We start from the raw sequence: 115343 nt of genomic DNA, 5'->3' as shown, positions 1-115343 counted from the left end.
ATCCTGAACGGCGTGTTCGGCGTGATCTTCGTGATCGCCCTCACGATCTACTTCGTGGCCGGGCTCGAGACCATCAAGACCGGGCTCTACTCGCTCGTTCCGGCGTCGCGCCGGCCCGGAGTGATGGAGCTCGGCGAGACCATCATGGAGTCGGTGGGCAAGTACCTCGGCGGCATGGTGATCCTGGCGGGCATCAACGCGGTGTTCACCTTCATCCTGCTCTCCATCGCGGGGGTTCCGTTCGCCCCCGTGCTCGCGGCGCTGGCCTTTCCGATCACGCTGATCCCCCTGGTGGGAAGCGTGATCAACCTCATCATCGTCACGATGGTGTCGTTGTTCGCCGGGCCGGAGACGGCGCTCGTGGTGGGTCTCGTCATGCTCGTGTACGTGCAGTTCGAGGCCTACTTCCTGACGCCGCGCATCGTGGGCAAGGCCATCAGCATCCCGGGGTCGCTCGTGCTGATCGGAGCGATGGTGGGTGGCACCCTGCTCGGGCTGCTGGGCGCGCTGATCGCGTGCCCGGTGTCCGCATCCGTGCTGCTCATCATCAAGAAGGTGGTCGTGCCGCGACAGAACGCGGCATGAGCGGGGTGCGGGCGATGGCCTGGTGGGAGCGGGTGTCGTGACCTCGGTCGAGTTCGGCGAGACCCTCGCCCTGGTGCTCGTGGCCGCGCACGTGGTGTTCGGCTTCATCGCCACCGTTCTGGTGTCGGCGAACCGGCGCCCCTCGGCGGCCATCGCGTGGGTGCTCACGATCGTGTTCATCCCGTTCCTCGGCGCGCTTGCATTCCTCCTCGTGGGGCGCAGCCGGCTTCCCGCACGGCGGCGGGAGCAGCAGCGGGCCATGAACTCGCTGCTGCTCGACAACACGTCGCCCGACGCGCTGCCACCGGATGCCGCCCTGGAGCCGTCGTGGCTCGCATCCGTCACCCGGCTCAACACGGGTCTCGGCGCGCTCCCGATGGTCGGCGCGAACTCGGTGCGCATCATCGAGGGCTACACGGAGTCGTTCGACGCCATGATCGAGGCGATCGACCGCGCGACGGCGCGCGTGCACGTGGAGTTCTACATCGCGGTGCTCGACGACTCGACGCGGCCGTTCTTCGAGGCGCTGGCACGGGCCTCCGCGCGGGGCGTCGAGGTTCGGGTGCTGGCCGACCACCTGTCGGGCTTCCTCTATCCGCACCGGCGGTCGACGCAGGCGTTCCTGGCCGACGCCGGTGTGCAGTTCCTCGCGATGCTGCCGCTGCGGCCTCTGCGCGGACAGTGGCAGCGGCCCGATCTGCGCAACCACCGCAAACTCGTGGTGGTCGACGGCGCGGTGGCATTCACGGGATCGCAGAACCTCATCGACGAGACCTACCTCAAGGCGTCGAACATCAAGCGGGGCCTGCACTGGGTCGAGCTGATGATCGGCATCACCGGGCCGGCGGCGCGCGAGCTCGACGCGGTGTTCCTCACCGACTGGGCCGCGGAATCGGGCGAGGTGCTGCCGTTCCTGCCCCCGGGGGCGGATGCCGCATCCGGAGCAGTCGCGCTGCAGACCGTGCCGAGCGGGCCCAGCTTCGACAATGACAACAACCTCAAGCTCTTCGCCGCCCTCATCCACAAGGCCGAGCGGCGCATCAGCATCACGAGCCCCTACTTCGTGCCCGAGGAGTCGATCCAGCTCGCGCTCGTCACGGCAGCCGGCCGCGGGCTCGCGATCGAGCTGTTCGTCTCCGAGATCGGCGACCAGAAGCTCGTGTACCACGCTCAGCGCTCGTACTACGAGGCCCTGCTGCGGGCCGGGGTGCGCATCCACCTGTACCAGGCGCCGGCCGTGCTGCACTCGAAGCACTTCACGATCGATGACGATGTGGCGATCATCGGGTCGAGCAACATGGACATCCGGTCGTTCAGCCTCAATGCCGAAGTGTCGATGCTCGTGCACTCGCGCGAGTTCGTCGACCGGATGCGGGCCGTCGAAGACCGCTACCGGGCATCCAGCCGCGAACTGCACCTGGAGGACTGGCTGCGCCGGCCCCTCGGGGAGAAGACGTGGGACAACCTCGCCCGGCTCACGTCGTCGCTGCAATAGGGAACGGAGCCGCGAATGGGAATCGTCGAAGTCGTGGAGATCGTGGGGCTGGGGCTGGTCGCCGCCGCCAACCCGCTGCCGGTGATCGGGCAGCTGGCACTCGTGACGCGCCCCGGAGGCCGCGGCGCATCGGTGGCCTTCGCCGCCGGATGGGCGGGGACGCTGCTCGTCGCCACCGGGCTGCTCGCGGTCGGGGCGGCGGCGGTCGTCGCTGCGCTCTTCGGGGGTTCCGGCGATCCGGGCGGCGAGCCGTACGCGACCTCCGAGCCCGGCTCGGGAACGGATGGCCTCGCGCCATGGGTGCCCCTGCTGATCGGCATCGTGCTTCTCGTGCTCGGAGTGCTGGTCTGGTTCAAGAAGCCGCCCGCAGCGGATGCCCCGCCCTCCCGCCTCGCGACGGCGTTCGAGACCCTGGGCCCGGGCAAGGCCGTTCTGCTCGGCGCCGGACTCGCACTCGTGAAGCCGAAGACGATCGCCGCCGTGATCGGTGCGGCCGCGATCGTGGGCGCCGATGGCCTGGCATTCTGGCCCTCGGCGCTGCTGATCGTGCTGTTCACCGTCGCCGGCAGCGTGGCCGTCGGGCTGCCCGTGGTGCTCGCCGCGGTGGGGGGAGACCGTGTCTCGGGCGTACTGGCCTCCATGCAGGCAGCGCTCTCGCGCAACAAGGCGCGCATCACCGGCGGCCTGCTGTTCGTGGTGGGCGCGATCATCCTGGTGGTGGGGCTCACCTCGTGGCTCGGCACACTCTGAGCACCCCGGGATCGCGCGGGGTCGCAGAATCCGTCGCCTGATCGCGGTTTCGGCGACAATTCCTGCGACCCGGCAGTGGAGGTCGCCTGTCCGGCGCGGTGCGTGGCACCGCCTCTCTCGTGAGTAGAGTCGGAGCGATGGGCGAACGGATGCGCGGGCGATGACCGAGGGCGCCTCCGCCGCGAGCCGGAGCGACGGCGGCCACCGCCGAGGCGATCCGGCGTACCGGCGGATGCTGCTCGCCCTCTTCTTCGCCGGGGTCGCCACCTTCGCGCAGCTCTACTCCCCTCAGGCGCTGCTGCCCGACATCGCCGAGACGCTCGGCGTCACGCCCGCCACCTCGGCGCTCGTGCTGTCGTTCTCCACGATCGGGCTCGCGATCGGCGTGCTGCCGTGGACCGTCGTCTCCGACCGCATCGGGCGGGTACGCGCCATGGCCATCTCGATCGCGAGCGCGAGCCTGCTCGGAGCGCTGGTGTCGTTCGCCGATTCGCTCCCGCTGCTCATCGCCGGCCGGTTCGTGGAGGGTCTGCTGGTGGCGGGGGTTCCCGCGGTCGTGATCGCCTTCCTCAGCGAGGAGGTGCATGCCGGCGACGCGGCCCGGGCAGCGGGCACCTACGTGGCGGGCACGTCGATCGGCGGTCTCTCGGGCCGACTGATCGCCGGGCCCGTGGGCGAGGCGCTCGGCTGGCGGGTGGGTGTGCTGTCGGTGGCCCTCGTCTGCATGATCGCCGCGGCCGCGTTCATCGCGCTCGTGCCCGCATCCCGGCGCTTCGGCGGAGTGGGCGGGCTGGAGGAGCTGGAGGGGCTCGGGCGGGCGCCGACGGATGCCCCGCACAGCGTCACCCGGCGCATCCTGTCGAATCTCCGCTCGCCGCGCCTGCTGGCGCTCTACGCCCAGGGATTCCTCCTCATGGGCGGATTCGTCGCGCTCTACAACTACCTGAGCTTCCGGCTCACCGGGCCGGGCTTCGATCTCTCGCCGACGCTGGTGACACTCATCTTCCTGGCCTACCTGGCCGGCACCTGGTCATCCGGGGTATCGGGCGGTATCGCCGCCCGCCGCGGACGGCTCGCCGTTCTGCTGGCCGGCATCGCGGCCCTGATCCTCGGCACCCTCGTGACGCTCGGCGACTCCGTGCCCGTGATCATCGTGGGACTGGTGATCGCCACGGCCGGCTTCTTCGCCGCGCACTCCATCGCGTCCGGCTGGACGGGCCAGGTGACGGATGGGGTCGGCCGGGCTCAGACGGCCGGGCTCTACAACGTGGCCTACTACGCCGGCTCGAGCCTGTTCGGCTGGCTGGGCGGCATCCTCTTCGTGTCGGCGGGCTGGCCGGGCGTGGTGGTGCTGGTGGTGGGGCTGGCCGCCCTCGCGGCGGGGCTGGCGCTCGCGGTGCTGCGGCGGCCCATGCGGTGACCATGGTGAACGGCTGCCTCGGCTGCGCCGTCGGAACCGGCTGGTAGCGTCGGAGCGTGCCTGAATCCACGCCGCTCACCAAGCTCGGCTTCCTCACCATCGGGGTGTTCGACCCCGCCGACCCGGCGGCCGGCCACGAGCAGACGCTCGACACGATCGAACTCGGCGAACGGCTCGGCTTCGACAGCGCCTGGCTGCGGCACCGGCATCTGCAGTACGGCATCTCGTCGCCCGTCGCCGTGATGGCGGCGGCGTCGCAGCGCACGAGCACCATCGAGCTCGGCACCGCCGTCACCCCGATCGGCGCCGAGAACCCGTTCCGTCTGGCCGAAGACCTGGCCACCGTCGACCTCTTGAGCCACGGTCGCATCAACCCGGGGTTCTCGGCCGGCACCCCGATGAACATCGACAAGTACCGCGACGCGATCTACCCGACCACCTACGACCTCGAAGACTTCGACTACGAGCGCCTGCTCCGTTTCCGTTCATTCGTGCGCGGCGACGTCGTGTCGTCGTTCGAGGGCACCCAGGGCATCGAGGTGTTCGCCAACACGGTCCAGCCGCATTCCGCCGGCCTGGCCGAGCGCATCTGGTACGGCGGCGGCAGCACCCGGTCGGCAACCTGGGCCGGTGAGAACGGCTTCAACTTCCTGACCTCGAGCGTGGTTCAGGGCGAATCGGGCGACGACTTCGCGGCGAATCAGTTCGAGCAGGTGTCGGCGTATCGTGCCGCGCATCCGGATGGCGACCGCGCCCGCGTCTCACAGGGGCTCGTCGTCATCCCCACCGACTCGGCCACCCCCACGCAGCGCGCGAAGTACGAGGCCTACGTAGCGAGCCGCGCCGGGCGCGTGGGAGTGGCGCACGGCCCGAAGCGCATGCTCTTCGCCGCCGATCTCATCGGCACCTCCGACGAGATCGCCGCCGTGCTCGAGGCGGATGCCACGTTCCGCTCGGTCTCGGAGGTCGCGTTCGCGCTGCCCTTCTCGTTCGAGCACGACGACTACGTGCAGTTGCTGCACGACATCGCCGAGCGTCTCGCGCCGGCGCTAGGCTGGTCGCCCACGGCTCGGTAGCCGTCAGCGCGAGGGGGAACATGAGCGAGCAGAATCCGCCGACGAATCCGGGGGGATCGTCGCGACCACCGGTGCCCGGGGGCGAGCCCCCGTTCTGGGCGGCGCCTGGGGAGTCTGGCCAGACCCCCGCAACGCCGGGCCAGACGGCCGATGCCGCCGGCGGAGAGCCGGCGTCCGCCGGGCCAGCCGCCTCGGGGGCGGCACCCACCGACCCTGCTTCCACTCCCACGCCGCCACTGCCCGGGTCGGCTTACCCGCCGTACGGGCAACCCGGCACCCCGACGTCACGGCCCAGTGGGAACATCCCGCCCTACGGTCAGCCCGGCATCCCCACTCCACCGCCCGGGGTGGGCATGCCGCCCTACGGCCAGCCCGGGGGCGGGTTCCCGCCGGCGCCCGGAGCGGGCTACCCGCCCTACGGTCAGCCGGGATGGCCCGGCCAGCCGGGGCCGGGCGGCGGCCCGAGGCGACCCTCCCCCGTCGCCGCCCCGCCCGGCACCGACTTCCCGGGCAAGACCCTCGGCATCGTGGGCCTCATCCTGGCCATCGTGGCGAACCTCGTCGGCATCATCGTGTCGGCCGTCGCGCTCTCCAGGTCGCGCCGCGCTGGGTTCCGCAACACGCCGGCCCTGGCCGGAGTCATCACGGGCAGCGTCCTGCTCGCGGTCGGCATCATCGTGGCCCTCACCTTCGCGGTGATCGGTGTCGCCAGCGGGCTCGCCTCGGCGATCTCCGCTCCGTACTCCTCGGGCGACGACGATCCGGGTTCCGTACCGTGGGCCACCGCCACACCCGACCCGCTCGCCACTCCCACCGATCCGAGCTACGACATCTTCCAATACCAGGTGGGCGACTGCTTCGACGACCAGCCGGATGACGCCACCTCCGTCACGGTCATCGACTGCAGCACCCCGCACGACTGGGAGGTGTACTTCAACTTCACCGTGCCCGACACCGCCGACGGCTCCTACCCGGGCGACGACAAGATGCAGCAGGCCGCCGATCAGGCCTGCTACGACGCATTCGCCGACTTCGTGGGGGTCTCCTACGAGGATTCCGACTACGACTACGGCTACGTCACGCCCAGCAAGAGCACGTGGATCGCCAATGACGACCGGGTCGTGTCGTGCGCCGTCTACGACCCGGCGGGCAAGCTCACCGGGAGCCTGCGCGGAGCCGGTCAGTGAGCGAGCAACCCCCGCCGCCGTCCGGCGGAGCGCCCCCGCAGGCCGCGCCGCCGCCGCCGTATCCAGCGCAGCATCCGCCCTATCCCCCACAGCCTCCGTATCCCCCGAATCCGCAGCACACCCTGGGCGGCGGCCCGGTCGCGCCGCCGCCCGGCGCCGACTACCCCGGTAAGACCCTCGGCGTGGTGGGACTCATCGTCGCGATCTTCGCCAACGTCATCGGCATCGTCATCTCGGCGATCGCCCTCGACCAGTCGAAGCGCGCCGGGTTCCGCAACGGCCCCGCGAAAGCGGGCGTGATCGTCGGCTCGGTGCTGCTCGGCGCGGGCCTCCTCATCGGCCTCGTGTTCGCGGTGGTCGGCATCGCCATCGGTCTGACGGCGGCGTTGACGGTGCCGTTCACGGGAGGGCAGAGCGCGCCGTCCACGGCAGCACCCACTCCGATGCCATCGGCCCCTGCGCCGTACCTCGGCCCCGGCCCGTCGGAGCCGGCGCTCCCCGGGGAGACCTTCGGCGGCCAGTCGATCGAGTACGCGGTGGGCGACTGTTTCATGGAGCCGACCGCCGACTACGGGCACGTGCAGTTCGTCGACTGCGCGGCACCGCACGACTACGAGGTCTACGCCGACTTCACCGTGCCCGACACCACCGACGGCAGCTACCCGGGCGTCGACCGCATGTCCCTGGCCGCCGACTCCGGATGCCGCGACGCCTACGCCGACTTCACCGGCGTGCCGTGGGAGGCATCCGTCTACGACTACCAGTTCGTCGCCCCCGACGACTACACCTGGGCGAGCTTCGACGACCGCACCATCTCGTGCGTCATCTCCGATCCGTCGGGCCCGACCACGGGCACCCTCCGGTCCGTCGGTCGCTGACCGACGTTCCATCCGGTGTCCTGGTTGCAGGAACACGGCGGTGATGTGACGGTCACGTTGGTAGGCGCGGATCGCTCACGACAAGGAATCTCTGTCCTCGAGACCATCGTGTGGCCTCGTTCGTGGTCGGTCAACAGGCCATCGGACTCACCCGTGCCGTCCTAGCCACCTGCGGACCGGCAGAATTCACGCACATCTGGACCTATCACTGACAACTGGGAAGCAAAACCCGGACTGGAAGGATCGACGCCGACCAGCTTCTCGGTCACATCGCGAATACTCGGCCGCTCAATGAGCTCCGAGAATCCGGGAGCTGTGTACTCGAGTTGAGGCAAGCTCTCGTCGAATATGTCTCGGTCGGTAATAGACATGGCCACAGCGCTCGACACTAGTTGCATGCAGTCGGTGACTCGCGCGTTCTCGGTGGTTTCAGCGGCTGGAGGAGGCTTCTCAGAAGTAGGAGGGCTGCTGTCGACGACCACTTCGTGCACGGATTCAACCTGATCCCTCGGCCCAACGACGAACCACTCGGAGCCCGTCACAAGGTAGATGTCCCCGCCAATCACCCAGTTCTCAAGCACCACGGAAAGGTTGGTTCCTGGGGGGAATGCCCGCACGTTCACGAAGTCTCCGCTGGTCGTAACGCAAATTTCTCCTCGCATTTCCGTGGCTCCGTAAATATCGTCCATGAGCGGGTAATAACTCGCGCAGTCGAGTTCGGAGGCGACCGTCTCGACGTCTTGGGTCATCTGATCCGACGCACCATCCCGCGTCGTACACGACGCGAGGAAGGCAGAGGCGGCCAGAACCGCGCATGTCGAAACTGACCGCCTCAGCATCGCTTAGTACCAGGCCACCGACGTCGCACGAAGAACGTTCTGAGTGAACGCCTTCAGCTGCTGATACCCCGCTACGTTGCCCCACACCACGTTCTTTGCACCGCTCATTCCGCAGCCCAAGCCGTACCAGGAGGGCGAGCCGTTGGAGTATCCCAGGCCGGTGGTGCAGGCAGGCACGCCGGTAGCGGCGTTTGCGGTCCAGGTATAGCCGACGATCGCTCGTGGCGAGCCGATGAAAGCACACGTTGCGGAGGATACGGGTCCATAACCCCCACCGATAGGGGCGTACGCCACCCCGGCACATCCAGGCACACCCCTGGTAACCACTCCGTCGCCATTGCTCTCGATGATGGGCGTGCCCGGAGCGATCTCGTCCACCTGAACAGGCGGAGGGGTGGACTCGTCCGGTGGCGACGATGCGTACGCCGGCGCGGCCGTGATCACGGCACCAAAGAGCGCGACTGCGGCTGCAGCGATCGCCACTTTGTTCAAGGATGATTTCGACATTGGCTTCTCCTCTTTCAGATCGTCGAACCCGAGAAGTTCCGGGATAAAATGAAGTAAACTCGATATTGGTCGACAAAGTAAGTCTGTAGATGGTTGTCGATTGGTGCTTGGATCGACATCAGCTATGAGGGCGGGCAGATAGATGCGACTACTTCGACGAATCGGTTCGGCTATTCGAAACTCGGCCGAGCTAGACACATACGGGCGTGTACTGGAGACGATTTCCTTCGCTGAGGGAACGGCGATTCACGACGGCCCATCGCCACTTGATGACAACTCGACAGTCGACATCAACGCCTTGGCACCTGAGCGATCTATGCAGAGCAAGCGAGACTAGTCCATGCCTCCCGCACTAACCGCGAAGAAGATCTTCTGGGGCGGGGTAGTACTGCTCCTCGTTGGAATCACCGCAACGCTGTTGTCGTCACAACTTGCGCTTGTCATTGCTGGCCCTTCAGGAGTGGGATTTGCACTGGCGACTACTGCACTAGGGCTAGTGAGCCAGATCTGCACCGTGCTCGGATGCGTTCTTCTAGGCACGTCTCCGTTGGCGCGACTAGTTGAAAGCCCGCCGAAGAACCCGGACTCAGCAACAATTCTGATGAGAGACACCCTTGACCGTAGGAAACGTCGTAAGAGCCGTCCAGCACGAAGGACCAACGACTGAGGACACTCAACTCTTGCTTCAAGATCGACACGAGTTGAAGGTCCAAGCCAAACGTTGAACGCGGGTAGTCCCGGGCATCCACCCGAGGTTAGGGACAAGCCCTACGAGAGGACGTCCTTCGTGGCGAACCGGCCGTAGGCGAGCGCCCCGAACACCGCCACGTAGGCCAGCTGCAGCAGCGCGTTCGCTCCGAAGCTCGACCACTCGATGGGCTGTCGCAGCAGATCGCCGAAGTCGAGCCAGTAGTAGCTGAAGAGCCACGGATGCAGCCACTCCGTCTGCGAGAGCTGGCCGAGCACCTGCGCCACGATCGACACCACCACCGTCGCGGCCATGGCGCCCACCGGTGCATCCGTCAGTGTGGAGATGAAGAGGCCGATGGCGGCGAGTCCGAGCAGGCCGAGAGTGACATAGATCGCGATCAGCAGCGAGCGCAGCAGCGATTCGGCCACGCTCACGGTGTCGCCCGAGATGAGGGCGACCGGCCCCACCGGGAAGAGGGCGAGCCCGATCAGGATTCCCGCCACCGTCACCGTGAGGGTCGCCGCCAGGCAGAACACGGCGGCCGCCGCGAACTTCACGATGAGCAGGCGGATGCGCCCGACCGGCGACACGAGCAGATACCGCAGCGTGCCGGTGCTCGCCTCGCCCGCGACCGAATCCCCGGCCACGACACCGACGGTGAGCGGCAGGAACAGGGGGATGGCCACGGCGAGCGCCGACAGGCCCACGAACAGGCCGTTCTGGGTGATGCGGTCGAGGAAGGCCGGCCCGCGTCCGTCGCCGCCGTCGGTGAGACGGATGGCCACGGCGATCAGGATCGGCACGGCGGCGAGCGCCGCGAGCATCGCCCAGGTGCGGCGGCGGCGGAAGAGCACCGCGAGTTCGGAGAGGAAGAAGCCCCAGCCCAGGGCGCGCCGCGGGCCGCGTTCGGTCGCGTTCGAGCCGGTGCCGAGAACGGATTCACTGGACAACGTCGAAGCCCTCCCCCGTCAGCTGCACGAAGAGGTCTTCGAGCGAGGCGCGCTCCACGGCGAAGCCGCGCACCCGAACCCCGGCTCCCACGAGTGCCGCGACCACGTCTTCTGCGGCCACCGCCTCGGGCAGCTCGCCTTCTACCACCCGGTCGCCCGTTCCGTCGGTCGCTGTCGCCACGTCGGCCGCGGAAGGCGGCTCGACCATCACGGGTGCAGGTGCAGGTGTTGGCGCAGGTGCGGGCGCAGTCACAGGCGCAGGTGTTGGCGCAGGCGCAGTCACAGGCGCAGGTGTTGGCGCAGGCGCAGTCACAGGCGCAGGTGTTGGCGCAGTCACAGGCGCAGGTGCGGGCGCAGGCGCAGTCACAGGCGCAGGTGTTGGCGCAGTCACAGGCGCAGGTGCGGGCGCAGTCACAGTCACAGGCGCAGGTGCGGGCGCAGTCACAGGCGCAGGTGCGGGCGCAGGTGCGGGTGCGGGTGGACCGTCGATCAGCACAGCCGCCGCATCCGTCGTCGTCCGAGTGTCAGCCGGAGGGAGGGCCCCACCCGCGGGTGCCGGCGCCGCGGCGGCGGAAGCAGCAGCCGCAGCCGTAGGGCGAGCAAGGCCGAGGCGCGCCAGGGTCGAGGCCGCGAGGGCCGCATCCGGAGCCGCCACCGTGACGCGCACGTGCGTGCGGCCCGCGCCGCGCAGCTCGTCGAGGGCACCCTGCGCCACGAGACGGCCGCCCCGCATCACGGCGACGTGCGAGCACATCTGCTCGATCTCGGAGAGCAGGTGGCTCGACACGAACACGGTGGTGCCCTCGGCGGCGAGCGAGCGGATGAGTGCCCGCACCTCGCGCGTGCCCTGCGGATCGAGTCCGTTCGTGGGCTCGTCGAGCACAATCAGCTCGCGCGGGGTGAGCAGCGCATTCGCGATGCCGAGTCGCTGCTTCATGCCGAGCGAGTAGGCGCGCACCTTCTTGTGCGCCGCGGAGGAGAGCCCGACCCGTTCGAGGGCGCGGTCGACCCGGGCGGAACGGGTGGCCCGCGAGGCGTATCCATCGGCCGCGTCGAGGCGCCTGAGGTTGTCGCGGCCGGAGAGGAACGGGTAGAAACCGGGCCCTTCGATGAGCGCGCCCACCGCGGGGAGCACGCCCGCGAGCTTCGCGGGCATCGCTTGGCCGAGCACGCGGATGTCGCCCGCCGAAGCTCCCGCGAGGCCCAGCAGCATGCGGATCGTGGTGGTCTTGCCCGATCCGTTCGGCCCGAGGAAGCCGAACACCGCTCCCCGCGGCACGGCGAGATCGATGCCATCGACCACGGTGGAACGACCGAAGCGCTTGCTCAGGCCGCGCGTCTCGATGGCGAGCTCACCGCCCGACGCCCGCTCCCCCAGATCCGTCACTTTTTGCGCGAACACGTCGGATTCCGCGCAAAAAGTGACGGATCTGGCGGGAGGTGGGGGCTCACTGAGCGGCCGCGGCCTGGAGGGCGGAGACCGGAACGGCGCCGGCGAGCAGGCGCCCGTCGTCGGTGAGCAGCACCGAGACGAGAGTGGTCTGCAGAGCGCTGCCGCCCGCGACCGGGGTCGCCACCTGAGCGAAGAGCGGGTTCGAGGTGAGCGCGGAGAGGTCTCCGCTGATCGTGGTCTCGACGATCGCATCCCAGCCCTCGCCGGTCACCGTGGGCTCGGCGGCGTCTGCGGCTCCGGATGCCGGAGCACCAGGGCCCGCGTCGGTGGCGTCATGACCCTCAGCGCTCAGATCTTTCTCCGTGACATCCGTGCCCGCGGGTGGCGTGAAGTCGAAGAGCGAGGCCGAAGGGGCGTCGAGGGAGAGGTCGGTGAAGCCCACCTCGAAGGCCGGCGACGAGTCACCGCGGGCGAAGACCTCCACCTGCAGCGGCATGCCGGTCTCGGCGTCGACCGCGATCGACACCGAACCCACGAGGGTGGCATCGGTGCGGGGCGTCAGCACGAGGTCGTAGGCCGAGCGACCCGCCACCGAGGTGTCGGCGCCGAGCGAGACATCCGTGCTGGGGTCGACCGCCGCCAAGAACTGCGTGGCCAGCTCGTCGGGCGTGGGGATGGTTGTAGGCACGTCGCCCGAAGCGGCCTCGCCCGGGGCGGCGTCACCCGGGGCGGGAAGAGTGGAGTGCACCGCGCTCGAGTCGCTCGAGTCGTACACCCAGAGCTCGCTGCCGTTGAGCACCACATCGCGTTCGGCCAGCTGGTCGAGCACCTGCACGCGCAGCTTGTCGGTGCCGTCGGCGTAGACGCGGGCGGTGTGGCTGCCGGTGAGGAGTTCCAGCGCGGATGTCGCGTCGAACGTGCCGGCCGCATCCGAGTCCGATGAGCTGGACGAACCCGACGACCCGGACGACCCCGATGCGCCGCTGATGCTCGAGAGGTCGGGCAGCCCCAGATCCGACGACTGGAACAGCGTTCCCGAGAACGAGGTGACGTCGCTCGCACCGACCAGGGCCAGCACCTCCTGAGGAGTCTTGTCCGGCAGGTCGGCGGAGGCCGTCGTGGCCACCCCTCCGACCACGGCCACCACGGCGACGACGGCCGGAACGGCCACTGCGGGAATCCAACGCTGCCAGCTGCGGGTCACGATCGACTTCTTTCGGGGGGAGCTGTGGGCGCGGGCCGTCTGGCGAGCGCCGGTCTGCCTGCGACGATACGCCGCGAGCCCGTGAGTTGTCTCGATATCGGCACGGGCCGACGGATGCGCGCCAGCCGGTAGAATCGGACCCGCATCCCCACCCCGCAACTCAAGGAGTCCTGGCCGCGTGAGCATTGCCGATACCGTCGAGAACGCCATCGCCACCCCCGAGCGGGACCAGCCGTATGAGGCCCTCGGCCTGAAGGCCGACGAGTACGCGAAGATCCGCGAGATCCTGGGCCGGCGCCCCACTTCGGGCGAGTTGGCGATGTACTCGGTGATGTGGAGCGAGCACTGCTCCTACAAGTCGTCGAAGATCTACCTCCGCCAGTTCGGCCAGAAGGTCACCGACACCATGCGCAAGAACCTCATGGTGGGAATGGGCGAGAACGCCGGCGTGGTCGACGTGGGCGAGGGCTGGGCGGTGACCTTCAAGGTCGAGAGCCACAACCACCCCTCCTACATCGAGCCCTTCCAGGGCGCGGCCACCGGCGTCGGCGGCATCGTGCGCGACATCATCTCGATGGGGGCCCGCCCGGTCGCCGTGATGGACCAGCTGCGCTTCGGCGCCATCGACAACCCCGACACCGCGCGCGTGGTGCACGGCGTCACGAGTGGCATCTCGTTCTACGGCAACTGCCTCGGCCTGCCGAACATCGGCGGCGAGACCTACTTCGACAAGGTCTACCAGGGCAACCCGCTCGTCAACGCGCTCAGCGTCGGCGTCCTGCGGCACGAAGACCTGCACCTGGCCAATGCGCGTGGTGTGGGCAACAAGGTGGTGCTCTTCGGAGCCCGCACGGGCGGCGACGGCATCGGCGGCGCATCCATTCTGGCGTCCGACACGTTCTCGGCCGGCGGCCCCACGAAGCGCCCCGCGGTGCAGGTGGGCGACCCGTTCGCCGAGAAGGTGCTCATCGAGTGCTGCCTCGAGCTGTTCGCGGGCGACCTGGTCGAGGGCATCCAAGACCTGGGTGCGGCGGGCATCTCGTGCGCCACCTCCGAGCTCGCCTCGAACGGCGACGGCGGCATGTTCATCGAGCTCGAGAAGGTGCTGCTGCGCGACCCCACGCTCACCGCCGAAGAGATCCTGATGTCGGAGAGCCAGGAGCGCATGATGGCGGTCGTGCGCCCCGAGAAGCTCGAGGGCTTCCTCGCGGTGGTGGCGAAGTGGGATGTCGAGACCAGCGTGCTCGGCGAGGTCACCGACACCGGCCGCCTGATCATCAACTGGCACGGCGAGGAGATCGTCAACGTCGAGCCGCGCACCGTGGCCGTCGACGGCCCCGTCTACGAGCGGCCCGTCGCCTACCCCACCTGGATCGACGCGCTGCAGGCCGACACGGCCGCGCGCCTGCCACGAGCAACCGATGGCGCCGCGCTCCGCGACGAGTTCCTGCGCATCGTCGGCTCGCCCAACATGGCGTCGAAAGACTGGATCACCAACCAGTACGACCGCTACGTCATGGGCAACACCGCGCTCTCGTTCCCCGACGACGGCGGCATGGTGCGCGTCGACGAGGAGTCGGGCCTCGGCTTCGCCCTCGCCTCCGACGCGAACGGCCGCTACTGCCAGCTCGACCCCTACCGTGGCGCGCAGCTCGCTCTCGCCGAGGCCTTCCGCAACGTCGCCGTCACCGGCGCCACCCCGGTGGCCGTGAGCGACTGCCTCAACTTCGGCTCCCCCGAGAACCCCGAGGTGATGTGGCAGTTCTCGCAGGCCGTCGAGGGCCTGTCCGACGGATGCCTGGAACTCGAGATCCCCGTCACCGGCGGCAACGTCTCGTTCTACAACCAGACCGGCTCGCAGCCCATCCACCCCACCCCCGTGGTGGCCGTTCTCGGCGTGATCGACGATGTCGCCCGCCGCGTGCCCTCGGGCTGGCAGGACGAGGGCGACAACCTCTATCTCCTCGGCACCACACGCGCCGAGCTCGACGGATCGGCCTGGGCCGGCGTCATCCACGACCACCTGGGCGGCCTCCCGCCCGTGGTGTCGTTCGCCGACGAGCAGAACCTCGCGGGTCTGCTCCAGGCCGGAGCCCTCGAGGCGCTCATCGACTCCGCGCACGACCTCTCCGACGGCGGGCTCGCCCAGACCCTGGCCGAGTCGGTGCTGCGGTTCGGCATCGGAGCCCGGGTGTGGCTCGACGAGATCATCGAGCGCGACGGGGTGTCGGCATCCGATGCCCTGTTCAGCGAGTCGACCGCGCGCGTTCTCGTGGCCGTACCGCGTGAAGACGACGTGAAGTTCAAGGGTCTGTGCGCGGGGCGCGACATCCCCGTGCTGCGCATCGGCGTGACGGATGCGCAGTCGCACTCGCTCGAGGTGCAGGGCCTCTTCGAGGTGTCGATCGAGGAGCTCGGCGGTGTGCACCGCGCCACGCTGCCGGCGCACTTCGGGCCGGTCGTCGGGGGCTGACCCTGTCTGAGAACCGGTCGAGCACAGCTCGACCGGCGCCGGCGTCGCGGCGACCGTTCACAGGATCGCCGCTCAACACTCCCGCGCGGGTCGTCGTGGCCGGGCACGTGTGCATCGACGAGATCGTCACGGCCGACGGCACCAGCCGCACGGCCGGTTCTCCCGCGGTCTTCATCTCGCCGGTTCTGCGCGAGCGGGGATCGCCCGCTGTGGTGATCGCGCCGTACGGCAGCGACTTCACCGCGGTGGAGCACGACCTCGAGCTTCTGCCCTCCGCACAGGTCGACCGCACGCTCGTGTTCGTCAACGATGTCCGCAGCGCTCGGCGCACCCAGGCGGTTCGCAACGGGGAAGCCGCCACGCTGCCAAGCCCCGGCCAGGCCGCGCTCGACGCTCTGGGGGCCGCACGGGCGCTCATCCTCACGCCACTCCTCCCCGATCCGCCGATCGGGATCGTGCGGGAGTACGTCGCCGCGCTGCCCACGGGCGCTCTCCGCGTCATCCTGCTGCAGGGGTACCTCAGGCGGCTCTCCCCCCACCTCGACGCCCGGGGCAACACGCCTGTCGCCACGCGCCCGCTCGCCGAGCTCGACGCGCTGCTGCCGCTGTTCGACATCGCCGTGCTGAGCGACGAAGACCTCTCGGGCGATGTCGACGGCACGGTGGGCGCCTGGTCGGCCGCGCATCCGTCGTCGGCCATCGTGGTGACCCGGGGCGCTCGCGGCGCATCGCTCTTCACGGGGGGCGAGCGAACGGATGCCCCGGCTCACGATGTGGGCCCGCTGCCCCCTGAGGCGCTGGTCGGTGCCGGCGACATCTTCAGCGCCGAGCTCACAGCTGCCCTCCTCGCTGCGGACGCTCCCCGCGACCGCGACCGCGACGCGACCGGCGCGAGCAATGCGCCCGCGCCTGACCGCGGTGGATCACTCCTCGCCGCGGTCCGCCAGGCGAACCACGCCACCGCGCTTCGCCTGGCGGCCCGGCTCGAGCCGCGAGCCGACGTACCGGCTCCTCTCGAGCCCATCAGCGGCAGCCGCGTAACCGACGTCACGGTCGAGGCACCCGGATGAAGACGGTCGCGTCAGAGGCGTGCCCGCCGATCAGCTCGTCGGGTGCGCCGCACGGGACTCGCGGTGGAGGCGGCGCGCTCGTGTGATGAGTGTCACCCCGGACACACACCGGCTGGGAAGCGAGAGGACGTGATCGCGAGCAACCGCGCCGCGTCACGGCGCCGGTGCGGGGCCGACCGAGTTCGTGAGGGGCATGCCATCGCGCAGAGCACGGATGTTCCGGGCGATCAGGGGTGCCGCCCCGCGCGGGCGATTGCCGGCTGCATGCGGGGTGATCACCAGGTTCGGCGTGGTCCAGAGCGGCGACGACTCGGGCAGTGGCTCCTGCCTCATCACGTCCAGTGCCGCCGCCCGCAAGCGTCCGGAGGTCAGCGCCTCGATCAGGGCGTGTTCGTCGACCGTGGCGCCTCGGCCGACGTTCACGAAGACCGCGCCGGGCTTGAGCGCGTCGATGAGCGCGGCTCCGAACGCACCCTCCGTGGCCGGGGTGGCCGGCAGCAGCGAGATCAGGACGTCGACACCCGCAAGATGGGCCGGAAGGCCGGCGTCATCGATCACCTCGTAGCCGTCGCGGGTTCCCCCCGACGAGGCCACGCCCGTCACCGTCGCGCCCAGCAGTGCGAGCATCGGCGCGAGCGTGCGGGCGATCGAACCGAAGCCCCAGATGCAGACCGAGGCACCGGCGAGCGTGTAGAGCGACTCGGTGCCCGGATCGCGCTGAGCCTCCAGAAATCCCTCGTCCCAGTGCGACTCGCGCTGGGCGTCCCCCAGCCGGTCGAGCCGGCGGATCAGGGCCAGTGTCAGCGTCAGCGCGTGCTCGGCCACCGTGGCGTCATGCAGCGATCTGCCGGACGTGACCGCGACGTGCGGAGCGAACCCCGCGGCGAGCACCGCATCGGGACCCGCCGCGAGCGTCTGCACGAGCCGCAGCGATCCGAGAGTGCGGGCGGCATCCGCGAGGTTCTCCGCCGTGTTCCGCCAGACCACCAGCACCTCGGCGTCGCGCGCCCCGGCCGGGATCGGGGCGGTGACGTCGTACACCACGAACTCGTGGCCGGAGTCGACGATCAGGTCGCTCAGGTCGGTGGTGTCGGGGATGAGGATCTTCATGCGCGCGTCAGGAGACGATCTTCGAGTGCTCACCGAGGTGGTGCCACGTGCGGTTGTGATAGACCAAGGGCTCCGCCGACGCCGCGTCTGCCGAAGGATCTCCCGCAGCCGGTGCGTGGGTCTGCACGGCTTCGGCGGCGATGACCGTCGATCCGCCCGCCTGCATCTCGTTCACGATACGCGCGCGGATCCAGGCGTGCGCCGCCGGGAAGTACGGTTCACCGGTCGCGAGCCTGGTCCACAGCGTGGTGTCCGCGAAGCGGTCGATACCGCTCGTGGCCCCGAGCTTCGCGAGTCCGAGCTGGCTGGCGCCCAGAAGGTGCACGACGATCGTCTCTGCACGCTTGATGGCCGGGGCGCTGGAGGAGAGCTCGGAGACCGAGAACACCAGCAGCGGCGGCTCGGCACTGACCGAGAAGACCGAGGTCGCGGTGAGTGCGACCGGTCCGTCGCCCGGGTCGGCCGTGATCACGGCGACTCCGGCGGGGTGATTGCGGAAGGCGGCCTTGAACTCGTCTGGCGTCACCTGGGGAGAGCCGGGGAGGGTGATGAGGGGGCGAGAGCGCTCGACCCCGTGCGCCTCATCGCGAACGGGGAATGCGGGCTGAGAAGTGGACATGCTCCGATGCTACGGAGCCGGTGATGCCTCGGAGGTTCCCGTTGGCTCGCACGGGAGAGCCACTGGGAATCACCGGGCCGCCTTCAGGCCATCACGATGATCGCGCGGCCGAGGATGCGGCCCGCCGCCAGATCCTCGAAGTCCACGGCCACTTCCTCCAGGCGATAGCGGCGGGTGACCGCCTGCTCGAGGTCGAAGCCGTCCCGCCGAGCGAGCTCCACCACTGCCGGCAGGTCGACTCGGGTTCGCGCACCATAGGAGCCGATGATGCGCTGGCTGCGCCGCACCAACGGTGTGATCTCGACCGCGGCGGTCGCCGCCCCGGCGGCGATGCCGATCGCCACGAGCGCCCCGCCGTCGGCGAGCATCCGTGAGGCCTGCTCGAAGGTCTGCGGGTGGCCGAGCGCCTCGAAGGCGACATCGACACCCCGGCCGCCGGTGAGCGCCCTCACCGCAGCGACCGGATCGGCCTCTCGAGCGTTGACGATGTCGGTGGCGCCCAGCTGGGAAGCGAGCGCGAGTTTGTCGTCGGATACATCCACAGCGATCACCCGGGAGGCGCCGAGGGCTCGCGCGATCTGCACGACTCCCGTCCCGACCCCGCCTGTCGCCACCACAGCCACGGTCTGTCCGGGCAGCAGACCGGCCGCGCGCGCGACGGCGCCGTACGCGGTCATCGCCGCGCAGCCGAGGATGGCCGCGGTGTCCGAACGAAGACTCTCGGGCAGGGCGGTGAGTGCCGACACCGGGCTCACGCAGTACTCCGCCAGAGCCGCCATCGAGTACATCGCCAGAGGCGTCCCGTCGGAGCGGTGCAGGCGCGTCTCGCCGTCGTACAGGGTGCCGTTCAGACGATTCTGGGCGAAGAAGTTCTCGCACAGATCGTCACGCCCTGCCCGGCAGGCGTCGCAGCGGGTGCAGGGCATGATGAACCCTCCGACCACCCGTTCGCCGAGGGCGACGAGGGCGGCCGGGTCGCCCTCGGCCCCGGACGGTGCCTGCTCGCCCAACGCCACCACGGTCCCGCTCACCTCGTGCCCGAGTACACAGGGCTTCGGAAAGCCCACCTCGTTCTTCAGCACGTGCAGATCCGTATGGCAGACGCCGACGGCATCGACTCGGATGAGCGCCTCACCGGCTCGGGGCCGGGGCACGGGGATGCTCTCCACGGCCAGCACGCCATCGGCCGAGAGCACCGCAGCGCGCATCGAAGCGGGCAGTGCGGGCCCCGTCATCAGATCACCGCCGAGTAACCGCCGTCGACCACGATCGATGCGCCGTTGACGTAGCTCGACAGATCACTGGAGAGCCACACCGCGGCATCCGCGATCTCGTCAGCCTGCCCCTTGCGCCCGAGCGGGATACGGATGGGTGAACCGCCGCGCATCTCCACCCGCAGCATCTCGGTGTCGACCTGGCCCGGATGCACCACGTTGGCCCGGATGCCGTACCGCGCAACGGCGTCGGCCAGCGCGTAGGTGAACGTGCGCACCGCGCCCTTCGACGCCGAATAGCTCGCGGCATGGGCGAAGCCGCGCATCCCGCCCACCGAGGAGAGATTCACGATCGTGCCCTTCTTGCCGGTCGCGATCATCGAGCGGGTGGCCGCCTGCGCACCCAGGAAGGTGCCCTCGAAGTTCACGGCCATCACCCGCCGAAGGCGCTCGAGGTCGACCTCGAGAAAGTCGACGTTGTCGCTGACCCCGGCCACGTTGCACAGCGCATCGACACCGCCGAACTCCTCCGCGGCCGCGATCACCTCGAGCCACGAATCAGGATCGGTCACGTCGGCCGGCACGAAGCGCGCGGCGCCGCCGGCCTGCTCGACGAGTTCAGTGGTGGGCAGGCCACCCTCCCGGCCGATCTCGGCCAGGTCGGCGACGATCACGGTGGCGGCGCCCTCCTCGGCGGCACGAACGCTCAGCGCCCGTCCGATTCCGCTGGATCCGCCCGAGACCACGACCACGCGCCCGTCCAGCAGCGCGTGGCCGCTCATACGACGCCCGTCGTCATCGTGCCGATTCCGCTGATGGTGGTCACCAGGGTCTCGCCGGCGGCGATCGGCCCGACGCCGGGAGGGGCTCCGGTGAAGATGACGTCGCCGGGGTTGAGCGTCATCACGCGCGACGCGTACGAGACGATCTCGGGCACCGACATGATCAGATCCGAGGTGTCGACGTCTTGCCGCACCTCACCGTCGACGGTGAGGCGGATGCCCAGGCCAGACCCGTCGAAGCCGGGCTCGCGCACCCGCACCCACGGACCGATCGGGCTGAAGCTGTCGTACGACTTGCGGCGCGAGCGGTCGGCGGGGCTGCGCACGGTGATGTCGAGCCCGACGGCGAAACCGAACACGTGCTCTAGCGCCTGGCCGACCGGAATGTCCTTACCCCCGGTGCCGATGATCACGGCGAGCTCCGACTCGTGGTGGATCTCGTGCCCGGCCTCGAGCACCTCTGCCGGCAGGATCACCGGACCGTCCGGCCCTGTGATCGAGGAGGGCGCTTTGAGGAAGACATCGAACTCGAACATCCACTCGTGCGTCGTGCCGAGCGTGCGCTCCTGCACACCGTGCATCTCGGCCACGTGGGCGTGGTAGTTGCTCGCCGCGGCGATCACCTTCGAGGGGTTGAGTGCGGCGGCGCGCAGAACGACCTCCGACAGCGGCACGGCCGTGCCCGTTGCAGCGGCCTCGGCGATCGCACCGGCCAGCGACGACCAGTCCCGGCACATGGCACGCCACCATCCCGCGGTGAGCGGATCGGCGTCGTGCTGCGGCAGCACATCGGTCACGTCCACCACGGCATCGTCATCCGGGGTGAGGACCCCCAGTCGGTACTCATCGAAGAGGGCGAGTTTCATGGAGCTCCCGGGGCGGTGCGACGACGCGGATGCACCCCGTGACGCCGGTGTCGGATGGTTACGCCCTCACGCTAGTCATCCGGCGTGATGCTCTCCAAGGTCCCAGATGTGATCCAGTGATCGCCTGAGGTGATCAGGCCTGTGATCACTCCCGGTGATCACAGTGATGCTTTCAACTATTTGGGGATCGGACTCCGAGGTATCTAGAGTGATCACCGATCACGATCTCTGCAAAGGAGCACGAACGTGAAGCCCTCAACTGTCGAACGTCTGGCGCTGTCCGGCGGCACCCTCCGGCTGATCACCGCCGGAGACGGCCCCGCCCTCGTCTACCTGCACGGCACGGGCGATCAGGGATCGCTGCTTCCGGTATTCGCCACCCTCGCGGAGCAGTACCGGATCGTGCGCCCCGACCACCCGGGCTTCCTTCAGAGCGACGACTTCCGTCCCGCGATCACGAGCATCGCCGAGATCGCCGCGGTTCACGAGCAGCTGCTCGACGAGCTCGGCATCGACGAGTTCGTTCTGGTGGGCTGCTCGCTCGGCGGCTGGGTCGCGGCGGAGCTGGCACTGCGCATCCCGCACCGCGTGCGGCGGCTCGTGCTGATCGACCCCGTCGGCCTGGCCGGAGACGGTTCGGCTCCGAACCTGTTCGACCTCACGTCGGAGCAGGCTCTGGTGGCCACCGTGCACGACGAGGGCCGGCGGGCCGCCGCACGCTCGGCCGCACCCGATCCTCAGGTCGCGGCAGGCCTCGCCCGTAGCCGGGCCGCCGCCCAGCGCCTCGCCGGCGATCCCTACATGCATGACCCCTCCTTGGCAGGCCGCCTCGGCTCCCTGGCCCTGCCGGTCGAGCTGGTGTGGGGCGACGACGACGGCATCGTGCCCGTCTCCTACGCCCGATTCTGGCTCGACGCCCTGCCGCAGGCGCACCTCACCGTGGTTCCGGATGCCGGGCACCTGCCGCACGTCGAGCAGCCGCAGGCCGTGCGCGACGTGCTGACGCGGGAGGCGCCGGCGTGGAGCTGAGACACCTGCGCTACTTCGTGGCCGTGGCCGAAGAGCTGCATTTCCGCAAGGCCGCCGAGAGTCTGCACATCGTCCAACCGGCCTTGAGCAAGCAGATCAGCGCCCTCGAGAACGAGCTGGGCCTGATGCTCCTCGAACGCGACCGCCGGCACGTCACCCTCACCGAGGCCGGAAAGACCTTCCTCGAGGAGGCGGTCGCCGTGCTGGCCCGAGCCGACGGGGCGAAGTCCCGGGCGATCGCCGTGAGCCGCGGCCAGGTGGGCTCCCTCAATGTCGGCTTCATCCAGCCCGCCCTGGCCGAGCTCGTGCCGCGGTCGCTGCGCCGGTTCCGCAACGAATACCCGGAGGTGCGCATCCGGCTCACCGAGCTCACCACCCGGCAGGTGCTCGACCAGACCTCCAGCCGCGCGGTGCACTGCGCCTTCGCGCGCCTGCCGGTCGAGCTGCGCGACGACCTCGCCTGCCTCCCCATCTCGCAGCAGGACGTGATGCTGGCACTGCCCGACGGGCATCCCCTCGCCGATAAGGAGACCATCGACATCGCCGATATTGCGAACGAAGACCTCGTGATGATCGACCGGCGCGTCGAGCCCGCCCTGCACGACTACTACATCGCGATGTGCAACGAGGCCGGCTTCAGCCCGCACATCGCGCACGAAGTGAACTCCACCTGGGTGGCGCTCGGCCTCATCGCCGGCGGGCTCGGGGTGGGGTTCGCCCCCGCCTCGGCTCGCTCGGCGGCCCAGCAGGGCGTCACCTTCCGGCCGATCAGCGGAGCAACACCCAAGCTCAGCATCGGCATCGTCTGGAACGACAAGGCGAAGCCGGCCGTACTGAACAACTTTCTGCAGATGAAGCCGTGGGAGGCGCGATCGTGAACGCAGCATCCGACTCTGATCCACGCCGCCTGTTCGACGTGCGCGGCCGTGGGGCCGTGGTGACCGGAGCCGCGAGCGGTCTCGGTTTCGCGATCGCCCGCGTGCTCGCTCGCAACGGCGCCCGCGTCCTGCTGGTCGACAACACTCCGGAGAACCTCGAGGAGGCACTCGGCCGTCTGGCCGGCGAGGGCCTCGAGGTGCGGTCGCGGGTGGCGGATGTGCGCGACCGGGCGGCCCTCGACGCGGTGATGGGCGAGGCTGCCTCGTGGGGTGGCGGCCTGGACATCGTGTTCGCCAACGCCGGCATCTCGTCGGGGCTCGGCCGCCGGTTCGGCAATGGTGTCGGCGACATCGATCCCGAGCGATGGCAGGCGGTTCTCGATGTGAACCTGACCGGGCTGATGCACACGGTCCAGGCCGCCGCCGCCCGGATGAACGACGGAGCGGGGCGCATCATCGTGACCTCTTCGGTGGCGGGCCTCGCCGTCGATCCGCTCGTCGGCTACGCCTATTCGAGCTCGAAGGCCGCGGTGACGCTCTTCGCCCAGAACGTGGCCACCGAGCTCGCCCCGCGGGGCATCAACGTGAACGTGATCGCGCCCGGTTCCTTCCTCACCGCCATCGGGGCCACGAACCCCGGAAACACGGGCATGATCGGCGAGCTGACACGCGCTACGGCCACGAAACGCATCGCAGACCCGGCCGAGATCGAGGGCCTCGCCCTGCTCCTGGCCTCGCCCGCGGCCGGGCACATCACCGGATCCGTGTTCGTCATCGACGGCGGCGTGCTCGCCACCCGGAACTGAGCCCACGATGCAACCTCAACCGTTATCACGTAATAGCTTTCGGGCCATTCCGGGGCATCACACGGAGATTAGCCTGAACACCACAAGCGACCGACCGCACCGGAGAACCGGTCTCGCGCTCCGACCACGACGTGGTGTCGGCGGCGCAAGAACGTTCATCCGTCGCGATCACAGGATGCGCTTCCCGGCAGTCGACGTAGATGCCGGATGCGCAGCCACAGCACCCGCACGGCCGCTCACCCGAATCCACGGGGCCGGCCACCGCTCTCGCTTGTGCTTCCCGTGCACCGACATCACAACCGAAGGGACATCATGATGTCACGAAACAAGACCCTGCTCGCCGGGGCGGCATTGCTCGCCGCCACAGCTCTGCTCGCCGGCTGCGCCGGATCCGACGGAGGAGACTCCGCCGGCAGCACCGACGGCGCCTCCGGCGAGACCACGAAGATCGTCGTGGCCACCAACCCCTCGGCACAGACCGCACCGCTGTACCTCGGCATCAAGGACGGCATCTTCGCCAAGCACGGCCTCGAAGTGGAGCTCGTGCCGCAGACCGACGTCGCCGCCATCATCTCGGGCGTCGCCAGCGGACAGTACAACTTCGGCTTCGCCACGGTCGTGCACGTGATCAATGCCAATGTGAACGACATCCCGATCCGCGCCGTCGCCACCGTCGAAGGCCAGCAGAAGGCCGAGGAGGAGCCGGAAGAGGGCAACGCGCTCGTCGCCGGCCCCGACTCGGGCATCACATCGGCCGGCGACCTCGGCGGCAAGACCGTCGGCGTGATCGGCCTCTCCTCGCTGAACACCCTCGCGATGTGGGACATGGCGGCCAAGGAGGGCGTCGACACCACCTCGATCAACCTTGTGCAGCTGCCCTTCGGCCAGATGCCGGCCGCACTCGCCGCGGGCGACATCGATGCCGCCGTGGTGCAGGCTCCGTTCATCGCCGATGCCGAGGCCAACGGCGCCACGATCATCGGCAAGCCGAACGTGGAGACCTTCCCGAACATGGCGGTGGGCCTCTACACCACGAGCCAGAGCTACATCGACTCCAATCCCGACATCGTGAAGGCCTTCGCCGCCGCGATGATCGAGTCGCAGCAGCACGCCACGGAGAACATCGACGATGCCAAGGCCACGCTCGTGACCAACCTCGGCCTCACCGAGGAAGCGGCCAACGCCGCCAAGTGGAACACCGGCAGCAACCCTTACGTGAACACCGAGGGCTTCACCACTGCGCAGGAACTGCTGACCAAGTACGCCGGGCAGACGAAGCAGCTCGATGTCGACACCCTCGTCTGGCCGGGTGCGCTGGAAGGCGCCAACTAGGCCACGACCGACCACGGCGGTCAACGCCGAACCGATTCGAAGGATCGCACCATGAACGCACTGTCGCGTCGCTCGTTCCGATGGCTGGCCCCCGCGGCCGCCGTGCTGGCCACACTGCTGCTCTGGCAGCTGGTCACCGCGGGCGGACTCTTCCGGGCCGACCAGTTCCCGACGATGACCGACACCATGATCGCGCTCGGCAAAGCGGTGGCGACACCGCCGTACTGGGCCGCGATCGGCGCGACGGTGCAGGCGTGGTTCCTCGGCCTCGTGATCGCCAGCGTGCTGGCGATCACGATCGGTTCGGCGTTGGCCTTCAACGATTTCGCCTTCCGCAGTGCGGCAAGCGTGATCGAGATCTTCAAGGCCATCCCGGCCATCGCGATCCTGCCGCTGGTCATCCTGGTGCTCGGCTCGACGTTGCCGATGAAGGTGTTCCTGATCGCCTTCGGCGTGTTCTGGCCGCTCGTCATCCAGGTGATCTACGGCGTGCGCTCCATGGATCCGACCGTGCTCGACACCTCGAAAGCCCTGGGCGTTCGGGGTGTGCGGCGGTTCTTCATGGTCGTCATCCCCAGCGCCTCGCCCTACATCGCCACCGGGCTCCGGATCGCCTCGGCCTCGGCCCTGATCCTGGCCGTCGTCTCCGAGCTGGTGGGAGGAGCATCCGGAATCGGTCGCAACATCCTGCAGGCACAGAACGGCGGCACCGCGGCCTACCCCGTGATGTACGCGTACATCATCACCGCCGGCTTGATCGGCATCATCCTCACCGGAGCGTTCTTCTTGCTGGAACGCAACGTCATGCACTGGCACGAATCGCAGCGCAACATCCGCTCGAACAGCGAAGGGGCTCTCAAGTGACACAGACCATCACACCCGAGGTCGTGCCGGAGCGAGCCGCCGGGGCGAGTATCGGTGAGACCACCGACCTGCTGGTGAGCCCGCGCCGGGTACGCAGCCGTGGTGCCCGCGTGCGCAACGTGCTGCTGGCCATCTGGCTGCCGATCGCCCTGTTGGTGATCTGGTGGTTCGCGTCGGCATCGAGCACCTCGCCGTTCTTCCCGCCGCTCAGCCGCATCCTGGAGGAATTCTGGGCGCAGTGGATCGTCGGCCCCGCCTCGATGCAGCTGGGCTCGAGCCTTCGCAACCTGGCGCTCGGCTACCTCGGCGGGGCCCTGATCGGCATCGTCTTCGGCACCCTGCTGTGGCGTTTCCCCCCGGTGCGGCACGTCTCGAACCCGCTGATCTACTTCCTCTACGTGCTTCCCGCGCCGGCCCTGCTCCCCGCGATGATCGCGCTGTTCGGCATCGGCGAGCTGCGCCAGATCGCGCTGATCTCGTTCGGCGCCATCTGGCCCACCCTGCTCAACACCCTCGACGGGATGCGGGGCCTCGACCAGGTGAAGTTCGACACCGCGCGGGCGATGAAGCTGAGCCCGCTGCGGCAGCTGTTCTCACTGGTTCTGCCCGGTGCCTCGCCGCAGATCGCCGCCGGCCTGCGGGCCAGCCTGCAGACCTCGATCATCCTGATGGTGGTCACCGAGATGGTGGCCGCGAAGCAGGGCATCGGCTACTTCATCCTGCAGGCGCAGACCGTGTTCGCCATCACCTCGATGTGGACCGGCATCCTGATGCTCGCCATCATCGGCACCGCCGCGAACTATCTCTTCGTGGGCGTCGAACGGATCGTGCTGCGCTGGTACTACCGCTCGCGCGCGCTCACCAACTCATGACCATCCCCTCGCCGGAATCGGAGAACACCATGTCGAACCTCACCGTGCCCACCCCCGCAGCGTCGAGCCCCAGCACGCCGTCGCACCCCTCGGATGCCGGCGAGGTACTGCGCGTCGAGAACCTCCGCAAGATCTACAACGAGGGCAAGCCGCACGCCAAGACGGCGATCGACGACGTCAGCTTCACCGTGAACAAGGGCGAATTCGTCTGCATCGTGGGACCATCGGGCGCGGGGAAGACCACGCTGCTGCGGTGCATCTCGGGGCTGGCCAAACCCAGCTCCGGTTCGCTGTCGTTCGAGGGGCGGCCGCTCACCTCGGTGCCCGAGCAGCTCGGGCTGGTGTTCCAGGACTACGGGCGCTCGCTCTACCCCTGGTTCACGAACGCGAAGAATGTGGGCCTGCCGCTCGCGGCGCGCGGCATGAAGAAAGCCGAACGCGCCGAGCGGGTGAGCCAGGTGCTGAAGAACGTGGGGCTCGGGCACGTCGAGAAGCAGTACCCCTGGGAGCTCTCCGGCGGAATGCAGCAGCGTGTGGCGATCGCCAGGGCGCTCTCCTACCAGCCCGATCTGCTGCTGATGGACGAGCCCTTCGCCTCCGTCGACGCGCAGACCCGGTTCGACCTGGAAGACCTCATCCTCACGGTGCGCCGCGACCTCGGGATCACCGTGGTGCTGGTGACCCACGACATCGACGAGGCGATCTACCTCTCCGACCGCATCGTGGTGCTCTCCGGATCGCCTTCGCGGGTGCGCGAGGTGGTCGACGTGCCTCTGGGCGACCACCGTGAACAGGTGGCGACGCGGGCCAGCGATGAGTTCCTCGGGCTCCGCCGTCACCTGCTCGACCTCGTGATGCCGCACTCCGCATGAGTTCCTCGGTGGCGACCACGACCGTCATGGAACAGCTCGCGCAGGTGATGGTCGACGAAGGATGCGAGCACCTCTTCACATTGATGGGCGCCGGCAACCTCTGGCTCATCCACCACCTCGATGCGCAGCACGGAGTGCCGGTGCACCACCTTCGGCACGAGAACGGAGCGATCGGCGCGGCGGATGGGTACGCGCGGGCGACCGGCCGGCTCGGCTGGGCCACCGTCACGCAGGGGCCCGGTTTCACGAACACCATCACGGCTCTTCTGACCGCGAGCCGCGGGCGCACGCCGATGATCCTGATCGTGACCGACACGTCGAACCTCGATCCGCAGCGCTTCCCGTTCGCCGGAGGAGTACAGGCACTCGCGCCGGAGGTGCTGCTGGATCCGCTCGGCATCGAGAGCGTGCGGGCGTCCGGGGCCGACGCCGGAGCCGTGTTGCGCTCGGCGGCGCAGCGAGCACGGGCCGAGTCGCGCACCATCGTGTTCGTGATGCCGGCGGGCCTCGACCGGCTCGAGGCCGATCCGCTCCCGGATGCCGCGGACCCGGCCCCGATCGAAGCCGTCCCGATCGACCCCGCACAGATCTCGGCCGCCGTCGACGCGATCGACGCAGCGACCGCACCGGTCCTGCTCGCCGGACGCGGAGTCGTCGACGCCGGCGCCGCCTCTGAGGTGTTGCGTCTCGCCGAGCTGCTCGGGGCCCGGGTTGCGACGTCGGTACCGGCCTCGGGAGCGCTCGGCGATCATCCGGCCGTCATCGGGCCGTTCGGCGGGTTCTCGATCGGCGAGACCGAACGCCTCATCGCCGGCAGCGATGTCGTGGTCGTGATCGGTGCCTCACTCAACCTCTTCCAGACCCGCAAGGGCGAGTTCACGCGGGGGCGCACCATCGTGCGGCTCGACCTCGATCCGGCTGCCGTCGCGGGCGCCATGACGGTGCCCGTGCGGGGTGACGCCCTCTCTGCCACTGCGGCGCTCGCCGACGAGGTCGCCCGGCGTGCGGCCCGGAGGAGAAGCACACCGCACAGCGACCCGGCGGACGCCCCGCGCATCCGGCCGGCCGCCATCCCACTCCCGGCCATCGACGACGCCGACCGTTCCGAGCCCGCCCGGATCGACCCGCGCGCCCTCGCGATCGAGTTCGAGCGTGTGCTGCCCCGCGAGCGCCGGGTCTTCCTCGACAACGGTCACTTCGGCGCGTTCCCCGCTCTCTACCTCTCGTACCGCGCACCGCGCTCGTTGATCTGGATGCCCGACTTCGGTGCGGTCGGCAGCTCGCTCGCCGCGAGCTACGCCTCGGCGGTCGCCGACCCCGACACGCAATCGGTGCTGTTCATCGGCGACTGCGGCCTCTACCTCACTCTGGGCGACCTCGAGACGGCCGTTCGCGAGCGCGTTCCGCTCCTCGTGGTGTGCATGAATGACGGAGCTGCCGGCTCGGAGCTCGCCCACATGAAGGACTGGGGAGTCCCGCCCGAGCAGGCGATCTTCGGGTACGCCGACCTCGCCGCACTGGCCGCGGGCATGGGCGCCCAGGGCGCCCTCATCGCCGAGACAGGAGACCTCGCCCCCGCGCTGGCCGCCTGGGACCGCACCCGCGGCCCCCTCCTGCTCGACTGCCACATCTCCCGCGCGGTCCGCTCCCCCATCTACGACCACGTCTGACCCTCGGCGCACGTCGTCGCATTCGGCGCCACTCAGGGGGCGAAGAAGGTCTTGCCGGTGAAGGGGTCGGTGTGCTCGACCAGGGCGGCGAAGGTGTCGCCGCCGCCGCACAGAGGGAGAACCCGCGACGAGGGCGGGGCCGGCACACTGCCGTCGGAGAGCCAGGCGAGCGCCACGGCGAAGTCCTCCGGCGCGAAGGTGTTGGCGCCGCGCACGGTGATCTCGCGTCGCACCACGTCGAACCAGGGGATCGACACCTCATCGACCGCGAGGCCCACTGCGACGACCGTGCCGCCGTTCCGGGCGCAGGCGACGGCGGGCCCCCGTGTCGCCGCGATGCCCACGACGTCGAAGACCGTGTCGAACGACGCCGGGGTCACATCATCGATCGTCGCCAGGAAGTCGATCGCGCCCGCCTCGAGCGCCGCCTCGCGGCGCGAGGCATCCGGATCGACGACCGTGATCGAGACCGCACCCTCCAGTCGCAGAGCGTGCACGATCCAGAGGCCGATCGAGCCGCTGCCGATCACCAGGCACTCGCCCAGGGCACCGATCTCGGCGGCACGGGCGACATCGTGCCGTGCTTGCGCCAGAGGCTCGCACGAGGCGGCCGACTCCCACGGCATGCCGTCGGGAATCGGATGCACGTGATCGGCGGGCGCGATCGCGAACTCCGCGAAGGCGCCCGGCCGGTGCACGCCGATGATCTGGATGGACTCGCACGCGCTCGGCCGGCCACCGACGCACGAGCGGCACTGCCCGCACGAGAGCACCGGGTTGACGGTGACCCGCGTGCCCGGCGCGAGCGCGGCATCCGGGATCGACCCGGTTGCGGCATCCGGAGCGCCGACCGCCTCGATCGTGCCCGCGAACTCGTGCCCACGCACACTGCCGGGCTTCGCGATGCCCATCAGCCCCTTGTGCGCCGTGAGGTCGGACCCGCAGATCCCCACCAGCGCCACGCGCACGAGCACCTCGCCCGGGCCGGGTGCCGGAACGTCGATCGAGTCGGCTTCATGGAGGTACGGACCACGCCAGACGAGAGCTTGCATGTTCCCGGTCTACGCGATCTCGCACGTCTTCTCCAATACCCATCCGCTGCCGGTGATCACCCGGAGGTCATGCCGAATGGTTCTCAGTCGACCGAGAAGGCCTATCAGGAATCGCTGGTCGTGCTCGAAGCGCGGGGTTAGCGTCGGGACAACCACCTTCGCCACGAACATTGGAGTTCACATGACCGAGCTTGCCCACCGGCCCCTCGCGGCTGGCACCGGCACGACGAGCCCGGGCGAAGTCCTCGACGCCGTCGCCGCTCTGCACGAGCTCGTCGACTCCTACGGAGCCCAGAACGACATCGAGGGCCGGATCGCCGAACCCGTCGTCCAGGCTCTGTACGACAGCGGAGCGATCGGGGTCATCACCCCTCGCGAGCTCGGCGGCAGCGAGATGACTCCGCGCCAGGCCATGGACGTCTACCGCACGCTGTCGTATGCCGATCCGTCGACCGGATGGGTGACCATGGCGCTGGCCATGTCCACGGGGCTCGCCGGCGCGTTCTTCGAGCCCGACCCCGCACACGAGCTGTTCGCCACCCCCCGCCTCGGCATCGCGGGCCAGGGCACCCGCGCAGGCCGCGCAGAACCTGTCGAGGGCGGCTACCTGGTGAGCGGCCAGTGGTCGTTCGCCTCGGGCATCAAGCACGCCACGCATCTGCACACCGCCGCGGCCGACACGAAGACGGGCGAGACGCGTTTCTTCATCGTTCCCGTGGCCCAGGTCGACTTCGTCGACAACTGGGACGTGCTCGGTCTTCGCGCGACCGGAAGCATCGACTACACGCTCGACAACACCTTCGTGCGTACCGAGTTCAGCTATCCCTCACTCAGCACCTCGCCGAACACGGGCGGGTGGCTCTACCGCGTGGGAATCGGCAACTTCGCGAGCATCAACCACGGCGCGTGGGCACTCGGAGTGGGCCGACGATTGCTCGACGAACTCGCGACGAGCGTGCAGAAGAAGTCGGGACGGGCTGGATCCTGGGGCGACAACGCGAGCTTCCACGAGCAGTACGCGAACGCGGAACTGCGGCTGCGCTCGGCCCAGGCACTGCTCTACGACGTGTGGGAGGAGATCGAGAGCGTGCTCGCCGGTGGTGAGCGGATGTCGGTGCGGCTCGAGACCCTCAACCGCGCTGCGCTCTGCAACGCCACCGAGGCGCTCGATGAGATCGCCGGATTCGTCTATCGCAGCGCCGGCAGCGAGGCGCTGCGGCCCGGCGTGATCCAGCGGCTCTATCGCGATGTGCACGGCGGCACCCAACACATCTCCTCGTCGCCGATCATCCTGCAGTCCGCCGGGCGCCAGCTCGCGGGGCTCGCCGAGGGCCAGAAGTGGGTTCACTTCCAGCTGATCTGACCACCGACTATCTGAGACCGGGACTGTGCAATGACCGACCACAACACCATGGACGACGTGCAGAACGCGATGGAGCCCGAGGACAGCGCGGCCCTCGCCCAGCTCTACGCCGACTTCGAGGCGAAGAATCTCTCGCCGCTCTGGACCCAGACCAGCGAGGTGCTCACGGATGTCCCGCGCTCGAAATCGGTGCCGTTCGTCTGGCGATGGAACGACCTGCTGCCCCTCGCCGCCCGCTCGGGCGACCTGGTGCCGATCGGGCGTGGTGGCGAGCGCCGGGCGATCGCGCTGGCCAACCCGGGTCTCGGCGGCCGGCCGTACGCGACACCCACGATCTGGGCCGCCATCCAATACCTCGGTGCGCACGAGACCGCGCCCGAGCACCGGCACGCTCAGAACGCGTTCCGTTTCGTGGTGGAGGGCGAGGGCGTCTGGACCGTCGTGAACGGCGACCCGGTCGCGATGCGCCGGGGCGACTTCCTGCTCACCCCGGGCTGGAATTTCCACGGCCACCACAACGAGACCGACCAGCCGATGGCCTGGATCGACGGCCTCGACGTGCCGTTGGCAGAGAACCTCGACGTCGGCTTCTTCGAGTTCGGCACCGAGCGCGTCACCGACTACTCGACGCCATCGGTCTCCCGGGCCGAACGGCTCTGGGCCAACCCCGGTCTCCGGCCGCTGTCAGGGCTCGATTCGCACGTGAACTCCCCGATTGCGGCCTATCGCTGGGAGTTCACCGACCGGGCCCTCACGGCGCAGCTCGAACTCGAGGCAGAGGGCTTTCCGGCCACGGTCGAGCAGGGGCACGCGGGCATCCGCTACACCAATCCCACCACGGGTGGCGATGTGATGTCGACGTTGCGAGCGGAGTTCCACCGGCTGCGCGAGGGCACGGCCACGAACGCCCGGCGCGAGGTCGGATCCTCGGTCTGGCAGGTGTTCGAGGGGCGCGGCGAGATGGTGGTCGGCGACCAGACCTGGACGCTCGATACCGGCGACCTCGTGGTGGTGCCGTCGTGGGAGTCGTGGGAGATCAGGGCCGAGACACCACTCGACCTGTTCCGGTTCTCGGACGCGCCCGTGATCGAGCGGCTGAACTTCGACCGCACGTTCGTCGCCGGCCGCGAGCGATGACGGTTCTCACCGACCGGACGACGGATCCGGCGGTGCCTGCCGATCAGCGGGATGTGCGTCTGGGTCGGGTCTTCTCCAGTCGGGCTCCGAACGAGATCCGCAACGACGCGTTCGAGCGCGGCGCGACCTCTCGAGACAATCCGTGGGCGGCCGACGCCCCGCTGATCATCCGGTGACCGGCCTCGGGTTGCCTTCGCCCCGCATCGTCTTCGCACCCGACTCGTTCAAGGGCACCGCGAGCGCCGCGGAGATGGCCGCGGCGCTCGCCGACGGCTGGGCGCGGGTACGCGCGGGCGATCGGCTGGTGCTCCGCCCCATGGCCGACGGCGGGGAGGGAACGATCGATGCCTTTGCGGCCGCCCATCCCGACACGTGCCATCGTGTCTCGACGGTGCAGGGTCCGGATGGCGGGACCACCCATTGCGCGTGGTTACTGCTTCCGGGCTCGATCGCACTGGTGGAACTCGCCTCGGCCAGCGGCATCACCCTCCTCGACGAGTTGCTGCCCCTGACCTCGCACACGGTGGGCTTCGGCGAAGCGATCGTGGCTGCGCTCGATGCCGGCGCGGGTCGGCTCATACTCGCCATCGGGGGGAGCGCCTCGAGCGATGGCGGCGCGGGCGTACTCACCGCACTGGGCGCCCGCCTCCTCGATGACAACGGCAATCCCGTGCAGCCGGGCAACGCCGGGCTGGCCGAGATCGAGAGCATCGACCTCACCGCCCTGAGGCCGGTCCCGCACGGCGGGGCCGTCGTTCTCTCCGATGTGCGCAACCCCCTGCTCGGCCCTCACGGAGCCGTCGCCGTCTTCGGAGCGCAGAAGGGCATCACCGAGTCGCTGGTGGAGACGGCGGAGCTCAACCTCGTCCGCTTCGCCGTCAAGCTCGCCGAAGCCGGGGAGCGGCACGGTATCGACGCGTCCCGTTTCGACCCGACACACCCCGGTGCGGGTGCTGCAGGGGGAACGGGATTCGGATTGCGCGCCTGGGGCGCCGAGATCATCGACGGCGCCGCCGAGGTTGCCGCACGGATCCGACTCGCGGACGCCGTCGCCGGCGCGGATCTCGTGATCACCGGCGAAGGCCGGTACGACACCCAATCGGAACACGGCAAGGTGCCTGGCCTGGTGCGCGCCGTGGCGCGGGCCGCAGGTGCCCGATGCGCTCTCGTCGCCGGAGTTGTCCAGGCCGGCACCGAGCGCTTCGACGCGGCGTCCTCGCTCGCGGAGCTGGCCGGTTCACCCTCTGCGGCCCGGGCCGAGCCCGTGCGCTGGGCACGCGAGGCGGGGGCGGCGCTGGCACACCGCTTCGACGGACGACACTTCCATGACCGGCGAGAGAAGACGTGATGCCCTCGGGCGATCACGGGTGCGGCCACGTCTCTGCCGCCCGCACTCATCCCGAGGGGGTGCGGGCCGTCGCCGACTCGAGCAAGCCGCCGAGCAGCCTTCGTAGTTCCGCACGATCGCGCTCCGGGAGCCCGCCCACGAGCACGTCATCGACGAGCGCCACCCGCGGAACGAGCACGGCCAGTTCCCGCGTGCCGAGCTCGGTGAGATGCAGCACGTTGCGGCGCCGGTCATCACCGTCACGGACCCGCTCGATCAGCCCCCGCCGCTCGAGGCGGGCGACGATGTCGGCGATGGTCGACCGGTCGAGGTCGAGGCGTTCGACGAGGTGCTGCTGGCTTGCTCCGGGCGTGCGCGAGAGCACGGTGAGCACTCCGAACTGAACGCTCGTGATCTCGGCCGAGACGACACGCTGCCACGCGGCGACGTGAGCCTGCTGGGCGCGCCGGATGAGGTAGCCGGTGTAGTCGGAGACGTCGTGCGGTGCCGCTCCGCGAGTTGGTTCCATGGTGTCTCCGATTGTCGCAGGATGCGGCGCCCCTCGCTTCCTCAGAGCCAGCGGGGAGCGGGCGATGCCGGCTCGCCGCGCCCCGTGAGTACGCCATCCGCACCCCGGCCCGTGGCCCAGCGGGTCAGAGCGGCTGCCGTTCCCCGCACCACCAGCTCCTCCTCATCGCGCACCGAGCCGGCATCCGTCTCCGCGCCGAGAGGATCGCCATCGCGATCGACTACGTCGAGCAGGTAGCGCGGAAGACCTTCCGCGTCGCGCCGGCGGTCCCAGGCGCCGAGGATGTCGGCCAGCAGGGCATCGAGCAGCTCGGGCGGGAAGTCCTCGAAGCGGCCGCCGTTGCCGAGGTCGACCGCGTGGATCCAGACCTCGCGGGTGCGCATCCACACGGTCTCGGACACCGGGACGATGCGGCCCAGGCCGGTGCGCACCTCGTTCGTCCAGGCTTCGGCAGGCAGGTCGCGCCACTCGACGGTGAGGTGGATCGCGGCGTGGTCGGAGAGGTTGCGGAGCGCGTGGGCGGGCAACGTGGCCGAGAAGTCGATCTCGTCGGCGCGCTGCTCGGGGGAGGCGTACATCGGCGTCTCGACCCCCGTGCGCGCCCACTCCACGAGCCGCGTGATGGCGCGGGCGTTGAGGCCCACGTGCGCGATGAGGTGGCGCCGATCCCAGTCGCCCAACAGCGTCGGGCCGTCGAAGTCGGCGTCGCTCAGCTCGTTCAGCTTGCGCGAGTAGTAGGCCTGGCCGCGCCGCGCCAGCAGGAGCGCCGCCGCGATCGCCGGGTCGGTGACCTGGTCGGTACGCGCCGCCACGGTTCAGCCCTCCACGCGCACGGGATTGCGCAGGGTGCCGAGGCCTTCGATCACGGTGCTGAGCACATCGCCCTGACCCAGGTAACGTGGGGGTTTCCGAGCGTGTCCGACACCGCCGGGAGTGCCGCTGGCGATCACGTCGCCCGGGTTCAGGGTAACGATCTGGGAGATGTACGAGACGAGAGTCGCCGGGTCGAACACGAGATCGCTCGTGTTCGAGTGCTGCAGCACCTCGTCGCCGACCTCGGTGCGGATGTCGGTGTCGACACCGTACGCATCCGGGGTCACCAGGTACGGCCCGAACGGCGTGGTGGCCTCGAAGGTCTTGCCCTGGAACCACTCGGGGGTGCGGTACTGGTAGTCGCGCATGGTCACGTCGTTCAGCACCGAGTACCCGGCGATCGCATCCGCGGCCTGCTCGGGGCTCAGGCGACGCGCCGTCGTGCCGATCACCACGGCGAGCTCCGCCTCCCAGTCCACGGCGTGCGAGGCGTACTCGGGCAGCGCGATCTCGTCATAGGGGCCGATCAGGGCCTCGGGGTATTTGGCGAAGAGGGTGGGGAACTCCGGCAGCTCGCGGCCCATCTCGAGGATGTGGTTGCGGTAGTTCAGTCCCACGCAGACGATCTTCGAGGGTGCGGGCACGACAGGCGCCCAGTCCGTGTCGGGGATCCCGGTCAACGGATGAGCGGTGCCCGCCGCCGTCTCGGCGACGGCACGCCAGTCTCCGTTCGCCAGCAGGGCGCCCACGTCGGTGAAGCCATCGATCTCGATGGCGCTGTCGGTGTCGATGCGAACGGCGACGGTGGAGTCGCCGGTGCGGAGGGTTGCGAGTTTCATGCGCTGCTTTCTGGCTCTGGTCGATCTACTGGGCGGAGGGAACGAAGGTGCGCGAGAAGTTGAGCCGATCCATGATCGGCCCGTCGGTGAACCGGAACAGGTCGAACTGCGAGTCGGCGTGCAGCGACCAGGGCACCCAGCTGGGCACCACGAACAGGTCGCCGGTCTCCAGCCGGGTCTCGGTGTCGCCGAGCACCACGGTTCCCGACCCCTCGAAGACCTGCCACACCGCTGAGCCGACCTCGTGCGTCGGGGCCGTCGAGGCGCCGGCCCGGAGGCGGTGGAACTCGCACCGGATGGTCGACATCACATCACCGCCCGTCGTCGGGTTGGTGTAGCGGATGGCCGCGTGGCCCTGCGAGAGGGTGGCCGGGTAGCCCTCGTCTTCGAGCTTCAGCTGTTCGGTGAGGGCGGCATCGGTGTGCTCCCAGCGGTAGGCGCTGAGCGGCGACGAGACCGTGTCCGTCAGCGCGGACATCGGCCGGAGCCCCGGATGCGCCCAGAGCCGCTCGGCGCGCGAGAACTCCGGGGAGGCCTCATCCGTCACCCGCTCGGAACCGAACTCGAAGAACCCCACGTCCATCTGGCTCGAGAATGGGATGTCGAGACCGTCGATCCACGCCATCGGGTTCGCGGTGTCGTTGTGGTGGCCGTGGAAGTTCCAACCCGGCGTGAGCAGCAGATCGCCGCGGCTCATCCGTACCGGGTCGCCGTTCACCACCGTCCACACGCCCTCGCCCTCCACCACGAACCGGAAGGCGTTCTGCGCGTGGCGGTGCTCCGGTGCGGTCTCATGGCCACCGAGATACTGGATGGCGCACCACAGGGTGGGGGTGGCATAGCCGGTGCCCGGCAGGCCCGGGTTGGTCAGGCCGACCGCCCGGCGCTCCCCACCGCGCCCCACCGGCACGAGCTCGCCGGAGCGCTCGGCGATGTCGAACAGCGTCTTCCAGCGCCAGACGTGCGGAACCGCCTGCGGCGCGGGAGTCATCGGCATCAGATCGTCCCGCTGGGTCCACAGCGGCGCCATGTCGTTGGCCGCGAAATCACGGTAGAGCTGCTCGAGTTCTGGAGTGTCGGCCGTGCCGTCCATCTGCTGCATCGCAGGGTCCTCTCATGTCGCGACACCGTCGCCGCATATTCGTCAGTAGGCCAACTATATGAGCGGATGGTTCGTCGGCGCTAGTGGCAGATTCCTCACCCGACCACGCGCGGCGACAGGTCCGCGCCGACGGCACCCACCGAGGCGGTGGCAGCTAGGAGCTGCAGCGCTTCGTCACCGGAAGCCGATTTCACGCGCGAGGCGTTCGATCACCAGGTCGAAGTAGGCGTCGGGGTCGGACACCGAACCCACGAGATGGCCGAAGAGCTCGAACGAGATGGTTCCGAAGACCGTCGTCCAGGCCATGAGCGTGCGCACGATGAGTTCGGCAGGCAGGTCGTCACCCGCGAGCTCGCGAGAGCGCACGAAGCCGATCGCGCCCGCGATCGCACTCTCCGGCGCGGCGGCGAGGTGACCGGCGTCACCGGGCTCGATCGCGCCGACCCGCACACCCTCGGTGACGATCCGCAGGATGACCACGATCACCCGCACCGCGGGTTCGATCGTGGTCTGCGGCGCCGCATATCCCGGCACCGGAGACCCGTACAGCAGCGCGTAGTCGCTCGGGTGGGCGATCGCCCACCGCCGGATCGCCCGGAGAGTCGCCTTCCATCGCGCCGCCACATCGCCTCGCGCCCGCACCGAGGCGTCGGCCGCCTCCGCGGCCCCGCCGAGATCGTCGTAGGCGAGAACCAGCAGCGCCGTGAGCAGCTCGTCACGGCTCGCGAAATACCGGTAGACCGCCGACGACACCATGCCCACGTCGCGGGCGACCGCGCGCAGTGACAGCTCGGCCGGGCCCTGCTCCGCCAGGCGGAGACGCGCCGCGGCGACGATCTCGGCGGTGATCTGGTCGCGAGCGCGCTGCCGGGCGGTGCGCGCGGCGGGGACTTCCGGATGTGACATCCCTCTACTCTGGCCGCTTTCGAGAGCATCGGCAACAAAAGAGAGCACCGCTCTTGCTTTACCCGAACCGCCGTGGCATCCTTCAAACGAGAGCACTGCTCTCCCAACGAGAGGAACCCCATGACCGACCGCCATGTCATCGTCGGAGCAGGCCCCGTCGGCCGCGCCACCGCCACCCTGCTCGCCGAGCGTGGCTCGGAGGTCGTGGTGGCCACCCGCTCGGGAACCGGGCTCGGCCTCCCCGGGGTCACCAGCATCCGGGTCGACGCCGCCGACGCCGAGGCGCTCACGGCAGCCACGGAAGGAGCATCCGCCCTCTACAACTGTGCGAACCCGGGCGACTACACGCAGTGGGAGGCCACCTGGCCGCCGCTCGCCGCCGCCCTGCTGGAGGCCGCCTCGCGCACCGGCGCCACCTACGCCATCACGGGCAACCTCTATCCGTACGGCCCCGTCGACGGGCCGATGACCGAACAACTGCCCGACGCCGCGACCGACCACAAGGGCATCCTGCGGGCGAAGCTCTGGGCCGATGCGCTCGCGGCGCACCGGGCCGGCACCCTGCGCGCGGTCGAGGTCCGCGGCTCCGACTACATGGGTCCGGGCATCGGCGGCAACGGCCACGTCAGCCGCCTGATCCCCGGGGCGCGCGCCGGCCGGCGCGCCTGGGTGCTCACGAACCCCGACGCGCCGCACACCTTCACCGACGTGCAGGATGTCGCCCGCCTGCTGGTCGCGGCGGCCGACGACGAGACGGCCCACGGCCGGGTGTGGCACGTGCCGTCGAACCCGCCCCGCAGCCTGCGCGAGGCGGTCGGCGACGTGCTCGCCGCGGGCGGGCTGCCCGCGATCGCCATGAGCCGCATCCCGGCACCCGTCGTGTCGCTCGGAGCGCTCGTCACGCCGATGCTGCGCGAGCTCGGCGAGCTCTCCTACCAGTGGGAGCGACCCTACGTGCTCGACGACTCCGCCTCCCGGGCGCACTTCGGCATCGAGCCCACGCCGTGGCCGGAGGTCTGCCGCCGCACGCTGTCGTGACCGGCATCCGGCACGGGTCAGACCTCTTCGGCCGCGATCCGCTCGTGGTGGTGGATGACCTCGGCCACGATGAAGTTCAAGAACTTCTCGGCGAACGCCGGGTCGAGGTGCGCCTCTTCGGCGAGCGACCGCAGCCGCTTGATCTGGCGCCCCTCGCGCTCGAGATCGGCCGGCGGCAGCCCGTGCTCGGCCTTCAGGCGACCGACTGTCTGGGTGAACTTGAATCGCTCCGCGAGCATGTGGATGAGCGCCGCATCGATGTTGTCGATCGACTGACGGATGCTCTCGAGCCGCTCATGAACGTCTGCGTTCGAGTCGAAGCCATTTGTCATGCCTACGACTCTAGCGGCCGACCCTCACGGCGCCGCAGCCTCAGCCGCCCCTGCGCCAGGAGGATGCCGAGGAACACCAGCAGGGCACCGACAGGAGCGTTCCAGCTGAGCGTCTCGCCGAGCAGCACGATGCCGAGGAACACACCCACGACCGGTGTGAGGTAGGTGACCGTGGACGTCGCGGTGGGGCCCCAGGCGTTCAGCACGTTCATGTACCAGAAGTAGGCGACGCCCGTTCCGAGCGCACCGAGCAGCACGAGGCTCACCACGATGGGCAGGTCGAGCGAGATGGGCCCGAGGGCCACGAACGGGGTGAGCACGATGAGGATGACGGCCCCCATCCCCACCTGGAGGAACGCGGCGGTGAGCCCTGAGACCGGGTGCCGCGTCGAGATGAAGCGACGGATGTAGCCGAACGTGAACCCGTAGCAGACCGCCGCGCCGAGGCACGCGAGCTGCCCCGCGAGTTCGAGCAGCAGGTCGCCGTGGGCGGCCTGGTTCGCCGCGAACGACCACGGCCCGATGATCACCACCACGCCCAGGATGCCCGCGATGACGCCCATGACCCTCGAGCGGTCGAGCTTCTCGACCCGGAACGCGAGCGTCACCATGAGCGCCGTGGTGATGGGCGTGACGGCGTTGTAGATGCTGGCCAGGCCCGAGGTGACGTACTGCTCGGCCCAGGCGAAGAGCAGGTAGGGGAACGCGCAGCCGAAGGCCCCGATCACCACGAAGTGCAGGTAGACGATGGGTTCGCGCGGCAACCGCGTGCGGGTGACCGCGATCAGCACCGCCAGGGTGAGGGCGCCGAGCACGAGCCGCGTCCACGCGACCTGGCCGAACGAGATGCCATCGAGCGCCACCTTCATGAAGAGGAAGCTCGCACCCCAGACCAAGCCGAGGGCGGCGAACTGGAAGGTGGTGGAGAGGCGGTTCTGCGGCACTCTGCGAGGCTATCGTGCAGGCACGACACCGACGGCCGACGGAGGCCCCGCATCCGGAATTGGCATGATCGGATGCGGGGGCGACCGTTATTCGACGACGTTGACGGTGACCTCGACGTTGCCACGGGTGGCGTTCGAGTAGGGGCAGATGGTGTGGGCCTTGTCGGCCACCTGGCGGGCCTCCTCGGGGGTGACGTTCGGCACGTAGACGTCGAGCTCGACGGCGAGGCCGAAGCCGCCGGCGTCGTTGTTGCCGATCGACACACTGCTCGACACCGCGGCGTCGGTGGTGTCGAGCTTCAACTCGCGGCCGGCCGCGTGCACGGCGCCGAGGAAGCAGGCCGAGTAGCCGGCGGCGAAGAGCTGCTCGGGGTTGGTTCCCTCCCCCGATCCCCCCATCTCCTTGGGCGGGCGGGTGTCGAAGTCGAGGCGGTCGTCTTCGCTGCGGACGTGTCCGTCGCGGCCTCCACCGGAGGCGTGGGCAATGGCGGTGTAGATGGCTTCCATGCTGCTAGTTCACCACTACCGGCCCGTTTGCACCAAGGCGCGCCACCCTCTCCTCCAGTCCGGCACACACGGCGGGCCAGTCGTCGACGATGATCGAGAACACGGCGGAGTCGCGCCACGACCCGTCGGCGCGCGGCACATCGCGCCGGGAGATGCCCTCGAACGTGGCGCCGAGTTTGGCGATGGCCGCCCGCGAGCGGGAGTTGCGCACATCCGCCTGGATCTTGATGCGGCCGAAGCCGTGGTCGAAGGCGTGCGTGAGCAGCAGAAGCTTCGCCTCCGGGTTCACGACGGTTCCCCAGACGCGTGGGTCGTACGCGGTCCAGCCGATGTGCGCGTACTCGAGGGCCGGGTCGAGATCGCCGAGCGTCGTCGTGCCGATGAGGGTGCCGTCATCCGGCCCGCCCGCGATCCTGATCGCGAAGGCCAGCCCGCCCTCCCACTGGTAGTAGGTCTCCGCCCACTCCACGAACTCATCGACTGTGGCCCGGTAGCCCTGCGGTCCCCCGCCGTACCCGCCGGCGAAGACCTCCGGATGCCCGATCACCGCGTGCAACGCAGGAAGCAGTTCGCGCGTGAGCGGCTCGAGGCGGATGAAGCGGCCCTGGATGATTCCGGGTTCGGGGAGCGTCGCGACCATCTGCCGATTCTGGCACCCTCAGCGCACCGGTGTCGCGCTCGGGCTCCGCGATCAGGGGTGTCGAAGCCGCACGAGCGGCAGCCAGATGTCGTCGACGATCTCGAGGATCCTGGCATCCGGGAGCGGTTTCAGGGTCATCACGAGGTCGTGGCGCACCAGGTCGGAAGGCAGCGTCGCGATTCCCGATGGCCAGTTCCGCGCCGGGATCTCGCCCCTCCCGGCCGCCCGCTCGAGCAGCTTCCGGCCGGTGTTCGTGCTCCCCGCGAGAAGCCGGTCCCTCAGCTCCGCGGGCGACAGGCCGGTGTCGGCATGGATGCCCGCCAAGTAGACGCTGATGACCGCCATGAAACCCGAACGGGCCGCGTTGAAGTCTCGCAGGGCCGTCAGGATGTCGCCGCGGAGCGATCCGGTGTCGGGCAGCGCCCGCTTGTCGAACAAGCCACCGTGCTGGAGGGCGGCCAGCACGAGATCGACCTTCGCGGGCCAGCGCCGGTAGAGAACGGGCTTGGACGTGCCGGCCCGGGCAGCCACGCCGTCGTACCCGAACGCGGGATAGCCGACGTCTTCGAGTTCGGCCCAGGCGGCATCGAGCAACGCGGACTCGAGTTCGGCGCCGCGTCGTCGGGTCTTGGTGAGATCCATTTGCGTATCTTATCGCGACATCGTACGGTGGCATTAAGAAACGTCACCGTATCTAAGGACATCATGGACAAGAACCTCACCCGGCTCGCGATCGCCCTGGTCGTCGGCGCGATGGCGCCGCTCTTCGACTCGACGATCGTGAGCGTCGCCCTGCACACCCTCGCCGGCGACCTGAACGCCAGCATCGAGACGATCCAATGGGTGAGCACCGCGTACTTGCTCGCCATGGGCGTCACCGTTCCCTTGGTGGGCTGGCTGCAGAACCGGATCGGGGGAAAGCGGCTCTGGATGGCATCGCTCGTCGTGTTCCTGATCGGCAGCATCCTCTGCTCGCTCGCGTGGGACGCCGGCAGCCTCATCGCGTTCCGCGCCGTGCAGGGCGTGGGCGCCGGCGCCATGATGCCGTTGCTCACCACCCTCCTCATGCAGGCCGCGCACGGGCGCTCCCTCGGCCGCGTCATGGCGGTCGCCTCGTTGCCCACAGCGCTCGGGCCCATCCTCGGGCCGGTGATCGGCGGGCTCATCCTCGGCGCGGGCACCTGGCCCTGGCTGTTCTGGGTGAACGTGCCGTTCGTCGTGGTCGGACTGATCCTGGCGTGGCGATTCATCCCCGCCGATGGCCCCGTCGGCACCGCGAAGCTCGATGTGCTGGGGCTCGCCCTGCTCTCGCCCGCACTGGTCGGCGTGCTCTACGGCCTCAGCAACGCGAGCGGCACCGGCGGCTTCACCCGGTTCGACGTCTGGATGCCCCTCACCACCGGCGCCGTCCTGCTGGTCGCGTTCGCGCTGTGGGCGACCCGAAGCCGACGGCCGGCCCTCGTCGATCTCTCTCTGCTCACACACCGACCCCTCGCCGCGGCCTCCGGCTTGATGTTCCTCATGGGCGCGGCGCTGTACGGCGGCATGCTGCTGCTGCCGTTGTCGTTCCAAGAGCTCCGCGGCACCGACGCACTGGGCGCCGGCCTGCTGCTCATCCCGCAGGGCGTCGGCTCCCTCCTCAGCCGTTCGCTCGCCGGTCGCCTCACCGACCGGGTCGGTGCCCGGATCGTCGCCGTGCTCGGCTTCGCGGTGGTGCTCCTGGCGACCATCCCATTCGCATTCGCGGATGGGCAGACGAGTGTGTGGTGGCTGTCGGCGGTTCTGGTCGTCAGGGGGATCGGGCTCGGGGCCGTGATGATCCCGATCATGGCGGTCGGCTTCGTCGGACTCGAGCGACCGCAGATGCCCCATGCGAGCACGATCACGCGCTTGTCGCAGCAGCTCGGTGGCGCGTTCGGCACCGCCGTTCTCGCGGTCGTGCTGGCCGGGGCCGCAGCGGGAGGCGACCCGGCGGGTGCGTTCCAGCAGGCCTTCTGGTGGGCGATCGGCATCACGGCACTCGCCGCCGTGCTCTCCCCGCTCCTTCCCGGCCGAGCGTCCGGGACGGCGGCGGAACCTCACGCGACCGCGCCGCTCGCAGCCACGACGCCTCGGTGAGCGCCGGCTGAACAGCTGTGCCACGATGGTGCCATGGGCAGTGCCGCCACCTTCTTCCACTCCGCGAACGCGTTCCACGATCTCGTCACCCGAATCGGGGAGGATCAATGGGACGCGGTCGCGCTCGGCGAATGGAGCCTGCGGTCGCTCGTGGGCCACACCACTCGCGCCATCCTCACCGTCGAGAGCTACCTGCTGCTGGATGACCCCGGCTTCGCGAACGTGCAGAACGCCGAGGGGTACTACGCCCGGGTGTATCGCGAGCTCACCGACCCGGCGGCCGTCGCCGCCCGGGGCGTCGAGGCCGGCATCTGGCTCGGTGACGACCCTGCGCAGGCGGTCTTCGACGCGATCGGCCGCACCATGGCACTCGTCGACTCCGCCCCCAAGGAGCGGATCGTGTCGATCGGCGGGCTCGGCATCGAGCTGCCCGAGTACCTCCGCACCCGCACCTTCGAGCTCGTGGTGCACTCACTCGACATCAGCCGCGCCACCGGATTGCCGCACGGCCAGTCGCCCGACGCCGTCTCCGCCACCCTGCAGCTCGCCGCCGGCATCGCCGCGGCGCGCGGTGACGGCGAGACACTGCTGCTGGCGCTCACCGGGCGCGGAGCCCTGCCGGAGCACTACTCCGTGGTGTGAGCGCGCCGAACGCCGCGGTTACTCGAGGAGGTCGTGGCGCGTGACGATGGCGTCGCGGGCCGGGCCCACGCCGATGGCCGAGATGCGCGAGCCGCTCATCTCCTCCAGCGCCAGCACGTAGCGCTGGGCCGCGGCGGGAAGCTCGTCGAAGGTGCGTACGCCGGTGATGTCCTCGGTCCAGCCCTCGAACTCCTCGTAGATGGGCACGGCGTGGTGGAAGTCGGTCTGCGACACCGGCACCTCGTCGACCCGAACGCCGTCGACGTCGTACGCGACGCAGACGGGAATGGTCTTGAGGCCCGTGAGCACGTCGAGCTTCGTGAGCACGAAGTCGGTGACACCGTTGATGCGCGCGGTGTACCGGGCGATCGGCGCGTCGTACCAGCCGGTGCGACGTGGGCGCCCCGTGGTGGTGCCGAACTCGAAGCCCTTCGAGCGCAAGAACTCGCCCGACTCGTCGAACAGCTCGGTGGGGAACGGCCCGGCTCCGACACGGGTCGTGTAGGCCTTCACCACGGCGATCACACGGTCGATGCGGTTCGGCGCCACACCCGATCCGGTGACGGCACCGCCCGAGGTGGCGTTCGACGAGGTGACGAAGGGGTAGGTGCCGTGGTCGATGTCGAGCATCGTGGCCTGGCCGCCCTCGAAGAGCACGGTCTTGCCGTCGCGCAGCGCCTTGTCGAGCACGAGCGAGGTGTCGGCCACCATCGGACGCAGCCGCTCGGCGTACGAGAGGAGGTCGTCGACGACCTCCTCCGCCGCGATGGCCCGGCGGTTGTAGACCTTCACCAGGATGTGGTTCTTGAGGTCGAGCGCACCCTCGACCTTCTGGCGCAGGATGCCCTCGTCGAAGAGGTCTTGGATGCGGATGCCCACCCGGTTGATCTTGTCGGCGTACGCCGGCCCGATACCGCGACCGGTGGTGCCGATCTGGCGCTTGCCGAGGAAGCGCTCGGTGACCTTGTCCATGGTGCGGTGGTAGGCCGTGATGACGTGGGCGTTGGCCGACACGAGCAGTCGCGAGACATCCACTCCCCGCGAGCCGAGCGCCTCGAGCTCGTGGAAGAGCACCTCGACGTCGACCACGACGCCGTTGGCGATGACCGGCGTGACGCCGGGGGTGAGGATGCCCGAGGGCAGCAGGTGCAGGGCGTACTTCTTGTCGCCGACCACCACGGTGTGACCGGCGTTGTTGCCGCCGTTGAACTTGACGACGTAGTCGACACGGCTGCCGAGCAGGTCGGTGGCCTTGCCTTTGCCCTCGTCGCCCCACTGGGCGCCGATCAGCACGATCGCTGGCATGTGGATTCCCTTCACAGGTCCGATGTCAGTGCCCGACGGACGGTGCCGGTTGACAGTCGATTCTACCGCGGCGGCCTCGAGCACCCGATTCCGGGGCGATGATGGAGGGATGGAGAGCAGCATCCGCGAACCCGAGCTCACCGTGACGCTCTATTCGTCGAGCTTCTGCGGTGCCTGCTCCAGCACCCGCGCCACCCTCGAGCGCATCGCTCCGCTGCTCGGCGATCGCGTGGGCTGGCGCGAGATCAACGTGGCCGACGCGCCCGACGAGAGCGAGGCGCTCGGAATCGTCGCCACCCCCACCATCGTCATCACGGCGCCCGACGGAGACGAGCGGATGCGGGCATCCGGCGTTCCGAGCACCGAACAGGTGCTGGCGGCGATCGCCGGCGCCCTCCCCTGAGCCGCTCGGGACGGAGCCGCTCGGATCGGAGCCGCGTCAGCGCGGGAGCAGACCGAACCGGCGCCCGAGCACACGGTCGACCATCCTCGGCGGGAGGAGTGACGGGATCGTCTCGTTGACCAGTTTGCCCTGCACCGGCGCGTAGCGGGTTCGCGGATGTCTCACGGTCAGCGCCCGAGCGATGGTCGTGCCGACGGTCGAAGCGGGGAGCCCCTTGCGGCCGCTCGTGATCATCCAGTCGACGTAGCCGCGGAACGGCTTCTCCCAGATGGTGCCCGTCACCTCCGGGAAGGATTGCGCCTCGGCCTTGTCCCAGATCGATGTCTGCACCGGACCCGGGCCGACCACGATGACGTCGATCCCGACGAGCTGCAACTCTCGACGGAGCGCACCCGACAGGCCTTCGACCGCGTGCTTGGCCGTGACGTACGCCCCGAGAAGAGGGAAGGCTATTCGGCCGCCCACCGATCCCAGGTTGACGATCCGGCCCTTGGCGCCACGGAGCGCCGGATCTCCGCCGAGGAGTGGGAAGAAGGAACGCGTGACCGCGAACATGCCCACCACGTTCACCTCCATCTGTCTGCGGAAGTCCTCGACGGACTGCACCATCAGAGGGTCGGTGTAGGAGCTGCCCGCGTTGTTGACGAGTCCATCGAGGGTCGTGCCGTTCAGGTGCAGGCGCACCTGCTCGACCGCCGCCCGCACGGCCTCCTCATCGGTGACATCGAATGTCAGCGGCGTGAAACGCTCGCTCCCGAACTGCTCGATCGCCTTCGCGGCATCCGACTGCGAACGCACACTTCCGAAGACGTGCCAGCCCTGGGCGAGGAGTTCCGCCGCCGTCGCATTTCCGATTCCGGTCGAGATCCCGGTCACCACAACTGTCTTCATCATTCGCCCTCTCTGCCGGCTCGGATCTCCGAGCCCGAATTACAGTGTCAACCATAAGGTGTGGGCTGTCAACCTATAGGGTTGTGTTGTCAACAAGCGTGGGATGATCCGTTCCGAGGGATGTGCGATGGCCGATACCACCAGGGACCTCTTGGTCACCGCCGCAGCGGATCTGCTGGATCTCGGCGGTCAGACCGCCGTCACGATCCGGGCCGTCGCCGACCGGTGCGGCGTCTCGCACAACGCCCCCTACAAGCACTTCGCAGGACGCCAGGAGCTCCTGGCCGTCGTCGCGCAGCGGGACTTCGAGCAGCTGCGCAGCTGGTTCGAGACGGCGAGCCTGGGCAGCGCCGGCGATGCCCGCACCTCACTCCTCGGCGCTCTCGACCAGCTGATCGAGTACGCCCACGCGCATCCGGCTCGCTACCGCTTGCTGTTCAGCGACCAGAGTCTGACACCGGACGACGCTCTCGTGGGGGCCGCGTTCGCCTCGTTCCAGGCCTTCCGCTTGCTGGTATCCCGGTATCAGCGTGAGGTCGGGCAGGCAGGACTCGACGACACGGAACTCGCCGGCTTGATCTACGCGACCTGCCACGGCGCGATCGACCTGCACCTGGGAGGGCGTGCCGCCGACGCGAAGGGGCTCGTGAGTGTCGAGAACACGATTCGCGTGCTCTTCGAGGCGCTGGAACGGCCTGCGCAGAACCCGTGATCCGAACTCGGCCCGCTACAGCGCCGGGCCGAGCAGCACCGCGAAGAGCCCTACCGCTCCTCCGACGATGAAGAAGAGAGTGCCGAGCTGCATGGTGCGACTCTTGTTGCGGCTCGACGTGGGCACGTCGACCTCGAGGATGGGGCATCCCGACCAGCCGATGAGGCCCACGCTGAGCGCCACGAGCACCGAGCCGATCCACCACACGACCTGCAGGTCGTCGGGCAGCGACGACGGGCGCCAACCCGAGGAGAGCAGCATGCCGAGGGTGATCGCCGTCGAACCGGCGGCCACGGCGAACCAGACAGTTCCGGTTCGCATGATGCGCTGCACGTTCTGCTCGGGTTGCATGAGCGGGTGCAGCTGGTTGGGAATCGTTTCACGCGTCACACCTTCCATTGTGGACCTCCGTCAACTAGTCAGCGCCCTCCCTGCGGAATTCGCGTCGATCCCGCATGGATGCGGCCTTCGCAGCGCATCCCTGGGCTCGGCAGCGCGATAATCGGGGGATGACCTCCGAACTGCAGCCGCACGGGCCGGCCTCTGCCGCTCCCGTCGTCGGAGCGAAGGCGCGTGCCGCGAGCGTGTTCGACGTGGCGCGGCTTGCCGGAGTGTCGCATCAGACCGTCTCCCGCGTGCTCAACGACCATCCGAGCCTCCGGCCGGCCACTCGCCAGAAGGTGCTCGATGCGATGAAGGAGCTGAGCTACCGGCCGAACGCCGCAGCCCGCACCCTCTCGTCCAGCAGGTCGCGCATGATCGGCATCCTCTCGACCTCCACCGGGCAGTACGGCCCGGCGGCCAGCGTCGCAGCCCTCGAGGTGGCCGCCCGCGCGCGCGGGTACAGCGTCACCATCGCCAATGCCGACGGCCTCGACCCGCGATCGGTGCAGGCCGCCATCTCGCACCTCGCGGAGCTCTCGGCCGAGGGCGTGGTGGTGGTCGCGCCGCAGACGCGCGTGCTCGAGGCGCTCTCCGACCTCTCGTTCGGGATGCCGTTCGTCACCCTGCAGGAGCTCGCGACCGACGCGGAGCGGAGCCGGCCGCTCGACCAGGTGGTGGGCGCCAGGATGGCGGTCTCCCACCTCGCGAGCCTCGGCCACCGCCGAATCGGCCACCTCGCGGGCCCGGCCGACTGGCTCGACGCCGCGCAGCGGCTCACGGGCTACACCGACGAGCTGGATGCGCGCGCCATCGACTTCCGGGCCGTGGTCAACGGCGACTGGAGCGCCGCGTCGGGGCACCGGGCGGCGGGAGAGCTGATCGCGCACGGCGTCACCGCGATCTTCGCGGGCAACGACCAGATGGCCCTCGGCGCACTCAAAGCGGCCTCGGAGGCAGACATCGCCGTTCCCGGTGAGCTCAGCATCGTGGGCTTCGACGACGTTCCCGAGGCGGCGTTCTACAGCCCCGCCCTGACCACCGTCAGGCAGGACTTCGCCGAAGCGGGACGTCGCGCCGTCGCCCTCCTGCTCGGCGAGAGCTCCGTGCCCCCCTCCGTCGAGCCCGAACTCGTGGTGCGCAGATCGACGGCGGCGCCGGTCGCCTGAATCACTCGACGACATCGGGTGTGTCGCCTACACTGGGGAGATCATTAATGTGATCGATCACATAGGTAGGCGAAGGAGCCGTGAGGCGTGAACAACAGCGTGACGATGCGCGAGGATGCCCGAACAGCGATCGCGAGCGGGCGAACCTCTCTGGGAATCGAACTGGGCTCGACCCGGATCAAGGCGTGCCTGATCGATTCCGATACCGCCCAGGTGCTCGCCGAGGGCGGCCACGACTGGGAGAACTCCCTCGTCGACGGCGTCTGGACGTATGAGCTCGACGACGCCGTCGCCGGCGTCCGGGCCGCCTACGCCGACCTGGCGAGCGACGCCGAGAACCGGTACGGGGTGACGCCCCGCACGCTCGGCTCGATCGGCGTCTCGGCGATGATGCACGGCTATCTCGCCTTCGACGCCGACGACCAGCTCCTCGTGCCCTTCCGCACCTGGCGCAACACCTCCACCGGTCCGGCGGCCGCCGAGCTCTCGGAGCTGTTCGGGCTCAACATCCCCCTCCGCTGGTCGATCGCCCATCTGCACCAGGCGGTGCTCGACGGGGAGTCGCACGTGCCGAGCATCCGGCACATCACGACCCTGGCCGGCTACCTGCACTGGCGCCTCACCGGCCGCCGGGTGCTCGGCGTCGGCGACGCCTCGGGCATGTTCCCCATCGACTCCCGCACTCACGACTACGACGCCGATCTGCTGGCGCGCTACGACGAGCTGGTGCAACCGTCCGTGCCCGGCCTGGGTCTCGCGGCGCTGCTGCCCGAGGTGCTCGTCGCGGGCCGGAGCGCCGGCGAGCTCACGGCGGATGGCGCCGCACTCCTCGACCCGACGGGCACCGTTCTCCCCGGCATCCCGCTGTGCCCGCCGGAGGGCGACGCCGGAACCGGCATGGTGGCCACCTGCTCGGTCGCACCCCGAACGGGCAACGTCAGCGCCGGAACGAGCATCTTCGCCATGGTGGTGCTGGAGCGTCCGCTCGAGCACACGCACCACGAGCTCGACCTGGTCACCACGCCGGCCGGCGATCCCGTGGCGATGGTGCACTGCAACAACGGCGCGAGCGAGCTCGGCGCCTGGGCCGGCCTGTTCCGCGAGTTCTCCGCCGCCGCCGGCACCCCGATCGACAGCGACACCGTGTTCGATGCGCTCTTCCGGGTCTCGCTCGAGGGGGCAGCGGATGCCGGGGGCGTCCTCGCCTACAACCACCTCGCCGGCGAGCCGATCGCGGGCCTCACGGCCGGCCGGCCGCTCGTGGTGCGGAGCCCCGACAGCCGCTTCACTCTCGCCGACTTCATGCGCGCCCAGCTCTACGGAGTGTTCGGCACGCTGGCTCTCGGCATGCGGGTGCTCGACTCGGAGGGCGTGCGGATCGACCGGATGTTCGCCCACGGCGGCCTGTTCCGCACCGCCGGTGTGGCTCAGCGCTTCCTCGCGGGAGCGCTCGACGCGCCGGTCGCCGTCACCGAGACCGCCTCGGCGGGCGGTGCGTGGGGCATCGCCGTGCTCGGCTCCTACCTCGAGCACGCCGCATCCGGATCCACCCTCGGCGACTTCCTGCGCACCCGGGTCTTCGCCGGCGCCGAGTTCAGCGTCAGCGAGCCCGAGCCGGATGACGTCGCCGGCTTCGCGGCCTACCTCGACCGGTACCGGGCGGGCCTGGCGGTGGAGAGCGCCGCCGTGGACGCCCTCCCCCTCGAGTCGGACACGGCCGCCCCGGTCTTCGATCCCGAGCCCGAACTGAAAGAGGCGATCGAGCGCATCCGCAAGGAGGTCAGCGACCTGCACTCGCAGCTCACCCGCTACGGGCTGGTGCAGTGGACCGGCGGCAACATCTCGGGCCGCGTCCCCGGAGCCGACCTCTTCGTCATCAAGCCGTCGGGCGTCGACTACGACGCCCTCGCGCCGCACAACATGATCCTCTGCGACCTCGACGGCACCGTCGTCCCGGGCACCGAGGGTTCCGACCGGTCGCCCTCCAGCGACACCGCCGCGCACGCCTACGTCTACCGGCAGATGCCCGAGGTGGGCGGCGTGGTGCACACCCACTCGCCGTACGCGGTCGCCTGGGCGGCCCGGGGCGAACCGATCCCCTGCGTCACCACGGCGATGGCGGACGAGTTCGGCGGCGAGGTGCCGATCGGCCCCTTCGCCATCATCGGCGACGACTCGATCGGCCGCGGAATCGTGGAGACCCTCCGCGGCAGCCGGTCGCGTGCCGTGCTGATGAAGAACCACGGCCCGTTCACCGTCGGGAAAGATGCGCGCGACGCCGTGAAGGCCGCCGTGATGGTGGAGGACGTCGCCCGCTCCGTGCTCTTCTCCCTCCAGCTCGGCACCCCTCAGCCGATCGCGCAGGAGAACATCGACTCCCTTTTCAACCGCTACCAGAACGTCTACGGACAAGACCCGACAGGATCCCTGAATTGAGCACACTCAGCACCTCTCTCGACCCTTACGAACTCTGGTTCTTCACGGGGAGCCAGAACCTCTACGGCGAGGAGACACTGCGTCAGGTCGCCGAGCAGTCGCAGCAGATCGTGGCCACGCTGGATGATGCATCCGTCGTACCGGTGAAGATCGTCTGGAAGCCCGTACTGAAAGACAGCGAGTCGATCCGCCGGGCCGCGCTCGACGCGAACGCCGACGACCGGGTCATCGGCATCATCGCGTGGATGCACACCTTCAGCCCCGCCAAGATGTGGATCGCGGGCCTCGACGCGCTCGCCAAGCCGCTGCTGCACCTGCACACGCAGGCGAACGTCGAGCTGCCCTACGCCGACATCGACTTCGACTTCATGAACCTCAACCAGGCCGCGCACGGCGACCGGGAGTTCGGCTACATCCAGACCCGGCTCGGCGTCGCCCGCAAGACCGTGGTGGGCCACGCGAGCAACCCGCTGGTGCAGCAGAAGATCGCCGACTGGGCGCGCGCCGCCGCCGGCTGGCAGGCCGTGAAGACCCTCAAGCTGGCCCGCTTCGGCGACAACATGCGCTACGTGGCCGTGACCGAGGGTGACAAGACCGAGGCCGAGATCCGCTTCGGCGTGCAGGTGAACACCTGGGGTGTGAACGAGCTGGCGGATGCCGTGGCGATCGCCGAGGCGGATGTCGCGGCCGTCGATGCCCTGGTGGCCGAGTACGAGGAGCTCTACGACGTGGCGCCCGAGCTGCGCGCGGGAGGCGAGCGCCACCCGTCACTGCGTGATGGTGCCGCGATCGAGCTCGGACTCCGCTCCTTCCTCGAGGAAGGCGGCTTCGGTGCGTTCACCACGAGCTTCGAAGACCTCGGGGCCTTGAAGCAGCTGCCCGGCCTCGCCGTGCAGCGCCTGATGGCCGAGGGCTACGGCTTCGGCGCGGAGGGCGACTGGAAGACCGCGATCCTGGTGCGGGCCGCGAACGTGATGGGTGCGGGTCTCCCCGGCGGCGCGAGCCTGATGGAGGACTACACCTACGACCTGGTCGAGGGAGCCGAGACCATCCTGGGCGCGCACATGCTCGAGGTGAGCCCGTCACTCACCACGGCCAAGCCCACGCTCGAGATCCACCCCCTCGGCATCGGCGGCAAGGACGACCCGGTGCGTCTGGTGTTCACGGCCGACCCCGGCCCGGCCGTGGTGGTCGCGATGAGCGACATGCGCGACCGGTTCCGCCTCGTGGCCAACGTGGTGGAGGTCGTCGAGCCGCGCGCCGCGCTTCCGAACCTCCCGGTGGGCCGGGCCGTCTGGCGGCCTGCTCCCGACTTCGCGACCTCGGCCGCGGCGTGGCTGACCGCGGGCGCCGCGCACCACACCGTCATGTCGACCGCGGTGGGCATCGAGGTGTTCGAGGACTTCGCGGCCATCGCCAAGGCCGAGCTGCTCACCATCGACGAGACCACCACGCTGAAGGGTTTCGCGAACGAGGTGCGCTGGAACCAGGCGTACTACCGTCTCGCGCAGGGCTTCTGACTCAGCTGCCTCGACGGCCGCGAGGCGCACTGGCTGAGATGGACGCGCCGGCCGCGGTCACCCCATGCGGGTTCGCCGTCGTGCGATGACCAGCACGAGTCCGGTGATGGCGAGCAGCAGTCCCCCGGCCAGGAACCCGGCAGCGCCGGACCCGGTCTGGCCGAGCCTGCCGTCGGTGTTCGCGGAGTCCGTGCCGCCGCCCGACGTTCCCGTACTACCGGGCTTGTCGGGCGTGGTTGGAGTCGGAGGAGTCGTTGGCGGCGTGCCGGGTTCGACCGCGTCGCCCTCGACGATCACGCGCACCTGCACCGCCGCGTTCTCGGGGGCGAGCTCCTCGTCGGCCGTCATCGCGAAGACGGGCAGGCCGTCGCTCGTGAAGTGCACCAGCGCGGCGCGAGCGTGCCTGCGAGGATCGAACAGTCCGGCATCCGTCGCCTCGCCCGGGTTCGACGAGTCGTTCACGGTGCGCGAGTGGTACACGATCACGGGGTTGCCGTATTCGTCGACGGTGAACGAGTTGTGACCGGGGCCGACCTGTCCGGGAACGTCGGCGCTGGTCAGCAGCGGGTAGGCGTTCTTGGTCCACGACGCCGGGTCGAGCAGGTCGGCGGCCGAGTCCGCGGTGAGCAGGCCCACGCAGTACTTGTCGTCGACCGACGACGCCGAGAAGGCGATCATGATCGTGCCGTCTCTCTTGATCACGGCCGGGCCCTCGTCGATCGCCTGGTCGCCGTTCTTCTCCCACGCCAGGGTCGGCGTCGAGAGCAGGAACGACGGCGAGATGAGCTGGTTCGGGTTCACCGGGTCGGTCTCGGCCATGCGCAGCGTCGATCCGCCCGCGCCGGTCTCCGCCCACACCACGTAGTGCCGGCCATCCGACTCGAAGTGCGTCATGTCGAGCGAGAAGTGCGTGAACGACTCGGTGTCGCCGGGGGCCGCCTTGACCTGGCCGAGGCTCGTCCAGTTCGCCGGGTCGAGGGCGGCGGCGCCGCCGAACTCCTCACCCGTGAACTTCAGCATGGCGGGCCGGATGTCCCAGACCCCGTTTCTGGCGGCCGTGAACAGGATGTACCAGTCGTCGCCGATCTTCTCGAGCTCGGGAGCCCAGATGAATCGGTTGAGCGTGGGATCGGTGTTCTCGTGCCAGATCGTGGTCTCGGGCGCGGTCTTCAGACCCTGGATCGTCTCCGCCCGGCGCAGCACGATCCTGTCGTAGCCGTCGGGGTCGTTCTCGCGGGTCATCGGGTAGGAGCCGGTGAAGTAGTACCAGCCGTCGTCGCCGAGGGTGACGTCGGGGTCGGCCCGGCGCTCGACGAGCGGGTCGGGGAACGTCGGCCGCGTCACGGTTCCGTCGACCGTGTAGGTGCCCGGCGCTGCGGAGTCGAGGGCCGCGAGATCGTCGGCATCCCATTCGACGGGCATCGACGAGGTGTCGCCGCTCGAGTACTCGACCGTCGCGGTCTCGGGCAGCACCGGGGTCTCGCCCTCGTCGACCGTCACGTCGCCGAACGACTGGACGCCGGTGTTCACGACTCGGCTGAACTTCCGCACGATGCGCGCGTACTCCGCGTCGGTCACCCCGATGCTGGATGCGCCGGATGCTCCGGCCGGGTAGTCACCGGTCTCGGCGGGCGTGGCGTCCGCGCCGGCGTCGGCCACCGGCGCGCTGAACGCCGCGAAGTCGACCGTGGTCACCTCGAAGCGCACCCCGCCCTGGCCGGTGTAGGCCACGCGATAGGCGCCGATGCCGTTGTCGTACCGGGCGGCAACCGCCGTCGCGGTCACTCCGCCGGGCACGAACGACACCAGTCGCTCGTTCGTGAACGAGGTGAGGTCTGCCGAGTCGTAGACGTACAGCTTCGAGCCCGAACCGTTCTCGATCGAGACGAGACGGAAGGTCCCGTCCGGTGCGCGCAGGGCGACGGGAGGCCCGAACTTCGCCGAGCCGAGAGACGGGTAGAGCACTCCGCGCCCGTTGTTCAGGGCCTCGAAGTCACCACCGGCAGCCGGCGACGACGACGCGGCGAGGTGCAGCACATCGGTTCGCGTGGTGTCGCCGTCGACGATGTACGAGCCGATCCGGCCGGCATCCGCGGCCAGCACGGTGACGGTGAAGTCGCGGGTCGCGGTCTGGCCGTCGAGGCCGAACGTCGCCGTGAGGGTCACCTGCTTCTCGGCGGCCGGCCGGGTGACCGAGCCGTCGTTCGCGATCGTGCCCGCATCCGATGAGGCCCAGGCCACGGTCACGTCGCCGATCGCCGTGCGCAGCACGAGGTCGTCGGTGACGTGGCTGATCGCGAGGTCGTAGCCGTCGACGGCCACCTGCAGGTTGTTCTGCGGGGTGTCTGCGAGCACGGTGACCTCGAAGACGCGCGTGGTGGTGCGGCCGGCCAGCTCGAGCGTGGCCGTGAGGGTGACAAGCACGTCGCCGCCCGTGGTGGGCCGCGTCACCGTGCCGTCGTTCGCGATGACATCCGGGCGATCGGATGCCCAGGCGACGGTCGACCCGTTGGCTCCCGTCGTGACGAGATCGCGGTCGGTGGTGACGGCTCCCGAGCCGGGCGCGAGCGCATCGGCGTCGGCCGCGAGCGCTGCCTGCACCGTGGCCTCGTCGGCCCAGGAGTAGTACTCACCCGCGATCTCCGCGTCGCCGAGGGCAGACGTCCACACCTTCACGTCGCGCACGCCGCCCTTGTAGAGCTCGTCGGCGTACGACGACTTGCCGATGTACGACACGAGGTTCGAGCCGAACTGGCTGACCGTCCGGGTGGTCGGCACCGAGCCGATCTTCTTGCCGTCGAAGTAGCCGGTGATGCGCGTGGGCTCGATGACCGTGGTGTAGAGGCCCCAGGCGCTGGATGTCGCCGGTCCGGCGATACCGTTGGCCGCGTTGGTCGGCGAGATGCCCACCTCGGAGGTCCACGGGGAACCCGAGGTGGCGCTGCCCGTGATCACCGACTTGAACAGGCCGCCCGGGTTCTTCGGGTTCAGCAGCCAGTACTGCGACGGCGGGTTGTTCGCCGATCCGAAGAACATGGCCGCGTAGTTGCCCGAGGCCTTGTCGTTGCGCAGCCACGTCGAGATCGTGAGCGTGTCGCGCCCGTCGAAGAGGCCGGTGGGCAGCTCCACGTAGGCGGCGTTGCTGCCGCTCCCCCCTCCCGGGAGGGTGAGCTCGGCGCCCGTGACAGTGGCGCCCGTTCCTTTGATGACGCCGTCGTGTGCATGCGGCGACTGATCGGGCACGGTCGTGCCTGTCACCGCGCTGAAGTCGTAGTGCAGAAGCAGGTCGCTGTCGGTCGGTTCGGCGGATGCCTGCGGCGCGACGAGCAGGGTACTGAAGGCCACCGCGAACGCGGAGAGCATGGCGAGACGTTTTCTCACAGGGAACTCACTTCGGTGTGGGTTGTTCGATGGTTTCGGTGATCGGCGGGTGGTCTCGATACGCGTCGGCCGCGGCGTTCCCTGAGCTCGTCGAAGGGCGGCCGCGGCTACTCGACCAGCGCAGAGCTTGCGCTGGTCGAGTAGCCCGAGATCACACCGATCGGCGACGGCGCATGACCAGCAGCAGTCCCGCGGCGAGCAGCGCTGCCCCGCCGACGAGCGACCAGCCGATGGTCAGACCGGTGCTGGCGAGAGGGTCGGCTCCGGGGACGGCCCCGCCGGTGCCTGCGGCCGCCTTCACGGTCACCGCGACCTCGGCCACGTCATCCGAATCGGCACTGGCCGCCCGCAGGGTGTGGGCGCCCGCGGTGACGGAGGTCGGCACGGTGAGCGTCACGGTGAAGGCGCCGGCGGAGTCCGTCTGCACGGTTCCGAGCGCTGTCGGAGTCGAGAAGAGCGTGAAGTCGATCCGCTCTTCCGCACCGAACCCGCTTCCGCGAACCGTGAACGACTGGCCCGCGGTCAGCGTGGTCGTCTCCAGCAGCAGCTGGGGAGAGTCCGGGTCGACCGTGCCCCCACCGGCGGCGAGCACCGGCCCGACCGAGGCCACTGCCGAGGCAGGATCCCAGTACGGCTTCTCGGCCGTCACCGACGCGCTGACCGTGGCACCGACATCCGCTGCGGTGAGCAGGTAGCTCGCCCCCGTGGCGCCCTCGATGTCCTCGCCGTCACGACTCCACTGAATGGAGCTCGCCGTCCAGGGCTCGGGCACCGACGCGGTCAGCGTCTCCTTCTCGCGAGCAGCTCCCGCGATGGTCACCGTCAGCGGTTGCGGGTCGACGATGGACTGGGCCTCGACGCTGGTGAGAGTCGGCGTCACGGTGTTCATGAGGCCGGTCTCCGCATCGAACGTCAGCCGGTCGATCGTGGTCTCCCGGTGCTGGCCGTCACCACCCGGCATCGCGAAGCGGTGGTACACGATGTACCAGTCGTCGGTGCCGGGCACGTTCAGGATCGAGCTGTGACCGGTGCCGAGGATGCCGAGCGACTCGTCCTTCTGCAGGATGACCCCGCGGTAGGTCCACGGGCCGTCGACGCTGGTGGCGGTCGCGTAGCCCACGCGGTAGTTCGGTGATCCGGTGTCATCGATCGAGTACGTCAGGTGGTAGAGCCCGTCGCGGTAGTTCACGAAGGCGCCCTCGCGGAAGTCGGTCAGACCGTCGATCCGCTTCACCGTGTCCTGCTTGATCGACAGCATGTCGTCGGAGAGCTCCGCGTAGACAGGCGTTCCGTTGCCCCAGAAGAGATAGCTCTTCCCGGTCGCCGGGTCGGTGAACGTCGCCGGGTCGATCGCCTGCCCCGAGGTGACGGCCTCGTTGTTGAGGATCATCGCCTCGGACTGTGCCGTGAACGGGCCAGCGGGGCTGTCGGCCACCGCGACACCGATAGTCTTGCGATCCACCGACGGGTTGTGGCCGCTGAAGTAGAAGTAGAACTTCCCGTTCTTCTCCGTGATGGTCGGCGCCCACGCGTTGCCGGTGGCCCAGGGCACGTTCCCGGCGTCGCCGTCGAGCGTGAGGATGGGATCCGCCGAGCGGGTCCAGTCCACGAGGTTCTTCGACGACCAGACGTAGAACGTCTTGCCACCCCAGCCGGGGAAGCCATCACTGGTGGCGTAGATGTAATAGGTGTCACCCCAGGCGAAGACGTTGGGGTCGGCGTACAGACCGGGGATGATCGGGCTCTTCATCTCGACCGCCCGCAGCGTCCACGTCACCGGGTCGCCCCCGGCGGACGTGAGCGTCACCGTCTTCGGCTCGCGGAGGTCGACCGTGGTTCCGGATGCCGGGCTCGCCGACACCCCCGCTGCCGTCGAGTACACCGGTGTCAGAGCGGAGAGGTCGGTTCCCGGCTTCACCGCGAACGTCACCTCGTGCGTCTGGCTGTTCACGATCGGCGCGATCTTCAGAACGTCCTCCTGCAGGCTCACATCCGCCAGAGCCGACGTGTTGCCGGAGGCGCCCAGCACCTCGGTCGCCGACAGGGCGCGGTTGTAGATCGCGAACTCACGGTAGCGGCCCTTGAACAGCTTGTCCGAGGTGTAGTTCGACGCCCCCAGGTGGTTGGCAGTGGTGTAGCCGCCGCCGATGTCACCCGGGTCGCTGGTGACGGTGCCGCTCGCGACGGCGAGGCCGTCGAGATAGATCGTCGCCGTGGTGTCGGCGAGCGTGTAGGTGAGGTGCGCCCAGCGCCCCCGCGGCAGATCGGATCCCTGCGACACAGTCTGCTCGGTCGTCCAGTTCCCGGTCGCGAGGCTCGTGCGGTACTGGTTGCCCGTGCTGAACAGGTACCCGTTCCCCGCTCCCGACACCGTGTTGCCGAGGCCGTAGAGGAAGTACGGGGTGCCCTGCGACGGGTCGATCCAGACATCCGCCTCGATGGTCACGTCCGTGACGCCGGCGAGCACGTTGTCGGGCAGGGCGACGGAGTCGTTGGATCCGTCGAAGACGAGGGAGTCACCGTCCCACGCGGCACCGCCCGAGATCATCGCATCCTGACCGTTGCCGGACACGTCGTGCACGACACTGCCCGACCCGTCCTCGAAGTCGTAGCGGAGGATCTCGCCGTCGGCGTTCACCGGGGCCGGAGCCGGGCCGGCACCGAGGGAGTCGTTGAGCGACTCGAGCTCGGCGGCGGTCACGGGGAGCACCGTTCCGTGGCGGGGGCTGGCCGGCAGGTCGTAGCCGGCCGAGACCTTCCAGTCGGGGTTGGCGATGTCGCCGGTCTCGAGCGGGATGTAACCGCGCCCGCCGTACTCGTCGACGAACAGGTAGAACTTCTCGCCGTTGATGTCACCGGGGTTGGCCTTGAAGGCGGTCGGGCCCTCCACGGCGCTGGTGCCGGCATCGCGGCCGATGCAGCTGTCGATCTGGGTCCACGACGGGAGGGTGGCTCGCAGGTCGGTCGACGACTCCTGGATGATGTCGGCGCATCCGGTGTTCGCGCCCTCGTCTTTCGTGAAGCGGTAGTAGACGCCGTCTTCCTTGAGCACGGTCGAGTCGATGCGCGACACCCCCTGGTCCTGCCAGACCTGGGGCTCGCTGAAGGAGACGAAGTCGCGCGTGGTGGCGTACATCATGCGGTGGTAGGTGTTGCCCGTGTGGCCGGGGTCGTCGTCTCCGTAGAGGGCGGATGCCCAGAACACAACGTAGGCACCGATGGTGTCGTCGTAGTAGGCCTCGGGCGCCCAGGTCATGCCGGCGTTGTCCGGTGCCACCTTGATGTGGCGCTGCGCCGACCAGGTCTTGAGGTCGTGCGACTCCCACACCTCGATGTACTTGCTGCCCTGGCGCACGGAGTCACCCCACGACGTTCCGCTGCCGATCGAGAGGTCGGTGGCGATGAGGTAGAACGTGTCGCCCTCGGGCGACCGGATGAGGAACGGGTCGCGCAGACCCTTCGTGCCCTCGGTCGAGCGTAGCACCGGCTGACCGCCGTTCAGCTCGTTCCAGTCGAGCGCGTTGTTGCCCTCGCTCGCGGCGAAGTAGATGTTCTCGCCCTCGAGCGAGTTGCCCGTGAAGTAGGCGAAGGCATAGCCCTCGTACTCGGCGGGCGCCACGGCGGCCTTGACGGCCGCATCGAACGTGCGGGTGGCCGAAGCCGTGCCCTTGGTGAGGGTGGCCGTGAGCTGGATGGTCGTGTCGGCGTTCGGCCGCGTCACGACACCGTCGATGCCGATCACCGCGGGATCCGATGACGACCAGGCGATGTCGATCCCCGCCGGAGCGCCGGGCAGGGTGATGTTGCCTCGCACGTCGTCGAGGTTCGCGACGGCGAGGTCGGCGGCGGCGGCCTCCACGTCGCCCTGGTCGTCGCGGAGGGCGACGACGGTGGCCGTGAACGAGCGGGTCTCACTCGACCCGCCTCGCGAGATCGTGGCGGTCAGGAGCACCGAGGCGTTGCCGGAGCCGGCCGCGGGGCGGGTCACCGCACCCGTCGTCGAGATGGTCGAGGGCGCATCCGAGGCCCAGCTGATCGTCGAGCCGTTGACACCCGTGGTCGGCAGGGCGAGGTTCGCCTGCACCGCCGAGAGGTCGCCGAGATCGAGCTGCGCGGCGTCGCGCTGAACCCGGGTGGCGTCGTCGGCGGAGAGGGCGGCGACCTGCGTGGCATCGAGGGCGGCGCCGTAGATGCGGAAGTCGCGCACGCTGCCGGCGAGCAACCGGTCGCTGGCGTAGTTGGACTTGCCGATGGCGTTGTCGGTGGTGACGCCGCCGCCGAGGTCCTTGGGCTTCACCGTCACACCGGTGCGCTCGGCGACCTGGACGCCGTCGAGGTAGAGACGCGCGGTGTCCGACGCGTCGTCGAGCGTGTAGGTGACCGTCTTCCACACTCCGCGCGCGAGGTCGGCGCCGGAGTTCATCCCCTGCTCGCCGCTCCAGTTGCCCGTCGTGATCGCGGCCCGGTACGAGTTGCCCGTCGCGAAGAGGTAGCCCGAGCCGGAGTTGCTCGTGGCCGGGTTGCCGAGGCCGAAGATGAAGTAGGGCGACGCCTGCTCCGACCGGATCAGCACCTCGGTGCTCACCGTCACGGAGTCGAGGCCGGCGAGCACGTCGTTCGGCAGCTTCACGTAGTCGTCGACGCCGTCGAGCCGCACACCGGATGCGCCGCCCAACGCGGGCGAGCCCACGAAGGTCGCGTCGTGGCCGTTGCCCGAGCTGTCGACCGCCGTGGTTCCGCTGGTCTCGTCGAGCGCGTAGTGCAGCACCAGCGGATCGTCGGCCGCCGCCGCGGCCGGCGCGGTGCCGAGCAGCGGCACCGCGAGCGCGAGCGTGGCCATCGCCACCACAGGGCGGATGAGGGCATGCGTCATTGCAGTTCTCCCGTTTCAGAGGGTTCTAGGGGTGGAGCGAGATAAAGGGTCGGGTCAGGTCTTTCGACGCCGCGAGACCACGAGCCTCTGCAGCAGGACGAACACGAGCAGGATGCCGCCCGTGATGATGGTGGTGGCCTCGGGCGGGATGCTGCCGTCGCGGGTGATCAGCACGTTCATGAGGCCGAGTACCAGGGCGCCGACGACCGAACCGAGCACGAAGCCGGCACCACCCGTGAGCAGCGTGCCTCCGATGATCACCGCGGCGATCGCATCCAGTTCCCAGCCGACGCCGGTGATGTTCTGGGCGATGCCGAGTTTCGACGTGTACACCACAGCGGCGAGGCCGGCGAGGGTTCCGCTGATCACGTAGACCGTGAGCTTGGTGCGCACCACGGGCAGCCCCATGAGGAGCGCCGACGACTCGGAGCCGCCGATCGCGTACACGGTGCGGCCGAGCCGGGTGCGGTGCAGCACGAAGAAGGCCACGGCCACCACCAGCACGGCGATGAGCACGTTCGGAGTGGTGATGAGGTCGTTGGTCTTCGGCCCGTCGATCACCTTCCACTCCGTCGAGAGGCTGCGGATGGCGGAGTCGTCGGCCAGTCTCTCGGGCGTCGTGCTCAGCATCGAGGCGAGACCGCGGGCCAGGAACATCATCGCCAGAGTGGCGATGAACGGTTGCACGTTGAAGTACTGCACCAGGATGCCGGATGCGACGCCGAAGGCCGATCCGATCGCGATCATCAGCACCACCACCACGGCCGGGTTCCAGCCGGCATTGGCGAGCATCACGCCCACGAGGCTGCTGATCGCGATCACCGCACCCACCGACAGGTCGACGCCGCCGGTGAGGATCACGAAGGTGAGGCCGACCGCGAGGATGATGAGGTAGGCGTTGTTGATCAGCAGGTTCGAGATCGTGTTGGCCTGCACGATCCGGCCGTACGCGATCTCGCCGTAGATGATCATGCCCACGAAGATCACCACGGCGGCGAGGGTGGGAAGGGTCTCGAGGTTGGGCTTGAGCCTCGACAGCAGCGAGGGCTTGGCCGCGTTCGACGGGCCCGCGGTGGGGCGTTCGATCAGTGTGCTCATGCCGACACCGTTTCCTTTCGCGTCGGGGTGGATTGAGGCGGCGTCGGAGTGGAGATCGCCTTGCGACGGGCGAACAACGCCCGCACGCGCTGCGACTGGAGCAGGCAGATGATCACGATCACCACCGCCTTGAACGCCGGTGTGGCCGAGGAGGGGATGGAGAGGAACACGATCGTCTTGTCGAGCGTCGCGATCAGCAGGGCGCCGATGACGCTTCCGGTGAGCGAGAACTTGCCTCCGGCGAGGGAGGTGCCGCCGATCACCACGGCGAGGATCGCATCCATCTCGGAGGAGAGGCCGGTCTTCGCCACTTCGACGGTCATGACGCTGGCGGTGCTGAAGATGCCCGCGATGCCCGCGAGCACGGCGCTCACGATGTAGACCGCGATGAGGATGCCGATGGGCCGGATGCCGGCCATGCGTGCGGCCTTCGGGTTGATTCCGATCGACTCGATCATGAGCCCGAGTGCCGTGCGGCGCACCAGCACGGCCACGACCGCCACGATCAGGGCGCCGATGACGAACACCACCGGGAAGCCGAAGACCGTGCCGTTGGCGATCCAGCGGAACGGCTCGTTGGTGGCCGACGTGTTCTGACCGGCGGTGATCACCTTGGCGAGACCGCGCCCCGCGAGCATCGTGACGAGTGTGGTGATGAACGGCTGCAGCCCCACCACCGACACCAGCACACCGTTGATCACACCGAGAAGCGCGCTGACTCCGAGCGCGAGCGCCGCGGCCGTGACGGCCACGCCCACGCTGCCGTCGCCGGAGTTGCTCATGAACTCCATCGAGACGGCGCCGGACACCGCCATCACCGAGCCCACCGAGAGGTCGATGCCGCGGGTGGCGATCACGAGGGTCATACCGATCGCGATCATCATGATCGGTGCACTCGCCCGCAGGATGTCGATGATGTTGCCCGAAAGGTTGCCCGTCGAGGAGTTCACCGAGATGCCGAGGTAACCCGGATCCTTGATGAGGTTGATCACCAGCAGGAGCACCAGGGCCACGACGGCCCAGATGTACGGCTGCCGCACGATCGTGGTCACGACGGAGCCTCGTGACGGTGAGGATGCCTGGCTCATGCAGCACTTCCTTCGTTGGCGATGAGGGAGACGATCGTCTCGGCGGTGACATCGGGACCGTTGATGATCTCCCCGATCTTGCGATGGTCTTTCAGCACGACGATCCGTTCGCTGAGCCTAACGACCTCCTCCAGCTCGGAGGAGATGAAGACCACCGACATCCCGCCCTCGGCGAGCGCGGCGATCGCCTCCTGGATCTCGGCCTTGGCGCCGATGTCGATGCCGCGGGTCGGCTCGTCGAGCACGATGAGTTCGGGCTTCGTGGCGAGCCAGCGGCCGAGCAGCACCTTCTGCTGGTTGCCGCCGGAGAGGTTCTTGATGGGCCGCTCGGGGTCGGCCGGGCGCACGTTCAGCTCCACGAGGTACTTGTCGCAGAGCTCCTTCTGCTCCCGGCGGGACAGCGGCCGGGCCCAGCCGCGCTCCGCCTGCACGGCGAGCACGAGGTTCTCACGCACGGTGAGGTCTCCGATGATCCCCTCGTCGCGCCGGTTCTCCGTGGAGAACGCGATCCTCTTCGACAGGCCGGCGATGGGGCTGTGCACGTCGGTCGCCGTGCCGTCGATGCGCACCTGGCCGGTGTCGGGCTTGTCGGCGCCGTAGATGAGCCGGCCGAGCTCGGTGCGGCCGGAGCCGAGCAGCCCGGCGAGGCCGACCACCTCGCCGGCGTGCACCTCGATGTCGACGGGCTCGATCGATCCCTTCCGGCCGAGGTCGGTGGCGCTGTAGAACGGGGTGGCCGACGCGTCGACCGTGCGGCCGCGATTCGAGCCGAGCGCGGCGAGCGCGCCGAAGTCCTTGCCGATCATCTTCGAGATGAGCTCCGTGCGATTCAGCTCGGAGGTCATGTACTCGCCCACGCCTTCGCCGTTGCGCAGCACCGTCAGACGATCGCTGATGGCATAGACCTGGTCGAGGAAGTGCGAGACGAAGAGGATGGCGACACCCTGGTCGCGCAGACGCCGCATGACCGCGAAGAGTCCTTCGACCTCGTTGGCGTCGAGGCTCGATGTGGGCTCATCGAGGATGAGCACCTTCGACTTGGCCACCATCGCGCGGCTGATCGCCACGAGCTGCTGCAGTGCGAGCGAGATGCTGGAGAGCGGCTGCCGGGGGTCGAGATCGCCGAGGCCGAGACCGACGAGGGCCTCGCTCGCCGCCTGGTGGGTCTTCTTCCAGTTGATGCCGAATGCCCCCCGCACCTCGTGCCCGAGCATCACGTTCTCACCGACGGTGAGGTTGTCGCAGAGGTTGACCTCCTGGTAGACGGTCGAGATCCCGGCGCTCTGCGCATCCGCTGTGCCCGAGAACATCCGTGGGCCACCCGCGACCGTGATGCTTCCCGAGTCGATCTTGTACACGCCGGTGAGCGCCTTGATGAGGGTCGACTTGCCGGCCCCGTTCTCGCCCATCAGGGTGTGCACCTCCCCGGGGAAGAGTCGGAGGTTCACGTGCTGGAGTGCCTTCACTCCCGGGAACTCGATCGAGATGTCCTCCATCTCGACGATCGGCTCGGTGATTGCCATGGTCTGCCTGGTCGTTCTGCCGGATGCCCGGCGTCGTCGATGGGTGATGCGGTGGTGGCGCAGAGGCCTTCTCGGGCCGGCCCGCGGCAGTCGTGATGACTGTGCGAGCCGGCCCTCGAAGGGTGGTTCTTCTAGTACTTGCGGGTGGGGAGCGCCTCGGTGGCCGCCTCGGGCGAGTCGAACGTCACGCTCGGCACCACGATGTCGCTCTCGACGGTCTCGCCGGCGAGGGCCGCCTTCACGACCTCGATCGCGGTGTCGCCGAACAGCGGGTTGTACTCGGCCACGAAGCTCAGGCGACCGGCGGCGAGCGCCTCGAGGGCCGCCTTGGTTCCGTCGATCGTGATGATCTTCACGTCCGTGCCGGGCTTCAGGCCGGCCTCCTCGACGGCGAGTGCGGCGCCGAGGCCCATCTCGTCGTTCTGGGCGAACACGAGCTGCACGTCGTTGTTGTTGGCCTTGAGGATGGTCTCGAACACGCTCTTCGCCTCTTCGGTCGACCAGTTCGCCGACTGGCTCTCGAGCTTCGTGAAGTTGGCGTCGATCGTGTCGTCCCAGCCCTTGTTGCGGTCGTTGACCACCGAGAGACCGGGAGGGCCTTCGAGCACGACGTACTTGGCTCCGTCGGGGAACTGACCGTTGGCCCACTCCGCGGCGGAGGAGCTGATGCCCACGTTGTCGGGGGCGATGTGGCTCGTGTAGAGCGAGGTGTCGTTCGGCTCGATGCCGCGGTCGAGCAGCACCACCGGGATCTCGGCCTCCTGGGCACGCTTCAGAACGCTCTCCCAACCGGTGGCCTCGGTGGCCGACAGGATGATGGCGTCGACGCCCTCGTCGATGAACGACGTGAAGGCGGTGATCTGCGAGTTCTGGTCGCCGTTGGTGGCGGGGGCGTACTTCAGGTCGAAGCCGTTCTCCTTCGAGAACGAGTCCTGGATGTTCTGCTCGTTCGCCGTGCGCCAGCCGCCCTCGGGGCCGACCGCCACGAAGCCGACGGTGGTCAGCTCGCCGTCGCTGCCGGCCGCGTCGGTGGAATCCGACGATCCGCCGGAGCAGGCGGCGAGGCTGAACGCCATGGCCCCTGCGAGAGCCAGTCCCGCGATGCCGCGGATTTTTGCTGTCTTGAACATTGATCTCCTCCTCGAGATCCACCGGAACGATCGTCGGTCCGACGGTAGGGATTGCATTCTGTATAACTGTCGATGCGTTGTTTCCGTTATGTGATCGATCACATTTCGCGAACCCGGTCCGTGGCGGTGTCATGCTCGTCGCCATTGACCGAATGTGCTGCCTGCTTGTGAGCGCTCACAATTGCGTTGCTGGGTAGGCTAGCGTGCCTGGCAAGAAGCTGTCAACCGAACCCGCATCACCCGGGACAACTCCGCGAGAGTGCCGACATGGGGCAGGATGTCGCATCCGTTTGTAGACCGGGACCATCCTCGGTCGATAATGTGAGCCCTAACAAATCGATGGAGAGACCATGACCACAGCGGCGCCGGTCGTTCAACTCACCGGAGTGACCGTCGCTTTCCCGGGGGTCACGGCGCTCGACGCGGTCGACTTCCGGCTCTTCCCCGGCGAGGTGCATTCGCTCATGGGCGAGAACGGCGCCGGCAAGTCCACGCTGATCAAGGCGCTCACCGGGGTCAACCCGATCGATGCCGGCCGCATCGAGGTCGATGGTCACACCGTCTCGTTCGCGAGCACCGCCGAGGCCCAGTCGGCGGGCATCAGCACGGTGTATCAGGAACTCAATCTGCTGCCGAATCTGACGGTCACCGAGAACGTGCTCCTCGGGCGGGAGCCGCGGCACCGGTGGGGCGGGATCAACTGGCGGGCGGCCCGGCAGCACACCGCGGAGCTGCTCACCTCCATGCACCTCGACATCGATCCGACGAGCCTTCTGGCCGACCACTCCCCGGCGATCCAGCAGTTGGTCGCCATCGCGCGGGCCATCGCGGTGCGGCCCAAGGTGCTCGTGCTCGACGAACCGACCTCGAGCCTCGACAACGACGAGGTGTCGGAACTCTTCCGCATCATCTCCCGGCTCAGGGAATCCGGTGTCGCGATCCTCTTCATCTCCCATTTCCTCGAGCAGGTGTACGCGATCTCCGACCGGTTGACGGTACTGCGCGACGGACGCCTGGTGGGCGAGTACCTCCCTCACGAGCTGCTGCGCATCGACCTGGTGCAGAAGATGCTCGGCAAGGACATCACGGTTCTCGACGGCATCCACGAGCGGGTCGAGGCCAGCACGATCGAAGACGATCTGGAGGGCGAGGTGCCGCTCGTCACGGCGATCGGCCTGAGCCGCCGGGGCGCGATCGAGCCGATCGACCTCAAGGTCTACCAGGGGGAGATCGTGGGTATCGCCGGCCTGCTCGGATCGGGTCGCACAGAACTCGCACGGCTCCTGGGAGGGGCCGACCGGCCCGACTCCGGGGAGCTCCTCGTCGACGGCGACTCCCAGCGGTTCAGCGGTCCTCGTGCCGCCCTCCAGCAGCGCATCGCGTACGCCTCCGAGAACCGCCGCACCGAGGGGATCATCGGCGACCTCACGGTGCGCGAGAACATCGTGCTGGCCCTGCAGGCCGACCTCGGCTGGCTGCGCCGCATCCCTCAGTCCCAGCAGAACGAGCTCGCCACCAGCTACATCCAGGCCATGGGGATCACGCCGGCCGACCCCGACGCGCTCATGAGCACGCTCTCCGGAGGCAACCAGCAGAAGGTGCTCCTCGCCCGCTGGCTCGCCATCGCGCCGAGGCTCCTCATCCTCGACGAGCCCACCCGAGGCATCGACATCGGCGCCAAGGCCGAGATCCAGAAGCTGGTCACCGATCTCGCCGCGAACGGGCTCTCGGTCGTGTTCATCTCGGCCGAGCTCGAGGAGGTGGTGAGGATCAGCAACCGGGTCGCGATCCTCCGGGAGAGGCGGAAGGTGGGCGATCTCCTGAACCACGACCTCACCGTCGACCAGTTGCTCGCGGTGATCGCCGACGGCTCGAACGACGACGGGCTCGAGTGATGGCGGCGGACGAGAATCCCCGGCAGGCCACGATCTTCGACGTCGCCCGGCTCGCCGGCGTCTCGCACCAGACGGTCTCGCGCGTGCTCAACGACCTCCCCAACGTGCGGCCCTCGACGAAGGCCCGAGTCGAGGAGGCGATCAAGAAGCTCCGCTATGTGCCGTCACCGGCCGCTCGCGCCCTCGTCACCCGGCGCTCGCGCACGATCGGCCTGATCGCCGCGGGGGCCACCGAGTACGGCCCCTCATCGGCCGTGCTCTACTTCAACTCCGCGGCCCGCGACGCCCGGTGGAGCGTCTTCACCGCGAACATGGTCGACAGCGACCAGGGGTCGATCCGGGGCGCCGTCGAGGCGTTCCTACGGCAGAACGTCGAGGGCATCGCCGTGATCGCGGCGCAGGAGGTGGCGGTCGACGTCGTCGCGGGCATGGAGCTCTCCATCCCCTTGGTGGTGCTCCGAGCAGTGCCCCGCCACGGCCTCGACACCGTGGGGGCCGATCAGTACCACGGCGCCCGCGCGGCCGTGCAGCATCTCATCTCGCTCGGTCACAGCCGAATCGGGCACCTGGCGGGCCCTTCCGACTCCGTCGACGCCCAGGAGCGGGAGCGGGGCTGGCGGGATGAACTCGCCGCGCACGGACTGGTGGCCACCACGCACGGGATCGGCGACTGGAGCCCCGCCGCAGGCTATCGGTTCGGCTCGGAGTGCGAGCTCACCGGCCTCACCGCGATCTTCGCGGCCAACGACCAGATGGCGGTCGGGCTCATGCACGCGCTCCGCGAGCGCGGTCTGGCGGTGCCGCAGGACATGAGCGTGATCGGCTTCGACGACATCCCGGAGGCCGCCCATCTCGCTCCCCCCCTGACCACCCTGCGCCAGGACTTCCAGCGGCTCGGCCAAGACATGCTCACCACGTTGCTCGCCCGCATCGACGGAGGCCCGGCGGGCAGCGTGCTCACCGCCGTGCCGCAGCTGATCGTGCGCTCGTCGACCACGGTTCCCGGTCGGGAAGCGCCCACGGCGAGACGCGTCGGCGACGTCCCCGCGAGTACTCCGAGGCACCTCTAGCCCGCGCGCACCGGAAACGAGCGCGTCAGCGGGAGACCGCGAGAACGGCTCCCGATTCCATCGCGACCCAGACCGTGCCGTCGCGGTCGACGGCGAGCCCGTGCGGCTCGGCGTGACCGGATGGCGCGAGATCGACGATGGGGTCTGCGAACACGCCGTCGAGCCCGATCCGGCCCAGCTGGTCCGAGCCCCACAGGGTGAACCAGCATCCGCCGCCCGCCGGATCCGCCACGATCGCGTGCGGCTTCGCCGAGCGGTCGGGCAGGGCGAACTCGCTCACGGAACCGCGACGGTCGACCCGCCCGATGGCCCCGGCGAGGATCTCGCAGAACCACGCCGCCCCGTCGTCGCCCACCGTGATGCCCACGGGGCCCGCATCCGGAGTCGGAAGCGCCACGATCACCGGGGCGGAGTCGCCCCCGCGCACGTAGCCGACGGCGTTGGCGCGGTTGGCGGTGAACCAGAGGCTGTCGCCGGAGGCGGCGATCATCGACACGAGGCCGTCACGGGTGCCCGAGGCGAACTCGGTCACCTCGCCGAGGATGCCGACACGGCCGAGCGAGTCGTTGCCCATGCCGGTGAACCAGGCCGACCCGTCGTGCACTGCGGCGATCCCGAACGGCTGAGCGCCCGCGCTCGCAGCGGCGAACGAGCGGATGACTCCCGAAGGCCCGACGAGCAGCACCTGGTCGCGGGCGGTGTCGGTGATCCACACCGAGTCGTCACCGGCGGCCGCGACCTGCGAGGGCTGCGCCCCCTCGCCGAGGTAGAGGCGCTCCGCTTCGCGCGTCGACGGTGCGAGCCGCACCACCGCGCCCCCGTGCACGAGCGACACCCACACGGCTCCGTCGGCCGTGCAGGCCACCGAATAGGGCCCGGATGCGGCATCCGCCACCTCGTGCACAGCGATCGAGCTCATGGTCACCGAGCCTAACCGCCCTGGCGCTCGCGGCTCGCGGCTGGACTCAGCCGGACTCCGCCGCCCGGTATCCAAGCGGCACGAAACCCCGGGCCGCCCGAGCCCAGTCCGAATCGATGTGATCGACATCGAGGGCGGCGAGGGTGTTGGTGAGCATCCCGAGAGCCACGAATGTCTTCACGGTGACGTCATCGCTGCCCGACGAGCGGGCCGCCGTGGCCCAGAGCCGACCGAACGCGTCTTGCATCGCCGCGCGGATCACCGGATCCGAGCACGCGGCAAAGCCTTGCATCGGCAGAAGGAGGCGTTGCCGATCGGCCAGGAGCCCGACGTACGCGCGGCCCATCGCGGTCAGCGCGTCCGCGCCGCCGAGGCCCACGGCCGAGGCGGCGATCCCCGCGGTGAGCTCATCGCAGGCCGTCACGACCACGTCGATGAAGAGCGCTCGTTTGTTGCCGAACAGACTGAAGACGTACGCCTCGCTGATGCCGACCTCGGCCGCGATCGTGGCGACCGAGACACCGTGCAACCCGGATGTCGCGAACGCCGTGCCCGCCACCCGGCGAATGCTCTCGCGCCGGGCTTCTGCTGTGGATCGCTCCGCCACGACATCGCCTCCTTGTGTGAGTGGGTACTCACATCTAGAGTTGTGAGTACCCACTCACAATAGCGGCTCCCGCCGTTCACATCGCTCCGGTGTGACACGGCACCGATCGAGAGGAGCACCCCGTGCACACCGTTCTCATCCCTCCGCTCCTGTGCTCGGCGCAGGTCTACGCACCCGTGCTCGACGCCGTGTGGCAGCGCGGGCAGGTGAGCATCGCCGACACGCGACGCGACGACACCGTGGCCGCGATGGCGGAGCGCATCCTGCGGGAGGCCGCGGGCGAGATCGTCGTGGTGGGCACGAGCATGGGCGGCTACGTCGCGCTGGAGGTCATGCGCCAGGCTCCTGAGCGGGTCAAGGGTCTCGCTCTGGTCAGCACTTCCGCGCGGGCGGACACGCCTGACCAGATCACGGCCCGCGAACGGCAACTGGAGCTCGTCGAGCGGGGACAGTTCGCTGCGTTGGTCGACTCGGCCTTCACGGGAATCGTGGCTTCGTACCACGAGGCCGACGACGACCTGCTCGCCACCTGGCGCGCAGTGGCGGGCTCGGTGGGGGCCGATGCCTTCGCCCGGCAACAGCGCGCCGTCATCGACCGCTCCGACCTGACCGCGCTCCTGCCCACGATCACCTGCCCCACGGCGGTGATCCACGGCGTCGACGACCGCTACATCCCCGCCACGATGGCCGAGGAGACCAGCACCGCCCTACCCCACGCGTCATTGACACTCATCCCCGGAGCCGGCCACTTCGTGTGGCACGAGCAACCCCACGCCGCCTCCGAGGCGCTCACGCGACTCCTCGACACCATCGCGTGACCCGGCGACCACCGCGGACCACCGGGCGGAAAGCGCGCTTTCGGCACGGCACCTGGCACTCCCACCCACGAGAGGCCACCCACCTCAGTGCTGGTCGGGCTGGGGGGCGCATCCTGGAAGCGACGAGGCTGACCACACGAAGCGGCTTGCTCGTGCCCCGTGGATCACTTACAGTTGAGGATGCCTCCCGTTACGACGGGTCGGGAAGAAGGCCTTGGAAGCCCAGCCGGACGACTGGATCTAAGGCCTTTCGCCTTTCATGGTCAGCGACGTCGGCGTGCGCGACTCGATGAGGACCGTCGACCGAAGGGCGTCGAAGTGACGTGGCTCACCGGATGCGCTCGCGTTCAGGGCGCCGAGGACGGCATCCGCGATCCAAAGGAGTGGCTCATCGCCACCGCGCGCATGGGCGATCCGGAGGCGCGAATAGAGGCCCTGGGCCTGCAGTGCAACGAGATGCGCACGATCATTTCGATCCTGCGGGGCACTACGGGATTCAAAGGTCAGATCGAGCACATCCATCGCTACAAGGTGATGATAGAGCGCTTCGAGGCACTTGCGGCGATACCGCTCAAGGCGATGGGCTCGCAGATCGAGGTGGGAGATCACCACGTTCATCGGGCCGAGTTCCACTATGCGCTCGACGATCCACCGGCGGCGTGCTTCGCTTTCGTCGCGCCAGTGAAGTTTGATCTGGCCAGAGAGGAGAAGCGGCCGCAACTTCATGCGCAGATCATCGCAAGCAGCGGCGGGAACGAGCGCAACACACACGGAGTATTGCTGATGGCCAGAACCGCGCTGCGCGGCCGATTCGTCAAGGAAGCCTCGAAAGGACGGAGGAGTTGACATGAGTGATAATCACTTTATTCCATAACCGATTCGAGACGCGGCTGGGGGTGCGATGTGTATTCGTATGGACTCAGGCGGGCGCCCGAGAGGATGGAAGCACCAGGACCTGAGCGCTCGAGCCGTCATGGCCGGGGAAGGACGCATCATGGAAGCGATCTGGATCACCATCATCACCGTCGCGGCGATCATCGCGGCCCTCGGGGTCGCGATCGGAGTGCGGCGGCACCGCAGCAACGACTACCGCGATCTCGAGTCACGCGACCAGCCGAACTACTCCCAGGACGCGCAGACCACGGCCGCGGCCCGGTATTCCGACCGCTCCGGGTCGGGCGCAGGGGGCGCCTTCTGATCGATTCACGCGACGCGCTTCTCGTCCGCGCGCTCCACCTCAGCGCGAGATGAGCGTGAGTGTCATCGTCGACGTGTACGTGCCCGCCGGTCGGCCGCGTGGCGCCAACAGACTCACCATGCCACCCAGCACGGTGTCCCCTGCGCCGGATCCCGCCTCGGCCATCCCGAACAGGGTCGGATACACGGCACCTCCCGCACTCTCCCCGGGCCCGGCAGAGATTCCCTCGTGCAGCGCACCGACGACGGCCGGTTGCAGACCCGCGTAGAGGCTCGGGATGGTCGCCGATCGATCGGCGTTCTCGAAGTCGGCAATCGTGGCGACCAGATCCCAGCCAGGCTCCGCGGAGACCCGGCCATCTCTCACCGTGATCTCCGGCAGTGTGCCGATCGTCAGCGATTGCCCGTCGACCAGCGTCGGAGATGCGAACGCGGCGGCCGCACCCACGGGCAGCTCAAGGCTGAGGGGCGTCTCCGGAGCCACGATCGTGGCGGCGCAGAGCGTCGTCACCGACGAATCCGGGCTGTCGGCGACCCCGGGCTCGCAGATTCCGGCGGAGACCCGATCGCTCTCCGACGGCATCGGTGCGGTGCGGGTCAAGAGGGAGTCCGTCGCGGTGTCGCCGGCCGTGAAAGCCGGATTCCGGCAGTCGTCGATCCCGACGGGGCTGCCGCCGGGCACGCGCCCGAGTTGCGACAGGCCGCTGGTGACGAGGTCGACCGGCAGTGGGGCGTAGCCGAGCTGGGGCGCTCTGGCCTGGCCTTGACACAGGGCGTAGCTGCCGAAAGCGGCGAGCGCGGCGCCTCGTTCGGTCGTGAACCCCGCGTCGACGGACGTCGGCACCACCATGAGTCCGACCGACGACAGCGGGTAGGCGCGGGGATCCCTCGAGTCCCACACACCCTCATAGCGGACGGCGCGATAGGTGGGGGAAGCGGGATCCTGATCGATCCGGGCCGCCGACAGCGCGATCCCGACCGCCTCGGGTGTCGCTGCCGTGTAGTAGCCGGCCATGTTGAGCAGCTTGGCCGTGGACAGTTCATTGCCGATCGCGAAGGAGTTCTCGACGTAGGTGATGCTGCCTTCGCCGTACCCCTGGGCCACGTAGCCGGCGACCCCCAGGGAGCCGTACTGCGCCTGCATGTGTGGAAGCACAGGGAAGAGCGCACGATCACTGCAGTCGGCCGCTGCACACAGTCGCGCCCAAGCGGCGGGCTGGCGGGCCGCGAGCCAGCTCGCGAACGCGTACGACGATCCGCTGACGTCACGGCGCACGACGGGCACCACGGGCGTGGCCGGTAGCGCGACATCCGGGTTCTCGGCCGCGATCGCAGGATCGTTCCAGGCGCGGATGGAGCCCGTGAAGATGCCCGCCACCGTCGCCTCCGACAGCCTCAGGCCGACGATGCGGGAGTGTGCCGCATCGCGCAGGTTGTAGGCGAGCACAGTGCCGCCGGCTACGGCGGGCACGTAGGTGAAGGGTCGTCCTGACGAGTCCTGTACGGATCCGGGCGCCGCGTAGGGCAGCTCGGTCAGAGCGAAGTCACTCTGACCCTTCCCGAAGCCGGCACGGCCACCGGATGCTCCGATACCGGCGTAGTTCACGACTTGGCCGGTGGAGTCGACGAGATCGCGGCGCCAGAAATCGACGGCATTCTGCATCCAGGTCGATCCCAGACCAGTGATCGGCACGGTCGTGGCAGCCGAGGCGGATGGCGCCACAGGGGGCACGAGCAGCGCCGCACCCGCCACGAGCGCACATGCCAGCGCCAGCGCCGCGCGCACGGGACGGCGCCGTCGATTCTCCATGGCAGGACGATAGGGGTGGCACGCGACTCCACGGTGAACAGTGAGGGAACGTGGCGCTGCCGGCCGGCTGGAGAGGTGGCCGGGCCGTGGCGCTCAGAGGGCACGGTAGACTGGGATACCTGCCCTCTCCCCGACATGAGGAGTCCGCGTGATCCTGGTCCTGCTGCTGTTCGCGGGACTTTCAGCGCTCACTCCGCTGCTCACCAGGGCTCTCGGCACCCGGGTCTTCTACCTGGTGGCGGCCCTTCCGGCGGCCGTGTTCGTGCTGACTCTCACGCAGACCGGTGCGGTTCTCGGCACCTCTGAGGGCGGGCCGGGCGAGCTCACCGACGTGGTGCCGTGGATCCCCCAGCTCGGCATCGCACTGTCGTTCCGACTCGACACCCTCTCGTGGCTGCTCGCGCTCGTGGTCACCGGCGTCGGTGCCCTCGTGCTGGTCTACTGCGCACGCTACTTCTCCGACCGCGAGCCGCAGCTCGGCCGTTTCGCCGCGCTCCTGCTCGCCTTCGCCGGCACGATGTACGGCCTCGTCACCGCCGACGACATCTACATCATGTTCATGTTCTGGGAGATCACGAGCGTTCTCTCCTACCTCCTCATCGGCCACTACACCGACCGCAAGGAGAGCCGAGGCGCCGCCCTCCAGGCGCTGCTCGTCACCACCTTCGGCGGGCTCGCGATGCTGGTCGGCATCGTTCTGCTGACCACGGATGCGGGCACCACCTCGATCGCGCAGCTCGTCTCCGATCCGCCCCCGGGTTCCGGTCTCGTCACCACCGCGATCATGCTCATCCTGGTCGGCGCCCTGTCGAAGTCGGCCCTCGTGCCGTTCCACTTCTGGCTGCCCGCGGCGATGGCCGCGCCCACGCCGGTGAGCGCCTACCTGCACGCGGCGGCCATGGTGAAGGCGGGCATCTACCTCATCGCTCGCCTGGCCCCCGGTTTCGCCGACACCCCCGGCTGGACCCCGGTGCTCGTGACGATCGGCGTCTGGACCATGCTGCTCGGCGCCTGGCGCTCCCTGCGCCAGAACGATCTGAAGCTGCTGCTCGCCTACGGAACCGTCAGCCAGCTCGGCTTCCTCACCGTCGTGGTCGGCTTCGGCACCCGTGACGCCGCCCTGGCGGGAGCCGCGCTCCTCCTGGGCCACGCCCTCTTCAAGGCAACCCTCTTCCTCGTGGTCGGCATCATCGACCACGACGAGGGCACCCGCGACCTCCGCGAGATCACAGGCCTGGGCCGCCGCCGCCCCCTCCTGGCGACGGTCGCCTTCATCGCCGTGGCCTCCATGGCCGGCATCCCACCCCTCTTGGGCTTCGTCGCAAAGGAAGCCGTCTTGACGGCCTTCCTGGACGCCGGCCAAGAAGGAGAACCCTGGGGTTGGGTCGCGCTGATCGGCGTAGCCGTCGGCTCGATCCTCACGGTCGCGTACAGCGCGAGATTCTTCTGGGGTGCTTTCGCCACGAAGAAGATCCCGGCCACGAACCCGGCTCCGGCTGATGGTGTTGGGGCCTCCGGTGTGGCGGGCGTCCATGGGCAGAGGTCCCAACACCATCAGCCGGAGCCCCACGGCCACAAACCAGACAACCTCATCCTGATCTCCCCCCTCATCCTCACGATCGCCACAATCACCCTCGGACTAGCAGCGGGCATCATCAGCCCCGCCCTCGAGACCTACGCCGACACCTTCCCCCACGACTTCGCCTACGTCGCCGGCGACGAGGGCCACGGCACCTACCACCTCGCCCTCTGGCACGGTCTCGAGCCCGCTCTCGGCATCTCGGCCGTCGTGATCGCCCTGGGTCTCGCCCTGTTCGCCATCCGCAAGCCCTTCGCCCGCCTGCAGAAGAGGGTGCCGCACGTCGTCGACGCCGCCCGCAGCTACTGGTCGATCGTGCGCGCCGTCGACCTCGCCGCCGCGAAGGTGACGCTCTTCGCCCAGAAGGGCGGCCTGCCGCAGTACCTCGGCACGATCCTCCTGGTGTTCGTGCTCACCCTCGGCGGCACGACCGCCCTCAACCGCACCTGGCCCACGGAGTTCGTGCTCTGGGACTTCCCCGCGCAGGTCTTCGTGGCCGCCGCGATGGCGGTGGCCGCCGTCATGGCCGCGCGGGCCACGCACCGCCTCGCCGCCGTGCTGCTCGTGGGCGCCACCGGTTTCGGCATGGTCGTGCTCTTCGCCTTCCACGGCGCCCCCGACCTCGCCCTCACCCAGGCCCTGGTCGAGACCGTCACCATCGTGGTCTTCGTGCTGGTGCTGCGCCGCCTGCCGCAGAAGATCGCACAGCACAACCGGCCCGTGCGCCGAGGCCGCCGCATCATCATCGGTACGCTCGTCGGCGTCACCATGGGTCTCGTCGGTTTCATCGCCCTGGGCGCGCGCCAGGCGGGAACCATGAGCGAAGAACTCGCCCGCCTCGCGGTGGAGGAGGGTCACGGGCTGAACGTGGTGAACGTGATGCTCGTCGACATCCGCGCCTGGGACACCATGAACGAACTCTCGGTTCTCATCGTCGTCGCCACGGGCGTGGCGAGCCTCATCTTCGTCACGGGCCGCAACTTCACCATCCCTCGCCTCCGCGAGTCGCGCGGGCGCCGCCAGGGCCGGGAGCGTGTGCAGCTCGTCGACGACCCCCACACCAGCAACTCGGTCGACGACGGCGGCGAGGGCGACGACCGTCAGCACTCCTGGCTGCTCGGCGGCAAGACGCTCTCGCCCGAGAACCGCTCGATCATCCTCGAGGTGCTCGTGCGCCTCATCTTCCACCCCGCGATCGTGGTGTCGATCTTCCTGCTCTTCGCCGGTCACAACGCGCCCGGCGGTGGCTTCGCGGCCGGTCTCGTGGCCGGGCTCGCGCTGATCGCGCGCTACCTCGCCGGCGGCCGCTACGAACTCGGCGAGACCATCCCCATCGGCCCGGGCGTGCTGCTCGGGGCCGGGATGCTGCTGGCCACCGGCACCGCCGTCGGCTCTCTCTTCCTGGGTGCGGATGTTCTCACCTCGGCCTACTTCTCCACCGAACTGCCGGTGCTCGGCTACGTCTCCTTCGGCACGTCCACCATCTTCGACATCGGTGTCTATCTCGTGGTGATCGGTGTGGTGCTCGACATCCTCCGTGCGCTCGGCGGCGAGGTCGACCGCCAGCAGGCGGAGGACGACGTGGATGCGGCCCCCGACGACCACTCGGTCACCGCCGACGAGGCCGAGACCCGTGGGCGGGTCGCCAGCCGAGAGACGAGCGGCGCGATCAGCCGCAACGCGGGCGGCGCCGCATCCGGACCCGCATCGAGCACCCCGGGAGGTGACGCGTGAGCGCATCCCTCACCCTCGTGGTGCTGATGGCCGTGATGTACGGCACGGGCGTGTACGTGATGCTCGAGAAGAGCCTCACCCGCATCCTGATCGGCTTCCTGCTGGTCGGCAATGCCACGAACCTGCTCATCTTCATCATGTCGGGCCGTTCCGGAACCTCGCCGATCATCGACGACGGCGTCACCGGCGCCGACATCGTCGACCCCGTTCCGCAGGTGCTCATGCTCACCGCGATCGTGATCAACTTCGGTATCACCGCGTTCATCCTGGCTCTCATCTATCGCTCCTGGTGGTTGTCGAACCTCGGCGACGAGGGCGACGACGTCATCGCCGACGAAGACGACGAGGAGGCGAGGGAGGCCGACCAGGCGGAGATCTTCCACACCTCGCTCGAAGACGACGACGAAGCGGTGCGCACGGTGCTCGAAGAGGGCGGCGACGCGGATGACGACGACGGAGTGCCGCACACGAGAGAACCCAGCGAGCAGGAGAGGGATGTGATGCGATGAACGCCCTCGTACCCCTGCTCGTGATCATCCCGCTCGTGGGAGCGGCGATCACGCTGATCCTCGGCCGCTACCCCCGGGTGCAGATCGTGATCAGCGTCACCGCGCTCACCGCCGTCACCGCGGCGGCCGGTGCGCTGCTCGCCGTGGTCGACTCCACCGGCAACCCGATCGTGGTGAAGGTCGGCGGGTGGGAGCCGCCGTTCGGCATCGTTCTCGTGGTCGACCGGCTGTCGGCCATCATGGTGCTGGTCTCGTCGCTGATGCTGCTCGGCGTGCTCATCTTCGCGGTGGGCCAGGGCATCGCCGACCGCGACCGCGACACCCCGGTGTCGATCTTCCATCCGACCTATCTGATCCTCGCGGCCGGGCTGTTCGACGCGTTCATCGCGGGCGACCTGTTCAACATGTACGTCGGGTTCGAGATGCTGTTGGCGGCCAGCTACGTGCTGCTCACCCTCGGGGGAACAGGGTCGCGCATCCGGGCCGGCACCACCTACGTGGTGGTGAGCCTCGTGTCGTCGCTGCTCTTCATCGGCGCGATCGCCCTCATCTACGGCGCCACGGGAACGGTGACGATGGCGCTGCTGTCGGAGCGCATCCGGGCCCTGCCGCTCGAGGTGCAGATGATCCTGTGCGCGGCGCTCCTGATCGGGTTCGCCGTGAAGGCGGCCGTGTTCCCGCTGTCGTTCTGGTTGCCGGATTCGTATCCAACGGCGCCCGCGCCGGTGACGGCGGTGTTCGCGGGGTTGCTCACGAAGGTGGGTGTGTACGCGATCATCCGCACCGACAAGCTGCTGTTCTTCGACGTGCCCTTGACAGTGCCGTTGCTGATCGTGGGCGGGTTGACGATGCTGATCGGCATCCTCGGTGCGCTCGCGCAGGCGGATGTGAAGCGGTTGCTGTCGTTCACGCTGGTGAGCCACATCGGCTACATGATCTTCGGCGTGGCCATCGGCACCGAGCTCGCCACCGGCGCCACGATCTACTACATCGTTCACCACATCACGGTGCAGACCGCGCTGTTCCTGGTGGTGGGGCTGATCGAGCGCACGGGCGGATCGACCTCGATCACGAAGCTCGGCGGGCTGCTCAAGAAGGCTCCGTATGTGGCCGTGCTGTTCTTCATCGGCGCGCTGAATCTCGGTGGAATCCCGCCGTTCTCGGGCTTCCTCGGCAAGGTCGGGCTGTTCGAGGCGGGTGCGGCCTCGCCCTCGCCGCTCGTCTACGTGCTGATCGGCGCGGGTGCGGTCACCTCGCTGCTCACGCTGTACGCGCTCATGCGGGTGTGGAACATGGCGTTCTGGCGGCCGAAGAAAGACGTCGAGGGCTATGAGTCACCCATGATCGAGTCGCTGCAGGAGAGCCCGGATGCGGTGAACGGCACCGCGACGGGCGTCGCCACCGCGAACCGCACATCCGTTCTCATGGTGGGCGCGACCACGGGCCTCGTGGCGCTCACCGTGTGCCTCACGGTGTTCGCGGGACCGCTGTTCGCGCTGGCCGACCGCGCGGCGGGCAATGTGGCGACGCCGGATTCGTACGTGGAGTCGGTGTTCCCGAACGGCACCGGGGAGCCGGGCTCGGGCGATGCCGGCTCGACGGACTCGGGAGGCACGCCATGAGGGCCCGGATCGCGAGCGGGCTCGTGCCCTTCCTCGGGCTCGTGCTGCTCTGGATGCTGCTCTGGGGCGAGTTCAGCCTGATCAACCTGATCATCGGGATGGTGCTGGCGCTTCTCGTGTCGGCCGTGTTCTACCTGCCCGCGGTGCGCCTGAGCGGGCGGCTGAATCCGTGGCGCGCACTGCTCTTCCTGGTGCGGCTGGTGTGGGACATCGTGGTGGCGTCGCTGCAGATCGCGTGGGTGGCGATCGGGCCGCGGCGGCATCCGCTCACCAACGCGATCTTCGCGGTGACGTTGCGCACCCGGTCGGATCTCGTGATGACCTTCACCGCCGAGGCCGTGTCGCTGGTGCCCGGCTCGATCGTGCTCGACCTCGACCGGGAGGAGGGCATCCTGTACCTGCACGCGTTCAATGTGTTGTCGCTCGACGACCTGCCCGGGCTGCGACGCGAGGTTCTCGCGACGGAACGGCGCCTCATCCTGGCTGCGGGGTCGCTCGACGACCTTCAGCGGCTGCGTGACGCAGAGTCGGATGGCGGGACGTCGGGCTCGTCGTCCGCGTCCGCGGCTTCCGCCGCACCCGCCGGTGGCGAAGGGAGCGCTTCATGATCATCGTCATCGCGATTGCGGGGCTGCTGATGGCCGGAGGGGCCGTCGGTGCGATCGTGCGCATCATCCGGGGCCCATCCGCCCTCGACCGCATCATCGCCTCGGATGTGCTGGTCGCCACCGCGATCATCGCGATCGGCGCCGAGATGGCTGTCAACCGGCACACCGACAACCTGCCGGTGATGCTCGGCCTCGCGCTCTTCGGCATCGTGGGCTCGGTGAGCGTGGCGCGCTTCATCTCGTCGAGGGACGACACCTGATGCTCGATCTCGGATTCGGCCCCGACGGCTTCGACGCGCGTGACGTGGTCACCGCGGTGCTCGTGCTGGTCGCGGCACTCATGTGCTTCGCCGCCGGGGTGGGCCTGCTGCGTTTCCCCGATGTGCTCTCGCGACTGCACGCGGCCACGAAGCCGCAGATCCTCGGTCTGATCGCGATCGTGGCGGATGTCGCGGTGACGAACCTCTCGCTCGGCACCATCACGCTCGCTCTGGCCATCGTGTTCTTCCAGAGCCTCACCGCGCCGGCGTCGGCGCACCTCGTGGGCCGCGCCGCCTATCGCACCGACCACTTCGATCGCAGCATCCTCCTCACCGACGAATTCGCCTCTCGATCACCCGAGACTCCGTCGCGGTAGCTGCTCCTATTCGGGCGCACGGCGTCCGAACAGGCCGTTCAGCTGATGGATCGCCGCCTCCAGGCTCTCACCCCGCAACCAACGCACTCTCTGGAGCCATCTTGGGTCGACACCTCCACCTGAATCACCTCCGCCGAGATCGGATTGGGCGAGGCGAATCGAAAGTCTCGAAAGCCAGGAGAGAGCGTCGAGGCCACAATGATCAAAACGACCCGACTATTGCGTTGCACCGCTCGCTCCCTTGTCCAACCTCCGAACAGGACTGACCGCTGAGCTCCTACCGATGGATGCGAGACGCCCTTGACAGGAATGCGACGAACCCGACATCGAAGCGCTCACCGTGCCGTTGTGGCTTGTGCGTCGCGCAGCTTTCTCACAGTCTCCCGTAGCGGCTCACCTCTCAAAGGACCGAGGCCATTGCCCCTTCGGCATGTCGGCACGAATGTGATCGCCGGGCTCCACGATCTGAACTCGATGACGAGTGTCTCCAGAGGGATAGCGGTCACCCTGGGCCGAGGGACTGACTCGATGTCAATCGCCACAACGTCGCCCCAATCGAATGAATGCTCGGCGTTTGTCGAGTCAAATACTTTCAGCGAACTCGGGCTGGCCACGAGTACCACCATCTGGTCGACGGCCCTTGGTAGCTCGACCCGGCTATGCCATTGCGGCCAGGATGGCGCTCGGATCCACGCCGGCACAATCACTTCGTAGTCATCCGGCAGGACAAGCTCGTCGAGCACCTGCCGAAACCTCCTCGTTCTCCGACGAGCAAACACGAAGTACAAGACGAGAGCGGACGCGAGGATGAAGCTGATCCCCAGGTACGTGATGTTACTGAGCGTGGTCTGGTTCGAGGACAAGAGACCGAGCCGCACGATTTGAACGACAAAGCCAGCTCCAATTCCGACGATGGCAATGCGGACCGGCCACCGCCATTTCCGTCCGTCCACTTATCCACCCCCTGCGAGCGAGGACCAGCCCACTATGACTACTGCCTCTGAAGCACACTGGAGCCGATCAGCGATCGGCATCACGACAAGGGCCCTGCTGACGGCTCATTCGCCCACTTGGGCGCGCTCAAGCATATGGCGGAGCTTGAGGACTGCCTTGTTTAGATCTGGGCCTCTCAACCGACGAATGTCATCGCCTCGGATCTTGCCCGGGTACAACGTTATGTGTGCCTCTGTGGTCCGCACGTCGATCTCAATGACTTCAACCGGAATCAAGACGTTCGGACGTGTCGATTGTCTAATTTGCTGGACGCGCTCCAGGGATGAACGCAAGGGCGCGCCCTTCCTCGGAGGAGAACCTGAGACCGTCGGGCAGCGCCCCCAACACCATCCCAACCGGAAGAGAGTCGCTCGAGAGTTTGAAGTCGTCGAGACGGCCGCCTGCGCCTGGTGTCCAATTCTTGCCTCCCGTAATCTTCTGAGAGCGCTGATTGTTGAGAGCTCACTCAAGCCATCTCTCGAACACAAACCGTGGGCGTTCGTCGTCTGACAGAGTCATGATTGCATGCCGCCGGGCCCCCGCTATCGCCTCCTGCATGTTGTCTGTGATGCACGTGAGCAACCACTGTTCTTCGTTACCCGAGGCCTCGGCTCCCAGGGCAGCGACGTACTTGTTCCACCTGGTTTCAGGTAGATAGAAGTCACCGATTGAAGAAGTCTCGGTGTTTTCGAAAGTAATCCTTCGAGAGCCCGCGTCTACACTCACGGTGCCCGGATACGACTTCACATAATCCAGCACCCTGAGGAACAGCGCGTTCCCCTCTCCCACATTCACCGTGAGCCCCAATCTATGTCTGGTCCTTCATTGTTCCACGCGACGTCTGCACTGAAATCGTCGGAGTACGCTGTATATACGACTGGTCCTAGCGAGGACACCGTCTCATCAACGATCACGTAGTAGTTAAAGGTGTAGACGTCACTTCCAGGAACATCGGGATTTCTAAGCGACCACCGCGCCTGGTACTTAATCCGGCCGTTGCTCTGAATAGCGGGCGGCACATCTGGATTACTAAGTGTTCCAGTCACCATCACGGCGATGATTACGTCCAAGGTTGGAGTGTTTCTCGGCCCGTAGAACGCAATTTTCGATAGCTGGCCGCTGTGCCCAGAGAGAATGTGGTCGACGGACTGGTCTGTCAACTTCCGCGCTGCGGTCGATGTCGGGCTGCGCCAGGCCTACCTGCCAATCGATACCTCTGCCGAGGCCCCCAGGCGCCGGAGGTCTTCGGCGATTCGGTCTGTGCGAAGTGCAGGTGCGACCACATCCCCGGTACCCATGGCTCTCAGATAGTACGACTGGAATGTCAGTCCTCGGGGAGCTCCACCAGTGGCCCCTGAGGCAATCTCAACCGAGGGAGACTGCCTCGACCATGATCTCTGCTTCGCGGGTAGCCACGCTTGACGATTACGTTACGGTGCAATATCGTAATTTCCATGAACACGACTCTCAGCCGCGACGCCGGACGCCCGTTGAACCCCGAGATCGACGATGCGATTCTGACGAGCACCATCGATGCGCTCTCCGAGGTCGGCTTCCAGGGCTTGAGTATCGCCGAGGTCGCTCGCCGCGCCGGATCGACCACTCCGGCGGTCTATCGGCGTTTCGCCAACAAGACTGAGCTCGTTCAGGCCGCGGTGGCTCGCGAGATGGAGGGACTGCCCGGAACCGTATCCGACCAGGGCAGCCTCAGAGCAGACCTCATCGGGTGGGTCACGTCGATCTCGCAGTCGCTCACACCCCAACGCACCCGCATCCTCAGCGGGCTGCTCATGTCCGCCGATCCGGACAACGCGCCCATCGTCGACATTCGCAGCCACCTTCAGCGGGTGAGCCATGAGGGCTGGACGCACATCATCCGTCGCGCCGTCGGCCGTGGCGAACTCCGCGCCGACCCCGCTCCGCCCGACCTGAGCCGCATCCCCGGAGGCCTCATCGTGAGCCGCGCACTGCTCCTCGAGCCCCCCATGGATGCCACCGAACTCGAAGAGCTGGTCGACGCCGTGTTGGCCCCGGCCCTCCTGGTCGCTGCCGACCCTGCACCCACAATCACCGAGGAGAAATCATGAGCACAACCAGCGCCCCACTCACCCCCACCTCGGATGCATCGCCCGGAGGGCGAAAACGCAACGGCGTGAACGGCCTCTTATGGGTCCTCACCGGTTTGGCGATCGCCGCAGCGATCGTGCTCCCGCTGGTCACTCGCGAAGCGCCATATGTCTATGCGCTCCTTCTGACCTTCCCGTTCGCGATCATCCACGGCATCCGTCGCTACGGATGGCAGCGCCTGCTGGCGTTCTTGGTGATCACATTCGTCGTGAGCAACATCTTCGAGAACCTGAGCATCGCCACGGGCTTCCCCTTCGGCCACTACCACTACACCGGTTCGCTCAAACTCTTCGAAGTGCCCTTCACCATCGGCCTGATCTACTTCGGGCTGGGCTACATCGCCTGGATCGCCGCGTCGGCGCTCCTCGAACGGGCCGACGAGACCCTCGGATCGGGCTCTCGCGCGGGCCGGATCAACCTGGTCGCCCTGCCGCTCCTCGCGGGTGCGATCATGACGATGTTCGATGTCGGAAGTGACTCGAGTGCGTCGACGGTGAGCCACACCTGGGTGTGGGAAGACGGCGGAGGGTTCTTCGGCGTGCCGTTCACCAACTACCTCGGCTGGTGGTTCGTGACCTACGTCTTCTTCCAGATCATGGCCCTGATTCTGCGCCGCACAGGCCCCGTGCCCGTCTCGGGTGTCGCCACCCCTCGCAGCCACTTCGTGCAGCCCGTGCTGATCTACGGATCGCTCGGCCTCGCCTCGATCTCCAACTTCATCGTCATTCCCGACAGCCTCGTGACCGACCAGGCAGGTCAGACGTGGAGCGTCGCAGCGTTGAACGAGACACTGATGACGATCAACATCTTCACTCTCGTCATCGTCGCGGCTCTCGGGTTGGTGAAGGTCGCGCAGTTCACGACAGCCGATCCCGTCTCCTGAGGGATTCCGACAGCGGATGTCGCGGTGGGGCACGACGCAGTCCGACGTTCCCTACCGCGACATCAGGTTCGCAGAGCCGCGTCATGATTTCCGCTTTGCGGCGTCTCTTAGGTATGACGCTCGAGCGCAAATTCTCTGGCGGCCCGGCGGTGGAGGGACTGGTCCGGGTCATCACCGTGCGTCCCGCCCTGTTCGGGGGATGGCCGCTCTGGGAGTACGGATCCCAGCTCGACCCCTCCGAGGTGATCTCCACCGACCGGCTCATGCTCGGATTCCTCCGCTGGCACGGCATCTGGCTCGCCCATCACCGTTTCACCGGATGGGACTCGGTACAGAATGAGCTCACCTACTGGCGTCACGGTAGCCAGTTCGTCGAAGCCCTTCAGCGTGAGCTCGGTCACGGATTCGAGATCCGGAACGAACTCGAACCCCTGAGCGCGCGGGCCGTGAAGCACCACCGTCGCCATGCCGGCTGACCCGTCGCCGATCGTGATTCACGGCCTGGTCTCCGCCCACTCGTGAGCCAACCCCCGGGCGATCGGAGAGCGGTAGACGGTACCGAGCGCTACTGAGCCGGGTTCTCGGCGGCCACACCGAGGATCCAGGTCACACCGAAGCGGTCGGTGAGCATGCCGAACCCGGCACTCCATGCCGACGCGGCGAGCGGTTCGACGATCGAGGCGCCCGTCGAGAGCGCATCCCAGTACCGCTGCACCTCCTCGAGGCTCCCTCCCTCGACCGAGACGAAGAACGGCTGGTCGGTGATCGTGACACCGTTCTCGCGACGAGTCGAGCCGGCGTTGTCGGGCGATCCGCCCAGCTGGCCCGGGATGTCGTAGGCCAGCACGCGAAAACCTTCGGAGCTCACGACCTGGCCGAACACCACACGGTCGGCACCCGGCACGTCTTGGGGCATGCCGAAGTCGCCGTAGGTGGCCACGGTGACCTGACCGCCGAACACGGTCTGGTAGAACTCCAGCGCCGCCCGGGCGTCGCCGCGGAAGTTGAGGTGGGTGGTGGTCGTGAGGCTCATGTCTGCTCCTAGTGAGAACGTGGCCGGGTTCTTCCCGACACCACTCACCCTTCCACCCGTATAGGTCAGCTTCTGTCCTAGACCGAAATTATGATTGGGGTATGACAGCCACGACCACCTCGCGCCTGCTCAGCTTGCTGTCGCTGCTCCAGTCGCGCCGCGACTGGCCGGGCTCCCTTCTGGCCGATCGGCTCGAGATCAGCCCGCGCACGGTGCGCCGCGATATCGACCGCCTCCGCGAGCTCGGTTACACCATCCAGGCCACGATGGGGCCGGATGGCGGATACCGGCTCGACGCCGGAAGCGAGCTCCCGCCCCTCCTCTTCGACGACGACCAGGTCGTCGCCCTCGCGATCGCCCTGCAAGCCGCGACCCTCACCGGCGTCGGCATCGCGGAGGCCGCCATGCGAGCCCTGACCACGGTTCGGCAGGTCATGCCGCCACGGCTCCGCCACCGGCTCAACGGCCTGGAGTTCACCACCATCGCTCGCCGGCCAGGAGATGCGCCGGCCGGCACGGCGTCGCCCGACGTCCTCATCGCCACGTCGGCCGCAGCGCGCGCACACGAGGTGCTGCGCTTCGACTACGCCGGCAGCCGAGCGGCCGCCGCCGCCGATTCCCGACCCCCGCGACGAGTGGAGCCGCACCACCTCGTGGCGTCGCACGGTCGTTGGTATCTGCTGGCGTGGGACCTCGATCACAGCGACTGGCGCATCTTCCGCGTCGACCGCATGACCCCCCACCCCCCAACACGGCGTCGCTTCGCTCCCCGGCACGTCCCGGGCGGCGACGCCGCCGAGTACGTCTCGGCCCGCTTCAAGGGCTCCGATCGCATCGACAGGTGGCCCTGCACCGGAAAGGTCATCCTCGCCCGGCCCGCCGGCGATGTGCTCCCGTTCGCGGGCGACGGAGTCGTCGAAGAACTCGGCCCCGACCGCTGCAGTCTCGAACTCGGTGCCTGGTCCTGGATCGACCTCGCCGCAACCCTGAACCGCTTCGACACCGAGATCGAGGTCCTCGACCCACCCCAACTCAGAGACGCCTTCGCACAGCTCGCGGCACGCAACTCGTCAACCGCCACTCGGCGGCACTAGAGATCGTCGAGCTCGACTCCTGCAGGGCGCTGGCGGCGCCTCAGCGGGGCGCACGGTCGACGACCGGATGCTCGAGAGCTGTCGCCAGTTCCGAGCGGCCACGGATGCCCAGCTTCTTGTAGACGCGGAGGAGGTGGGTCTCGACCGTGCGGATCGACAGCACGAGCTCGGCCGCGATCTCGCGGTTGGCGTGGCCGGCCGCGGCGAGCGCCGCGATCTCCGACTCCCGGACGGAGAGCCGGCTGGCGGCAGACACGTGCGCACCCCGAAGAGGTGAGCGCTCGAGACCGCAGAGCGCGAGTTGCTCGGCGGCCAAGCGGTCGGCCGCGGCCATCTCGCGGGCGTCGCCGACGGCCGACAGGATGCTCGAGGCCGTCGCGTAGGCCTCCGCCGCCTCGATGTGCACCACAAGGCGGGCCGCTTCTGAGCCGACGGCCAGGAACTCCTGCGCCAGCTCCTCGTCACCGCTCGTCGCCTCCCAGGCGGCGAGCGCACGAACGTGCCGCACGGTCATCGCCACGAAATCGCCCTCAGCGATGCGCGAGATGGTCTCCACGCGGTCGACGACCCTCCGCGCAGAGCCGACCCGCGCCGCTTCAGAGAGACAGGTCAGCTCCGGCAGCTCATGGCCGTTCGCGCGGTAGGTGTCGGCCGCGCGAATGAAGTCGGCCGCGGCATCCGCAGTGCGGTTCTCCGCCGCGGCGATCCAGGCCAGGGCCTGACGCCGCCGTGCGTCGAGGAAGTCGAGCGACGACGGGGCCACAGCCGGGTCGAGGGCGGCCCGGGCGGCCTCCGCGTCGCCGCCCATGGCCAGGGCGCGGGCGAGGTCGGTGCGCACGAGCCGAGCGGTGCGGTCGGTTCCGACCTTCTCCATGAGGGCGATGGCGGCGCGCAGTTCCACCGCCGCCTCCTCCGCGCAGCCCATCGAGAGCAGGAGGCCTCCGATGCCCCAGGTGCAGAGCGCCTGCGGGATCCACTGGCCGAAGGTGGTCGCCGACGCCCGGAATGCCTCCGCGAGAGCGAGTGACTCCGGGATGCGGCCCTCGTAGCTCAGCACCACGGCGCGACTGAGTTCGACGCCCGAGGCGTCCTGGCCCGACTGCTCGAGGATGGCCCTGCCGGCATCCAGCGCCTCGTGGGCACGCGCGAACCGGCCGCTCAGCATGGCGACGTGGCTGACGGCCAGGTGGGCCTGCAGGAGAGCCGCGCCCTCGAGGCCCCCGATCGCGGGTTCGAGCAGCTGCGCCGCCCCCGCGGTGTCCCCGAGGGCCTGAAGGATGAGTCCCCTCGTCGCGTTGACATGAGCGAACGCCGACGGATCGACGAGCCCCGCCGCTGCGGCGGACCGCGAATCGTCGAGCGCCCACGCGGGCGAGGCGACCCGCTCCTGGACGAGCGCGATGAGCGTCGCCACCGATTGGCTGCGCTGCACGTCGCCCTCGGCTTCGGTCACCAGCTGCTCGAGCCGGGCCAACGCCAGATCGGAGTGGCCGAGCTGCGACTCCGCCGCGGCCAGCACCACCTCCGCGTCGAACCCTCCGGCAAGAGCGACCGCGGCTTCGGCGAGCTGCCGAGTGAGCCCGGAATCGGGCTCGCGGAACGACGCCACGGCCGCACGCGCCACGAGCACCGCATCCGGTGTGCGCCCGAGCATCAGCGAGTAGCGGGCCAGAATGATCGTCTCCCGCGGGGTGAGGAGACTCTGCGGGATCGTCTCCAGCACGTCGACGGCCATACCGCTGAGCCGCTGTCGGCGCAGCGCACTCATCGACCGGGCCAGCACCAGCTCCACCACGCCGTCGCGGATGCGGATCCGCAGGTCTCCGGCGCTGCCGAGCACCTCGATCATGCCGGTCTGCTCGAGTCGCTCGAACTCGGCCAGGACGTCGGTTCGGATGCCGAGTCGCGCCGACGCCTCCTCCAGCGAGCGCACGGCGAGCTCCGGGGCGAGCGCGACCAGTTCGAGCAGCTCCTCGCGGGCGGCGCTGAGCGGCTGCACCGCATGGAATCGCGACAGGGCGAGGTCGCGCAGCTGCGGCGCCGCCCGATGGCCGTCGCTCAGTCGCCAGACGCCGCCGGCCATCGCGAGCGCGCCAGTGCGCCGTGCCGTGGCGACCGACTCGTGGAACAGTGCGAGGTCGGCTCCACCACGCCACGGCACCACGCCCGCGACGGACTCGGGATCGAGCGGGCCGCCGATCAACTCCTCCGTCCACCCGAGCAGTTCGCCGGCCGCCACCGGGCCGAGATGCACCGTGATGGCGGACCGTTCGTCGATCAGTCGAGCAAGCGGCCTCGGCAGCGGCTCCCGGGCGAGGGCCGCCACGAGCGGAACCCGGCCGCCCTGCACGACGGCCTGGGCGAACTGCGCCGCGCGGCCCTCATCCAGCTGCTGCAGACCGTCTGCTCGCAGGAGCCGACGGCGGGAGGCCTCATCGAGACGCGCCACGACCGCCCGGATGAAGTGGGAGCGCCCGCTGCCGCGCTCACCGAGCACGAACACCCCCGTGCCGCCCAGGAGAGCAGCCACCGCGACCTCGACCTCGGTTCGCCGCAGAATTCCGCCGTCGCCCACGAGACCACCTCCAGTGCCCGCCTGGCGCTCCCCCCGGACGCAGACGTCTTCGGTGAACTCTAGACGCCCCGGCCGGCATTCGACCCCCGTGGTCGAAAGGAAGCTCGAACACATGCGTACCGAGGGTCGGCACCGGCCTCCGCCGACCCGCCGTCGTCTACTCGTGCAGCAGCGACTGCCAATTCTGCGGCACATGGCCCGTGGGCCCCGGAACCGGCTGATCGAGCGGATGGTGGCGCGGCGCGGCGAGCGGCGGCCCCTCGACGTAGTCGGCGGTGGCGAAGTCCCACATCCAGTCCTCGCCCGGCTCGTAGCTCTGGATCACCGGATGCCCCGTGCGCGCGTAATGCGCGGTGGCGTGCTGCGAGGGCGAGCTGTCACAGCATCCGATGTGGCCGCACTCGGCGCATCGGCGGAGGTGCAACCACCAGCCGGTCTGCGGATCGCAGTCGGCGCATCCGGGGCCGCTCGGAACCGCGTTCACGTCGATGCCGTCATTCGTCACGCCGTCGCTCGTCATAGCAGGATCGTAGGCCGCCGCACGTCGCACGACCAGGGTCTCCGCGGGGACACCCGCTCGTCGCGGGCGACCCGGCCACTATGCTGGCCCCCGTGAAGACCCCCGTCGTCTCTTCCCCGCCCGCCTCGGGCCCCGCGGTGCGCACCCTCGTCGTGATGGCTCTGCCGGCCCTCGTGGTGGGCATCGTGTCGGCACTCGTGCTCTACGCCCTCGAAGAGCTGGCGAGCCTGCTCGAGCACGGCCTCTGGGACGCCCTCCCTCACGCGGCCGGTATCGACCCCTCGAACGGCTGGTGGATCTTCGGCGTGCTGACCCTCACCGGCCTCGCCGTCGGACTCGTGGTGAAATTCGTGCCGGGCCACGGCGGCCAGGACTCCGCGGCGACCGACCTGATCGGCCCGCCACAGCGCGTCGCCACCCTGCCCTCGCTCGCACTCGTGGCGGTGCTCGGCCTCGCCGGCGGCGTCAGCCTCGGCCCGGAGAGCCCGATCATCGCCATCAACTCGGGGCTGCTCGTCGCGGTGGGCGCCCGGTTCTTCCCGCGCATCCCGGGCGAGCTCGCCATGGTCATGGCTGCCGCGGGCACCGTCGGAGCGCTGTTCGGCAGCCCGATCGCGGCGGCTCTCATCCTCACCGGCATCGTGGCCGCCCGACCCACCGGCGGGGCACTGTGGGATCGCCTCTTCCTGCCCCTCGTCTCCGCGGGCGCCGGGTCGATCACCATGACCCTGCTCGCCCGGCCGTCGTTCGCGGTGTCCCTGCCTGCGTACACCAGCATCGCGCCGATCGATCTCCTGAGCGGCGCGATCGTGGCCGCCGTCGCCGCAGCGGCCGGGGTCGTCTGCGTCGTGCTGTTCCGGATGCTGCACCCCCTCTTCCACGGCCTCAAGAACCCCATCCTCTACATCACCCTCGGCGGCATGGTGCTCGGCATCCTGGGCGCGATCGGCGGGGAGGTGACGCTGTTCAAGGGGCTCTCGCAGATGGCCGAGCTGCTCGCCGACCGCGATCAGTACGGCATCGGGCAGCTCGTGATCGTGATCCTCGTGAAGTTCGCCGCCCTCGCGGTAGCGGCCGCGGCGGGGTTCCGAGGCGGACACATCTTCCCCGCGGTGTTCATCGGGGTTGCGGTGGGCATCCTCGTGAACGTCCTCGTTCCCGGCGTGCCCCTCACTCTCGCGGTTGCGTGCGGAGTGCTCGGTGTCGTGCTCGCCATCAGTCGCGACGGCTGGATCGCGCTCTTCATCGCGGCGCTCGTGAGCGGCAACGTGATCGTGATCCCGCTGCTGTGCATCGCCATCCTTCCGGCCTGGCTGATCGTTACGAAGGCGCCCGAGATGATCGTCTCCAAGGATGCACCCCAACCCGTGCCCGCGAACCCTTGACCCCCTCCCCGAGTTGACCGAAGTTGTGGGCTGGCGGGGCGAGTTGCCACAACTTGTGGCAACTCGCTGAGGATTCGATGCACTAACTTGCACAGGTGTGTGCAAGTTAGTACGATCGGGGGGTGCCTGACACTCTGAATCACCCGCGCGCTCTGCGGAAAGACGCCCTCGAGAACCGCGAGGCCATCCTCGCCGCGGCCGCCCTCGTGTTCCGCCGCGATCCCGAGTCGTCGCTCGACGCCGTTGCCACCGAGGCCGGGCTCTCGCGCCGCGCCATCTACGGTCACTTCGCCTCCCGCGACGAGCTGCTCGCCGAGCTTCTCGTGCGCGGCGGGGCACGCATCTCGGCGGCGCTGGCCGACGTGCACGACCCCGATCCGCGCGTCCACCTCGCACTTGTGGGCGCCGCGATGTGGGGCGAGGTGCAGCAGGTGCGCGTGCTCGCCCAGCTCGCGGTGCACGGCCCGCTCGAGAAGACCATCGCCGAGGCGCTCGTGCCCGTGCGCTCCTCCGTTCGCCAGGCGGTGCGCGGGGGCGTGGCGGGCGGCTGGTTCCGGTCCGACATCGCCGCGGAGAGCGTGGCGCGACTCGTGGAGGACGCCGCGATCGCGGTGCTCGACGAGGCCGTGCGCGCCGACCTCACCGAGGCCGAGGCGCGGCGTCTCGTGATGTCGGTGGGCCTCTCGGTCGCCGGCCTGTCCTGGCAGGATGCCGCGCACGTCGTCGACGGCATCGAGAGCTCCACCGTCACCGAAGGACCTCACGCATGAAGATCGTCGCCGACCGCATCAGCAAGGGCCACGCGGGCATCCCGCTGCCCGAGCGCACCGTCGTCTTCGAGACCGGGCGGGTCACCATCGCCGAGGCCGAGGTGGGCGACCAGCCCACCGTGCTGTCCCTCATCCTGAGCGGTCGGATGCGCAGCGACAGCGGCGTGGTGACTCTCGACGGCGTCGACGACGCGGCCCTCATCCAGGAGCGCGTCGCCCTCGTCGATGCCCCCGAGGTGAGCGAGCCCGCCGCCGATCTGCCGCTGCGCACCGTGGTGCGCGAGGAACTCATGTTCGCCGGCCGCTCGACGAGCCGTGCCACCGTGGCCGCCACCATCGCGGATGCGGGCGGCTCCGACTACGCGGCCGTGCGCATCGCCGACGTGCCCGCCGCGATCCGCGTGCGCATCCTGGCCGAGCTCGCCGCCTTCCGTCGCGGCGTGGAGGGCCTCGTCATCACCGCCCCCGACCGCCACGGCGGCGACCCGCGCGACTGGCTCGCCGTCGCCTCCGACCTCGCCGCCCGAGACTTCGCCGTGCTCGTCGTCTGCGGCGCCCCGAGCGCCGAAATCACCCTCCCCCTCCTCCCCCAACCGGAGCCAGCCAACACCCCCACCCCCCTCCCGAAGCAGCCGGCGAGCACTCCCCAAGGCCCGGCTGGGGCGGATCGGTTGGATGCCTCAGGTGTGGCGGGCGTCTATGGGCGGAGGCATCCAACCGATCCGCCCCAGCCCACCCCCGAAGAACCCCAAGCCCAAAAACCCGAAGAAGCCGGAAAATGAAGATCCTCACCCTCGTCTCCTCCGAGCTGAAACGCCTCACCGCGTCGAGCATGGCCCGGCTCGCCCTCGTGGCGCTCATGCTCGTGCCCATCCTCTATGCGGGTCTCTACCTCTGGGCCAACAACGATCCCTACGGCAACCTCAAAGACGTGCCGGTGGCGCTCGTGGTGGAGGACACCGGGTCGACGCTCGACGGCCAGCCCGTCAACTACGGCGACCAGGTGCGCGACCAGCTGCTCGACGACGCCTCGGTCGGCTGGCAGGTCACGAGCGCCGAGGATGCGGAGGCCGGCGTTCGCGACGGACGCTTCGACTTCATCCTGAGCCTCGGGCCCGACTTCTCCCGCGCCCTCACCTCGGCGAGCGGCAACGCTCCCACGCAGGCCGTGGTGACGCTCACCACCAACGACACCAACAGCTTCCTCGCCACCACGATCGCCGGCCAGGTGGCCGAGAAGGTGCGTGCGAGCATCACCGAGAAGGTGGGCAAGCAGGCGGCGCTCACCCTGCTCGACGGCTTCGCCACCGTGCGCTCCAATCTCACCGATGCCGTCGACGGCGCCACCCAGCTCACCGACGGCGCCACCAGCGCGGCGGATGGCGCGGCGACGCTCGCCCAGGGCACCGCCTCCGCGAACGCGGGAGCCACCCAGCTCGACGCGGGACTCCAGCAGCTCGCGGCCGGCTCGGCCGACCTCCCGTCGCAGGCATCCGCCCTCAACGACGGCGCCCAGCAGCTGAACTCGGGGCTGCAGCAGCTGCAGTCGGGCTCTGCAGACCTGCCCACGCAGGCCAACCAGCTCAACGACGGCGCCCAGCAGGTGGCCGCCGGCAACGCGCAGCTCTCCGATGCGTCGACCCAGCTCGCCGCGCAGGTTCAGGATGCCGCCGACCAGGTTCCGGCCGCGCGCGCCGACATCGTCGACCTGCTGAACCAGACGTCTCTCACCGACGAGCAGAAGGCGGCCATCCTCGCCCAGGTCGACCAGGTCGGCACTGCGATCGACGACGGCAACGCCCTCGTGCAGAGCACGAACCAGAAGATCGGCGCGCTCGCCACCGGCAGCGCCGAACTCGCCGCGGGCACGCAGAAACTGGCGAACAGCGCTCCGACGCTCAGCACCGGGATCGCGAGCGCGGCATCCGGGGGCTCCCAGCTGGCAACGGGCACGCAGCAGCTCGCGGACTCAGCGCCCACGCTGACGAACGGGATCGCGAGCGCCGCATCCGGATCGTCGCAGCTCGCCGCCGGCACCCAGCAGCTGCAGTCGGGCGCCGATCAGCTGAGCACCGGGCTCGGCACCCTCGAGACGGGGGCGGGCACCTTGCGTGACGGGCTCTCATCCGGGCTCGACGACGTGCCGAACCAGACCGCGGCGCAGCGCGAAGCGGCCGCCCAGACCATCTCCGATCCGGTGGCGCTCGACACGAGCGCGGTCACGAAGGCCAGCAACTACGGTGCCGGCATGGCCCCGTTCTTCATCAGCCTCGCGGCCTGGATCGGCATCTACGCGCTCTTCCTCATCGTGAAGCCGCTGTCGCGCCGCGCGATCACCGCGTTCAAGAAGCCGTTCACCGCCACTACCGCGGGCTGGGCCACGCCGGCCATCCTGGGGGCGCTGCAGATGGTGACCGTGTTCGGCATCATCACGCTGGCGCTCGGCTATCAGGTGGAGCACGGCTGGGGGATGCTCGGGTTCATGATCCTCACGTCTGCCACGTTCGCCACGATCATCCTGGCGCTCAACATCCTGCTGGGCAGCGTGGGGCAGTTCCTGGGGCTCGTGCTGATGGTGCTGCAACTCGTGACCGCGGGAGGAACCTTCCCGTGGCAGACGTTGCCGGTGCCACTGCAGGTGCTGCACACCATCCTGCCGATGAGTCACGCGGTCGACGGCATCCGGCAGCTGATGTACGGCGGCAACCTCGCGCTGGCGGGGGCGGATGCGGGTGCCCTGGCCTTCTGGCTCATCGGCGCGCTGCTCGTCTCCTACCTGGGCGCGCGCCGCCTCACCCGCCACCGCACCCTGCGCGACCTCCGCCCCTCCCTCATCGGCTGACCCCCTGCCCTCCTCGCGACTCGCCAAAATCCAGCCCATTCGGCGCCATTTGGACCGGATTTTGGCGAGTCGCGAGGAGGAGGGGGTCAGGCGACCGAGACGGTGATCGTGTGCCAGCCGGTGGCCCCGTCGGGGGCCGGCATGGCCTTGTCGGCGGTCTGCGTGTAGCCCGAACGGTCGGTGGCGCGCACCGCGATGGAGTGCTGACCCGGCTGCGCCTGCCACTCGGCGACCCACTGCACCCAGGTGTCGATGCCCGGCGCCTCGGCGAGGGTGGCGGTCATCCAGTCGCCGTCGTCGACGCGCACCTCGACCTTCTCGATGCCGGTGTGCTGCGCCCAGGCCACACCCGCGATCGCCACGGTTCCTGCGGAGACGGATGCACTGGCGCGCGGCACGTCGATGCGCGACTCGGTCTTGATGGGGCCGAGTGCCGACCAGCCGCGCGGCGTCCAGTAGCCTTCCTCGTCGGCGAAGCGCGTGACGCGGAGCTCGACGACCCACTTCGTGGCCGAGACGTAGCCGTACAACCCCGCCACCACCACGCGCACGGGGAAGCCGTGCTCGACGGGGAGCGGCTCGCCGTTCATGCCGACAGCGAGCATCGCGACGCGATCGGGATCCTGCATCGCCTCGAGCGGTGTGCCCGCCGTGAACCCGTCGCTCGACACACCGAGCACCATGTCGGCACCGGCCTGGGGTTTCGCCCGCGCGAGCAGTTCACGGATCGGGTAGCCGAGCCACAGCGCGTTGCCGATCAGGTCGCCACCGACCTCGTTCGACACACAGGCGAGCGTCACCAGGTGCTCTTCGAGCGGGAGCGCGAGGAGTTCGTCCCAACCGATCTCGATCTCCTGCTCGACCATGCCGGTGATCTTCAGCGACCACTTCGCCTGATCGAGCTGCGGCACCTGCAGCGCGGTGTCGATGCGGTAGAAGGCGTCGTTCGGCGAGATGAAGGGGGTGAGGCCGTCGAGGCCGAGATCGGCAGCCGCCGGCACGGCAGGAGCAGGGGTGGCGGCGGCCGGGAGCAGGATGGCGTCGCGCGCCGCGCTCACCGCTCCGGCCACCGCATTCATCGAGCGGGCGACTCCTCCGGCGAAGACCGCGACGACTCCCGCGATGCCCGCCGCGGTGAGGAAGCGGCGCCGATCGAGCGCGCTCTGGCTGGCCATCGGCACCGGGTTCGAGGCTGTCGCGACGGCGGTTTCGCGCCACGCCCGCAAGCGCTGGGCGAGCATCCGGAGCACCAGCACGCCCACGATCATGCCGATCACGGTGGGGATGCCGGAGAACCCACCCGAGCCGGCCCGCGTCGTGACCGCGACCACGGCGATGCCGGAGACGACGACGAGCACGACGATGCCGAAAGGCGGCCGGCGGAACTCGAGGATGCCCGCGAGCACCGCGAGCGCGAGAACGAGTATGCCCAGGATGACGAGCAGCGCCACCTTGTCACCCGTGCCGAACAGCTGGATGACGAGCGACTTCACCCCCGGCGGCGCGAGGTCGATCACGAGGGATCCCACCGCGAAGAGCGGGCTGGTGGCCGCACCCGCGACCACGGCGATCACCTCGGCGGTGGCGAGCACCACGACGGCGGAGATCACGCCGACGAGTGCCGCGAGTGCCGTCCAGGCCCGGTTGCGCATGCCTCATCCTAGGAACACACGGCTGTGTGCCAGCCTTGCGCCGCCACCCTCATCGCGACTCGCCAAAATCTGGCCCAAAGCGCGTCGGGAAGACCGGATTTTGGCGACTCGCGAGGAGGGGTTACGGGTGGCGGCGGGAGCGGGTGCGGGCCACGAGCAGCGAGAGCGCGCGCCAGCCCACGAGGAAGGCGGCGAGCACCAGTGCCGTCACGATCACGAAGCTCGGCTGCACGCCCTGACCGCTCACCGCACGCAGCAGCATCCCGAGCACGACGGATACGGCCCACACCACCACTCCCGTCGGCCACACCGCGAGGGGCCGACGCCAGGCCCGCGCGGCGAGCCATCCGATCGCCGCACCGGCGAGGAAGGGCCACGCGGTGGTGAGGAAGCCCACGAGCGCGCTGTCCTCGTCGTGGCTGCGCCGGCCGATGGCCACGAACAGAACGATGAGCGCCGCGTCGATCACGGTGGCGAGCACGACGGCGCGGGGCCGCACGACACGCGGTTCGGTTCGGGTCACGGATGTCACCGCACGAGTCTAGATCGCGAAGCCTTCCCTCGGCGCCCGCCCGAGGAGCAGGATGGAACCGTGACCCACACCGAAATCACCGTTCTGAACTACACCGTGAACGCCGACGTGTACGCACGCTACGGCGCCGATTTCGACGCCGAGGCGGTGAACGACGAGATCCTCCGCATCGTGAACGCCGAGGCGCCGGCGGGCGTCACCGTGGAGCGCAACGGCAAGGTCTTCGCCGAAGACGACGCCATCCACGCCGCCCGTGCGTTCGACTGGGCGGCGCTGCTGAAGCGCATCGACCTCGACACGATCATGGCGAAGCACGCGCGCTGAAGCTCTGAGCGACGACCCGGCGGATCATCACCGCGCCGCCGGTGCCGTGCGGCCTGCGCTCGCACGGTCTCCTCATACCTGAGTTCTGCCACATCCAGGATGTAGCAATGCTCGCTTGTGGCCCGGCTACCGAGCCCCCAGCCTGAGAGTGTGACCTCTCGCGACCGACTCCTCGCCGCCCTCGTGGCGGTTCTCTGGGGCGTGAACTTCGTCGCGATCCACTTCTCGCTCGAGCACTACCCGCCGTTCTTCCTGGTGGGGCTGCGGTTTCTCGTGCTCGCGATCCCCACCGTGCTCTTCGTGAAGTGGCCGGGCGTGAAGGTGCGCTGGCTGCTCGGCTACGGGCTGGGCTTCGGCATCCTGCAGTTCGCGTTCCTCTACGCGGGGATGGAGGCCGGGATGCCGCCGGGGCTCGCCTCACTCGTGCTGCAGGCATCCGCTCCGTTCACCGTGGTGCTCGCCGCGCTCTGGCTGCGCGAGCGGATCACGGTGGTGCAGGGCGTCGGTGTCCTGATCGCCGTGGCGGGTCTCGGCATCATCGCGGCGGAGCGCGCGGGCACCTCGGCGCTGCTGCCCGTCATCCTCACGCTCTGCGGCGCTCTCGGCTGGGCGTTCGGCAACATCTGCAGCCGCCAGGCGAAGCCGGTGAGCCCGCTCGGTCTCACGCTCTGGATGTCGGTCGTGCCGCCCATCCCGCTGATCGCGCTCTCGCTGATCATCGAGGGCCCCGACCGCATCTGGCACTCGGTGGTGACGACGTTCACGGTCGAGGCGATCCCCGCGGTGCTCGGCCTGGCCTACACGGTGCTGCTCGGCACGGTCGTGGGGTCGGGCATCTGGGTCACCCTCATGAAGCGCAACCCCTCGAGCCGCGTCGCGCCGTTCTCGATGCTCGTGCCGGTGGCGGGCTTCACGAGCGCGTGGCTCATCCTCGGTGAGGTGCCGAACCCCGCCGACCTGGTGGGCGGCGGGGTGGTGATCGCGGGCGTCTTCATCGCCACGACGACCTGGCGCCCCGGCCACGGTCGTCGGCCTGGACAGCCGGAGATCGTGGCGGCGGCGAGGAACGCCGGCTGAGCGATCAGCCCGCACGGCGCAGCGCTCGCGCGCCGAAGGCGTCGAGCGCCGCCAGCACGTCAGGCGCGGCCCAGCGGCGGTTGCGCCTTCCGCCACCCGTCTGTTCCAGCACCCCCGCCTCGACAAGGCGGTCTATCGCCGTCTGCACCGCCACGGCGCTCACGCCGAGCTCGGCCACGGCCACCCGGGCCGTGATCACCGGCTGGCGCAGCAGATAGGTCTTCAGACGGTGTACGGATGAATCGGAGCGTGCCTCCACAATCGAATCCCAGCGGTCGCGCGCCGCTTGAAGATCCCCGACCAGACGCCGCCCGTTCCGTACCGCGGAGAACGACGCCTCAGCGAACGATTCGATGATGGGCCCCGGCTTCCCTTCGCGATACGCGGTCAGCGCTGCGAAGTAGCCCGGGAGGTCGTGCAGCAGACCCGCCGAGACGGGAACAGCGACACTCCGTGTGACTCGCCCCGCCCTGAGCATGCCCTGGACGAGAGCGCGCCCAACGCGCCCATTTCCGTCGGGAAAGGGGTGGATCGTCTCGAACTGGGCATGGGCGATCGCCGTCTGCGCGAGCACCGGTATGTCAGTTCGGCGCGCGAACTGCATCACATCGTCCATGAGAGCCGGCACACGGCCCTCGAACGGCGGCACGAACTCTGCGTTGTGCGGCGAGATCGAGCCACCACCGATCCACACCGGCTGGTCGCGCCACCGGCCGGTGATCTCGGGGGCGTGCTGTTCCAGAAGCGCACGGTGCATCTCGATCACGGAGTCGGGGTCGAGCGCATCCGCCAGCGCGATGGCCGCCTCCATCGCATGCACGTTGCCGACCACCAGGCGTGCGTTGCTCGAGCTCGCCTCATCGATCTCGGCCAGCGCGACCTGCTTGGCGCTGGACGTGATCTGTTCCACTTCCGAGCTGGAGGCGCTTTCGGTCCGCAGCAGGATCGCTGAGAACGGCGCAGCGAGCGTACCGACTTCTGCGTCGAATCGGGTCAGTTCACTGGTGGCATCGTCGGCGAGCGCGAGAATCTCGCTCGTGAGGTCGACGGGCTGGTCCCTGATGAACGCGGGGATCGCAGCTCGATAGGGGCCGGCGGCCGCACGGAAGGCGCGTCTCGAGGCAGGAGCCGTGCCATCCCGATCCCACGGGAGCATCTCGAACGTGAGTGCCGGCCACTCCGGATCCTTTGCCATATCGCAGTATACCGAAGTTTATCTATATATCCTTTGGTATACCCTGCGCTTCAGGGCTGATCGGCGCCGAGGAGCGTGCCGAGTTCGGCCAGCTGCGCCTCCAGCGCCCGCACGTGACGCTCCGTGGCCTCGAACGCTCCGTCGTGCATCTGCTCGGCGACCCAGGCGATCTCCACGTTCGCGTGCACACCACGCAGACCGAGATTGGCGAGCACGGGCTGCAGAGCCACCACCGCTCTCGTCCCTCCGGAGAGCCCCCCGTAGCTCACCAGGCCGACGGGCTTGCCGTCCCACTCGTGCACGAGGTAGTCGAGCGCGTTCTTGAGCGGCGCGGTGAAGCTGTGGTTGTACTCGGGCATCACGAACACGAAACCATCGGCCGCATCCACCTCCGCGCTCCAGTGCCGGGTGTGCGCATTGCGGTAGTCGCGGAGCCTCGGATGCGCCGGCTCGTCGAGCAACGGCAGCCGCAGCTCCGCGAGATCGGCGACCCGCACATCGAACCGGCCCGAGTCGCGAGCGGCCCGGATGACCCAGTCGCCCACCGCACCGCCGACGCGGCCCGGACGCGTGCTCGCGATCACCACGAGCAGGCGGGGCCGGGAGGCGTGCCCCGCCGCGCTCTCGTCGCCGCTCATCGCACGAGCTCCGCGAGCGGGCGGCTCTCCCAGCGCGCCCAGTCGCTGCTGATCGCACTGGCCGCGGTGAGCAGCGCGGGAAGGTGCTCGTCGATCAGGGTCTCGACGCTCGTCTCGGCCGCGTGCGCGTTGACGTTCACCGCCGCCACGACGCGCCCCGAACCATCCCGCACCGGCGCGGCGACCGAGCGGATGGCCGGCCCGAGCTGCTGGTCGGTGAGCGCCCAGCCCGCCGCCCGCACCTCGCGGAGGGAGGCGAGGATCTCGTCACGTTCGGGCCGGGAGGCCGTCACCACCGCGGAGAGGCTGGGCAATGCCAGCACCCGGTCGAGTTCGGCCGGATCGAGCGCCGCGAGCAGCACCTTGCCGAGCGAGGTGACGGCCGCGGGGAAGCGCGTGCCGATCGACACCGACAGGGTCACGAGCTTCGGCACGGCCACCCGGGCGACGTAGACGATGTCGGAGCCGTCGAGCTGGGCGAGCGAGCACGACTCCCCCGTGCGCACACTCAGCTCGGTGAGATGCGGCCGGGCGATCTCCCAGATGCTGCTCGCCGACACGTACGCCATGCCGAGATCGAGCACCCGCGCGGTGAGCGAGAAGGTACCGCCGTCGGCGCGCACGTAGCCGAGCTCGGCCAGCGTGAGCAGGATGCGGCGAACGGTCGGTCGGGCCAGCCCGGTCGAGGCCGCGAGGTCGGCGAGCGTGACGCTCTGGCCCGTGGAGCCGAACGCGGTGATCACGTCGAGCCCACGGGCGATCGCCTCGATGAACTCGGGTCCTGTCGAGTCGCGCATAGCCCTCCCGGCCAATCGTCCGAAATGAAGTACCCCCTTCCTACCGCATGAAAGCGCCGCAGGGAACTCGATGTGACCCTCTTGACACGTCGATACGAATGCATTTAGCTGTGGTCATCCGCACAGCGGACACTTGACCGGAATTCATCGAGGAGTCTCCATGGCCACCCCCGCCCCGCCCGCCGCCCCCTCCGCCGGGCCGCTCGCGGGACTCCTCGTGGCCGACTTCTCCCGCGTTCTCGCCGGCCCGTTCGCCACCCAGCAGCTCGCCGACCTCGGCGCCACCGTGGTGAAGGTCGAGAGCCCGGCCGGCGACGAGACGCGCTCGTGGGCTCCGCCCGAGCGCGACGGCGTGTCCACCTACTACCTCGGCATCAACCGCAACAAGTTCGACGTGGTGCTCGATTTCCGCGACGAGGCCGACCGCGCACTCGCCCTCGAGCTCGCCGGTCGTGCCGACATCGTGATCGAGAACTTCAAGCCGGGCGGCCTCACCAAGTTCGGACTCGACTACGACTCCGTCGCGGCCGTGAACCCCGCCGTGGTCTACGCCTCGATCAGCGGCTTCGGCAGCGCGGGAGGTGCGGCCCTGCCCGGCTACGACCTCATCGTGCAGGCGATGTCGGGCCTCATGAGCCTCACCGGCTCCCCTGACGGCCCCGCGTACCGAAGCGGCGTCTCGGTGTTCGACGTGATGACCGGCATGCAGGCCACCATCGGCATCCTCGCCGCGATCGAGCACCGGCACGGCACGGGTGAGGGCCAGCACATCGAGGTGAACCTGCTCTCGACCGCCCTGGCCGCGATGGCCAACCACAGCTCGACGTACGTCGCCGGCGGTTCGGTGCCGTTCCGGATGGGCAACGCGCATCCGAGTCTCTTCCCGTATGAGCCGCTGCCGGCGAGCGACGGCGAGATCGTGGTGGTGGCCGCGAACGACAACCAGTTCGCCCGGCTCGCCGAGGCGCTCGGCCGGCCGGAGCTCGCCACCGATCCCCGGTTCTCCCGCACCGAAGACCGCAACCGCAACCGGGAGGAGCTGCGGCCCCTGCTCGTGGCGGCTCTCTCGGAGCACACGATCGCCGAGTGGTTCGACATCCTCACCGACGCCGGCATCGCGTGCGGCCCCATCAACACGATCGACGGCGGAGTCGCGCTGGCCGAACGGCTCGGCCTCGAGCCCGTGGTGACGGTGGGTGAAGGCGACCGTGCGGTGCCCGTCATCCGCAATCCCATCCGCTTCTCGCGCACCCCCGCCCACTACGTCTCGCCGCCGCCGACGCTCGGCGAGCACGACACGCTCATCCGCGAGTGGCTGAGCGCCCCCGCCTCGAGCGCACCCGTTCCGACCCCAGGAGGTCCCCGTGGCTGAGTACCCCACTGCCATCGGCACGAGCGACACCGAGTCGATCTCGCTGCTCGGCCACGATCTCGCGAGCGAGCTGCTCGGAAAGATCTCGTTCGGCGAGCTCGCCTACTGGCTCGCCACGAAGCGCCGGCCCACACCCGGCCAGCTGCGCGTGTTCGAGGCCGTTCTCGTGTCGCTCGCCGACCACGGGTTCACCCCCACGGCCATCGCCGCCCGGCTCACCTACTACAGCGCCCCCGACTCCCTGCAGGGCGCCATCGCGGCGGGGCTGCTCGGCGGCGGCTCCCGGTTCCTCGGCGTGACCGAAGACACCGGCCTCTACCTCCACGGGATCGTGGAGGGCCTCGGCGACACGACGGGCTGGTCGGCGGAGCAGTGGGATTCCGCGGCACTCGCGGCGCTCTCGGAGACCCGCGCGCAGGGGGGCAAGATCCCCGGCCTCGGCCACCCCGTGCACAAGAACGGCGACCCCCGAACCCCGGTGATCATCGCGATCGCCGAGGAGAGCGGCGTGAAGGGCCCGCATCTCGAGCTGTTCGAGGCGATCGGCCGCGTGCACCCCGACCTGCTCGGCCGTACCCTCCCGCTGAACGGCGCCGGGGTGGCGGGTGCGGCTCTCGCGGATGCGGGGCTGCCGGTCGATCTGCTCCGCGGCTTCGCCCTGCTGGCCCGCACGGCGGGACTCATCGGTCACCTCGCCGAGGAGCGCGAGAACCCCATCGGCCCCACCGTCTACGCCGAGGTCGACCGCAACGCCGTCTACCGTCCGCCCACCGCCCCCTGACCTCACAGCCACCCCCACCGCGACGACCCTGAACTCGAAGGAGAGAACATGGCAGACCTCACCGCCGTGCTCGCGACGACCCATCATCCGTTCTTCCTGAAGGCGACCGAGCTCACGCCGCCGGAGGAGCGGATGCCCCAGGCTGCGGAGTGGAAGAGCAAGGTTGAGGCGTACCGCGAGACGCTCACCGCGGCCCAGCCCGACGTGCTCGTGATGGTGGGGGCCGATCACTTCCACCAGTTCTTCCAGGACAACTACCCCACGTTCCTGATCGGCAAGCAGCCGAGGTACGACGCCACGTTCTACAACGAGGAGCGCGAGTTCGGCATCCCGAAGTACCTCCTGGAAGGCCACGAAGACCTCTCCGGGTTCATGTTCCAGGGTCTGCTCGACCGCGGCTTCGACTTCTCGATCAGCCACGAGCTCAAGATCGACCACTCGATCATCTGCCCCATCATCACCACGCGACCGGACGCCGACCTGCCGATCGTGCCCATCTACACCAACATCTTCGCGCCGCCGCTGCCCAGTCCGAAGCGGTTCTACGACCTCGGGCGGGCCATCCGCTCGATCATCGACGAGTACCCGGGCGACCAGAAGATCGCGGCCGTCGGCAGCGGCCATCTCTCTCTCGAGCTCGGCGGCCCTCGGCAGTTCGGTGAGACGGGGCCGGATCCGGTGTTCGACCGCAAAGCGATCGACTGGCTCGCCTCGGGCGACATCGAGGCCATTCTCGAGAACGTCACCCACGAGACGATGGCCGGAGCCGGCAACGCCACCCACGGCTTCATGGACCTCATCCTCATGCTCGGCATCGCCGGCCCGATCGATGCCGCCTACGTCGACGAGCTCGACCTGTTCCACACCCGCGAGATGTACATGACCTGGTACCCGGGAGGAGATCCGCGATGAGCACCTACTACGTCAACAAGTTCCTCTTCCAGGTGGATGGCGACCCCGGGCTGCTCGCGGCCTACAAGGCCGATCCCGCCGCGCTCGTCGACCGCTGGGAAGCCGACTACGGCCGCCGTCTCGGCACCAACAACAGCGTCGAGACCACGAGCTGGCTGCACTTCACCGACGAGGAGCGCACCGCCCTGGTCGAGCACGACTACGTCGCCCTGTTCGAGATGGGCGCGCACTTCTTCCTCACCCTGACGATCTTCATCGCCCTCTACGACGACGACTACATCGCGCAGAGCGGTCCTCTCTCGTTCCAGCGGGAGTACGCCTCGCGGCTCTCCCACTGGCTCGGCAAGGACTACCCCACCGTCGCCCTCTGAACCCACCCTGTCCCACCCGGCAAAGGAGCCTCCCATGACCGCTGCACCCCTCCCCACCGACGGCCGGCCGACCGTCTTCCGCGACGCCCTCGTGCTCACCATGAACGATCGGCACGAGGTGCTGCGGCACGGCGACGTGCTCGTGATCGATGACACGATCGCCGAGATCGGCACCGCGCTCACCGTAACCGACGGCACCTTCGAGATCGACGCGGCCGGCGGCATCCTGATGCCCGGCATGATCGACACCCATCGCCACATGTGGCAGACCGCGATGCGCGGCTACGGCGCCGACTGGACTCTCACCCAGTACTTCGTCTGGTACTACCTCGAGCACGGCGCGAGCTTCCGCCCGCAGGACATCTACGCCGGCAACGCGCTCTCGGCGCTCGACGCCATCGACGCCGGGGTCACCACCACCGTCGACTGGTCGCACGGCCTGCGCACGATCGAGCACGCCGAGGCCGCCCTGCAGTCGCTGCGCGACTCCGCCGGCCGGTTCGTGTTCGCGCCCGGCAACATCTTCGGGGCACCCTGGGAGTGGTCGGCGAACCCCGACTTCCAGGCCTTCATCCGGCGCAACGACACCGGCTCCGACCTGCTGCGCTTCCAGCTGGCCTTCGATGTGACGGGCGATCCGACGTTCCCCGAGCGCGGTGCGTTCGAGGCCGCGCGCGAGCTCGGCCTGCCGGTCACCACCCACGCCGGAGTCTGGGGCGCCACGAACGACGACGGCATCCGCCTGATGTACGAGAACGGGTTCATGACCCCCGAGACCGTCTATGTGCACGCCGCCACCCTGAGCGACGACTCCTACCAGCGCATCGCCGCGACCGGCGGTTCGGTCTCGCTCTCCACTGAGAGCGAGCAGAGCTGCGGACAGGGCTACCCGCCGTCGTGGGCACTGCGGGAGCACGGCATCCCGATGTCGCTCTCGGTCGACACCAGCGTCTGGTTCTCGAGCGATCTGTTCACCGCGATGCGCTCGACCCTCGGTGCCGACCGCTCGTGGGAGCACGTGCAGGCGCACGAGAAGGGCGAGACCGTGACGCACTCGCACCTGCGCGCCGAGCACGTGGTGGACTGGGCGACCCGCGGTGGGGCGAAGGCCCTGGGGCTGGATGCCGTCACGGGCAGTATCGAGAAGGGCAAGAAGGCCGACCTCGTGCTGCTGAAGAACGACGGATCGCCCTCGATGTTCCCCATCACGAACCCCTACGGGCACGTGGCCCTGCAGGTCGGCCGCGCCGACGTGCACACGGTGATGGTGGACGGACGCATCGCGAAGTACGACGGGTCGCTCGTGGGGCACGACCTCGCGGGCATCCGGTCGGCGGTGGAGGACACGGTCGACTACCTGCAGGAGACCCTCGGCGGCGACGTCTGGGATGCGGGGATGAACCCCGAGATCCCCGAGACGAAGGTGCTCGACAACCCCTACATGTACACCGAGTTCCGCTCGGCGGCCACGCACACGGCCACCACCGACGCCTGACCGGCGGGGCCCCGTTCACCGCGTGGATTTCAGCTGGCGCGCGGGAGGGATCCGAGTGGGTCTTCGATCACCTCGCGGAGCACGAGCTGGGCTGCGCCCACGGTGAGGATGTCGTCGCCGAGCTCGGCGATCGTGACGTGCACGTCGTTCTTCACTCCGGGGAGCGCGTGGGCGAGCTGGGATTCGATGATCGACAGCCCGCGGGCTTTCACCATGCTGGCCAGGAAGCCCCCGAGCAGGATCTGCTCGGGGTCGATGGTGTTGACGATGGCACGGAGCGCTACGCCGAGGAATGCCAGTTGCCGGTCTGCCTCGACCGCTCCCGGGGAGACCTCGTCGGCCGTCGGCGCTCGGCGCCCGTCGATCTGGCTCTGAGAGACGAGGCTGCGCTCGAGGTCGGACGGGGATGTGTCCGGGAGCGCGGCGAGGAGTCGTGACCGGGTGACTTCGGTCTCCAGACACCCGGAAGCCCCGCAGTCGCAGAGCCGGCCACCGGTGTTGACGAGTGTGTGACCGAACTCACCGGCGTATCCGTGCGCCCCGGTCAAGAGGGCACCTCCGGTGATGACCGAACCGCCGATTCCGGACGCACCACCGTTCAGGTAGACGAGGGTCTCGTGGCCACGGGCCGCGCCGAAGAGCGACTCGGCCACCACGCCGCAGTTCGCATCGTTGTCGACCACCACCCGACCTCCGTAGGCGGTGGTCAACCGGTCTGCCAGCGGAACGTTCTGCCAACCCAGGTGGGGCGCGATGACGACGTTCCCGCTGGCCCTGTCGACGAGGCCCGGTACGGCCACCCCGATTCCCCGGAGACCCCCCTCGGGTGCGAGGCGGGCGATCAGCTCACCCACCGCATCGATCACGTCGTCGGGGCTGGGCGACGTCGCGTGCCGCACCTCCGCGCGCGCGAGCACCCGACCACCGATCCCCACGATCGCGCCGACTGTGGCGTCGGTCTCGGGGTTCACGGCCAGCACCCGCACCGCATCGGAAGCGTGCACCGAAGGGCTCGGGCGCCCCACCACCCCTGCGCTCGCGGGCTCCTCCTGAAAGACGATCCCGGCACGCACGAGGTCTCCGACCAGGGCCCGTACCGTGGACCGGTTCAGGCCGGTCTCATGCGTGATCTCCGCCCGCGTGGACCCGTTGCGCAGGTGCACGGCGCGAAGGACCGATGACAGGTTGCGGCGGCGCAGGTCATCCAGGTTGCCCCCGTCCCTCCGGGGGACCTGTGGTTCGCCCCTCGACATCGCGGGAAAGGCGTTCGTGACCATGACTGTGAAGTCTAGCTTCGCCCTGCACGGCCAGGGCCCTGCAATTCACCACATGTTGACGACACACCTCCGACTGGATATGTTGATAGCATAACGAAATCAACGGTTCATCCGTTTCCGACACCTACAAAGGGGTAGTAATGCCAGTAGAACCAACCCGCGCCGACAAGTTCTCGTTCGGTCTGTGGACCTTCGGGGTGCGAGCCCAGGACCAGTTCGGCTCCGCCACGATGTCGGTCATCGACACCACCGAGGTCGTTCACAAGCTCTCCGACCTGGGCGCGTACGGCCTGGCCCTGCACGATGACGACCTGTTCCCCTTCGACGCCACAGAGGCAGAGCGGCGCTCCGCGATCGACTCGCTGAAGAAGGCTGTCGATGCCACGGGTCTGGTCATCCCCATGGTCACGACGAACCTGTTCGGCCACCCCGTGTTCAAAGACGGTGGATTCACCTCGAACGATCGTGATGTGCGTCGTTTCGCCCTGAGGAAGGTTCTGCGCAACATCGATCTCGCGGTGGAACTCGGCGCCCGGACATTCGTGATGTGGGGCGGTCGGGAAGGCTCGGAATACGATGCGGCCAAAGACGTGCGGGGCGCCCTCGCGCGCTACCGCGAAGCGTTCAACGTCCTGGGCCAGTACGTGAGCGACAAGGGCTACGACCTCCGCTTCGCGATCGAGCCGAAGCCCAACGAGCCCCGCGGCGACACGCTGCTCCCCACTCTGGGTCACGTGCTGGCCTTCATCGAGACCCTCGACCAGCCCGACCTCTTCGGAGTGAACCCGGAAACCGGGCACGAGCAGATGGCCGGCCTGAACTTCACCCACGGCATCGCGCAGGCACTCGACTGCGGGAAGCTCTTCCACATCGATCTCAATGGCCAGCGAGGCATCAAGTTCGATCAGGATCTGGTCTTCGGCCACGGCGACCTGCAGAACGCCTTCTCGCTCGTCGACCTCCTCGAGTTCGGATCCGTGACGGGAGGCTCCACCTTCGATGGCACCCGGCACTTCGACTACAAGGCCTCCCGCACGGAAGACGCCGAGGGTGTCTGGGATTCCGTGAAGGCGAACATGCGGATGTACCTCCTCCTCAAGGAGCGAGCGGCAGCCTTCCGTGCCGACCCCGAGGTGCAGGAGGCACTCGCTGCGGCGCGCGTCGATGAGATCAACCGGCCCACGCTCGCCGACAGCGAAGACTACGACGACCTCCTCGCCGACACCGCCGCCTACGAGCGGTTCGACACGGATTCGTACTACGACGCCAAAGGCTTCGGATTCGTGCGACTCCAGCAGCTCACCATGGAACACCTCATGGGCGCCCGCTGACCGCTCACGCGTCGCGGCGCGCGCCCTTCCAGGAACTCCAGGACACGGCGGCCTCGGAGTTCCTGGGAGGGCGGAGGTCTCCCGGAGGCTAGAACCGCACGTGCTGCTGGATCCAGGCGTGCATCGCCACGGCCGCCGCCGCCGAGGCGTTGAGCGAGCGTGTGGAGCCGAACTGGGAGATCTCCACCACGGCGTCGGCCGCGGCGAGCGCCTCGGCCGTGAGGCCCGGTCCCTCCTGGCCGAAGAGCAGAACGCAGCGCGTGGGGAACGCGAAGGTCTCGATGATCACGCTGCCCGGCACGTTGTCGATGGCGATGATGGGCAGCGCCGCATCCCGCGCGAACGCGACGAAGGCCGCGACATCCGGATGATTCGACACGTGCTGGTAGCGATCGGTCACCATCGCGCCGCGCTTGTTCCAGCGCCTGCGGCCGATGATGTGCACGGTGTCGGCGGCGAAGGCGTTCGCGCTGCGCACGATCGAGCCGATGTTGAGGTCGTGCTGCCAGTTCTCGATGGCCACGTGGAACGGATGCCGGTGCTCGTCGAGATCGGCGACGATGGCCTCCATGCGCCAGTAGCGGTACCGGTCGATCACGTTGCGGGTGTCGCCCGCCGCGAGCAGCTCGGGGTCGTAGCGCGGGTCGTCGGGGTGCTCACCCGGCCACGGGCCCACCCCACCGGCGCTCAGCTCGACGCTGGACGCCGGGGCGACCGCATCCGGATGCTCTTCCGCAGGGAACTGCTCACTCACGGTGCCAGGCTAGCCGGGTCTGTGCAGCTCGATGTCACACCTCCGTAATCCGGAACCGCTAACGTAGCGACGGGGGTACCAGTGAACCAGCGCGTTGCGATCGTGGACGACCACGAGGTGGTCTCGCTCGCTGTCGGCACCCTCATCACGGCCCACTGCGGTCTCGACTTCAGCGGCTCGGCGACATCGGTGACCGAGCTCATCGCCGCCGGGGCGCGCGCCGACCTGGTGGTGCTCGACCTCAACCTGCGCGACGGATCCACGCCCTCGGGCAACGTCGATCGGCTCCGCCACTGGGGCGCGGAGGTTCTCGCGTTCACCAGCGGCGAGAACCCGTACCTCGTGCGGGAGGTCTCCCGGTCGGCGGCGCTCGGAATCGTACGCAAGTCGGCGCCGCCCGCGCAGATCATCGACGCGATCGCGACCGCGGCGAACGGCGGCATCGTGGTGACCACGGAGTGGGCGGCCGCCCTCGACTCCGACCCCGAGCTCCGCACGGCCCCGCTCACCGAGCGCGAACGCGAGGTGCTGGCGCTCTACGCCTCGGGCCTCGGTGCTCGCGCGGTGGCTCTCGAGCTGCGGATCAGCGAGAACACGGTGGATGACCACATCCGCCGCATCCGGAGCGTCTACCGACAGCTCGGCCGGCCCGCCCACAGCAAGGTCGATCTCTACCGCCGCGGCCTGGAAGACGGCTACCTGCCCCTGCCGACCGGATCGTGATCGCGAAGAGCGCGCGCAACCCCACCCTCGACACCGAGCTGCGGGTGGTGCGACTGCTCACGATCGTGGCGGGACTCGTGGCCGCCGCCACGATCGTGGGCGGGGTCACCGTGGTGGTGCAACCCACGGTGTCGCCCATCCCGGCCTGGTTCGCGGTCGCGATCGTCGTGCTCACCGCCCTGCCCCTGGTGGTCGCCATCCTCGCGCCGTTCGTTCGGATGGCGTTCCTGCGACGCGCCAATGCGGTGGCCGTGATCACGCATCTGCTGCTGCTCGCCACCTTCTGGCCCGCGGTGTCGCTGGCTTTCGACAGCACCCCGAGCGGGCAGCTGCCGTGGATGCTGACCGTCTCCGCGTTCTCCGTGGCGGGCGCGGTGCTCGCCTGGGGGCAGCTCGGCGGCTGGGTGGCGCTCGGCGTGTTCTCAGGACTCGTGTTCGTGCTGCGGGTGCTGCTCGACGACCTCACACCGAACGCGATCGTGAACGACGTGAGCGTGCTGATCATCTCCATGGTGCTGTGCCTGCTCTGCGGCGCCCTCCTGGTGACGAGCCGTCAGGTCGACTCCGCCGCCACGACGGCCGCGACCACGGTGGCCTCTCACGCCGCCGCTCACGCGCGCCGCGCCGCCCTCGCCCGCACGCGGGCGCTCGTGCACGACGAGATCCTCGCCACCCTGCTCGTGGCGGCCCATGGCGGCGCCGAGTTCGGCCCCGCGGTGGCGCTGCAGGCCCGACGCGCGCGCCGGCACATCCGTGAACTCGGCGAGCCCGGCGCATCCGCTGCTGCGATGACCGTCGACGACCTGGCCTCGGCCGTCCTGCTCGTGGCCGATGAGATCGACGAGCACGCCGAGTTCCGGATGTCGGCCCCCGCCGCAGCCCGCGACGCCCGCGTTCCCCCCGAGGCATCGGAAGCCATCCTCGGCGCTGTTCGTCAGGCGCTGGTGAACAGCGTGACGCACGCGGGCCCGTCGGCCCGCCGGGTGGTCACGTTCGACCTCACCCCGGCCGCCCCCACTCCCCCGGCGGCCGGGCCGGCCTCGACGAGCGGCCGGTCGTCATCCCATCCCGACGTCTGCGGCGGTGTTCGCGTGGTCGTGCGCGACGACGGCGTCGGGTTCGACCCCGACACCGTTCCGGCGTCGCGGATGGGGCTCGCCACCAGCATCCGGGACCGCCTCGCCGCTGTTCCCGGAGGATCGGCGGGGGTCGAATCCTCTCCCGGTCTCGGAACCGTCGTGACCGTCGAATGGGCGGTGCCGGCGACGGACAGGTCGTTCGGCGCCGATTCCCCGGAACTCGAGCGGGCACTCCGCTCGGAGCAGCTCACCCACGTGAGGGGCGTGCGCGCCGCCGTCGCCGTGTTCCTGGTCTCCCAGCTGGTTCTGGCCGTCACCACGGCGATCGACTCGCCGACCCCCTTGCTGTCATTGACCAGCTTCGCGGGTATCGCTCTCGGCCTGCTCACGCTCGGCTGGGCGGAACTCGACCGGCCCTCGATCGGCCGCAGCCTGCTCTGCGCCGCGTTCCTCATCACGACCTCGGCCGTGATCCTGCTGCCCGGGGTGCGACTCTCGCTCAGCTACGAGGATGCCTGGTACCTCACGGGGTGCGCCTTCGTGTTCCTCACGATGGTGCTCCGCGGGAGAGCGATCATCGCCCTCGGCGGCCTGGCGCTGCTCACCACGATCACGGTCACCGGGGTGTTCCTGCACCAGTTCGCCACCACCGAGATGGCCGCCTCCATCACGCGCCCCATCGTGGTGGTGGCCATCGCGGCCGGATTCGCGGTGGCCATTGCGGGACTCGGCCGCCGCATCCGGGCGTTCCGCGCCTACGCCCTCCGAGTGGCTCAGGAAGAGGCGTACGAGGCCACGAGCCGGCGCGAGCTGCGCGAGCGATCCGGCGACCTCGACCGGCTGATCGGCCCGATGCTGGCCCGGCTGGAGCTGCTCGGCGAACCGGGTGCCGTGTTCACGGCGGCCGACGCCCAGGAGTGCGCCGCTCTCGAAGGCCTCCTGCGCGATCACCACCGCGGCGAACGGATGCTGCGCGAGCCCCTGCTGAGCGCCGCCATGACCGCGCGGCGCCGGGCCGTCGATGTCGTGCTGCTCGACGACGGCGACGCAGAACTGCCGGAACACGACCTCGACGCCATCGCGCAGTGGCTCACCTCGGGCCTCGAGCAGGTGGTGAGCGGGCCGTTCATCGGCCGCATCCTGCCCTTCGGTCGCGCGGGGCTCGCCAGCATGGTGAGCGACAGCACGATCCGCTACCTCGACCCGGCTACAGCCAGTGGTTCCGTTTGAACACGCTGTAGAGCACTCCGGCGAACACCACCATGCCGCCGACGGCCATGGGATAGCCGAACACCCAGTGCAGCTCGGGCATATGGTCGAAGTTCATGCCGTAGATGCCGGCGATGAGGCTCGGTGCGAAGATGATGGCCGCCCAGGCGGAGATCTTCTTCACCTCGTCGCCCTGCTTGAAGCCCTGTTCGGCGAGCTTGCGGGTGTCTTCGGCGAGCTCGAGGCTGGCTTCCGAGATGCGCCGCATCTCGTCGTTCTGCCGCTGCGTCGCGAGGGTCGAGTGCACGGTGAGGGCATTCTGCAGCGTCGCGCGGAAGGTGTCGGAACGGCCCGCGATCTGCAGCACGTGGTCGAGCACGTCGCGGAGGCCGCGCTGCACCTCGAGGTCGACCCCGTACTTCTCCGAGCCGCGGAGGAGCGCCTCGAGCATGCCGGCGAGCGGATGCGCGGCGCGCTGGAACTCCATCACCTCGCCCAGCAGGTCGTAGATGCGGCGGGAGACATCGGGGTCGCCGCCGAACAGCTGGTGCTCGATCTCGTCGATGTCGTTCTCGAGGCCGGAGGCGACCGGGCCGTACTGATCGACGACCTCGTCGAGGATGGCGTAGAGCACCGCCTCGGGCCCGAGCGACAGGAGCTGCGGGTTGCCCTCGAGCCGCAGCCGCACGGCGCCGAGATTCGGCGCCTCGGCATGCCTCACCGTCACCACGAAGCCGGGGCCGATGATGACGTGCACCTCTCCGAACTCCACCACCTCCTCGGTGTCGAGGTACCGGGCGGGGCGCAGAACCACGAACAGGGTGTCGCCGTAGCGCTCCAGCTTGGCGCGCTGGTGTCCGGTGAGGGCATCTTCGACGGCGAGATGGTGCAGGCCGAACTCGGTCTCGATCGAGCGGATCTCCTCCGGGCTCGGCCGGTAGAGGCCGATCCACGCCATCCCGCCGAGGCGGGCCATCAGCTCATAGGTCTCGTCGAGGCTCGCGGGCTCCTCGGCACGCTTGCCGTCGACGTACACGGCGTTGTCGATCAGGGGCATGGGGCCAGCGTAGGCACGATGGGTGAACATCCGGTGACCGGTCGGCTGCCCCGTGCACCGCGTGTCGGGTCGCACGATCTGTCGCCGATCGGGCGATGCGGCGACAATTCGTGCTACCCCGTGATGGTCAAGGCGATGAGCACCACGTTGAGCGCCACGATGAGGGCCACCACGGCCCAGGCCACCACGCGCACGAGCGTGCCGTCGGCGAACTCCCCCATGAGCTGCCGGTCGCCGGTGAGCCGGATGAGAGGCACGAGTGCGAAGGGAATGCCGATCGACAGCAGAACCTGGCTGAGCACCAGTGCCCAGGTGGGGTCGATGCCGACCGCGAGAACGACGAGTGCGGGCACCAGCGTCACCACGCGGCGAGCGAGGATCGGGATGCGCACCCGCAGAAGGCCCTTCATGATCACCGCGCCGGCATAGGCACCCACCGACGTCGACGCGAGCCCGGAGGCGAGCAGCCCCACGGCGAAGATCGTGGCGATCACGGGCCCGAGGGCGGCAGTGATCGCGTCGTAGGCGCCGGGAATGGTGTCGGTGCCGTCGACCCCGCGGAGGCTCGAGGCCGCGAGCAGCAGCATGGCGATGTTCACGGCGCCGGCGAGGAGGAGGGCGATGATCACGTCGGCGCGGGTGACGCGGAGGAGGGTGCGGAGGCGCCCGGGCGTGATGTCGAGGGTGTCGGCCGCCCGCGCCGCCTCGAGGGAGGTGTGCGCTGGGGATGCGGGGGTCTCACCGATCGCGGAGGGGGCCGCATCCGGAACCGCACGGGGTGCGGGGTGATGGGTGAAGTCGCTCTTCTCGGCCTCGGCGGCGAACTCGGCGTGGTGCCGATCGCGGGCGAGCGCCGAGTGCAGGTAGATGGCGTGGGGCATCACGGTGGCGCCGAGCATGCTCGCGGCG

General features: G+C 69.0%; 104 protein-coding genes and 1 pseudogene (2 of these 105 cut by a window edge). 59 read left to right on the top strand and 46 right to left on the bottom strand.

Going from position 1 to position 115343, the window contains the following annotated elements; translation table 11 throughout:
- From EPO52_RS10945 to EPO52_RS10915, 7 genes are all read left to right on the top strand, one after another.
- Positions 1–585 carry the 3' portion of an AI-2E family transporter gene (locus EPO52_RS10945; RefSeq protein ID WP_290805982.1) on the top strand. Its footprint begins 474 nt before the window's first position, so only the last 585 of its 1059 coding nucleotides appear in the window; its start codon lies off the left edge, out of view; its stop codon occupies positions 583–585.
- A gap of 37 nt (positions 586–622) precedes the next feature.
- Positions 623–2080 carry a phospholipase D-like domain-containing protein gene (locus tag EPO52_RS10940; RefSeq protein WP_290805980.1) on the top strand — a complete coding sequence of 486 codons (1458 nt, stop codon included), beginning with the start codon at positions 623–625 and terminating at the stop codon, positions 2078–2080.
- A 15-nt stretch (positions 2081–2095) separates the two neighbouring features.
- Entirely contained in the window at positions 2096–2830 is a 735-nt protein-coding gene (locus EPO52_RS10935) for a GAP family protein (RefSeq protein WP_290805978.1), read from the top strand.
- A gap of 160 nt (positions 2831–2990) precedes the next feature.
- Positions 2991–4250, top strand: a complete 1260-nt coding sequence (locus EPO52_RS10930; RefSeq protein WP_290805976.1) for an MFS transporter — start codon at positions 2991–2993, stop codon at positions 4248–4250.
- A gap of 56 nt (positions 4251–4306) precedes the next feature.
- The gene (locus EPO52_RS10925) at positions 4307–5326 is read left to right on the top strand and encodes an LLM class flavin-dependent oxidoreductase (RefSeq protein ID WP_290805974.1); all 1020 of its coding nucleotides are present in this window, start codon (positions 4307–4309) and stop codon (positions 5324–5326) included.
- 20 nt (positions 5327–5346) lie between these two features.
- Complete coding sequence (locus EPO52_RS10920) at positions 5347–6513, top strand: septum formation family protein (protein WP_290805971.1); 1167 nt, start codon at positions 5347–5349, stop codon at positions 6511–6513.
- Positions 6510–7391: a DUF4190 domain-containing protein gene (locus EPO52_RS10915; protein WP_290805968.1), complete on the top strand. Its 882-nt coding sequence runs from the start codon at positions 6510–6512 to the stop codon at positions 7389–7391. The genes EPO52_RS10920 and EPO52_RS10915 overlap by 4 nt, the downstream gene beginning before the upstream one ends.
- A 161-nt stretch (positions 7392–7552) precedes the next feature.
- Here the strand turns inward: EPO52_RS10915 and EPO52_RS10910 are convergent, their stop codons facing one another.
- The 5 genes from EPO52_RS10910 to EPO52_RS10890 form a co-directional block, all read right to left on the bottom strand.
- On the bottom strand, positions 7553–8140 hold the full coding sequence (locus tag EPO52_RS10910; RefSeq protein ID WP_290805965.1) for a hypothetical protein: 588 nt from the start codon (positions 8138–8140) through the stop codon (positions 7553–7555).
- A 93-nt stretch (positions 8141–8233) separates the two neighbouring features.
- On the bottom strand, positions 8234–8737 hold the full coding sequence (locus EPO52_RS10905; protein WP_290805963.1) for a hypothetical protein: 504 nt from the start codon (positions 8735–8737) through the stop codon (positions 8234–8236).
- A gap of 768 nt (positions 8738–9505) precedes the next feature.
- On the bottom strand, positions 9506–10315 hold the full coding sequence (locus tag EPO52_RS10900) for an ABC transporter permease subunit (protein WP_290806200.1): 810 nt from the start codon (positions 10313–10315) through the stop codon (positions 9506–9508).
- 52 nt (positions 10316–10367) lie between these two features.
- Positions 10368–11780 (bottom strand): ABC transporter ATP-binding protein, encoded by a 1413-nt coding sequence (locus tag EPO52_RS10895; protein ID WP_290805960.1) that lies wholly within the window; start codon positions 11778–11780, stop codon positions 10368–10370.
- 46 nt (positions 11781–11826) lie between these two features.
- Positions 11827–12975 carry a hypothetical protein gene (locus tag EPO52_RS10890; protein WP_290805958.1) on the bottom strand — a complete coding sequence of 383 codons (1149 nt, stop codon included), beginning with the start codon at positions 12973–12975 and terminating at the stop codon, positions 11827–11829.
- 178 nt (positions 12976–13153) lie between these two features.
- On the opposite strand from EPO52_RS10890, the gene purL reads away from it, so the two are divergent.
- Both purL and EPO52_RS10880 read left to right on the top strand, forming a co-directional pair.
- Positions 13154–15448: a phosphoribosylformylglycinamidine synthase subunit PurL gene (gene purL, locus EPO52_RS10885; RefSeq protein ID WP_290805955.1), complete on the top strand. Its 2295-nt coding sequence runs from the start codon at positions 13154–13156 to the stop codon at positions 15446–15448.
- Between the two features lie 95 nt (positions 15449–15543).
- Positions 15544–16518 (top strand): carbohydrate kinase family protein, encoded by a 975-nt coding sequence (locus tag EPO52_RS10880; protein WP_290805953.1) that lies wholly within the window; start codon positions 15544–15546, stop codon positions 16516–16518.
- A gap of 153 nt (positions 16519–16671) precedes the next feature.
- Here EPO52_RS10880 and EPO52_RS10875 read toward each other — a convergent pair whose 3' ends face one another.
- The 5 genes from EPO52_RS10875 to EPO52_RS10855 all read right to left on the bottom strand — a co-directional run bounded on the left by EPO52_RS10875 (position 16672) and on the right by EPO52_RS10855 (position 21109).
- Entirely contained in the window at positions 16672–17628 is a 957-nt protein-coding gene (locus EPO52_RS10875; RefSeq protein WP_290805951.1) for an NAD(P)-dependent oxidoreductase, read from the bottom strand.
- Between the two features lie 7 nt (positions 17629–17635).
- Positions 17636–18247: a flavin reductase family protein gene (locus tag EPO52_RS10870; protein ID WP_290805948.1), complete on the bottom strand. Its 612-nt coding sequence runs from the start codon at positions 18245–18247 to the stop codon at positions 17636–17638.
- Between the two features lie 83 nt (positions 18248–18330).
- Positions 18331–19482, bottom strand: coding sequence for a zinc-binding dehydrogenase (locus EPO52_RS10865; protein WP_290805946.1), 1152 nt, complete (start codon positions 19480–19482; stop codon positions 18331–18333).
- On the bottom strand, positions 19482–20243 hold the full coding sequence (locus EPO52_RS10860; protein ID WP_290805942.1) for an SDR family oxidoreductase: 762 nt from the start codon (positions 20241–20243) through the stop codon (positions 19482–19484). Before EPO52_RS10860 ends, EPO52_RS10865 begins: the two co-directional genes overlap by 1 nt.
- Positions 20240–21109 carry a fumarylacetoacetate hydrolase family protein gene (locus EPO52_RS10855; protein WP_290805939.1) on the bottom strand — a complete coding sequence of 290 codons (870 nt, stop codon included), beginning with the start codon at positions 21107–21109 and terminating at the stop codon, positions 20240–20242. The genes EPO52_RS10860 and EPO52_RS10855 overlap by 4 nt, the downstream gene beginning before the upstream one ends.
- A gap of 246 nt (positions 21110–21355) precedes the next feature.
- Here EPO52_RS10855 and EPO52_RS10850 point away from each other — a divergent pair, with 246 nt between their 5' ends.
- The 8 genes from EPO52_RS10850 to EPO52_RS10815 all read left to right on the top strand — a co-directional run bounded on the left by EPO52_RS10850 (position 21356) and on the right by EPO52_RS10815 (position 29432).
- Entirely contained in the window at positions 21356–22138 is a 783-nt protein-coding gene (locus EPO52_RS10850; protein ID WP_290805936.1) for an alpha/beta fold hydrolase, read from the top strand.
- Positions 22129–23016, top strand: coding sequence for a LysR family transcriptional regulator (locus tag EPO52_RS10845; protein ID WP_290805933.1), 888 nt, complete (start codon positions 22129–22131; stop codon positions 23014–23016). The genes EPO52_RS10850 and EPO52_RS10845 overlap by 10 nt, the downstream gene beginning before the upstream one ends.
- Positions 23013–23822, top strand: a complete 810-nt coding sequence (locus EPO52_RS10840) for an SDR family oxidoreductase (RefSeq protein WP_290805930.1) — start codon at positions 23013–23015, stop codon at positions 23820–23822. Before EPO52_RS10845 ends, EPO52_RS10840 begins: the two co-directional genes overlap by 4 nt.
- A 312-nt stretch (positions 23823–24134) precedes the next feature.
- A complete protein-coding gene (locus EPO52_RS10835; RefSeq protein ID WP_290805927.1) occupies positions 24135–25154 on the top strand; it encodes an ABC transporter substrate-binding protein in 1020 nt (339 codons plus the stop codon).
- 51 nt (positions 25155–25205) lie between these two features.
- Positions 25206–26018 carry an ABC transporter permease gene (locus EPO52_RS10830; protein ID WP_290805924.1) on the top strand — a complete coding sequence of 271 codons (813 nt, stop codon included), beginning with the start codon at positions 25206–25208 and terminating at the stop codon, positions 26016–26018.
- A complete protein-coding gene (locus EPO52_RS10825; protein WP_290805922.1) occupies positions 26015–26890 on the top strand; it encodes an ABC transporter permease in 876 nt (291 codons plus the stop codon). Before EPO52_RS10830 ends, EPO52_RS10825 begins: the two co-directional genes overlap by 4 nt.
- A gap of 29 nt (positions 26891–26919) precedes the next feature.
- Positions 26920–27762, top strand: a complete 843-nt coding sequence (locus EPO52_RS10820) for an ABC transporter ATP-binding protein (protein ID WP_290805919.1) — start codon at positions 26920–26922, stop codon at positions 27760–27762.
- A gap of 8 nt (positions 27763–27770) precedes the next feature.
- The gene (locus EPO52_RS10815; RefSeq protein ID WP_290805917.1) at positions 27771–29432 is read left to right on the top strand and encodes a thiamine pyrophosphate-binding protein; all 1662 of its coding nucleotides are present in this window, start codon (positions 27771–27773) and stop codon (positions 29430–29432) included.
- 32 nt (positions 29433–29464) lie between these two features.
- Here the strand turns inward: EPO52_RS10815 and EPO52_RS10810 are convergent, their stop codons facing one another.
- Positions 29465–30484 carry an alcohol dehydrogenase catalytic domain-containing protein gene (locus EPO52_RS10810; protein ID WP_290805914.1) on the bottom strand — a complete coding sequence of 340 codons (1020 nt, stop codon included), beginning with the start codon at positions 30482–30484 and terminating at the stop codon, positions 29465–29467.
- Positions 30485–30665: 181 nt separating this feature from the next.
- Between EPO52_RS10810 and EPO52_RS10805 the strand changes: the two genes are divergently transcribed.
- Genes EPO52_RS10805 through EPO52_RS10790 form a run of 4 tightly spaced genes read left to right on the top strand, consistent with a single transcriptional unit; the run spans position 30666 to position 34332 of the window.
- Positions 30666–31847, top strand: coding sequence for an acyl-CoA dehydrogenase family protein (locus EPO52_RS10805; RefSeq protein WP_290805911.1), 1182 nt, complete (start codon positions 30666–30668; stop codon positions 31845–31847).
- Positions 31848–31877: 30 nt separating this feature from the next.
- Positions 31878–32984, top strand: a complete 1107-nt coding sequence (locus tag EPO52_RS10800; RefSeq protein WP_290805908.1) for a cupin domain-containing protein — start codon at positions 31878–31880, stop codon at positions 32982–32984.
- Positions 32981–33160, top strand: a complete 180-nt coding sequence (locus EPO52_RS10795) for a hypothetical protein (RefSeq protein ID WP_290805905.1) — start codon at positions 32981–32983, stop codon at positions 33158–33160. Before EPO52_RS10800 ends, EPO52_RS10795 begins: the two co-directional genes overlap by 4 nt.
- On the top strand, positions 33157–34332 hold the full coding sequence (locus tag EPO52_RS10790; RefSeq protein ID WP_290805902.1) for a glycerate kinase: 1176 nt from the start codon (positions 33157–33159) through the stop codon (positions 34330–34332). Before EPO52_RS10795 ends, EPO52_RS10790 begins: the two co-directional genes overlap by 4 nt.
- Positions 34333–34378: 46 nt before the next feature.
- Here the strand turns inward: EPO52_RS10790 and EPO52_RS10785 are convergent, their stop codons facing one another.
- The 5 genes from EPO52_RS10785 to EPO52_RS10765 form a co-directional block, all read right to left on the bottom strand.
- Positions 34379–34840 carry a MarR family winged helix-turn-helix transcriptional regulator gene (locus tag EPO52_RS10785; protein ID WP_290805899.1) on the bottom strand — a complete coding sequence of 154 codons (462 nt, stop codon included), beginning with the start codon at positions 34838–34840 and terminating at the stop codon, positions 34379–34381.
- A gap of 41 nt (positions 34841–34881) precedes the next feature.
- Positions 34882–35652 (bottom strand): maleylpyruvate isomerase family mycothiol-dependent enzyme, encoded by a 771-nt coding sequence (locus tag EPO52_RS10780; RefSeq protein WP_290805896.1) that lies wholly within the window; start codon positions 35650–35652, stop codon positions 34882–34884.
- Positions 35653–35655: 3 nt separating this feature from the next.
- The gene (locus tag EPO52_RS10775; protein WP_290805893.1) at positions 35656–36492 is read right to left on the bottom strand and encodes a fumarylacetoacetate hydrolase family protein; all 837 of its coding nucleotides are present in this window, start codon (positions 36490–36492) and stop codon (positions 35656–35658) included.
- Positions 36493–36517: 25 nt separating this feature from the next.
- Positions 36518–37594: a cupin domain-containing protein gene (locus EPO52_RS10770; RefSeq protein WP_290805890.1), complete on the bottom strand. Its 1077-nt coding sequence runs from the start codon at positions 37592–37594 to the stop codon at positions 36518–36520.
- A gap of 174 nt (positions 37595–37768) precedes the next feature.
- Positions 37769–38500, bottom strand: coding sequence for a TetR/AcrR family transcriptional regulator (locus EPO52_RS10765; protein WP_290805887.1), 732 nt, complete (start codon positions 38498–38500; stop codon positions 37769–37771).
- 120 nt (positions 38501–38620) lie between these two features.
- On the opposite strand from EPO52_RS10765, the gene EPO52_RS10760 reads away from it, so the two are divergent.
- Entirely contained in the window at positions 38621–39538 is a 918-nt protein-coding gene (locus EPO52_RS10760; protein ID WP_290805884.1) for an NAD-dependent epimerase/dehydratase family protein, read from the top strand.
- A 17-nt stretch (positions 39539–39555) separates the two neighbouring features.
- On the opposite strand, the gene EPO52_RS10755 is transcribed toward EPO52_RS10760, so the two are convergent.
- The 5 genes from EPO52_RS10755 to EPO52_RS10735 form a co-directional block, all read right to left on the bottom strand.
- Positions 39556–39870, bottom strand: coding sequence for a chorismate mutase (locus tag EPO52_RS10755; RefSeq protein WP_290805881.1), 315 nt, complete (start codon positions 39868–39870; stop codon positions 39556–39558).
- A 2-nt stretch (positions 39871–39872) separates the two neighbouring features.
- Entirely contained in the window at positions 39873–40814 is a 942-nt protein-coding gene (locus EPO52_RS10750; protein WP_290805879.1) for a DMT family transporter, read from the bottom strand.
- Positions 40815–40901: 87 nt separating this feature from the next.
- Positions 40902–41321 carry an organic hydroperoxide resistance protein gene (locus EPO52_RS10745; protein WP_290805877.1) on the bottom strand — a complete coding sequence of 140 codons (420 nt, stop codon included), beginning with the start codon at positions 41319–41321 and terminating at the stop codon, positions 40902–40904.
- A gap of 4 nt (positions 41322–41325) precedes the next feature.
- Positions 41326–41961, bottom strand: a complete 636-nt coding sequence (locus tag EPO52_RS10740) for a GNAT family protein (RefSeq protein WP_290805874.1) — start codon at positions 41959–41961, stop codon at positions 41326–41328.
- A gap of 51 nt (positions 41962–42012) precedes the next feature.
- On the bottom strand, positions 42013–42603 hold the full coding sequence (locus tag EPO52_RS10735; protein WP_290805871.1) for a TetR/AcrR family transcriptional regulator: 591 nt from the start codon (positions 42601–42603) through the stop codon (positions 42013–42015).
- Positions 42604–42630: 27 nt separating this feature from the next.
- Between EPO52_RS10735 and EPO52_RS10730 the strand changes: the two genes are divergently transcribed.
- Together EPO52_RS10730 and EPO52_RS10725 are read left to right on the top strand one after the other, a co-directional pair.
- A complete protein-coding gene (locus tag EPO52_RS10730; protein ID WP_290805868.1) occupies positions 42631–44079 on the top strand; it encodes a DHA2 family efflux MFS transporter permease subunit in 1449 nt (482 codons plus the stop codon).
- Positions 44080–44112: 33 nt separating this feature from the next.
- Positions 44113–44721 carry a maleylpyruvate isomerase family mycothiol-dependent enzyme gene (locus EPO52_RS10725; protein WP_290805865.1) on the top strand — a complete coding sequence of 203 codons (609 nt, stop codon included), beginning with the start codon at positions 44113–44115 and terminating at the stop codon, positions 44719–44721.
- Positions 44722–44739: 18 nt separating this feature from the next.
- Here the strand turns inward: EPO52_RS10725 and EPO52_RS10720 are convergent, their stop codons facing one another.
- Complete coding sequence (locus tag EPO52_RS10720) at positions 44740–46026, bottom strand: adenylosuccinate synthase (RefSeq protein ID WP_290805862.1); 1287 nt, start codon at positions 46024–46026, stop codon at positions 44740–44742.
- A 109-nt stretch (positions 46027–46135) separates the two neighbouring features.
- On the opposite strand from EPO52_RS10720, the gene EPO52_RS10715 reads away from it, so the two are divergent.
- A complete protein-coding gene (locus EPO52_RS10715) occupies positions 46136–46429 on the top strand; it encodes a thioredoxin domain-containing protein (RefSeq protein ID WP_290805860.1) in 294 nt (97 codons plus the stop codon).
- Between the two features lie 36 nt (positions 46430–46465).
- On the opposite strand, the gene EPO52_RS10710 is transcribed toward EPO52_RS10715, so the two are convergent.
- A complete protein-coding gene (locus tag EPO52_RS10710; RefSeq protein WP_290805858.1) occupies positions 46466–47323 on the bottom strand; it encodes an SDR family NAD(P)-dependent oxidoreductase in 858 nt (285 codons plus the stop codon).
- A 124-nt stretch (positions 47324–47447) separates the two neighbouring features.
- Here EPO52_RS10710 and EPO52_RS10705 point away from each other — a divergent pair, with 124 nt between their 5' ends.
- Positions 47448–48032 (top strand): TetR/AcrR family transcriptional regulator, encoded by a 585-nt coding sequence (locus EPO52_RS10705; RefSeq protein ID WP_290805856.1) that lies wholly within the window; start codon positions 47448–47450, stop codon positions 48030–48032.
- 15 nt (positions 48033–48047) lie between these two features.
- Here EPO52_RS10705 and EPO52_RS10700 read toward each other — a convergent pair whose 3' ends face one another.
- The gene (locus tag EPO52_RS10700) at positions 48048–48422 is read right to left on the bottom strand and encodes a hypothetical protein (protein ID WP_290805854.1); all 375 of its coding nucleotides are present in this window, start codon (positions 48420–48422) and stop codon (positions 48048–48050) included.
- Between the two features lie 119 nt (positions 48423–48541).
- Here EPO52_RS10700 and EPO52_RS10695 point away from each other — a divergent pair, with 119 nt between their 5' ends.
- The 4 genes and pseudogenes from EPO52_RS10695 to araA all read left to right on the top strand — a co-directional run bounded on the left by EPO52_RS10695 (position 48542) and on the right by araA (position 53538).
- Entirely contained in the window at positions 48542–49582 is a 1041-nt protein-coding gene (locus tag EPO52_RS10695) for a LacI family DNA-binding transcriptional regulator (protein WP_290805852.1), read from the top strand.
- Between the two features lie 105 nt (positions 49583–49687).
- Positions 49688–51280, top strand: a pseudogene (locus EPO52_RS10690) (FGGY-family carbohydrate kinase); the annotation flags it as partial.
- A gap of 48 nt (positions 51281–51328) precedes the next feature.
- On the top strand, positions 51329–52018 hold the full coding sequence (locus tag EPO52_RS10685) for an L-ribulose-5-phosphate 4-epimerase (RefSeq protein ID WP_290806197.1): 690 nt from the start codon (positions 51329–51331) through the stop codon (positions 52016–52018).
- The gene (araA, locus tag EPO52_RS10680) at positions 52015–53538 is read left to right on the top strand and encodes an L-arabinose isomerase (RefSeq protein WP_290805850.1); all 1524 of its coding nucleotides are present in this window, start codon (positions 52015–52017) and stop codon (positions 53536–53538) included. Before EPO52_RS10685 ends, araA begins: the two co-directional genes overlap by 4 nt.
- Before the next feature lie 57 nt (positions 53539–53595).
- Here the strand turns inward: araA and EPO52_RS10675 are convergent, their stop codons facing one another.
- From EPO52_RS10675 to EPO52_RS10650, 6 genes are all read right to left on the bottom strand, one after another.
- The gene (locus EPO52_RS10675; RefSeq protein WP_290805848.1) at positions 53596–56919 is read right to left on the bottom strand and encodes an immunoglobulin-like domain-containing protein; all 3324 of its coding nucleotides are present in this window, start codon (positions 56917–56919) and stop codon (positions 53596–53598) included.
- Positions 56920–57070: 151 nt separating this feature from the next.
- Positions 57071–61792: a family 43 glycosylhydrolase gene (locus EPO52_RS10670; protein ID WP_290805846.1), complete on the bottom strand. Its 4722-nt coding sequence runs from the start codon at positions 61790–61792 to the stop codon at positions 57071–57073.
- A gap of 54 nt (positions 61793–61846) precedes the next feature.
- Positions 61847–62890, bottom strand: a complete 1044-nt coding sequence (locus tag EPO52_RS10665; RefSeq protein WP_290805844.1) for a sugar ABC transporter permease — start codon at positions 62888–62890, stop codon at positions 61847–61849.
- The gene (locus EPO52_RS10660) at positions 62887–63978 is read right to left on the bottom strand and encodes an ABC transporter permease (protein ID WP_290805841.1); all 1092 of its coding nucleotides are present in this window, start codon (positions 63976–63978) and stop codon (positions 62887–62889) included. Before EPO52_RS10660 ends, EPO52_RS10665 begins: the two co-directional genes overlap by 4 nt.
- Positions 63975–65501, bottom strand: coding sequence for a sugar ABC transporter ATP-binding protein (locus EPO52_RS10655; RefSeq protein ID WP_290805839.1), 1527 nt, complete (start codon positions 65499–65501; stop codon positions 63975–63977). The genes EPO52_RS10660 and EPO52_RS10655 overlap by 4 nt, the downstream gene beginning before the upstream one ends.
- Before the next feature lie 131 nt (positions 65502–65632).
- Positions 65633–66631 carry an ABC transporter substrate-binding protein gene (locus EPO52_RS10650; RefSeq protein WP_290805836.1) on the bottom strand — a complete coding sequence of 333 codons (999 nt, stop codon included), beginning with the start codon at positions 66629–66631 and terminating at the stop codon, positions 65633–65635.
- A 350-nt stretch (positions 66632–66981) separates the two neighbouring features.
- On the opposite strand from EPO52_RS10650, the gene EPO52_RS10645 reads away from it, so the two are divergent.
- Entirely contained in the window at positions 66982–68526 is a 1545-nt protein-coding gene (locus EPO52_RS10645) for a sugar ABC transporter ATP-binding protein (protein WP_290805833.1), read from the top strand.
- Positions 68526–69596 carry a LacI family DNA-binding transcriptional regulator gene (locus EPO52_RS10640; protein ID WP_290805831.1) on the top strand — a complete coding sequence of 357 codons (1071 nt, stop codon included), beginning with the start codon at positions 68526–68528 and terminating at the stop codon, positions 69594–69596. The genes EPO52_RS10645 and EPO52_RS10640 overlap by 1 nt, the downstream gene beginning before the upstream one ends.
- 25 nt (positions 69597–69621) lie before the next feature.
- Here EPO52_RS10640 and EPO52_RS10635 read toward each other — a convergent pair whose 3' ends face one another.
- Both EPO52_RS10635 and EPO52_RS10630 read right to left on the bottom strand, forming a co-directional pair.
- Positions 69622–70515: a virginiamycin B lyase gene (locus EPO52_RS10635; protein ID WP_290805829.1), complete on the bottom strand. Its 894-nt coding sequence runs from the start codon at positions 70513–70515 to the stop codon at positions 69622–69624.
- Positions 70516–70561: 46 nt separating this feature from the next.
- On the bottom strand, positions 70562–71122 hold the full coding sequence (locus EPO52_RS10630) for a TetR/AcrR family transcriptional regulator (protein ID WP_290805827.1): 561 nt from the start codon (positions 71120–71122) through the stop codon (positions 70562–70564).
- A 122-nt stretch (positions 71123–71244) separates the two neighbouring features.
- Between EPO52_RS10630 and EPO52_RS10625 the strand changes: the two genes are divergently transcribed.
- From EPO52_RS10625 to EPO52_RS10615, 3 genes are all read left to right on the top strand, one after another.
- Entirely contained in the window at positions 71245–71940 is a 696-nt protein-coding gene (locus tag EPO52_RS10625) for an alpha/beta hydrolase (protein WP_290805825.1), read from the top strand.
- Positions 71941–72258: 318 nt separating this feature from the next.
- Positions 72259–72786, top strand: coding sequence for a hypothetical protein (locus EPO52_RS10620; protein WP_290805824.1), 528 nt, complete (start codon positions 72259–72261; stop codon positions 72784–72786).
- A 148-nt stretch (positions 72787–72934) separates the two neighbouring features.
- Complete coding sequence (locus tag EPO52_RS10615) at positions 72935–73138, top strand: hypothetical protein (protein ID WP_290805821.1); 204 nt, start codon at positions 72935–72937, stop codon at positions 73136–73138.
- Positions 73139–73177: 39 nt separating this feature from the next.
- Here the strand turns inward: EPO52_RS10615 and EPO52_RS10610 are convergent, their stop codons facing one another.
- The gene (locus EPO52_RS10610) at positions 73178–74947 is read right to left on the bottom strand and encodes a substrate-binding domain-containing protein (protein ID WP_290805818.1); all 1770 of its coding nucleotides are present in this window, start codon (positions 74945–74947) and stop codon (positions 73178–73180) included.
- 148 nt (positions 74948–75095) lie between these two features.
- Here EPO52_RS10610 and EPO52_RS10605 point away from each other — a divergent pair, with 148 nt between their 5' ends.
- Genes EPO52_RS10605 through mnhG form a run of 6 tightly spaced genes read left to right on the top strand, consistent with a single transcriptional unit; the run spans position 75096 to position 81636 of the window.
- On the top strand, positions 75096–78260 hold the full coding sequence (locus EPO52_RS10605; protein ID WP_290805815.1) for a Na+/H+ antiporter subunit A: 3165 nt from the start codon (positions 75096–75098) through the stop codon (positions 78258–78260).
- On the top strand, positions 78257–78769 hold the full coding sequence (locus EPO52_RS10600; RefSeq protein ID WP_290805811.1) for an NADH-quinone oxidoreductase subunit K: 513 nt from the start codon (positions 78257–78259) through the stop codon (positions 78767–78769). The genes EPO52_RS10605 and EPO52_RS10600 overlap by 4 nt, the downstream gene beginning before the upstream one ends.
- The gene (locus EPO52_RS10595; RefSeq protein ID WP_290805809.1) at positions 78766–80391 is read left to right on the top strand and encodes a Na+/H+ antiporter subunit D; all 1626 of its coding nucleotides are present in this window, start codon (positions 78766–78768) and stop codon (positions 80389–80391) included. The genes EPO52_RS10600 and EPO52_RS10595 overlap by 4 nt, the downstream gene beginning before the upstream one ends.
- Positions 80388–80999 (top strand): Na+/H+ antiporter subunit E, encoded by a 612-nt coding sequence (locus EPO52_RS10590; RefSeq protein ID WP_290805806.1) that lies wholly within the window; start codon positions 80388–80390, stop codon positions 80997–80999. The genes EPO52_RS10595 and EPO52_RS10590 overlap by 4 nt, the downstream gene beginning before the upstream one ends.
- Positions 80996–81259, top strand: coding sequence for a monovalent cation/H+ antiporter complex subunit F (locus EPO52_RS10585; protein WP_290805804.1), 264 nt, complete (start codon positions 80996–80998; stop codon positions 81257–81259). Before EPO52_RS10590 ends, EPO52_RS10585 begins: the two co-directional genes overlap by 4 nt.
- Positions 81259–81636 carry a monovalent cation/H(+) antiporter subunit G gene (mnhG, locus tag EPO52_RS10580; RefSeq protein ID WP_290805801.1) on the top strand — a complete coding sequence of 126 codons (378 nt, stop codon included), beginning with the start codon at positions 81259–81261 and terminating at the stop codon, positions 81634–81636. Before EPO52_RS10585 ends, mnhG begins: the two co-directional genes overlap by 1 nt.
- Positions 81637–83091: 1455 nt before the next feature.
- On the opposite strand, the gene EPO52_RS10575 is transcribed toward mnhG, so the two are convergent.
- Positions 83092–83436 (bottom strand): hypothetical protein, encoded by a 345-nt coding sequence (locus EPO52_RS10575; protein ID WP_290805798.1) that lies wholly within the window; start codon positions 83434–83436, stop codon positions 83092–83094.
- Between the two features lie 647 nt (positions 83437–84083).
- On the opposite strand from EPO52_RS10575, the gene EPO52_RS10570 reads away from it, so the two are divergent.
- The 3 genes from EPO52_RS10570 (at position 84084) to EPO52_RS10560 (ending at position 86115) form a co-directional block, all read left to right on the top strand.
- Positions 84084–84716 carry a TetR/AcrR family transcriptional regulator gene (locus tag EPO52_RS10570; RefSeq protein WP_290805796.1) on the top strand — a complete coding sequence of 211 codons (633 nt, stop codon included), beginning with the start codon at positions 84084–84086 and terminating at the stop codon, positions 84714–84716.
- The gene (locus EPO52_RS10565) at positions 84713–85639 is read left to right on the top strand and encodes a carotenoid biosynthesis protein (RefSeq protein ID WP_290805794.1); all 927 of its coding nucleotides are present in this window, start codon (positions 84713–84715) and stop codon (positions 85637–85639) included. Before EPO52_RS10570 ends, EPO52_RS10565 begins: the two co-directional genes overlap by 4 nt.
- A gap of 149 nt (positions 85640–85788) precedes the next feature.
- Complete coding sequence (locus EPO52_RS10560) at positions 85789–86115, top strand: hypothetical protein (RefSeq protein ID WP_290805792.1); 327 nt, start codon at positions 85789–85791, stop codon at positions 86113–86115.
- 89 nt (positions 86116–86204) lie between these two features.
- Here the strand turns inward: EPO52_RS10560 and EPO52_RS10555 are convergent, their stop codons facing one another.
- On the bottom strand, positions 86205–86672 hold the full coding sequence (locus tag EPO52_RS10555) for a VOC family protein (protein WP_290805790.1): 468 nt from the start codon (positions 86670–86672) through the stop codon (positions 86205–86207).
- A 101-nt stretch (positions 86673–86773) separates the two neighbouring features.
- On the opposite strand from EPO52_RS10555, the gene EPO52_RS10550 reads away from it, so the two are divergent.
- Entirely contained in the window at positions 86774–87766 is a 993-nt protein-coding gene (locus tag EPO52_RS10550; RefSeq protein WP_290805788.1) for a WYL domain-containing protein, read from the top strand.
- Positions 87767–87806: 40 nt separating this feature from the next.
- Here the strand turns inward: EPO52_RS10550 and EPO52_RS10545 are convergent, their stop codons facing one another.
- A complete protein-coding gene (locus EPO52_RS10545; protein WP_290805785.1) occupies positions 87807–90341 on the bottom strand; it encodes a LuxR family transcriptional regulator in 2535 nt (844 codons plus the stop codon).
- A 157-nt stretch (positions 90342–90498) separates the two neighbouring features.
- The gene (locus EPO52_RS10540; RefSeq protein ID WP_290805782.1) at positions 90499–90861 is read right to left on the bottom strand and encodes a UBP-type zinc finger domain-containing protein; all 363 of its coding nucleotides are present in this window, start codon (positions 90859–90861) and stop codon (positions 90499–90501) included.
- Positions 90862–90953: 92 nt separating this feature from the next.
- Here EPO52_RS10540 and EPO52_RS10535 point away from each other — a divergent pair, with 92 nt between their 5' ends.
- The 4 genes from EPO52_RS10535 (at position 90954) to EPO52_RS10520 (ending at position 95858) form a co-directional block, all read left to right on the top strand.
- The gene (locus tag EPO52_RS10535) at positions 90954–92246 is read left to right on the top strand and encodes an ion channel protein (RefSeq protein WP_290805781.1); all 1293 of its coding nucleotides are present in this window, start codon (positions 90954–90956) and stop codon (positions 92244–92246) included.
- 122 nt (positions 92247–92368) lie between these two features.
- A complete protein-coding gene (locus tag EPO52_RS10530) occupies positions 92369–93016 on the top strand; it encodes a TetR/AcrR family transcriptional regulator (RefSeq protein ID WP_290805778.1) in 648 nt (215 codons plus the stop codon).
- Positions 93013–93798 carry a hypothetical protein gene (locus EPO52_RS10525; protein ID WP_290805775.1) on the top strand — a complete coding sequence of 262 codons (786 nt, stop codon included), beginning with the start codon at positions 93013–93015 and terminating at the stop codon, positions 93796–93798. Before EPO52_RS10530 ends, EPO52_RS10525 begins: the two co-directional genes overlap by 4 nt.
- On the top strand, positions 93795–95858 hold the full coding sequence (locus EPO52_RS10520) for a YhgE/Pip domain-containing protein (protein ID WP_290805773.1): 2064 nt from the start codon (positions 93795–93797) through the stop codon (positions 95856–95858). The genes EPO52_RS10525 and EPO52_RS10520 overlap by 4 nt, the downstream gene beginning before the upstream one ends.
- A gap of 86 nt (positions 95859–95944) precedes the next feature.
- On the opposite strand, the gene EPO52_RS10515 is transcribed toward EPO52_RS10520, so the two are convergent.
- Both EPO52_RS10515 and EPO52_RS10510 read right to left on the bottom strand, forming a co-directional pair.
- Positions 95945–97510 carry a molybdopterin-dependent oxidoreductase gene (locus EPO52_RS10515; protein WP_290805770.1) on the bottom strand — a complete coding sequence of 522 codons (1566 nt, stop codon included), beginning with the start codon at positions 97508–97510 and terminating at the stop codon, positions 95945–95947.
- Positions 97511–97631: 121 nt separating this feature from the next.
- Positions 97632–98042: a DUF3054 domain-containing protein gene (locus EPO52_RS10510; RefSeq protein ID WP_290805767.1), complete on the bottom strand. Its 411-nt coding sequence runs from the start codon at positions 98040–98042 to the stop codon at positions 97632–97634.
- A 60-nt stretch (positions 98043–98102) separates the two neighbouring features.
- Between EPO52_RS10510 and EPO52_RS10505 the strand changes: the two genes are divergently transcribed.
- Both EPO52_RS10505 and EPO52_RS10500 read left to right on the top strand, forming a co-directional pair.
- Entirely contained in the window at positions 98103–98366 is a 264-nt protein-coding gene (locus EPO52_RS10505; protein WP_290805765.1) for a hypothetical protein, read from the top strand.
- 150 nt (positions 98367–98516) lie between these two features.
- On the top strand, positions 98517–99443 hold the full coding sequence (locus tag EPO52_RS10500) for an EamA family transporter (protein ID WP_290805762.1): 927 nt from the start codon (positions 98517–98519) through the stop codon (positions 99441–99443).
- A gap of 4 nt (positions 99444–99447) precedes the next feature.
- On the opposite strand, the gene EPO52_RS10495 is transcribed toward EPO52_RS10500, so the two are convergent.
- The 3 genes from EPO52_RS10495 to EPO52_RS10485 are packed head-to-tail and all read right to left on the bottom strand — an operon-like array spanning position 99448 to position 102073.
- Entirely contained in the window at positions 99448–100638 is a 1191-nt protein-coding gene (locus EPO52_RS10495) for a Fic family protein (protein ID WP_290805759.1), read from the bottom strand.
- A gap of 50 nt (positions 100639–100688) precedes the next feature.
- Complete coding sequence (locus EPO52_RS10490) at positions 100689–101276, bottom strand: NAD(P)H-dependent oxidoreductase (protein ID WP_290805756.1); 588 nt, start codon at positions 101274–101276, stop codon at positions 100689–100691.
- Positions 101273–102073 carry an IclR family transcriptional regulator C-terminal domain-containing protein gene (locus EPO52_RS10485; RefSeq protein ID WP_290805753.1) on the bottom strand — a complete coding sequence of 267 codons (801 nt, stop codon included), beginning with the start codon at positions 102071–102073 and terminating at the stop codon, positions 101273–101275. The genes EPO52_RS10490 and EPO52_RS10485 overlap by 4 nt, the downstream gene beginning before the upstream one ends.
- Positions 102074–102233: 160 nt before the next feature.
- Here EPO52_RS10485 and EPO52_RS10480 point away from each other — a divergent pair, with 160 nt between their 5' ends.
- Genes EPO52_RS10480 through EPO52_RS10460 form a run of 5 tightly spaced genes read left to right on the top strand, consistent with a single transcriptional unit; the run spans position 102234 to position 107004 of the window.
- Positions 102234–103445 (top strand): CoA transferase, encoded by a 1212-nt coding sequence (locus tag EPO52_RS10480; RefSeq protein WP_290805750.1) that lies wholly within the window; start codon positions 102234–102236, stop codon positions 103443–103445.
- The gene (locus tag EPO52_RS10475; protein WP_290805747.1) at positions 103438–104226 is read left to right on the top strand and encodes a citryl-CoA lyase; all 789 of its coding nucleotides are present in this window, start codon (positions 103438–103440) and stop codon (positions 104224–104226) included. The genes EPO52_RS10480 and EPO52_RS10475 overlap by 8 nt, the downstream gene beginning before the upstream one ends.
- A gap of 48 nt (positions 104227–104274) precedes the next feature.
- Complete coding sequence (locus EPO52_RS10470; RefSeq protein ID WP_290805745.1) at positions 104275–105138, top strand: hypothetical protein; 864 nt, start codon at positions 104275–104277, stop codon at positions 105136–105138.
- Entirely contained in the window at positions 105135–105509 is a 375-nt protein-coding gene (locus EPO52_RS10465; RefSeq protein ID WP_290805742.1) for a hypothetical protein, read from the top strand. Before EPO52_RS10470 ends, EPO52_RS10465 begins: the two co-directional genes overlap by 4 nt.
- 34 nt (positions 105510–105543) lie before the next feature.
- The gene (locus EPO52_RS10460) at positions 105544–107004 is read left to right on the top strand and encodes an amidohydrolase family protein (protein ID WP_290805739.1); all 1461 of its coding nucleotides are present in this window, start codon (positions 105544–105546) and stop codon (positions 107002–107004) included.
- A gap of 29 nt (positions 107005–107033) precedes the next feature.
- Here the strand turns inward: EPO52_RS10460 and EPO52_RS10455 are convergent, their stop codons facing one another.
- Positions 107034–108281 carry an ROK family protein gene (locus tag EPO52_RS10455; protein WP_290805736.1) on the bottom strand — a complete coding sequence of 416 codons (1248 nt, stop codon included), beginning with the start codon at positions 108279–108281 and terminating at the stop codon, positions 107034–107036.
- A 140-nt stretch (positions 108282–108421) separates the two neighbouring features.
- On the opposite strand from EPO52_RS10455, the gene xylA reads away from it, so the two are divergent.
- On the top strand, positions 108422–109612 hold the full coding sequence (gene xylA, locus EPO52_RS10450; RefSeq protein ID WP_290805734.1) for a xylose isomerase: 1191 nt from the start codon (positions 108422–108424) through the stop codon (positions 109610–109612).
- 88 nt (positions 109613–109700) lie between these two features.
- Here the strand turns inward: xylA and EPO52_RS10445 are convergent, their stop codons facing one another.
- Positions 109701–110303: a TrmH family RNA methyltransferase gene (locus tag EPO52_RS10445; RefSeq protein WP_290806195.1), complete on the bottom strand. Its 603-nt coding sequence runs from the start codon at positions 110301–110303 to the stop codon at positions 109701–109703.
- 144 nt (positions 110304–110447) lie between these two features.
- Here EPO52_RS10445 and EPO52_RS10440 point away from each other — a divergent pair, with 144 nt between their 5' ends.
- Together EPO52_RS10440 and EPO52_RS10435 are read left to right on the top strand one after the other, a co-directional pair.
- Positions 110448–111089, top strand: a complete 642-nt coding sequence (locus tag EPO52_RS10440) for a response regulator transcription factor (RefSeq protein ID WP_290805731.1) — start codon at positions 110448–110450, stop codon at positions 111087–111089.
- The gene (locus tag EPO52_RS10435) at positions 111086–113398 is read left to right on the top strand and encodes a hypothetical protein (RefSeq protein WP_290805728.1); all 2313 of its coding nucleotides are present in this window, start codon (positions 111086–111088) and stop codon (positions 113396–113398) included. The genes EPO52_RS10440 and EPO52_RS10435 overlap by 4 nt, the downstream gene beginning before the upstream one ends.
- Here EPO52_RS10435 and EPO52_RS10430 read toward each other — a convergent pair.
- Positions 113376–114434, bottom strand: a complete 1059-nt coding sequence (locus EPO52_RS10430; RefSeq protein WP_290805725.1) for a magnesium and cobalt transport protein CorA — start codon at positions 114432–114434, stop codon at positions 113376–113378. The genes EPO52_RS10435 and EPO52_RS10430 overlap by 23 nt on opposite strands.
- Before the next feature lie 113 nt (positions 114435–114547).
- Positions 114548–115343 carry the 3' portion of an Nramp family divalent metal transporter gene (locus EPO52_RS10425; RefSeq protein WP_290805722.1) on the bottom strand. Its footprint extends 599 nt past the window's final position, so only the last 796 of its 1395 coding nucleotides appear in the window; the start codon falls outside the window, past its right edge; its stop codon occupies positions 114548–114550.

This window comes from Herbiconiux sp. (genome assembly GCF_004297105.1).
Classification (GTDB): domain Bacteria; phylum Actinomycetota; class Actinomycetes; order Actinomycetales; family Microbacteriaceae; genus Herbiconiux.
This window is presented reverse-complemented; position numbering and strand designations above follow the sequence as displayed.

Coding starts and splice junctions, on each gene's coding strand:
- EPO52_RS10555 (WP_290805790.1), bottom strand. CDS start 86,672: ATGAGCCTCACGACCACCACCCACCTCAACTTCCGCGGCGACGCCCGG.
- EPO52_RS10705 (WP_290805856.1), top strand. CDS start 47,448: ATGGCCGATACCACCAGGGACCTCTTGGTCACCGCCGCAGCGGATCTG.
- EPO52_RS10695 (WP_290805852.1), top strand. CDS start 48,542: ATGACCTCCGAACTGCAGCCGCACGGGCCGGCCTCTGCCGCTCCCGTC.
- EPO52_RS10830 (WP_290805924.1), top strand. CDS start 25,206: ATGAACGCACTGTCGCGTCGCTCGTTCCGATGGCTGGCCCCCGCGGCC.
- EPO52_RS10710 (WP_290805858.1), bottom strand. CDS start 47,323: ATGATGAAGACAGTTGTGGTGACCGGGATCTCGACCGGAATCGGAAAT.
- EPO52_RS10720 (WP_290805862.1), bottom strand. CDS start 46,026: ATGCCAGCGATCGTGCTGATCGGCGCCCAGTGGGGCGACGAGGGCAAA.
- EPO52_RS10740 (WP_290805874.1), bottom strand. CDS start 41,961: ATGGTCGCGACGCTCCCCGAACCCGGAATCATCCAGGGCCGCTTCATC.
- EPO52_RS10615 (WP_290805821.1), top strand. CDS start 72,935: ATGGAAGCGATCTGGATCACCATCATCACCGTCGCGGCGATCATCGCG.
- EPO52_RS10465 (WP_290805742.1), top strand. CDS start 105,135: ATGAGCACCTACTACGTCAACAAGTTCCTCTTCCAGGTGGATGGCGAC.
- EPO52_RS10515 (WP_290805770.1), bottom strand. CDS start 97,510: ATGCGCAACCGGGCCTGGACGGCACTCGCGGCACTCGTCGGCGTGATC.
- EPO52_RS10765 (WP_290805887.1), bottom strand. CDS start 38,500: ATGTCACATCCGGAAGTCCCCGCCGCGCGCACCGCCCGGCAGCGCGCT.
- EPO52_RS10635 (WP_290805829.1), bottom strand. CDS start 70,515: ATGAGCTCGATCGCTGTGCACGAGGTGGCGGATGCCGCATCCGGGCCC.
- EPO52_RS10550 (WP_290805788.1), top strand. CDS start 86,774: ATGACAGCCACGACCACCTCGCGCCTGCTCAGCTTGCTGTCGCTGCTC.
- EPO52_RS10820 (WP_290805919.1), top strand. CDS start 26,920: ATGTCGAACCTCACCGTGCCCACCCCCGCAGCGTCGAGCCCCAGCACG.
- EPO52_RS10490 (WP_290805756.1), bottom strand. CDS start 101,276: ATGAGCGGCGACGAGAGCGCGGCGGGGCACGCCTCCCGGCCCCGCCTG.
- EPO52_RS10655 (WP_290805839.1), bottom strand. CDS start 65,501: ATGGCAATCACCGAGCCGATCGTCGAGATGGAGGACATCTCGATCGAG.
- EPO52_RS10645 (WP_290805833.1), top strand. CDS start 66,982: ATGACCACAGCGGCGCCGGTCGTTCAACTCACCGGAGTGACCGTCGCT.
- EPO52_RS10935 (WP_290805978.1), top strand. CDS start 2,096: ATGGGAATCGTCGAAGTCGTGGAGATCGTGGGGCTGGGGCTGGTCGCC.
- EPO52_RS10755 (WP_290805881.1), bottom strand. CDS start 39,870: ATGACAAATGGCTTCGACTCGAACGCAGACGTTCATGAGCGGCTCGAG.
- EPO52_RS10795 (WP_290805905.1), top strand. CDS start 32,981: ATGACGGTTCTCACCGACCGGACGACGGATCCGGCGGTGCCTGCCGAT.
- EPO52_RS10650 (WP_290805836.1), bottom strand. CDS start 66,631: ATGTTCAAGACAGCAAAAATCCGCGGCATCGCGGGACTGGCTCTCGCA.
- EPO52_RS10495 (WP_290805759.1), bottom strand. CDS start 100,638: ATGGCAAAGGATCCGGAGTGGCCGGCACTCACGTTCGAGATGCTCCCG.
- EPO52_RS10565 (WP_290805794.1), top strand. CDS start 84,713: ATGAGCACAACCAGCGCCCCACTCACCCCCACCTCGGATGCATCGCCC.
- EPO52_RS10870 (WP_290805948.1), bottom strand. CDS start 18,247: ATGTCCACTTCTCAGCCCGCATTCCCCGTTCGCGATGAGGCGCACGGG.
- xylA (WP_290805734.1), top strand. CDS start 108,422: ATGCCAGTAGAACCAACCCGCGCCGACAAGTTCTCGTTCGGTCTGTGG.
- EPO52_RS10540 (WP_290805782.1), bottom strand. CDS start 90,861: ATGACGAGCGACGGCGTGACGAATGACGGCATCGACGTGAACGCGGTT.
- EPO52_RS10920 (WP_290805971.1), top strand. CDS start 5,347: ATGAGCGAGCAGAATCCGCCGACGAATCCGGGGGGATCGTCGCGACCA.
- EPO52_RS10460 (WP_290805739.1), top strand. CDS start 105,544: ATGACCGCTGCACCCCTCCCCACCGACGGCCGGCCGACCGTCTTCCGC.
- EPO52_RS10610 (WP_290805818.1), bottom strand. CDS start 74,947: ATGGAGAATCGACGGCGCCGTCCCGTGCGCGCGGCGCTGGCGCTGGCA.
- EPO52_RS10570 (WP_290805796.1), top strand. CDS start 84,084: ATGAACACGACTCTCAGCCGCGACGCCGGACGCCCGTTGAACCCCGAG.
- EPO52_RS10860 (WP_290805942.1), bottom strand. CDS start 20,243: ATGAGCGGCCACGCGCTGCTGGACGGGCGCGTGGTCGTGGTCTCGGGC.
- EPO52_RS10805 (WP_290805911.1), top strand. CDS start 30,666: ATGACCGAGCTTGCCCACCGGCCCCTCGCGGCTGGCACCGGCACGACG.
- EPO52_RS10665 (WP_290805844.1), bottom strand. CDS start 62,890: ATGAGCACACTGATCGAACGCCCCACCGCGGGCCCGTCGAACGCGGCC.
- EPO52_RS10745 (WP_290805877.1), bottom strand. CDS start 41,321: ATGGAAGCCATCTACACCGCCATTGCCCACGCCTCCGGTGGAGGCCGC.
- EPO52_RS10525 (WP_290805775.1), top strand. CDS start 93,013: ATGAAGATCGTCGCCGACCGCATCAGCAAGGGCCACGCGGGCATCCCG.
- EPO52_RS10715 (WP_290805860.1), top strand. CDS start 46,136: ATGGAGAGCAGCATCCGCGAACCCGAGCTCACCGTGACGCTCTATTCG.
- EPO52_RS10595 (WP_290805809.1), top strand. CDS start 78,766: ATGAACGCCCTCGTACCCCTGCTCGTGATCATCCCGCTCGTGGGAGCG.
- EPO52_RS10485 (WP_290805753.1), bottom strand. CDS start 102,073: ATGCGCGACTCGACAGGACCCGAGTTCATCGAGGCGATCGCCCGTGGG.
- EPO52_RS10905 (WP_290805963.1), bottom strand. CDS start 8,737: ATGTCGAAATCATCCTTGAACAAAGTGGCGATCGCTGCAGCCGCAGTC.
- EPO52_RS10855 (WP_290805939.1), bottom strand. CDS start 21,109: ATGAAACTCGCCCTCTTCGATGAGTACCGACTGGGGGTCCTCACCCCG.
- EPO52_RS10520 (WP_290805773.1), top strand. CDS start 93,795: ATGAAGATCCTCACCCTCGTCTCCTCCGAGCTGAAACGCCTCACCGCG.
- EPO52_RS10640 (WP_290805831.1), top strand. CDS start 68,526: ATGGCGGCGGACGAGAATCCCCGGCAGGCCACGATCTTCGACGTCGCC.
- EPO52_RS10930 (WP_290805976.1), top strand. CDS start 2,991: ATGACCGAGGGCGCCTCCGCCGCGAGCCGGAGCGACGGCGGCCACCGC.
- EPO52_RS10910 (WP_290805965.1), bottom strand. CDS start 8,140: ATGACCCAAGACGTCGAGACGGTCGCCTCCGAACTCGACTGCGCGAGT.
- EPO52_RS10865 (WP_290805946.1), bottom strand. CDS start 19,482: ATGACGGGGCCCGCACTGCCCGCTTCGATGCGCGCTGCGGTGCTCTCG.
- EPO52_RS10660 (WP_290805841.1), bottom strand. CDS start 63,978: ATGAGCCAGGCATCCTCACCGTCACGAGGCTCCGTCGTGACCACGATC.
- EPO52_RS10810 (WP_290805914.1), bottom strand. CDS start 30,484: ATGCAAGCTCTCGTCTGGCGTGGTCCGTACCTCCATGAAGCCGACTCG.
- EPO52_RS10455 (WP_290805736.1), bottom strand. CDS start 108,281: ATGGTCACGAACGCCTTTCCCGCGATGTCGAGGGGCGAACCACAGGTC.
- EPO52_RS10785 (WP_290805899.1), bottom strand. CDS start 34,840: ATGGAACCAACTCGCGGAGCGGCACCGCACGACGTCTCCGACTACACC.
- EPO52_RS10725 (WP_290805865.1), top strand. CDS start 44,113: ATGGGCAGTGCCGCCACCTTCTTCCACTCCGCGAACGCGTTCCACGAT.
- EPO52_RS10875 (WP_290805951.1), bottom strand. CDS start 17,628: ATGAAGATCCTCATCCCCGACACCACCGACCTGAGCGACCTGATCGTC.
- EPO52_RS10430 (WP_290805725.1), bottom strand. CDS start 114,434: ATGCCCCTGATCGACAACGCCGTGTACGTCGACGGCAAGCGTGCCGAG.
- EPO52_RS10760 (WP_290805884.1), top strand. CDS start 38,621: ATGACCGACCGCCATGTCATCGTCGGAGCAGGCCCCGTCGGCCGCGCC.
- EPO52_RS10835 (WP_290805927.1), top strand. CDS start 24,135: ATGATGTCACGAAACAAGACCCTGCTCGCCGGGGCGGCATTGCTCGCC.
- EPO52_RS10775 (WP_290805893.1), bottom strand. CDS start 36,492: ATGAAACTCGCAACCCTCCGCACCGGCGACTCCACCGTCGCCGTTCGC.
- EPO52_RS10735 (WP_290805871.1), bottom strand. CDS start 42,603: ATGGATCTCACCAAGACCCGACGACGCGGCGCCGAACTCGAGTCCGCG.
- EPO52_RS10470 (WP_290805745.1), top strand. CDS start 104,275: ATGGCAGACCTCACCGCCGTGCTCGCGACGACCCATCATCCGTTCTTC.
- EPO52_RS10670 (WP_290805846.1), bottom strand. CDS start 61,792: ATGACGCATGCCCTCATCCGCCCTGTGGTGGCGATGGCCACGCTCGCG.
- EPO52_RS10480 (WP_290805750.1), top strand. CDS start 102,234: ATGGCCACCCCCGCCCCGCCCGCCGCCCCCTCCGCCGGGCCGCTCGCG.
- EPO52_RS10800 (WP_290805908.1), top strand. CDS start 31,878: ATGACCGACCACAACACCATGGACGACGTGCAGAACGCGATGGAGCCC.
- EPO52_RS10590 (WP_290805806.1), top strand. CDS start 80,388: ATGAGGGCCCGGATCGCGAGCGGGCTCGTGCCCTTCCTCGGGCTCGTG.
- EPO52_RS10770 (WP_290805890.1), bottom strand. CDS start 37,594: ATGCAGCAGATGGACGGCACGGCCGACACTCCAGAACTCGAGCAGCTC.
- mnhG (WP_290805801.1), top strand. CDS start 81,259: ATGCTCGATCTCGGATTCGGCCCCGACGGCTTCGACGCGCGTGACGTG.
- EPO52_RS10585 (WP_290805804.1), top strand. CDS start 80,996: ATGATCATCGTCATCGCGATTGCGGGGCTGCTGATGGCCGGAGGGGCC.